The following is a 115,343-nucleotide window of genomic DNA, read 5'->3' on the forward strand; positions in this document are numbered from 1 at the left end:
AGCGGCGGATCACCCCGCGCGAAATCAGCCGCCGCTACCGGCTGGCCGCCCGCATCCGGCACCGCCGGTCGCTGACCGGCGCCCAGATTCCCCCCGAGCTGCCCGCCTTGGCGAAGGCGGTCGAATCCGGGGCGGTTGGGGAGGATCACATCCGGGCGGTCTGCCAAGCCGTCGACGTCCTGCCCGCCTCGGTCGCCCCGGATGAAATCGCCGAGGCCGAAGCCGCCCTGGTCGCCTACGCCACCCGGGTGGATTCGGGCGTCGTGGCCAAACTCGGGCAGCGCATCGCCGATCACCTCAACCCCGACGGATTGTTCAGCGACGAAGACCGCGCCCGGCGCCGCGGCCTGGTCCTGGGCCGCCAAGGCCCCGACGGCATGTCGAAACTGTCCGGGCTGCTCGATCCAGAGGCCCGGGCCTACTTCGAAGCCATCGCCGCCGCGGTCCGCCCGGGCCGCCACCAACCCGGGGACGCTCCCGGCCGTGATGAGCGCAGCGATGCCCAGCGCCGCCACGACGCCCTAACACTCGCCCTGGCCACCGCCCTCTCCTCCCAAGGCCTGGGCACTCACCGCGGGCATCCGGTCACCGTGGTGGTCACCACCACTTTGGCCGAACTCAACCAAGCCGCCCACGCGGCCCTCGACCCCACCATCGCGATGCCGCCACCGGCTACCACCGGCGGCGGATCCCGGCTGCCGATGCGCGAGCTGATCCGCATGGCCACCAACGCGATTCACTACCTGGCCGTCTTCGACGACCACACCCAACGACCGCTCTACCTGGGCCGGCAAAAACGCGTGGCCACCGCCGACCAACGCCTGATCTGCTACGCCCGCGACCGCGGCTGCACCCGCCCCAACTGCCTGCAGCCCGGATATCACTGCGAAGTCCACCACGGCCAACCCTGGGCCCAAGGCGGCCGCACCAACGCCGACAACCTCTACTTCGCCTGCGGCCCCGACCACACCGACACCACCGACGGCCGCCAACACACCACCGTCACCAAAACCGGCCGCCTCGCCTGGACCGACGGCACCAACCCACCAGAGATCAACCACGCCCACCACCCCGACGAACTCCTACGCGGCGACCCCGACCCACCCGGGGAAGACGTCGCCTGAGCAGGCGGGCTCAGGACTCCGCTTTGGTCAACTCGATGACAGGGATGAACCGATCAGTGCGCTCCCGGTAGGTGGCGAAACCCGGGTAGCGCTCAGCCTGGATCGCATAGAGCCGGTCGTGTTCTGCGCCGGTGATCTCGGTGGCGGTGACAGCAAAGGTCTCGGTACCGATCTCGGCCGTGGCCGACGGATTCGCCCGCAGATTGTGATACCAGCTGGGATGGTAGTCCTTGCCCTCGTTGGAGGCGAACACGATGATCCGCTCCCCCTCGGGGAGATACATCATCGGGCTGGTGCGCGGCTGCCCGGATTTGGCCCCGGTGGTGGTCAGCAGCAGGACCGGGGCGCCCTCGAACGGCCCGCCCAGTTTTCCGCCATTGCTCCGGAACTCCGCGATGTTGTGCCCATTGAATTCCAAGGTTCTCTTGGCGTCCACGGGTGCATCACCCCCTAGTCGATGCCGACGAAGTGCTCAATCACCGGCGGGGACTCGTAGAACTCGTGCAACAGTGCCCGCCACTGCTGAAATTCCGGTGACTTCCGGAACCCCTCGGTGTGTGCCTCGACAGTCTCCCACTGCACCAGCAGCAGATAAAGGCTCGGCGACTCGATCGAGCGGGACATCGAAATTCCCAGGAAGCCCGGCTGGGCCGAGATCAGCGGCCGCGCCTTGGCGAAGGCCGCTTCGAACTCGCCTTCGCGACCGGGGCGGATGGGCAGCACTCCATGCTCGACAATCACGCCCGCCAGTCTGCCGCAAGCCGTGTGTCGAGCATTACGCCCCTCCCCGCTTGTCTGTAACCGAGTTGCACAGATACGTTTTCTGCAACCGCCAGACACAGATAACTTGGGAGGCACCCGCGAATGGGCGCGATCGCAGCAGCAGTCGTCTTCGCCTGGTTGGGCATGGTGCTGGCGATCTCGTTTCTCGAGGCGCCGCTGAAGTTCCGGGCGCCGGGCATCACCCTGCACCTGGGTTTGGGCATCGGCCGGCTGGTATTCCGGGCGCTCAACGCGGTCGAGATCGTGCTGGCGGCGGTGGTCGTGCTCACGGTCGCCGCCGATCCCCCGGGACGGCTCGCGCCGGCGGCGGTCGGCATAGCGGTAAGCATGCTGGCTATTCAGTCGCTGTTCGTCCGGCCCCGGCTGCGCCGCCGCTCCGACGCGGTGCTGGCAGCGGCGGTCGAACCGGCCGGCGGGATGATCGAACGCTCACACGCCCACTACGCCTACGCCGGGCTGGAAGTGGTCAAGGTCGCCGCGCTGCTGACCGCCGGCGCCGCCCTGCAGCTGTGGTCAATCGCCGGTTAGCACCCAGGCCAGCGCCTGCTCGACGTCGTACACGCATTTCACCCCGGCCGGCCGGTCCGGGCGGCGCACAATGACCACCGGCAGCCCGAGTTCCTCGGCGGCCAGCATCTTCGGCCAGGTGTACTCGCCCCCGGAATCCTTGGTCACCACCACGTCGGCGCGGTGCTCACGCAGCAGGGCGAGTTCGCCGGCCAGCGCATAGGGCCCCCGGTCGGTGACCACCGTCCAGGTGGGCGGCATCGTCATCGACGGCGGGTCGACGACGCGCGCCAGCACCGCCGCCTCGGCCAGCTCCGGCAGATAAGACGCCAGCTGTTGGCGCCCGATGGTCAGCACCGGCCGCCGGCCCAGCCGGGCCGCGATAACAGCGGCTTGCTCGTGCGAGTCGGCCCACTGCCAGGACGGCCTGGCCCGCGCTGCCCAGCCGGGCCGCTCCAACCGCAGCAGTGGGCAGCCGGCAGCGGCGCACGCCGCGGCGGCGTTGGCCGACATGGTGCTGGCGAACGGGTGGGTGGCATCCACAACGGCGTCGTAGTCGGCCAATGCCGCACGCAGGCCGTCGATTCCGCCGAATCCGCCGATCCGCACCGCCCCGACCGGCAGCCGCGGATTGGCCACCCGGCCGGCCAGCGACGTGGTGACGTCGACGCCGGCGGTCACCAGTCGCTCGGCCAACGCCCGGGCTTCCGCGGTTCCACCGAGCAGCAGCAGGCGCATCACGGCGCCCCCGGCGGCAGGAACGGCAGATCCGGCGGCGGCCCGCCGCGCGCCAAGTCCAGCACGGCGTCGACGTCCAGGTGCTCCTCGATCAGATCGGCCAGCAAGTCGAGCCGGTGCTCCCGCGCGGCCGGAAACGACACCCCCGACGGTTCCAGGCCCAGGGTTTCGGCCAGGAACGCCGCGCGCGGCGCATCGCCCTCCAGCGCACCGTGCCGCATGGTGCCGAAGACCTGACCGGCACGGGCGCCGCCGGGAAATTCCTGAACGCCCTCACCGCGGGTGATCCGGCCGTGGTGGATTTCGTAGCCGCCCTCGGACAGCCGCAGCACTTTGTCTGCGCCGAAACAGGTTTCGAGGTCCAGCAGGCCCAACCCGGCCACCTCGCCCGGCGGTCCCTCCACGCCGTCGGGGTCGTGGATCGCCCGGCCCAGCATCTGAAAACCGCCGCAGATGCCCAGCACCGGCTTGCCCGCGGCGGCGTGCGCAGCGATCGCGGTATCCAGCCCGCGCGAGCGCAGCCAGGCCAGGTCGGACACGGTGGCGCGGGTTCCGGGCAGCACCACCAGATCGGCGTCGGACACCCCGCGCGGATCGGAGGCGAACACCACGTCCAGATCGGGTTCCACACCGAGCGCGTCCAGATCGGTGAAATTGCTGATCCGCGGCAGCCGGATCACCGCCACCCGTCGCGCGCCGGCGCGCACTGAGCGCCTGCCGTCCAAGTCAAGCGCGTCCTCGGAATCCAGCCACAGCCCCGGGTGCCAGGGCAGGGTGCCTAAAACCCGCCTGCCGGCGACACGTTGCAGGTCAGCCAGGCCGGGCTCCAGCAACCGCTGCTGGCCGCGGAACTTGTTGACGATAAACCCGGCCACCAGGGCCTGGTCTTCCGGCGAGAGCAGCGCGACGGTGCCGAAGAACGCCGCGAACACCCCGCCCCGGTCCACATCGCCGACGACCACTACCGGCAGGCGAGCATGCCGCGCCAGCCCCATATTGACGTAATCGCCAGCGCGCAGGTTGATTTCGGTCGGGCTGCCGGCCCCTTCGGCGATCACCACGTCGTAGCGCCCCGCGAGGTCATCGTAGGCGCGGTGGGCGCTCTCGGCCAGCGCGCGGCGGCCGTGCATCCAATTCGATGACGACAGCTCGCCCCATGGCCGGCCCATCAGTACCACATGGCTGCGCTGGTCACTGCCGGGTTTGAGCAGTACCGGGTTCATCGCCGGCTCGGGAACGGCCCGCGCGGCCATCGCCTGAATCCATTGCGCCCGGCCGATTTCGGTGCCGAGGCCATCCGCACCGACAACCACCATCGAGTTGTTCGACATGTTCTGCGCCTTGTACGGTGCCACTCTTACCCCGCGGCGTGCCAGCGCCCGGCACAGCCCGGTGGTGACCACGGTCTTGCCGGCGTCGCTGGTGGTCCCGGCGATCAGCAGCCCCGCCATCAGGGCCTGCGTACCAGGAATACGTCCATCACCCAGCCCGCTTCGGCTTTCGCCGCACGGCGGGCGGCCGCAATCTCGCCGACGACGTCGCCGACCCGGCCACGCACCAAGCGCTCCCCCGCCGCACCGAGGTTGGCGCCCCACCAGATCGTCCAATCCGCCACCACGGAAAGGTCCAGCCCATCGGGGTTGAGCATTGCGACGATGTTGTCCTGCCCCGCGGCGATCGCCTCGCCCAACCGCCGCCCGGTGGTGATGTGCACCGGCCGGCCCACCTCGTGCAGCACGATCCGATGCCGGGCGGCCAGCAGTTGCGGGGCGCTGATGCCCGGCAGCACGTCGTACTCTAGTTCTACGCCAAGGGCTTTCACCTGCTGAACAACGCGGATGGTCGAGTCATAGAGCGCCGGGTCGCCCCAGACCAGGAAGGCTGCGGTGCCTCCCCGTTCCCGTAAGACATCGGCGTAGCGCTGCGCCCGGGCCGCATGCCAGTCGGCCACGGCCCCCGCGTAGCCCGGTCCGCTCAGATCCGCTGACCGGTCGCGCGCAGGGTCCGAGACCGTGACGATCGGCACCGACTCGGCATAGGCGTCGACGACAGTCCGCCGCAACGCCAGCAGGCCGTCCTCGGCTCCCTTCTCGGCGGCCAACACATAGTCGACCGACCGCAGCGCGTCGGCCACCTCGGGCGTGACGTGCCGCGGGCCCATCCCGATGCCGAGAATCCAAACCTTCACCGGTCCTCCAGGTCGCCTTCGACCTCCAGGTAGGCCTGTTGCAATGCTGCCATGGTCTCCGGATCAGGCTCCGCCCACAGCCCCCGGTCGGCGGCCTCCTTCAGCCGCTCCACGATGCCCTGCAGCGCCCAAGGATTGGACTTGTCGAGGAACTCGCGGGTGGTCGGATCGAGCACGTACTCGGCGGCGAGCTTCTCATACATCCAGTCATGCACCACCCCGGCGGTGGCGTCGAAGCCGAACAGGTAGTCGACGGTGGCAGCCAGTTCGAACGCGCCCTTGTAGCCGTGCCGGCGCATCGCGGAGATCCAGCGCGGGTTGACCACCCGGGCCCGAAACACCCGGGCGGTCTCCTCGGCCAGGGTGCGGGTGCGCACGGCATCGGTTGACGTCGAGTCGCCCACATAGGCTTTCGGGTCGGAGCCGGACAGCGCCCGCACCGTGGCGATCATGCCACCGTGGTAGACGAAGTAGTCGTCGGAGTCGGCGATGTCGTGCTCGCGGGTGTCGATGTTCTTCGCGGCCACCTTGATCCGGCGGTAGTTGGTGCGCATGTCATCGGCGGCCGCAGCACCGTCCAGCCCACGGCCGTAGGCGAATCCACCCCAGGCGGTGTAGACCTCGGCCAGGTCCTTGTCGTCGCGCCAGGTGCCGGATTCGATCACCTGCAAAATGCCGGCGCCATAGGAGCCCGGCGCGGAACCGAAGACCCGGGTGGTGGCCCGGCGCAGGTCGCCGTGGGAGGCCAGGTCGGCGCGGGCGTGAGCGGCGACGAAGTTCTGATCGTCCGGCTCATCGAGGGTCGCCACCATCTGCACGGCGTCGTCGAGCATGGTCACCACGTGCGGGAAGGCGTCTCGGAAGAAGCCCGAGATCCGCACCGTCACATCAATTCTGGGCCGGCCGAGCTCTTCGGTCGAGATCACCTCGAGCCCGGACACCCGCCGGGAGGCCTCGTCCCAGTCGGGCCGCACCCCGAGCAGCGCCAGCACTTCGGCGACATCGTCGCCTGACGTGCGCATCGCCGAGGTGCCCCACACCGACAATCCCACCGACTCCGGGTAGCGGCCGGTGTCATCGAGGTAGCGCCGCACCAGCGAGTCCGCCATCGCCTGCCCGGTCTGCCAGGCCAGCCGCGACGGCACCGCCCGCGGGTCGACGGTGTAGAAGTTGCGTCCGGTGGGCAGCACGTTGACCAGGCCGCGCAGCGGCGACCCGGATGGCCCTGGGCGCACGAAGCCACCGGCCAGCGCATGCAGCACCGAGTCCAGCTCGGCCGCCGTACCCGCCAGCCGCGGAACCACCTCGGTGGCAGCGAATCTCAGCACCCGGCGTACCTCGGGATCGGGATGCAGCGAATCGGCCGCTCCGGCCTCCCAGCCGGCCGACTCCATGGCTTCGACCAGGTGCCGGGCGCGCTCCTCGATCTCATCGACCGCCGAACCCGCCGCGTCGTCTTTCAGGCCGAGCGCGGCCCGCAGCCCGGGCACCGCGTGGTCCACTCCGCCCCACACCTGCGGGGCGCGCAGGATCGCCAGCACCAGGTTCACCCGCTCGGGACCGGTCGGGGCACCGCCGAGCACGTGCAGCCCGTCGCGGATCTGGGCGTCCTTGATCTCGCAGAGCCAGCCGTCGACGTGCAGCAGGAAGTCGTCGAACTCCTCGTCCTCGGGCCGCTCGTCCAGGCCCAGATCGCGGTGCATCTCCGCGGCGCGCATCAGATTCCAGATCTCGCCGCGGATCGCCGGCAGCTTGCCCGGATCCATGGTGGCGATATTGCCGTACTCGTCGAGCAACTGCTCCAGCCGCGCGATGTCGCCGTAGGACTCCGCGCGCGCCATCGGCGGGATCAGGTGATCGACGATGGTGGCGTGCGCGCGGCGTTTGGCTTGCGCGCCCTCGCCCGGGTCGTTGACCAGGAACGGGTAGATCAGCGGCAGGTCGGCGATCATGGCGTCGGTCGCGCACGCGGAAGAGAGCGCCGCGGTCTTGCCGGGCAGCCATTCCATCGAGCCGTGCTTGCCCAGGTGGATCACCGCGTGCGCGCCGAAGCCGTGTGCCAGCCAACGGTATGCGGCCAGGTAGTGGTGGCTGGGTGGCAGCTCCGGGTCATGATAGATCGCCACCGGGTTCTCCCCGAAGCCGCGCGGCGGCTGGATCATCAGCACGATGTTGCCGGATCGCAGTGCGGCCAGCACGATCTCGCCGGCCTCGTTGACGAACAGCTTGCCCGGCGCGGGGCCCCACGCCCGCGCCATCTCCTCGCGCAGCGAGTCCGGCAGCTCCGCGGTCCACTGCGCGTACTGCTGCGCGGTGACCCGCACCTGCGCCTCGGTCAGCTGCACCGCGGTCAGCCAGTCCTCATCCTGGCCGCCCGCCTCGATCAGGGTGTGGATCAGCCGATCCCCCGCCTCGGTTTCGTCAGCAATGCCCAGTACCCCGAAACCGTCGCCGACGTCATACTCCGCGTCGGCCAGCCGGTGCAGCAGCCGCACCGCCGACGCCGGAGTGTCCAGACCGACCGCGTTGCCGACCCGGGAGTGCTTGGTCGGATAGGCCGACAGCACCAGCGCCAGCTTCTTCTGACTGTTCGGAATGCGCCGTAACACAGCGTGATTGACCACCACACCGGCCACCCGGGCGCAGCGTTCGGCGTCGGCGGCGTAGTGCGGCAGCCCGTCGTCGTCGATCTCCTTGAACGAGAACGGCACGGTGATGATCCGGCCGTCGAATTCCGGGATCGCGATCTGGGTGGCCGAATCCAGCGGGGTGACGCCGTCGTCGTTGGCCGCCCAGTCCGCCTGCGACGAGGCCAAGCACAACCCCTGGAAGACCGGAATGTCCAGCGCGGCAATCTTTTCGATGTCCCACGCACCGTCGTCGTCGCCGGCGCTGACGGTCGCGGTCGCGTTGATCGCCCCGCCGGCCGCCAGCATGCAGACCACCACCGCGTCCAGTGTTCCCAATGCCGCGAACAACTCGTCGGGGGCGTTGCGCAGCGATGCGGCGAAGATCGGCACCCCGACCGCCCGGCCGGTGGCATCGATCGCGTCGGCCAGCGCGTGCGCGAATCCCGCGTTGCCGCTGACCTCGTGGGCCCGGTAGTAGAGCACACCGACCCGCACCGCATCGGGTGCCTCAACCGGCTCCCGAGACCCATACCCCCATTCCGGGACCACCGCCGGCTCCTCGAAACCCTCCCCGGTCAAAAGCACCGTGTCGCACAGGAAGGCGTGCAGCTGGGCGAGGTTGGCCGGCCCGCCCTCGGCGAGATAAGCGTGCGCTTGGGCCGCCAGCCCGATCGGAACCGTCGAGCACTCCATCAGCTCGGCGTTGGGCGAGCGCTCCCCGCCGAGCACCACCAGCGGCAGACCGGTCGCGCGCAGCAACTTCAGTTCGTCGGCGATCTCCGCCGAGGAACCCAGGATGCGCAGCACCACGACATCAACGCCGCCATCGATCAGCGGTTCGATCTCCTGGCGCGCCGGGTTGCCCAGCCGGTAGGCCGCCCCGCTGGCGCGTGCGGACAGCAGGTCGGTGTCGGATGTGGACAGAAGCGCAATGCGCCGCATAAGCCGGGCCTCCTGAGGGGTTCGCGCCCCTCGTCGTCGGATGTCCCGCAGCCGTATCTGGCTCGGGGAGCTGTGCCTGTCAGCGCCCCTCACAGTGGCGGAACCGCCCCGGAATTCCACCGGGTTCCTGACACCACGAGACGGCGGCCAGCCTAGCGCAGAGCGCCGTGCAAGAATGTCGCCGGTAAGGCGATGACAACACAGTGAGGAAGCCGGTGTGAATCCGGTGCGGTCCCGCCACTGTCATCGGGGAGTGACCCTCATCAGCCACGGCCCGCAACCGGTGGGGCTGGAAGGCGAGGCGAACAGTGATCCGAGAGCCAGGAGACTCACGTCATCGCGTCCTGCGAACCGGGGCGGTGTACCCCGAGGAAGCTGATGCACGCCCATGTCCCGTGCACTGCGGGTAGTCCCTGCGCTGGTCATAGCGCTGGCCCTGACGTTGGCCCCAGGGCTGGTCGGCTGCTCGGCCAATCACGCGACCCACGGGGCGGCCCGGCAGGACTGCATCACCGACTTCGACCCGCACACCGACTACTTTCCGGACAAATCGACGCTGTCCGAGGCCACCAACTTCCGCCTCGACTACCACCGCAGCTACCAGGTGCTGACCGTGCACCGGCCCTACCTCGGCGGCAAACCGGTCTCGTATGTCTTGGTGCGCTGCGGTGCCCCGGCCCCGGCGCTGACCGGCGAACTGGCCCGCGCCCAACAGATCACCGTCCCGGTGCACAGCCTGTACTCGGGTTCGACGACGCATCTGGCGATGATCACCGAGCTCGACCGGGCCGGGGTGGTCACCGGGGTGGCGAACCCCGCCGCGGTGGCCGACCCGCAGATCCGCAAGCGCATCGACGCCGACGAAACCGTCGGCTACGCCCCGGGAGGGCAGGTCAACATCGAAACCGTGCTGGCCGCCGGGCCCGACGTGCTAGTCACCGAGGGCATGGACGACCCCGGGCATCCCAAGCTACGCCAGGCCGGCATCCCGGTGCTCGCCGACGCCGAATGGCTGGAGCCCACCCCGCTGGGCCGGGCCGAATGGATCAAGGTGTTCGCCGCGCTGACCGGCACCGAACGGCAGGCCGCGCAGGTGTATGAGTCCATCCGCGACCGCTACCGCGCACTGGCCGCGCAGGCCGCGCGGGCCAAGCCCGTCGACGTGTTGGTCGGCACCATGTATTCGGGCAGCTGGTCCATGCCCACCGGGGCCAGCTACGCCGGCCGTCTGGTCGCCGACGCCGGCGGCACCTACCCCTGGCTGACCGACGGCGGCGCCGAGAACCGGCAGTTGAATTTCGAATCGGTCTACGCCCGCGCGGGAAGCGCGCCGCTATGGCTGGTCACCGACGACTGGAAAACGGTCGACGACGCGGTGGCGCGGGACAGCCGGTACGGCGAATTGACCGCGGTGCGCACCGGGCAGGTGTGGTCGGCCACGAAGGCGATCACCCCAGCGGGGGGCAACACCTACTGGGAACGCGGCACCGCCAGACCGGATCTGCTGCTGGCCGACCTGGTCGCGATCCTGCACTCGGAGCAGGCCCCGAACCACACTTTCGAGTTCTACCGGCAGGTGCACCGATGAAGGCGCGTACGACACTGGTGCTGGCCGGGCTGGCCGCCGCCGTCGTGGTGCTGGCCCTGCTCGGTCTGGCGCTCGGCCCGGTGCGGGTGCCGCTGGCCGACACCGTCCGCGTGCTGTTCGGCGCCGAACCGTCGGACCCGCGCTGGCAGGTGATCGTGACGAACATGCGGTTGCCGCGGGTGCTCACCGCGCTGGCCGCCGGTGCCGCACTCGGGGTCGCCGGCCTGCAGCTGCAGACCCTCTTCCGCAACACCCTGGCCGACCCCTACATCCTCGGGGTCAGCTCCGGGGCCAGCCTGGGGGTGGCGCTGGTGGTGCTGGCCGGCGGTGCGGCGGGTTTCAGCACCGCCGGCGCCAGCCGCGCCGGGGAGGTCACCGCGGCAGCGCTGGGCGCCGCGGCGATGCTGACGTTGGTGCTGGTGCTGTCACGCTGGACCCGCTCGGCGGCGACGCTGCTGCTGATCGGAGTGATGATCGGCGCGGCCAGCACCGCACTGGTGAGTCTGGCGCTGGTGTATTCCGACCCGCAGCGGGTGCAGCAGTACCTGCTGTGGGGCCTGGGCAGCTTCGCCGGCACCGGCTGGGCCGACCTGCGGTTGCTGCTGCCGCTGGTGGCCGTCGGTCTGGTTACCGCGGCGATGACGATCCGGCCGCTCAACGCCCTGCTGCTCGGCGAAAGTTACGCGGCCACAATGGGAATCAACGTGCATCGCGCCCGCATCGTCACGGTCGCCTCGGCGTCGTTGCTGGCGGGCGTGACGACCGCGTTCTGCGGGCCGATCGCCTTCCTCGGCCTGGTGGTGCCGCACGTGGCCCGCATCGCCGTCAGCACCTCCGACCACCGCGTGGTGCTGCCGACGGTGGTGTTGCTGGGTGCGGTCGCCGCGCTGGCGTGCGGCATCGTCAGCCAGGTGCCCGCCAGCAACCTGGTTATCCCCGTCAATGCCGTCACCGCGCTGGTGGGAGCGCCGGTCGTGATCACGGTGCTGCTGCGGGCCCGCCGCGGCTCGGGGATGCCGTCATGAACCCGGCGGTTCAGCGAGGCTCGACGGAGGAGAGGCGAAGCTGGGACCGCCGCATGATCCCGGCGGTTCAGCGAGGCTCGACGGAGGAGAGGCGAAGCTGGGACCGCCGCATGAACCCGGACCTCATGCCGTCCCCGGCGGCGGTTGAGCTGGCCGACCTGGCAATCGGCTACCGCAACCGGCGCCGATCCACCACCGTGGCAACCGGACTGGCAGCGCAGGCCCGTCGCGGTGAGCTGACCGTGCTGATCGGCCCCAACGGCGCCGGCAAGTCGACCCTGATCCGCACGCTGGCCGGGCTGCAGCCGGCACTCGGCGGCAGGGTGCTGCTCGACGGCGCCGACCTGACCGGGTTGCCGCGCGACGAGCTGGCCCGCCGGGTGGCGGTGGTGTTGACCGAGCGGATCGACCCGGGCCTGCTGTCAGCGCGGGCGCTGGTGGGGCTGGGCCGCATCCCGCACCTGGGGCTGGGGTCCCGGCTGCGCCCCGAGGACGACGAGATTATCGACTGGGCGCTGGCCGCGACCGGCGCCGAGCATCTGGCCGCGCGGCCGGCAGTCGAACTGTCCGACGGGGAACGCCAGCGTGTCCTGACCGCGCGTGCACTGGCTCAACAGCCCGGCCTGTTGGTGCTCGACGAGCCGACCGCGTTCTTAGACGTGTCCTCGCGGGCCGGGCTGTTCGGGCTGCTGCGCGAGCTGGCCCGTGACCAGCAGCTGGCCGTGGTGCTGAGCACCCACGACCTGGAATTGGCGCTGCGGGTGGCCGACCGAGTGTGGCTGCTGGATCCGGCGGGCACGCTGGTGGACACCGTCGGCGAGGAACTGATGCTGTCGGGACGTATCGGGGCGATGTTCGACACCGACACCCTGCGCTTCGACGCGTCCAGCGGCATGTTCGCGTTCGGCACCGAAGGCGGTGCGTGCCGGGCCGCCCGCATCGACGCTCCGGAGCCGTTGCGGGCCGCGCTGATTCGGGTGCTGTCCAGGGAAGGCTGGGACGTCGCCGAACCCGCCGAAATCCTGGTCAGCGCAACCGATCCCGGGGCGATCAGGCTGCGCTCGACGAGCGCGGCCAAGACCGCCGCGTTGCGCGACCTGCCGCACTTGCTGCGAACCCTGCCGGCAAGCCCGCAGCGCTGTGCGTCCACGGAGCAGGTCGTTTCGGCGCTGCACGAGTTGTCCATGGTCAGCCCGTATTTCGCGGTGTCCACCGGTCCCGCAACAGGCGCCGGCTGGCGCCCGGTCACCCAGCTCTACACCGATCAGACGCTGCTCACCGCGGCGATCGGCAATGTCCGGGACCGGATCGGGGCACCGGATCTCCGGGTTGCGGTCTCGACGTTCTTCCTCGGGTTCGCCGCGCGACTGTGGTCGATCGGGCTGGGCGCGCTCGCCGAGCACGGGCTGCTGCTGGATCTGTCCCCCGACGAGCTCTGGTACGCCGAATCCGACGGAACAGTCCGGCTGCACCTGCCGAATCCGGTGGCGTGGCAGGGAGACTGCCCGGAAACGCTGCTGGCCGACCTGGTCCTGGGCCGGCACTTGGGGCCGCTGGTCGGCGCGGTGCGCGAGCTGAGCCCCATCTCGGAGCGCCTGCTGCGCGGCAACGCCGCCTCCGCCGCGCTGGGGGCCGCCCGGGCCCTGGGAACCGAGCCGGGTTGGGACCTCGCCCGCAGGATATGCGACGACGAACGACTCGCCGACACCATCCGTTTCAACGGCTCCGGCACCGACTACCGGGGCACCACCTGCTGCCTGTTCTACCGCACGCCTGCCGGCGGGCTGTGCGGCGACTGCGCCCTCACCCGTAAACCCGAACTCACCAAGAACAGAAAGGTATCGCCATGACCGAGACCACCATCGTCGCCGATCCGCCGATCGTCGACACCGAAGACCGTGGCCGCGAACAACTGTGGCCGCTGCCCACCGATCAGCAGAGTCTGCTGGATCTGCTGCACCTGTGCTTCGACGAGTACTGGGACGAGATCTGGTTCGGCATCATCATGCAGGGCGCCGCCTGGGAGGTGGCCGCTCCCAACGCACCGCGCAAGATCGCGATGCTCGACGGTTATGCCACTGTCGATTTCGGCCGCTGGCACTTCCACCTGTGCATCGGCAAACACCGGGCCAGCGGCTCGGAGCTGGGCCGGATTCGCCGCTGCACCCGCGCCGAGCTGTACCGGCGGATCGGCAAGGACGGCAACCCGATGTCGTGGGGGGTGCGGCTCTACAACGGCCGCGATGAGCAGATGATGACGTTGATGCTGCCGAACCCGTTCCTCACCAACGACCAGCAGATGCGCGAGGAGCCCGAGTGGGGCCAGCTCGAGCTGTGGGACAAGCTGCGGGACAAGTATCTGGGCCTGGGCCCGGATCCGTTGGACCGCAGCGGGAATCGGATTCGCTGCGGCGGCTAACCCGGGTCACCCGGCCAGGTGTTGGGCATCATCGGGCTGACCGCGCCGCCGCCGAACCCGTCGTCGGCCAGCGCGGTCAGTCCGGCCGGGCGAGCGCCGGCCACCCGGTGCGATCCGCCGGCGAAGCCGCCGGCGCCCCGCTGCGAAGCAGTCGCCATAGCCGGCTCGGGCTCGAGATCCATGTACTCGTGCCCGCGCCCCAACATGCCGACCTTCGCCTTGCGCCGACGCCGCTGGGGCGCAGCCTGTTCCGCCGCCTCGGCTGCCGGAACGTCGGCGCTGTCCGGTTTCGGCACCGACTTCTTGCGGGCGCCGGTCCCCGAGGCCCGTCGCGCACCCATGTCCAGGCCGCCGACCAGGTACATGTAGGCCGGCATGGTCACCGACGGCGGGCCCGCCGGGGTCGGCGGCGGCGCTCCGGGCGGCGGAGCGGCGGTCACAGCCGGCGCCGCAGCGGGCGCCGGAGCCGGAGCCGGAGCCGGAGCCGGCGCGGGGGCCGGTGCAGGCGCCGGCGGCTGGGCCATCGCCAGTGCGGGTGAGGGCGGCGGAGCCGGGGGCGGCGGGACCGCGGCAGCCAGGTGGTGCGCCATCGCCCCGATCCCCAGGCCGCCGAGTACTCCCGCCGGAGCCAGCACGGCCGAGCCGGCCAGCACCGGCAGCAGCGCCGGGATCAGCACCGTCTGGGTGAGCAGGTAGTTGAGCGCCTGGACCGTGTTACCGATTGTGGCGCCGACGATCTCGACCATGGCCAACGGGATGACCAGACCGAGGCCCTGCGGGTTGAACAGGGCCGTGTACATGATCGCCAGCAGGTCGTCGATGATCACGATGCTGGTGAACGCGATGTAGGAACCCGGATCCAGCGGCACCGACAGGATGTAGGCCAGGTACGCCGGATTGAGGTAGCTCAGCGGATTGCCGGTCCAGCCCAACCACGATCCCGGTACCCCGGCCGGCGGCAGCCACGACGATCCGGAGAGGCTGGCGAACCACTGGGCCAGCGGGTCGGCGATGTCGGTGAACCCGATCTTCTCGAAGAACGCCAACAACTCCGCATACAGCGGGTATTGGCCGCTGTCGGGATAAGGCGGGCTGGGGACGAGTCCTTCGAGCCATTTCGCGAAGTCGAGGAACCACTGCGGCGGCTGGGGCGGAGTCGCATCGGCGCTTCCCGCCGTCTTGAGCACCGCGGGCGCCGGTTCGGTCTGCGGCGTCGATGCCACCGCGGTGGCCGCTGTCGCCTGGTAGGCGGTCATCACGGTGGCGGCCTGCGCCCACATCCGGGCGTAGTCGGCTTCGTTCAGCGCGATCGGAATCGTGTTGACGCCAAAGAAATTGGTGCCCACCAGCACCGCGTGGGTGACATGGTTGGCCGCCAGTTCGGCCATCGTCGGCATCGCTGCCAGTGCGCTGCTGTAGGCGGCGGCCGCGGTCTGCTGCTGGACGGCGGTAGCGGCCGCATCACCCCCGGCGCGCACCAACCACGCCAGGTACGGCGCGTTGGCGGCCATGAACGACTCTGCCGACGGGCCCTGCCACGCGCCGGCCTGGACAGCGGCCAACAGTGTGGTCAGTTCGTCGGCGATCGCCGCGTACTCAACGGATAACGAGGTCCAAGCCGCCGCGGAGGCAAGCAGCGGGCCGGCACCGGGACCGGCGGACAACAGGGACGAATGGATCTCAGGAGGCGACGCCACCCAGATAGGCGCGGTCAAAGTGATCAGCTCTCTCGGGGTACACCGCCCCGGGTCGCAGGATGCGACGACGTGAGTGTCCTGACTCTCGGATCAACGCTCGCCTCGCCTTCCAACTCCGCAAAGAGCCGTGGCTGTTGAGGGTCGCTCCCCGATCACAGTGGCGGGACCGTGCCGGATTTACACCGGCTTCCTGCACCGTCGTTGCCTTACCGGCGCATTATCGCACGCGTCAAGGCATCTGCTCGCGCTGCGCCCGGGTCCAGGTGCCCGGCGTCATCGGGATGATGGCGCCGCCGCCGAACGCATCCCCGGCCAGGGCGGTGAGTCCGCTGGGCAGCACGTCCGCCGGGCCCGCAGCGCTCGCGGCGTCTTCCAGATCCATGTATTCATAACCGCGGCCCAGCATGTCGGCCTTCGCCTTGCGGCGCCGGCGGGCCTTGGCCGGCTCCTCTGCGGCGGCCGCCGGGGCGGGCACCTCGGCGGCGTCGGGCTCGGGCGCTTTGCGGCGGCAGGCGCTGGTGCCCGCCGCGCGACGGGCCTGCTGGCCCAGGCCGGCAACCAGGTACATCGACGACATGCCGTCCACCGGGGTCAGCGGCGGGGCGGGCGGCGGCGGTGGCGCCCCCGGCGCGGCAGGCGCCGGGGCCGGCGCGGGGGCCGGGGCCGGGGCAGGAGCCGGGGCGGGCGCCGGGACCGGTGGCGTGGGCGCCACCGTCAGACCGGCGAACGGCGGCGGCGCCGGGATCAGCGGCACCGGCACGGCGTGCAGGGCGGCCAGACCGGACAGCCCCGCCAGCCCGGCCAGCGGCGCCACGGCCAGCGGCGCCAGCGCCGCGGTCATCATCGGCAGCATGACCGGGATCAGCACGAGGGCCTGCTCCAGCAGCGTTTTGAGCAGGGCGATCACGTCGGTGATGATGGTGCCGATCGCCTCCACGGCGGTGAACAACAGCGTCGCGGCGATGGTGCCCGGGTTGCCGGAGGCGAACGCCGCGGTGAGGTCGGCGGCGATGAAGGCGAACGTCTGCGACAGGTAGGCGGCGAACGACCCGAAGTCCATCGGGTAGCCCAGCGCGAACGCGATGTTGTAGGGGCTGAAGAAGCTCAGCGGGTTGCCCAGGACGGGCAGCCAGGGATCGAAGCCGGCGAAAATCGACTGGAAGTAAGGGTTGGCCGCCAGTTCGTTGATCATCGGCTGCAACACATTGTTGTAGAAATCGGTGTAGCCGCTGTTCTGCAGCCACTCCATGATGTCGTTCTGCCGGTCCGGCGGCAGCTGCGGTTGGCTGGCGTCGGCCGATTCGGCCTTGACGATCTGCGGCGCCGCCACCGTCTGCGGACTCGATGCCACCGCCCCTCCGGCGACAGCCTGATAGGTGGACATCACCGCGGCGGCCTGGAACCACATCCGGCCGTAGTCGGCCTCATTCAGCGCGATCGGGATGGTGTTGACACCGAAGAAGTTGGTGCCCACCAGCACCGCGTGGGTGGCGTGATTGGCCGCCAGCTCCGCCAGCGTCGGCATCGCCGCCAATGCGCTGCTGTAGGCGGTCGCCGCGGTCTGCTGCTGCGCGGCCATCGCCGCCCCGGCGGCACCGGCCTGGATCAGCCAGGCCAGATACGGCGCATTGGCCGCCACATACGCCTCAGCGGACGGGCCCTGCCACGCCCCGGTCTGCACCGCAGCCAGCAGCCCCGCCAGTTCGTCGGCAATCTCGGCGTACTCGGTGCTCAGCGCGATCCACGCCGCCGCCGACGCCAACAGCGGACCGGGACCGGGGCCGGCCGACAGCAATGTGGAATGGACTTCCGGTGGAGACGCTATCCAAATCGGCGTCGTCACGGTTGCCAGCTCTCTGGGGTCCCCGCCCCGAATCGCAGGATGCGACGACGTGAGTATCTGGCTCTCGGGGTGAATTCACGCCCGATCACAGTGGCGGGACCGCTCCGGAATTGAAGCGGCGGTCCCAGCTTCGGCTCGCCTTCGCCGACCCTTGGGGCCAACTCCGACGAGCCTCGCTGAACCGCCGGATTCGCACCGGCTTCCTACATCGTCATCGCCTTACCGGCGCATTGTCGCACGTCGCGCGTTAGCAAAACCCGCCGAGCGTGAAATTGTCTTCACGTTCGCGGGGAGGGCGTGTCAGGCCTTGCCGTCGATCGCGGCGTTCAGCGTCGGGCTGGGCCGCATCACCGCCGCCGTCATGTCGTAGTCCGGCGCGTAGTAGCCGCCGATGTCCACCGGCTTGCCCTGCACCACGGTCAGCTCGTCGAGAATGACGTCCTGGTTCTTGTCGAGGGCGTCGGCCACCGCGGCGAAGTGCTTGGCCAGCTCGGGGACCTCGGTCTGCGCGGCGAGTTCCTCCGCCCAGTATTTGGCGAGGAAGTACTGGCTGCCGCGGTTGTCCAGCTCACCGGTCTTGCGCGACGGGCTCTTGTTGGCGTCGAGCAGTTTGCCGATCGCCGCGTCCAGCGTCGCCCCCAGGACCTTGGCGCCCACATTGTCGGCCTTGACGCCCAGGTCGTCGAAACTGGCTGCCAGCGCCAGGAATTCGCCGAGCGAGTCCCAGCGCAGGTGGTTCTCCTCCACCAGCTGCTTGACGTGCTTGGGCGCCGAACCGCCCGCGCCGGTTTCATACATGCCGCCGCCGGCCATCAGCGGCACGATCGACAGCATCTTGGCGCTGGTGCCCAGCTCCAGAATCGGGAACAGGTCGGTGAGGTAGTCGCGCAGGATGTTGCCGGTGGCGGCGATGGTGTCCTGGCCGCGGATCAGCCGCTCCAGGGTGTAGCGCATGGCCCACACCTGCGGCATGATCTGGATCTCCAGGCCCTCGGTGTCGCTCTCGGCCAGGTAGGCCTTGACCTTCTTGCGCAGCTCCGCCTCGTGCGGACGCTCGGTGTCGAGCCAGAACACCACCGTCATGCCCGAGGCCCGGGCCCGCTGGACGGCCAGCTTCACCCAGTCCTGGATGGCGGCGTCGGTGACCCGGCACAGCCGCCAGATGTCGCCGGCTTCCACGTTCTGGGTCAGCAGCACCTCACCGGTGGCCAAATCGACGATGTCGGCGACACCGGCCTCGGGCACCTCGAACGTCTTGTCGTGGCTGCCGTACTCCTCGGCCTTCTGCGCCATCAACCCGACGTTGGGCACGGTTCCCATGGTGGCCGGGTCGAATTGGCCGTGCGTCTTGCAGAAGTTGATCAGCTCCTGATAGATGCGGGCGAAGGTCGACTCGGGGTTGACGGCCTTGGTGTCCTTCTGCCGCCCGTCGGCGCCGTACATCTTGCCGCCGGCCCGGATCATCGCCGGCATCGAGGCGTCCACGATCACATCCGAGGGTGAGTGGAAGTTGGTGATGCCGTTGGCCGAATCCACCATCGCCAGCTCGGGGCGATGCTCGTGGCAGGCGTGCATGTCCTCGATGATCTCCTCGCGTTGCGAGGCCGGCAGCGTCTCGATCTTGCTGTAGAGGTCGGACAGGCCGTTGTTGACGTTGACACCCAAGTCGTCGAAGAGCTTCTGGTGCTTGGCGAATGCGTCCTTGTAGAACACCTTGATGGCGTGACCGAACACGATCGGGTGGCTGACCTTCATCATGGTCGCCTTGACGTGCAGGGAGAACATCACGCCGGTCTTGCGGGCGTCCTCCATCTCCGCTTCGTAGAACTCGCGCAGCGCGGCCACACTCATGAACATCGAGTCGATGATGTCGCCGGCCAGCAGCGGCACCTTCTCCTTGAGCACAATCGTCTTGCCGCTCTTGGTCTTCAGCTCCATCTTGATGTCGCGGTCGCGGTCCAGCGTCATCGACTTCTCGCCGTGGTAGAAGTCACCGCCGCGCATGGTGGCCACATGCGTGCGCGACGCCATCGACCACTCGCCCATGCTGTGCGGGTGCTTGCGCGCGTACTCCTTGACCGCCTTGGGTGCGCGCCGGTCCGAGTTGCCTTCCCGCAGAACCGGGTTCACCGCGCTGCCCAGGCACTTGGCGTAGCGGTCGTGAATGTCGCGCTCGTCGTCGGTCTTCGGGTCCTCGGGATAGTCCGGCAGGTTGAATCCCTTGCCCTGCAGTTCCCTGATGGCGGCGACCAGCTGCGGCACCGAGGCGCTGATGTTGGGCAGCTTGATGATCGTGGTGTCGGGCAGGTGGGTGAGCCGACCGAGTTCGGCGAGGTTGTCGGGCACCTGCTGGGCCTCGGTCAGGACGTCGGGGAACTGGGCCAGGATGCGCGCCGCCAGCGAGATGTCACTGGGCTTGACGTCGATTCCCGCCGGCCCGGTGAAGGCCTGCACGATCGGCAGGAACGAATACGTCGCCAGCAGCGGCGCCTCGTCGGTCAGCGTGTAGATGATGGTCGGCTGGTCGGCGCACATGGCTGTTCTCCCGGCGTCAGGGTTCGTGTGTGGTTGTGCTCCGCGTTGTACACGGCGGCCTCAGTATCTCGCACCGCGCAACGGCGGCCACCGGCGGTGAGCAGGTGGCGGCACCTCCACGGGATGAGATAGGCTGCGAAGCGGTCATGAGTGCCAGCGCTAAGCCCCGGCTTGCTGGCCGGCAACCCTCCAACCGCGGTGGGGTGCCCCGGGTGATTGACCGGGTTGAGTAGCCAGCACCGGCTACGCGGCAAGCGCGGGTCCGCCACCACGGGCCCCCCGAGTAGACAGGGGAACCTGATGCGTGCCTCCTTGTGCCCGCTCGCCCGTTGCTGTTGTCACTGACTCCACCTCTGCGCCAGCGATAACAACTCACGGAAGAAAGCATTCACACATGACCGCCGGTAACAACTGGTCGTTCGAGACCAAGCAGATCCACGTCGGCCACGCCGGTGACCCGGAGACCGGGTCGCGCGCCCTGCCGATCTACCAGACCACGTCGTACCTGTTCCGCGACACCGACGAGGCCGCGGCCCGCTTCGCGCTGGCCGAGCCGGGCAACATCTACACCCGGCTGACCAACCCGACCAGCGCGGTCATCGAGGAGCGCATCGCCGCGCTGGAGGGCGGGGTGGCCGCGACGCTGCTGTCCTCGGGACAGTCCGCCAGCACGTTCGCGATCTTGGCCCTGGCCGAGACCGGCGACCACGTCGTGGCCAGCCCGCGGCTGTACGGCGGCACCTACAACCTGTTCCGCTACTCGCTGCCCAAGCTGGGCATCGAGGTCAGCTTCGTCGAGGACCCCGACAGCCTGGAGTCCTGGGCCGCAGCGGTACGGCCGAACACCAAGGCGTTCTACGCCGAGACCATCTCCAACCCGAAGATCGACATCCTCGACACCCCGGGGGTCTCGAAGGTGGCCCACGACCACGGTGTGCCGCTGATCGTCGACAACACGATCGCCACCCCGTATCTGATCCAGCCGATCAGCCAGGGCGCCGACATCGTGGTGCACTCGTGCACCAAGTTCCTGGGCGGGCACGGGACCGCGATCGCCGGCGTGGTCGTCGACAGCGGCAACTTCGACTGGACCCAGGGCCGCCATCCGAGCTTCACCACCCCCGACCCCAGCTACAACGGCCTGGTCTACGCCGATCTGGGACCGCCGGCGTACGCGATCAAGATCCGTGCCCAGCTGATGCGCGACTACGGGTCGGTGGCCTCGCCGTTCAACGCCTTCCTGATCGCCCAGGGGCTGGAGACGCTGAGCCTGCGCATCGAGCGCCACGTCGCCAACGCCCAGCGGGTCGCGGAGTTCCTGGCCACCCGCGACGACGTGCTGAGCGTCAACTACGCCGGGCTGGCCGACTCGCCGTGGCACCACCTGGCGCAGCGGCTGGCCCCCAAGGGCGTCGGCGGTGTGCTGTCCTTCGAGGTGGCCGGCGGTGTCGAAGCCGGCAAGGCCTTCGTCAACGCGCTGAAGCTGCACAGCCACGTCGCCAACATCGGCGACGTGCGCTCACTGGTGATCCACCCGGCGTCCACCACCCACAGCCAGCTGTCCGGGGACGAACTGCTGAGCACCGGGGTCACCCCGGGCCTGGTGCGGCTGTCGGTCGGCATCGAGGGCATCGAGGACATCCTGGCCGACCTGGAGCTCGGGTTCGCCGCGGCCTCGGCCGAGCTCCGCAAGTCGTCGGCGCTGGCGGCGCGTTGAGGCGGTCGGCCATGACGATCTCCGACGTGTCCAGGCAGGTGCTGCCCGCCGAAGGCGAGACCGGGGTGGTCGGCATCGGCTCGCTGCGCTTGGAGAGCGGCGCGGTGCTCGACGACGTCAGCATCGCCGTGCAGCGCTGGGGCGAGCTGTCGCCGCAGCGCGACAACGTCGTCATGGTGCTGCACGCGCTAACCGGGGACTCCCACGTCACCGGGCCCGCCGGGCCCGGGCATCCCACCGCGGGCTGGTGGGACGGGATCGTCGGGCCGGGCGCCCCGATCGACACCGACCGCTGGTGCGCGGTGGCCACCAACGTGCTGGGCGGCTGCCGCGGCTCGACCGGCCCGAGCTCGCTGGCCCGGAACGGAAAGCCGTGGGGCTCACGGTTTCCCGCCATCTCCATTCGCGACCAGGTGGAAGCCGACATCGCCACGCTGGCCGCGCTGGGCATCACCGAGGTGGCCGCGGTGCTGGGCGGTTCGATGGGCGGCGCTCGCGGCCTGGAGTGGATGATCGGCCACCCGGACAAGGTGGGCGCGGGCCTGCTGCTGGCGGTCGGCGCGCGCGCGACCGCCGACCAGATCGGCACCCAGAGCACTCAGATCGCCGCGATCAAGGCCGACCCGGACTGGTGCGGCGGCGACTATCACGGCACCGGCCGCAGTCCCGAGGCCGGGCTGGCGGTCGCGCGGCGCATCGCGCACCTGACCTACCGCGGCGAGGCCGAGCTGGACCGGCGGTTCGCCAACGCCGCCCAGGAGGGCGAGGACCCCGCTGCCGGCGGCCGCTATGCGGTGGAGAGCTACCTGGGTTACCAGGGCGGCAAGCTGGTGTCCCGGTTCGACGCCGGCAGTTATGTGACGCTGACCGATTCGCTGTCCTCCCACGACGTGGGCCGCGGCCGGGGTGGCGTCGCGGCGGCCTTGCGCGGCTGCCCGGTTCCGGCGGTGGTCGCCGGGATCACCTCCGACCGGCTGTATCCGCTGCGCCTGCAGGCCGAGCTGGCCGACCTACTGCCCGGCTGCGACGGTCTGCAGGTGCTCGACTCCGAGTACGGGCACGACGGCTTCCTGCTCGAGACCGATCGCGTCGGCGCGCTGATCCGTCAGACCCTGGACTTGGTGGGCCCGGCCGGGGACCGCCGGCGGTGAGCCCCGAGGCGCGGCACGACCGATCGCTGTCGTTCGGCTCGCAGGCCGCCGCCTACGAGCGGGGCCGCCCGTCCTATCCCCCGGAGGCCATCGACTGGCTGCTGCCGCCGGGCGCCCGTGACGTCCTCGACCTGGGCGCCGGCACCGGAAAGCTGACCGCCCGGCTGGTGGAGCGCGGCCTGGACGTGGTGGCCGTGGACCCGATCGCCGAGATGCTCGAGGTGCTGGCCGCGGCGCTGCCGGGGACCCCGGCTCTGCTCGGGACGGCCGAGCAGATTCCATTGCCGGACAACAGCGTGGACGCCGTGCTGGTGGCCCAGGCCTGGCACTGGTTCGATGCGGCGCGGGCCATCCCCGAACTGGTGCGGGTGCTGCGGCCCGGCGGCCGGCTGGGCCTGGTGTGGAACACCCGCGACGAACGGCTGGGCTGGGTCAAGGAGCTGGGCACGATCATCGGCCGCGAGGACGCCCGCGACGCGGTGGATGCCGGCGTGCACCTGCCCGAACCGTTCGGCGACATCGAGGGCCACCAGGTGGAGTGGACCAACTACCTGACACCGCAGGCGCTGATCGACCTGGTCGCCTCCCGCAGCTACTGCATCACCTCACCGGACGCCGTGCGCACCAAGACGCTGGACCAGGTCCGCGCGCTGCTGGCCACCCATCCGGCGCTGGTCGGTGCGACCGGTCTGGCGCTGCCCTACATCACGGTGTGCGTGCGGGCAACGTTGTCGGACTCCTGAAAACCAGTCGACGCTCCGCACTGTGCAGCAAGCGTGACCTGCCCGTGTCACCGTCGTGACTGCGCTGCTGCAGTGTTCTTAGCGACGGGCGGCCATCGAGCCGCCCGCAAACCGCAACGGATGGGGGACCGACATGGAGTTCAGCCGCGCGAGGACGGCGGTGCCGACGGCGACGGCGATGACCGCGGCCGGGACGGTATGGGCGGGCCTGATCGCCTCCGTGTGGCTGGCGGCGCCGGCGCAGGGCAGTCCGGTGGACACGTCGTTCCTGTCCGATCTGACCGGGGCGGGCGTCCCGGTCGGCGACCCGGACGCGACCGCGGCGCTGGGCCAGTCCGTCTGCCCGATGCTCACCGAACCCGCCGGCACGGCCGCCTCGGTGGCGGCGCCGGTCGCCGGCGGCCTGGGCGGCGGTCCCGCGATGTCACCGGAGATGGCGCAGCTGTTCACCCAGATCGCGGTGCAGATCTACTGCCCGCAGATGCTGTCGCAGCTGGCCAACGGCCAGGTGCCGGAGCTGCCGATGGTCCCGGGCATGCCGGGCGGCGGCATTCCGGGGCTGCCCGGCGGGATTCCCGGGCTGCCCGGCGGGATCCCGGCCATCCCGGTCGCTTAGCCGGTAGCGCCGGCGAGGGGCCGGCGCTGCCGTTGATGGCAGCGTTGTTTTACGCGAGCTGTTGTTTACCCGGGACGACAGCGGGTATGCGGGTTCGGCCGACTGGGGAGGGACGGCCTTCGGGCGGCACTGACAAGCCCCCGACGGACCGAAAGGCCACCCCTCATGAGCGACCGGCTGACCCCGCATTTCGAAGACGTACAAGCCCATTACGACCTGTCCGACGACTTCTATCGGCTCTTCCTCGATCCGTCCCAGACCTACAGCTGCGCCTACTTCCGGCGCTACGACATGACGCTGGAGGAAGCCCAGCTCGCCAAGATCGATCTTTCGCTCGGCAAACTGGGACTGCAGCCGGGCATGACGTTGCTCGACATCGGCTGCGGCTGGGGCGCCACCATGCGCCGGGCCATCGAGAAGTACAACGTGAACGTGATCGGCCTGACGCTGAGCAAGAACCAGGCCGTCCATGTGGAGTCGACCTTCGCCGCGATGGACACCCCGTGCAGCAGACGAGTGCTGCTGGCCGGTTGGGAGGAGTTCGACGAGCCGGTCGACCGGATCGTGTCCATCGGGGCGTTCGAGCACTTCGGCTACGACCGCTACGACGATTTCTTCAAGATGGCCTACAAGGCGCTGCCCGATGACGGGGTGATGATGCTGCACACCATCTGCGGCTTGTCCCCGCAGGAAATCGTCGAACACAATATGGCGCTGACGCCCGAGCTGGCCGAGTTTCAGATCTTCCTGATGACCGAGATCTTCCCCGGCGGTGAGCTTCCCTCGGTCGGTCTGATCAAAGAACATGCCGTCAAGATGGGCTTTACCCCAAACCGCATCCAGTCACTGCAGCAGCACTACGCGATGACCCTCGATCACTGGGCGGAGGCGTTGGAGGAGCACGAGTGCGAGGCGATCGAGCTGCAGTCCGAAGAGGTCTACGAGCGCTACATGCGTTACCTCACCGGCTGCGCCCGGGAGTTCCGGGAGGGCCGCTTCGACGTCAACCAGTTCACCCTGGCGAAGTAGCGCAAGCGCAGGATCAGCTGGTGCCCAGCGGGTCGATGGTCGCGGCGATGTAGAGCATCACCGTCGACATGGTGGCCATGGTCGCGAAGTCCAGACCCCGGTCGCGCAGCACCAGCAGCCCGGCCCGATCCGGCGACAGCACCAGCCGCAGCGCGGCGGCCACTCCGGTGCCGATCCCGATCAGCAGCGCGCCGCGGCGCCAGAAGTTGGCCCCGGCCAGCACGAACGCCGCGAAGAAGATCAGGCTGACCACCACGATCGGCCACTGGGCGGCGAGCACCCGGCGCACGTGCGTCACAGTGCGCTCTCGACCCGTTCGACGACGTTGGTCAGCAGGAATGCCCGGGTCAGCGGGCCCACACCGCCGGGGTTCGGCGAGACGTGCCCGGCCACCTCCCACACGTCGGGGTGCACGTCGCCGACCAGCCCGGCGTCGGTGCGGCTGACACCGACGTCGACGATGGCCGCCCCCGGACGCACCATGTCGGCGGTCAGCATGTGCGGCACCCCGACCGCGGCGACGATGATGTCGGCCTGCCGGGTCAGTGCCGGCAGGTCGCGGGTTGCGGTGTGGCACAACGTCACGGTGGCGTTTTCCGAGCGGCGGGTCAGCAGCAGTCCCAGCGGGCGGCCGACGGTCACGCCGCGCCCGACCACCACGACATGAGCGCCGGCGATCGGCACGTCGTAGCGGCGCAGCAGGTGCACGATGCCGCGCGGCGTGCACGGCAGTGCCGCCGGCGTGCCCAGCACCAGCCGGCCCAGGTTGGTCGGATGCAGTCCGTCGGCGTCCTTGGCCGGGTCGACGCGCTCCAGCGCGGCGTTCTCGTCGAGCTGCTTGGGCAGCGGCAGCTGCACGATGTAGCCGGTGCAGTCCGGGTTGGCGTTCAGCTCGTCGATGGTGTCGTTGAGCTGCGCCGTGCTGGCGTCGGCGGGCAGGTCGCGGCGGATCGAGGTGATGCCGACCTTGGCGCAGTCAGCGTGCTTGCCGCGCACGTAGGCATGTGAGCCGGGGTCGTCGCCGACCAGGATGGTGCCCAGCCCGGGCGTACGGCCCGCGGCGGCCAGCGTGGCCACCCGGGCTTGGAGGTCGACGAAGATCTCGTCGCGCGTCGCCTTGCCGTCCAACGTGATCGCACCCACGCGGACAGTCTGGCATGACCACCCGCGTACTCTCCCGATATGCCCGCCCCCGACGTCTTCAGCCCCGCCAAGCTCGGCCCGATCACTCTGCGGAACCGAGTCATCAAGGCGGCCACCTTCGAGAACCGCACACCCGGCGCGCTGGCCTCCGACGACCTGATCGAATACCACCGCCTGCCGGCAGCCGGCGGGGTGGGCATGACCACGGTCGCCTACTGCGCGGTCTCCCAAGGCGGCCGCACCTCCGATGACGGGCTGTGGATGCGTCCGGAGGCCGTTCCCGGGCTGCGCCGTCTCACCGACGCCGTGCACGCCGAGGGCGCGGCCGTCAGCGCCCAGATCGGCCACGCCGGCCCGGTCGCCGACGCCCGCTCCAACAAGGCCCGCGCCCTGGCCCCGGTGCGGTTCTTCAACCCGATCGGCATGCGGTTCGCCAAGAAGGCCAGCCGCGACGACATCGACGAAGTCACCAAGCAGCACGCCGACGCCGCCCGCTACGCCCTCGACGCCGGCTTCGACGCCGTCGAGATCCACCTCGGCCATAACTATCTGGCCAGCTCGTTTCTTTCTCCGCTGATCAACCGTCGCTCCGACGAGTTCGGCGGCTCATTGGCCAACCGCGCCAAGGTGGCCCGCGGGATCGTGCAGGCGGTACACAAGGCGGTGGGCGGTCAGATCGCGGTGACGGCCAAGCTGAACATGTCCGACGGCGTGCGCGGCGGCATCAGCCTGGACGAGTCGCTGACCACCGCGAAGTGGCTGCAGGACGACGGCGGCCTGGACGCCCTGGAACTGACCGCCGGCAGCTCGCTGGTCAACCCGATGTACCTGTTCCGCGGGCATGCCCCGGTCAAGGAATTCGCCGGCGTCTTCCCGCCGCCGCTGCGCTGGGGCATGCGCATGACCGGCAACAAGTTCCTGCGCGAATACCCCTACCAAGACGCCTACCTGCTGAACGACGCCCGGCTGTTCCGCGCCGAGCTGTCGCTGCCGCTGATCCTGCTGGGCGGCATCACCAACCGCGAGACCATGGATCAGGCGATGGCCGAGGGCTTCGAATTCGTCGCGATGGCCCGCGCGCTGCTGGCCGAACCGGACCTGATCAACCGGATCGCCGCCGAGCCGGCGACTTTGTCGGAATGCATCCACTGCAACCAGTGCATGCCCACGATCTATCAGCGCACCCACTGCGTGGTGACCGGCGCGCCGGACTCGATCCACTGACGATCTCGACTCGCGGCCCGGCGGACAAACCACCTCTTCCCTCCGCCCGATACAGTTGATCCGATGAGTCACCCTGTTCCGCCGGTGCTGACCGTGCGCTACGACGGGTCGCAAGGCACGTTCTCCGCAGGCCACGATGTGGTCATCGGGCGTGACCTGCGCGCCGACATCCGCATCCCCCATCCCCTGGTTTCGCGCGCGCATCTGCTGCTGCGCTTCGAGCAGGGCAGATGGCTGGGAGTCGACAACGGCTCACTGAACGGCATCTACGTCAACGGCCAGCGGGTGCCGGTCGTCGAGGTCCGCGACGGTCAGGCCGTCAATCTCGGCAACCCGGACGGGCCGCGGGTGTCCTTCGAGGTCGGGCGGCACCAGGGTCAGGCCGGCCGTCCGCCGCAGACCGTCTCGATCCAGCTGCCGCCGCCGGGCCAGCCCGGAATCGCCCGCCCGGGCCGGCCGCTGCAGCCGCAGGGCCGCCCATCGCATCCCGACCCGGTGCTCTACCCGGATCCGCGTTCGGCCGGGCAGCCCGGCGTGCAGCAGCCGTACCGGCCCGCCCCGCCGCCGCCGCAGCCGGCGCCTCCCACTCACTGGCAGCCGGCCTACCCCGGCAGCCTGGCCGGCCCGGGCGGCCCGCCGGGCGAGGCCGCGTTGCGGCCCGGCTATCAGCCTCCCGTCCAACCACCCGCGCCGCCGTCGTCGCCGGCCGAGGTGTTTCCACTGCGGCAGCCGTCCACCCGGATGGCGCCGGTGGCGGCCAAGCCCCCGGAAATGGGCAATCTCGCCACCCGGATGATCGACATCCTGCGGCCCGGTTCTGCCGCACCGCCGGAAGCACCGGCCGGTGCGATGACCATCGGCCGGGCCACCGACAACGATGTCGTCATCTCCGACGTGCTGGCCTCCCGGCACCACGCGATGCTGATCTCGACCCCGCTGGGCACCGAGATCCGCGACAGCCGCAGCATCAACGGAACGTTCGTCAACGGCGTCCGGATCGGCTCGGCGATCCTGTCCGAGGGCGACGTGGTCACGATCGGCAACGTCGACCTGGAATTCACCGGCGGCAGCCTGCTGCGCCGCACCGAGGCCGCCTCGAAGTCTGGCGGGCTTGAGGTCCGGGACGTCTGCTTCGACGTCGAGGGCGGCAAGCGACTGATCAACAACGTCACGATGACGGCCCGGCCGGGCACCCTGACCGCGCTCATCGGCGGCTCGGGCGCCGGCAAGACGACGCTGTCGCGGCTGATCGCCGGCTACACCAAGCCGACCGCGGGTTCGGTCACCTTCGAGGGCCACAACATCCACACCGAATACGCCTCACTGCGCAGCCGGATCGGGATGGTGCCGCAGGACGACGTGGTGCACCGGCAGCTCACCGTCAACCAGGCGCTGGGCTACGCCGCCGAGCTGCGGCTGCCCCCGGACAGCACCAAAGCCGACCGGGACCGGGCGGTGGCCCAGGTCCTCGAGGAACTCGAGTTGACCAAGCACGCCGACACCCGGGTCGACAAGCTCTCCGGCGGCCAGCGCAAACGCGCGTCGGTGGCCCTGGAGTTGCTGACCGGGCCGTCGCTGCTGATCCTCGACGAGCCGACCTCGGGCCTGGACCCGGCACTGGACCGCCAGGTGATGCTGATGCTGCGCGGGCTCGCCGACGCCGGTCGCGTGGTGCTGGTGGTCACCCACTCGGTGTCCTACCTGGACGTCTGCGACCAGATTCTGCTGATGGCACCCGGCGGCAAGACCGCGTACTGCGGCCCGCCCAAAGAGGTCTTCCCGGCGATGGGCGCCGACAACTACGCCGACATCTTCGCCAACGTCGGCGCCGACCCCGACGAAGCCAACCGGCGGTTTTTGGAGCGCGAAGGCGGCCACCAGGGCACCGCCGCCCCGGTGCCCGCGACGCCGCCGACCGATTTGGGCAGCCCGCCACCGGAGAGCCTGCGAAAACAGCTGTCGACGATCGCGCGCCGCCAGGTCCGGCTGATCGTCTCCGACCGGGGCTATTCGATATTCCTGGGGGTATTGCCCTTCATCGTGGGTGCACTGTCGCTGACGGTGAAAGGCAAAGGCGGGCTCGGCATGCCTGGGCCCGACGCGCCGACCGAGCCGCAGTACATCATGGTGCTCCTCATCATCGGCGCGGTCTTCATGGGCACCGCGCTGACCATCCGAGATCTGATCGGGGAGCGCCCGATCTTCAAACGAGAACAGGCCGTCGGCCTGTCGACGGTCGCCTATCTGCTGGCCAAGGTCGGGGTGTTCTGCGCGTTCGCCACCGCACAGGGCGCGATTGCCACCATGATCGTGATTCTGGGCAAAGGTGGACCGACGCAGGGCGCGGTGATGTTCGGCAGCGCGAATTTCGACTTGTTCCTCGCGGTCGCCGGAACCTGCGTCGCCTCAGCGATTCTCGGACTGGCGCTGTCGTCGTTCGCGCAGTCCAACGAGCAGATCATGCCGATGCTGGTGGTGTCGATCATGTCGCAGCTGGTGCTGGCCGGCGGCATGATCCCGGTGACCGGACGGATCGGGCTTGCCCAGGCCGCCTGGGTGACGCCGGGCCGGTGGGGCTACGCCGCGGGCGCGTCCGCGATCGACTTCAACAAGCTGGTCAACGTGCCGCAGATCCCCAAGGACCACCTGTGGGACCACACCAAGGGCATCTTCTTGCTCGACATGGGGATGTTGGCCCTGCTGTCGGTGTTCTACACCGTGGTGGTGTGGTGGAAGATCCGGCTCAAGCGCTGAACTCAGCGCTGGTCGGGCTCGCTGTCCAAGCGCAGACCGTGGGCGAGCGCATACGCCATCGCCTGGCCGATATCGATGCGCGCGCCGGTCAGCGACGCGGTGGTCCACAGCGTCGCGTCGACCCGCGCCCCGCGCAGGTCCGCCTCGTCCAGCCGGGTGCTGCTGGTACGGGCGCCGGTCAGATCGGCCCCGCGCAGCACCGCTTTACGCAGGTCGGCCTCCACCAGATTGGCTTCGCGCAGCCGGCAGCCGCTGAGGTCCACGCCGCGTAGGTCGCTGCCACCAAGCCCGGCCAAGGTGAAGTCCACATCCTCGAGCACCACCGGCCGCATCCGGCACTGCACGAATGACGAGCCCAGCATGCTGCACTGGGAGAACTCGCTGTGCCACAACGAGGTCCGTTCGAATCGGCAGTTGCGGAACGCCGAACCGCGGTGCTGCGACTCGGCGAAATTGGCGCCGCTGAAATCGCAGCCGTCGAACACCACCCGCTCGGTACGCAGTCGCGAGAGGTCCTCGTCGCGAAAGTCGTGGCCCGCGAATTCACGCCCGGACCACAGCGGTGCCTCGCTCAACCGTTGGAGACCAGGCTGGCCAGCGCGTACTCGCTGATGGCGATCAGCGCGTCGCGCGCGGACCGCTGGTCGCGCGCGTCGACGGCGATCACCGGGATGTGGTCCGGCAGGGCGAGCGCCTTGCGCACGGCGGCGACCGGGTAGCGCGGGGCGCCCTCGAACTCGTTGACCGCGATCAAGAACGGCAGGTTGCGGTGCTCGAAGAAGTCGACCGCGGCGAAGCTGTCCTGCAACCGCCGGCAGTCGGCCAGGATGATCGCACCGATCGCGCCGCGCACCAGGTCGTCCCACATGAACCAGAACCGGCGCTGACCGGGCGTCCCGAACAGGTACAGCACCAGGTCATCGGCGAGCGTGATGCGGCCGAAGTCCATCGCCACCGTGGTGGTCCGCTTGTCCGGGGTGGGCTCCAGGGTGTCGACGGCCGCCGAGGCATCGGTGACCAGCGCCTCGGTACGCAACGGCATGATTTCGGAGACCGTGCCGACGAACGTGGTCTTGCCGACCCCGAACCCGCCCGCGATGACGATCTTCGTCGAGGCTGAGTCCTGCTCGCGGCGCGGGCTATCCGAGCGCTCGTAGGCCACGCAGCGTCCTTCCTATCAGTTCTCGGCGTTCGTCCCGGGTGGACGCCTCGTTCAGCGTGCGACGCACCCGAAGGTAGCCCGAGGTGATCAGATCCCCCACCAGGACGCGCGCAACACCCAACGGCAGGTCCAGCCGAGCCGAGATCTCGGCGACCGAAGGGCCCGTCCGACACAGTTCGACGATCCGGCCGCGTGGGTCGCTGGCCGGCCACTGGTTGGGTTCCGCCGGCCGCAAGGTCTGCACCGGGGCTTCCAGAGGAAGCCTGACGTCGGTATGGGTCCTACCGGCGGTCAGCGTATACGGGCGTACCAGGTGCGCTTCGGCCTCCGGGCTGTCGGCGCGCTCAGGACTGTCCATGTCACCGGGTCCTTACGAGCGCCGGCCCGGTGCCGACGACGCATTGCGGCGCGCCGACTGCACCACCGCGCCGACCCGTTCCACCAGGACCGCCATCTCGTAGCCGATCTGACCGATGTCGCAGGAGGAGCTCGCCAGCGTCGCCAGGTGCGAACCGTCGCCGACTCGCATCAGCAGCAGGTAGCCGTGCTCCATCTCCACCACCGACTGCAGCACCCGCCCGCCCTCGAACAACTGAGCCGCTCCACCGGCCAGGCTGGCCAATCCGGACGCCACCGCGCCGAGCTGGTCGGCCCGCTCCTTGGGCAGGTGCTCGCTGGCCGCGACCGTCAGTCCGTCGACCGACACCAGCACAGCGTGCGACACCCCCGGCACCTCGCGGGCGAAGGTGGTCACCAGCCAGTCCAACGAGCCTTCGGGGGCGCGCCGCTGGTCACTGGGTTCGGTGGGGAAAGTCATTGCTGATTATGTCCCTGGTCGGTGTCGAGGCCAGTCTCGAGGCCGGTGTCCCGGGCGTGCGACCTCGCGGCGCGCACCCCGCTGAAGTGGCTGCTGATCGAGGCGCGGATCGCCGCGGGATCCCGCTCCGGCGCCTCGTGGGCGGGCCCGCGCGGCACGCCGTTGGATGCTACCGGCTCGTCGGTGCCGCCCGGACCGTCCGGGCCCTGCGGCGGCGTCTCGGCTTCGGCCGAGCCGGGCACCAGTCGGGCGCCGGGTTCGCGGACCGGCAGGCCGTGTTCGGTGTGGGCGGCGACGGGGATGTTCTCCACTTCGGCGGCCACCGACCAGCCGCGGTCCCACACCGACTGCCAGTCCAGGTCGGCGCGCAGACTGGGGTCATTGGGATCGGCACCCAACGCTTCGGAGAGCATCCGCTGATAGATCGTGTCGGTGTCGGGGTCATCCTCGGTGCGCTCGACCCGGGCCCGCGCCGCGAAGTAGGCCGACGTGTCTGCCGGCGAGGTCTTCTCCACCACCGGCTCGGGCTCGCGATCGTCCTCTTCGGCCGATTCTGCGGGTTCCGCTGCAGGTTCTGCTGCAGGTTCTTCGGAGGCCTCCCACCAGGGCTGCGGCAGTTCGCGGCGGACCCGGCCGGCGTCGACCGGCTCGTGCAACGGCTGTTCGGTCGGCATGCCGGTGATGCCGCTGGAGCCCGGCGTGCGGCGCGGCAGCAGCGAGACGACGGGCCCGGGCTCGACGTCCTCGGGTGGCGCATATGGCTCGGGCTCGTCGGCCGGGTAAGGCTGGTAGTCCTGGTAGTCCTGGTAGTCCTGGGGTTCGGGCGGGTAGGACGGCACCGCCGGCGGGGCGGGGGGCGTCGGATACTGCGGCCGGGCCGGCTCGTCGGCCGGCCGGTGGGTCAGCAGGTGCGCCGGCAGATACACCTCGGCGGTGATGCCGCGCGAGCCCTGCGAGGCGGGGAACAGCCGGACCTCGATCCCGTGCCGGTGCGCCAGCCGGGAGATCACGAACAGACCCATGTGACGGGCGTTCTCCGGACTGAACTCGCCGCCGGACGCCAGCCGCATGTTGGCCATCCGCAGGTCGGCGTCGGTCATCCCCAACCCGGCGTCGACCACCTCGACCACCACCCCGCCGTCGTTCTCGAAACCGGCGACCACCCGCACCGGCTCCGTCGGCGCCGAGTAGCGCAAGGCGTTGTCGATCAACTCCGCGAGCAGGTGCACGCCGTCCGCCGCCGCGGCGCCGATCACCGTGATGTCGGGCACCAGCACCGTCTGCACCCGGTGATAGCCCTCCACCTCCGAGGCGGCGGCACTGATCAGCGTGGCCAGCGAGATCGGCCGGCCCCGCTCGTGCGGCACCCGGGCACCGGCCAGTACCAGCAGGTTCGCGCCGTTGCGCCGCATCCGGGCGGCGAGGTGGTCCAGCCGGAACAGGCTCTCGAGGCGGTCCGGGTCGTCCTCGTTGCGCTCCAGCCGGTCGATGAGCGCCAACTGCTGGTCGACCAGGGACCGGTTGCGCCGCGACATCGTCTCGAACATCTCGTTGACCAGGCGCCGCAGCCGGGCCTCGTCACCGGCCAACAACAGCGCCTGCGCGTGCAGCTCGTCGACAGCGTGGGCGACCTGACCGACCTCCTCGGTGGTGTAGACCGGCAGCGGCGCAGGCTCGCGTTCGTCACCGGCGCGCACCCGGGCGATCTCGTGTTCGAGGTCGGCATGCGCGACCTGCAGCGCGCTGTCGCGCAGCGTGCGCAGCGGCCGCACCAGCGAACGCGCCACCAAATACACCGCCAGCAGCGTGGCGACGATGGCGGCCAGCACCAGCGCGATGTCGCGGATGGCGGCGGCGCGCCGGTCGGCGGCGCGGTCCTCCACCGCCTTGGTCACCGCCCCGGTGTTCTCGGCGATCAGCCGCGCGGCGATCTGGTCGGTGGTGCGGAGGGAGTCGCGCAGCACCGGGTTGTTGGGCAGCACCTGCTCGGGGTCGGACATGATCGCCATCCGGGTCACCAGCTGCTGCTGCAGGCTCTTGGCCTCCGGGGAGTCGACGCCGAGTACCTCGCTCATCCCGAACAGCGTGGACGGCTCCGTGCCGGCCAAGGTCATCATCGAGGTGCGCAGTTCCGGGTCCGGAAGCTCCCCGCCCCGGTTGACCAGCAGTTCCTGCATCATCATCTGACCGCGGGCGCCGACGGCGCGGCTCAGGCCCTCGGTCTGCGACCGGATCCGTTCACTGTCCAGACGCACCGACCCGTTGATGGCGTCCTCGGCGGTCAGCAGGATCGGCGCGTAGCCGGTCACCTCGTCGCGCAGACCGATGCCGATGGTCGACACCCGATCCAGCAGCCCCGCGCCACGCTCGATGAGCGTGCCCACCCCGGAGCGCACGTCGGTGGCGACGTCGGTGTGCGACAGCCGCGAGGCCAGCTCGTACTTGCGGTTCTCGAAGTTCTTCCTGGCACCCTCGGCGTCCCCGTCGGAGGAGACGGCCACCAGCGCATCGCCGAGCGCCGACATGTAATTGGTGATCGCCGGGACCATCTCGGCGCGGTCGGCGACCAGTTGGAGCTGGTTGGCCTCCGACAGCGCGCTGGAGACCCGGAGCCCGCCGAAGACCGCGGCCAGCAGCATCGGCAGCAGGGCGATCGCCAGCACCTTCCACCGCACCGGCCAGTTGCGCACCGACCACCGCGACGGGCGTTTCACCGCCAGCGCGTCCGGCTCTTCCGCGTAGTCCTCGAATGCTGAGTCCACCCCGTCCGGGTGGTCGAAGAGCGTCACCGCTCGGCGGCCGGATCGCCGACCGCTCGGCTGAAATTCACCGTTTGCGCCTTCTTCATCGGAGCTTCCGGCGTATCGCACCCGCTGAACCCTGAGCGGTGTGAGACCCGCCTTGATCTAGGCCGTCCCTACGTCGGCAATTCGACGAGTATGACAGTCCGCGCGTGCCACCACCATAGCCTTTACCGAAAAGGCACAGCTCCTGAGATGGTTTCGTGTCCGGTGGCCGCTCCCCCGGGCTGAGCCTCAGGCCGTAACCTCAGCTGCGTGTTTCGGGTGCTGTTCTATTCGCCGCGCATCCCGCCCAATACCGGCAACGCCATCCGGATGGTCGCGGCCACCGGCGCAGAGCTGCATCTGGTGGAGCCGCTGGGCTTCGACCTGTCCGAGCCCAAACTGCGCCGCGCCGGGCTGGACTATCACGACCTGGCCGCGGTCACCGTGCACCCGTCCTTGCCGGATGCCTGGGCCGCCCTGATGCCGGCCCGGGTGTTCGCCTTCACCGCCCACGCGCAAACCTCGTTCGCGCAGGTGCGCTACCAAGCCGGCGACGTGCTGATGTTCGGCCCGGAGCCCGACGGCCTGGATGCGGCAACGCTGGCCGATCCGCACGTCACCGCGCAGGTGCGTATCCCGATGCTGCCCGGCCGGCGCTCACTGAACCTGTCGAATGCCGCCGCGGTCGCGGCTTATGAGGCCTGGCGCCAGCACGGGTTCGCCGGCGGAATGTGACGCGGTTTCACTAGAGCCTTATTGGTGACCCGCTGCGCCCGGCTCCGCCGCGCTTGCGATCACCAAGTATCCCAGTGCGCCACCTGCTCGGCCGGCAGTCGCTTGGCCGGCTTGAAGTCGGTGCCCTGGGTGTAGGCGATCGGGAACAGCCCGCCCTGGCTGTACTCCTCGTAGGGGATGCCGAGCACCTCGGCGGCCTGCTTCTCGCCGTCCTCGAGCAGGTGCAGCGTCGTCCAGCAGGAGCCCAACCCGCGGGAGCGCAACGCCAGGCAGTAGCTCCAGGCGGCCGGGAACAGCGACGCCCAGAACGACGCGCTGATGCCCAGCGACGCCTTCTCCGGCCGACCCTCCAGACACGGGATCAGCATCACCGGCACCTCGTGCAGGTGCTCGGCCAGGTATTTGGCCGAGCCGCTGACGAGGTCCATCCGCTCACTGCGGACGTCGCCCTCGCCGTAGTCGGGCCGCAGCCGGTCCAGATACGGCAGGGCGTTGGTGCGGTAGATGTCGGCGATCGCCTGCTTCTTGACCGGGTCGGTGATGAACATCCACTGCCAGCCCTGGGCGTTGGAGCCGGTGGGGGCCTGCAGGGCGATCTCGAGGCACTCCATCAGCACCTCGCGCGGAACCGGCTTGTCGAGGTCGAGTCGCTTGCGGACCGATCGGGTGGTGGTCAGAACTTCGTCTGCGGACAAGTTGAGGTTCATCTGTGCAGGCTAACTGCTAATTCTGCCGAAGTTTCACACCGCGCGATATCGCGGTGGTGCCGGCCTTCATCAGCAGGCGTTTGACCCGCATGGCGCCCGCTCCCGCGGTGGAGGCCAGGATCGACCGGTCCGACGGGACGAACTCGAGCGGATCACCTTCGCGCAGTTCCCCATTGCGGACCACCGTGCCGTAGACGCCGAGGCAGTGATTGGTGTGGGCGGCGATGCTGCGGGTGATCTGACGGTCGCGACCCAACTCAGGCTGGGGGTGCGACGGCATCACGCAGCGGACGGTGGGCAGCAGCGGTTTGACGGCGGCCAGCGGCGCCTGCAATGTGCCTCCGCACCAGTCGGTCTCGGGATGGCCGGAAGCCCCGGAAGTGCTAGCCGCATCTACCAGGACCGTGGGGCGAAAGCGCCGAACGTCGAAGTCGGAACCCGGGGTCAGCCCGGCCATCGTGCGCAGGGTCTGCTCGGTGACCACGTGCACCGGATAGGCGTCGACATAGCTGCCGACCGGCGTGATGTAGCGGCTCAGCTCGGCGAGCTTCTTGACCGGAAACATCGACAGATCCGGCAGGGGTTCGTCCTCGTCGAGACCGAAGTACTGGTGCAGATCGGCCGCGCTCGCCATGGACCCGCGATACTGGTCGCGGTCCTCGATCGGCGGCAGCGGCCGCAGTTCGACGTCTCGGTCGAGGTACGCCGAGAGCGCGGCGTGGACCTGCGGGTCGGAACTGGAGATCTCGCTGCCGTCGGGGAATTCGATGACCACCTCCGGTGCGTGGCCGGGACCGGCTTCCGGTGGCGGCGGCAGCGCATAGCGCGCTGTGCACAACAACAGCCCCGCCAGGCGCTTGGCGCTGGTGGTCGCATTCTTCTCCAGGTCGCGGACCGCCCACGTCCGGTCCGCGTGCAGGCCCAGCTTGCCGACCCCGGCGGTGGTGACGCGCTGTCCGGCCATGGATTTCACCGGGTAGCGCCAAATGCCGGTGATTCGACCGACCTCGCCCATACTCTGCAGAGCTTAATCGGCCGGCGATGGGTTTCGGGGCAGGTCCGGCGTCACCGGAAGTCGCGGGAGCGCGACGCCACCACCAACTCGAGTGCGCCCAGTCGCTCGGCCAGCACGGTGACCGCCCCGCTGGCGTTCTGCACCCGCCCGCGGATCAGCAGTGCCGTCGCGGTCTGCGCCAACCGGCGATGGCGCGTCCACACCCCCGGCGTGCACAGCACGTTGACCATCCCGGTCTCGTCCTCGAGGTTGACGAACGTCACCCCGCGGGCGGTCGCCGGCCGCTGCCGGTGCGTCACCGCACCGGCCACCAGCACCCGGGTGCCGTCCGGGACGGCGGTGAGCTGCCCGGCCGGGATGACCCCGGCCGCGTCGAGGTCGGCGCGCAGGAACTGGGTCGGGAAGCTGTCCGGCGACACCCCGGTGGCCCACACGTCGGCGGCGGACAGTTCGATCTCGCTCATCCCGGGCAGCGCCGGCGTGTGCCCATCCCAGCCGGACACCCCCACCCCGGGCAACCGGTCCGGCCGCTGGCCCGCCGCCGCCCCGGCCGCCCACAACGCCTCGCGCCGCGACGTGCCGAAGCAGCCGAACGCGCCGGCGGTCGCCAGCGCCTCGGCCTGCGGGCCCGAAAGCTGCACCCGGGCGGTCAGATCCAGCATCGAGGCGAACGGACCATGGGCCTCGCGGTCGGCCACCAGCCGCTCGGCGAGGTCGTCACCGATGCCGCGGACCGCGCCCAACCCGAGCCGGACCTGGGTGCCGTCGCGCTCCAGCGTGGCGTGCGCCAGGCTGGCGTTGACGCACGGGCCGTGCACCACGACGCCGTGCCGGCGGGCGTCGGCGACCAGCGACTGCGGTGAATAGAAGCCCATCGGCTGCGCCCGCAGCAGTGCGGCGCAGAACGCGGCCGGGTGGTGCAGTTTGAACCAGGCCGAGTAGAACACCAGTGACGCGAAGCTCATCGCGTGGCTCTCCGGAAACCCATAGTTGGCGAAGGCTTCCAGCTTTTCGTAGATCCGGTCGGCGGTCGCGCCGGTGATGCCGTGACACTGGGCCATGCCGCTGTAGAACCGGTCCCGCAGCCGGCGCATCCGCTCCGGGGAGCGCTTGGAGCCCATCGCGCGGCGCAGCTGGTCGGCTTCGCCCGCGGTGAATCCGGCGCAGTCCACCGCCAGCGTCATCAGCTGCTCCTGAAACAGGGGGATTCCCAGGGTTTTCTGCAGTGCCCGCTCCATGCAGGGATGCTCGTAGGCCACCGGGTCGATGCCGTTGCGGCGGCGAATGTAGGGATGCACCGACCCGCCCTGGATCGGACCGGGCCGGATCAGCGCCACTTGCACCACCAGGTCGTAGAACACCCGGGGACGCAGTCGCGGCAGGGTGGCCATCTGCGCGCGCGACTCCACCTGGAACACCCCGACCGAGTCGGCGCGGGACAACATCTCATACACCGCCGGCTCGGACAGATCGATTGCGGCCAGGTCCACCTCGATGCCCTTGTGCTCGGCCACCAGGTCGATCGCGTAGTGCAGCGCGGAGAGCATGCCCAGACCCAGCAGGTCGAACTTCACCAGACCGATTGCCGCACAGTCGTCTTTGTCCCACTGCAGCACACTGCGACCGGGCATCCGCGCCCATTCCACCGGGCACACGTCGGCGATCGGGCGGTCACAGATCACCATGCCGCCGGAGTGGATGCCCAGATGCCTTGGCAGGTCGGCGATCTGAGTGGCCAAGTCGATCACCTGCTCGGGTATGCCTTGGATATCGGCGTCATCGGCGCGGCTCAATGCGCCCCACCGGCCCAGCTGCTTGCTCCAGGCGTCCTGCTGGCCCGGCGAGTAGCCCAGCGCGCGGGCCATGTCCCGCACCGCGCTGCGACTCCGGTAGGTGATGACGTTGGCGACCTGGGCGGCGTGGTCGCGGCCGTATTTGTCGTAGACGTACTGGATCACCTCTTCCCGGCGATCCGACTCGATGTCGATGTCGATGTCGGGCGGGCCGTCGCGGGCCGGGGACAAAAACCGCTCGAACAGCAAACCATTGGCCACCGGGTCGACCGCCGTGATACCGAGGGCATAGCAGACCGCGGAGTTGGCCGCCGATCCCCTGCCCTGGCACAGGATGTCGCTGTCCCGGCAGAACCGGGTGATGTCGTGCACCACCAGGAAGTATCCCGGAAACCCCAGCTGCGCAATGACTTCCAGTTCGCGATCGATCTGGGCATACGCTTTTCGAGCCCGTGGCCCGTGCCCGGGCGGGCCGTAGCGGCCCGCGGCGCCGGCCAGGGTCAGCTGCCGCAACCAGCTGTCCTCGGTGTGGCCGTCCGGAACGGCAAACGGCGGCAGCTGCGGGGCGATCAGCGCCAGCGAGAACGCGCACTGTTCGCCGAGTTCGGCCGCGGCCGACACCGCCGACGGGTGTGCCGCGAACAGCCGGGCCATCTCCGCGCCGGAGCGCAGATGCGAGCCGCCCAGCGGGGCCAGTCGGCCGGCGGCGGCATCCAGCGACTGCCGGGCCCGGATCGCCCCCATCGCCATCGCCAGCCGGCCCCGGTCCGGCCCGGCGAAATGCGCTGCGGTGGTGGCCACCAGCGAAACCCCGAACCGGGGCGCCAGCGCCGCCAGGGCCGCGTTGCGCTCGTCGTCGTAGGGATCGCCGTGCCGGGTCAGCTCGACACTGACCCGCTCGGCCCCGAACCGGTCGACCAGGTCGGCCAGCGCCGTCGCCGCCGCGTCCGGACCACCGGCGGCCAGCGCCTGGCGGACGTGCCCCTTGCGGCATCCGGTCAGGATGTGCCAGTGCCCGCCCGCCGCGCCGGTCAGCGTATCCAGATCGAAACGCGGCCTGTCCTTTTCGCCGGCCAGGTGTGCGGCGGCGATCTGCCGCGACAACCGCCGGTAGCCCTCCGGGCCGCGGGCCAGCACCAGCAGGTGCGGGCCGGGCGGGTCCGGGTCGTCGGTGCGGGCCTTCTCCCCCAGCGACAGCTCGGCGCCGAAGACGGTGGCGATCTGGTGTCCCGCGGCGGTCAGTTCGGCGGCCGCCTCGGCGAACCGCACCACCCCGTACAAACCGTTGTGATCGGTCAGCGCGATCGCCCGCAGGCCCAGCCGGGCGGCCTCGGCGACCAGCTCCTGCGGAGTGCTGGCCCCGTCGAGGAAGCTGTAGGCCGAGTGCGCGTGCAGCTCGGCATAAGGGACCGTCGGGCCGGCCGGCGTGGGCCGCTCGGGTCGCGGCGTCGACCGGCCGTGATCGGCCGACACACCGGCCGGCTGATCGGTGTGACGAGGCTTACCATTGAGCACTCGCTCCATTTCCGCCCAGCTCGGCGGCCCACTGCCCCAGCCCACACCCACCACGATATCGAACGTGTGTGCGATTCACGCACCCGTGGGTGTTGGAAAGAACTTTGATGCACTAATCTGTGTCAGATTCCGGCACCACCCGAAAGGCAATTCTTGATGTTCGGCGTTGTCAGACGCGCGTGGTTACCGCTGCTCATCGTGTTGGTTCTCGTGGTGGGGGGGTTCGTCGTGCATCGCATTCGCGGCTATTTCGGCGGTGATGACAGCGGCAATAGCGCCGCCCCGTTCGAGGACACCAAGCCGTTTCACCCCAAGGTCGTGGTCTACGACATCTTCAGTCCGGACGGGACCTACGCCGACATCAACTATCTCGACTTGGAAGCTCTCCCGCAGCGGGTCGACGGCGCCGCCCTGCCGTGGACTCTCACCCTGTCGACCACCAACCCGGCGGTGAGCCCCAACATCGTCGCGCAGGGTGACGGCAGCACCATCGGCTGCCGGGTCACCATCGACGGCGAGCTCAAAGACGAACGAATCTCCAGCAGCCCCGTGAGCGCCCAGACCTTTTGCATTGTGAAATCAGGATGAGCAAACACCTCAACGACGACACCCCGACCGAGACGCTGCCGGCAGCGCAGCCGCCCCACCGCGGCGCCATAGCGACATGGGTCCGCCGGCTGGCGGTACCGCTCATCCTGGCCTGGTTGGCGATCACCGTGTTGGTGAACGTGATCGTGCCGCAACTCGACGAGGTCGGGGCGATGCGCGCGGTGTCGATGGCCCCCAAAGACGCCCCGTCGATGATCTCGATGATGCGCATCGGCAAGACCTTCGACGAGTTCAAGTCCGACAGCTCGGCGATGGTGGTGATCGAAGGCGACGAGCCGCTCGGTGACGACGCGCACCGCTACTACGACGAGCTGGTCGCCAAGATGGAGGCCGACACCGAGCACGTCGAGCACATCCAGGACTTCTGGAGTGACCCGCTGACCGCGGCGGGGTCGCAGAGCCCGGACGGCAAGGCCGCCTACGTGCAGGTGTACCTGGCCGGCAACATGGGCGAGACCCTGGCCAACGACTCGGTCAAGGCCGTCCAGAAGATCATCGCCGACACCCCGGCACCGCCCGGCGTGCAGGCCTACGTCACCGGCGGGGCCGCCCTCAACGCCGATCAGCACATCGCCGGCGACCGCAGCCTCAAGCTCATCACCTCGCTGACGTTCGTGGTGATCATCGTGATGCTGCTGAACTTCTACCGCTCGATCGGCACCGTGCTGCTGGTGCTGGGCATGGTGGTGTTCGAACTGGCCGCGGCCCGCGGCGTGGTGGCCGTGCTCGGCTTCTACAACATCATCGGCCTGTCGACGTTCGCGGTGAACCTGCTGGTGACGCTGGCCATCGCCGCCTCGACGGACTACGCGATCTTCCTGCTCGGCCGCTATCAGGAGGCGCGGTCGCTCGGCGAGGACAAGGAGTCGGCCTTCCACACCATGTATCACGGCACCGCGCACGTGATCCTGGGCTCGGGCCTGACCATCGCCGGCGCGACCTTCTGCCTGTCGTTCACCCGATTGCCCTACTTCAAGTCACTGGGTGTCCCGCTGGCCATCGGCATGGTGGTGGTGACGTTCGCGGCCCTGACCTTCGGCGCCGCGGTGGTGGCGGTGGCCAGCCGCTTCGGGATGCTCGAGCCCAAGCGGGGGATGCGGATCCGCGCCTGGCGGCGGCTCGGCGCGATGATCGTGCGCTGGCCGGGGCCGGTGCTGGTGGCCACCACCGCGGTCTGCCTGGTCGGGCTGCTCACCCTGCCGGGGTATGAGACCAACTACAACGACCGCGAGTACATGCCCAGCGACATTCCCGCCAACGTCGGTTACGCCGCCGCCGACCGGCACTTCTCCCAGGCCCGGATGAATCCGGAACTGCTGATGATCGAGTCCGATCACGACCTGCGCAACCCGGCCGACTTCCTGGTCATCAACCGGATCGCCAAGCGGGTGTTCGAGGTATCGGGTGTCGGACGGGTGCAGACCATCACCCGGCCGCTGGGCACACCGATCGAACACACCACGATCCCGTTCGCGATCAGCATGCAGGGCACCACCCAGCAGCTGAACATGAAGTACCAGCTCGACAGCATGCGGAACATGCTGAAAATGGGTGAGGACATGCGTGTCTCCGTCGACAGCATGAAGGCGATGCTCGAGGTGACCCGCGAGATGTCGGCGACCACCCACAGCATGGCCCAAAAGATGCACATCATGCTCGGCGACATTCAGAAGCTGCGCGACGAGATGGCCGACTTCGACGACATGTGGCGCCCGATGCGCAGCTACTTCTATTGGGAGCCACACTGCTTCGACATCCCGATCTGCTGGTCGATCCGGTCCATCTTCGACATGATGGACGGCATCGACGCGATGACCGAGGATTTCGAAAAGGTGCTGCCCGACATCGACAACCTCGACCGGCTGATGCCCCGGATGCTCGAGATCATGCCGCCGATGATCGAGACCATGGAAAACATGCGGACCACCCAGCTGAAGATGCAGTCCACCATGGAGGGCCTGCAGCTGCAGATGGAGAAGATGATGGAGGGCCAGAACGCCATGGGCAAGGCGTTCGACGACTCCAAGAACGACGACTCGTTCTATCTGCCGCCGGAGGCCTTCGACAACCCCGACTTCAAGCGCGGGATGAAGATGTTCCTGTCGCCGGACGGACATGCGGTGCGGTTCATCATCTCGCACGAGGGCGACCCGATGTCCCCGGAGGGCGTCAGCCACATCGAGCCGATCAAGCACGCCGTGCACGAGGCGCTCAAGGGCACCCCGCTGGAGGGCTCCCGGGTCTATCTCGGCGGCACCGCGGCCATGTTCAAGGACATGAAGGACGGGTCGGCCTGGGACCTGATGATCGCGGGCATCGCCTCGCTGTGCCTGATCTTCATCATCATGCTGCTGATCACCCGGGCGGTGGTGGCCTCGGCCGTGATCGTCGGCACCGTGCTGCTCTCCCTGGGCACCTCATTCGGGATCTCGGTGCTGGTCTGGCAGCACATCATCGGGCTGCATCTGCACTGGATGGTGCTGGCGATGAGTGTGATCATCCTGTTGGCGGTCGGCTCGGACTACAACCTGCTGCTGGTCTCCCGGATGAAGGAGGAGATGCACGGCGGGCTCAAGACGGGCATCATCCGCGCCATGGGCGGCAGTGGCTCGGTGGTGACCTCGGCGGGCCTGGTGTTCGCCTTCACCATGATGTCGATGCTGGTGTCCGAACTGCGGGTGATCGGCCAGGTGGGCTCCACCATCGGGCTGGGCCTGATCATCGACACGCTGGTGATCCGGTCGTTCATGACGCCGTCGATCGCCGCGCTGCTGGGCCGCTGGTTCTGGTGGCCGCAGCGAGTGTGGTCGCGGCCGAGTCCGGTGGCACAGCAGGTCTCGCCGACCGCACCCACCAGCCCGGTGTCCATCGACCGGGTCTGAGCCCGGCGGCTAGGACTCCGGGCGCACCACCAGCACCGGCGCATGCGCCGACTGCACCACCGCCAGGCTGACCGAGCCCAGCAGCATGCCGGTGAAGCCGCCGCGGCCGTGGCTGCCCACCACGACCAGCTGCGCCTGCTGCGACTGCTCGACCAGTTGGTCGGCCGGCCGGTCGCAGACCACCACGCGGCGCACCGTGACGTCGGGGTAGCGCTCCCGCCAGCCGGCCAGCCGCTCGGCCAGGGCCAGTTCACCGTCGGATTCCATTGCGGCCGCGTCGACCCCGGGGAAATCGAGCACGCCGGTGTCGTGCCAGGCGTACACCGCCACCAGCTCCACCCCGCGCAGCGACGCCTCCTCGAACGCCACCGCCGTCGCGGCCTCCGAGACCGGGGACCCGTCGATGCCGATCACCACCGGTGCGGTGTCGGAGCGCTCTTGCTCCTCGTGCAGGACCACGACCGGGCAGTGCGCATGCCGGACCAGTGACGAGCTGACCGAGCCGAGCAGGCTGCGACGCAGCAGCCCGTGTCCGCGAGATCCGACCACCAGCCGGGCGGCGTCGCGGCTCAGGTCCACCAGCACCGGAACCGTCGAGCCGACCACGATCTCGGCGTCCACCGGCAGATCCGCGCCCTGGGTCGCGGCGATCGCGACGGCTTCGCGCAGGTGGCGTTCGCCCTGTTCGTGCTGCCACTCGGTGTAGCCGGGCGGCATCGGCGTCTCGGGGAACGTCATCACCACCGGCGGAGCCAGCACATGGACCAGGGACAGCGGCAGGTTGTGCAGGACGGCATCGCGGGCCGCCCACTCGACCGCAGCGTTCGACGACGGCGATCCGTCGACACCGACGAGGATTCCAGGGTTCACCCCTCCACGCTAAGCGGTGTGACACCGTGGTGCCTAGCCACCGTTGAACTCAAGGAAGGCGGTCCGCACGTTGTCCATCACGATCGATCCACGCCGGCACGACGCGGTGCTGCTGCGCCTCGACGACGGCGCTGCGGCGCTGACCGCGCGGCTGCAGCAGGCCGGGGTGCGGGCGCAGCCGGTGGCATCGAGCGCCGAGCTGGTGTCCGCGGCCGCCGAATTGCGGGTGCGGCCGGGCCGGTGCGTGGTGCTCACCGACTCGGAATCGGACGTAAACACGGCTCGCAGTGCGGGTTTCGCCCTGGTGATCGGCGTCGGGTTCGACGGCGCCGACGCGGCGGTGGCCGACCCGGACCAGGTCGCGGTGCGCACCGGCGACCGGCCGATGTCAGCGTTGCCCGACGCGATGACCGCCCCGGAGCTGGGCGAGCTCACTCGCCCGGCGGTGTTCTTCGACTTCGACGGCACGTTGTCGGAGATCGTCGACGATCCCGACGCGGCCCGGCCGGTTGCCGGCGCGCTGGATGCGTTGGCCGCGTTGGCCGCCCGCTGCCCCGTCGCGGTGCTGTCCGGCCGCGATCTGGCCGACGTGCGCGAACGGGTCGGACTGGACGGGATCTGGTATGCCGGCAGTCACGGCTTCGAGATGACCGGACCCGACGGTGCCCATCACCAGAACGATGCCGCCACGGGCGCGGTGTTCCTGCTGTCGGCGGCGGCCGGTTCACTTCACGGTCAGCTCGGCGAAATCCCAGGAGTCATGGTGGAGCACAAGCGTTTCGCGGTCGCCGTGCACTACCGCAACGCCGCCCGGGATCGGGTCGGAGAGGTGCTGGCGACGGTGCGCGAGGCCGGCCGGCGGCGTGGGCTGCGGGTGACGACCGGGCGCGAGGTGATCGAGCTGCGCCCGGAGATCGACTGGGACAAGGGCCGCACGCTGCACTGGATTCTGGAGCAGTTGGAGCCGGTGACGCCGCTGTTTCTCGGCGACGACATCACCGACGAAGACGCGTTCGACGCGGTGGCCGAGTTGTCGGGTGCCGGGATCGTGGTGCGGCACAGCGATGACGGCGACCGCGCCACGGCCGCCCGGTTCGCACTGGACAGTCCGGCCCGCGTTGCCGAGTTCACCGCCCGATTGGCGCAGCGGCTCGCCGGCGAGGAGGCTTAGAGCCCGTCGCAGTGAATACAGTGACAAACGGACCGAGCAATCAGTCCCGGTATTCGGCAGCCCCGTCGTCGAGCACCACCCGCGCATTGCCACCGTCGGGGCCGGCAGCCTCGGTGCGGAACACCGCCTTACCCGGCTCGGTCCGCCAGATCGAGGTGGTCAGCGTCTCCCCCGGGAAGACCGGGTCGGTGAAGCGCGCCGCGATCGCGCTGACCCGGTGGGCGTCACCGCCGCCGAGTTCGGCGACCAGCGCGCGGCCGGCGAAGCCGTAGGTGCACAGCCCGTGCAGGATCGGCTTGGGGAAACCGGCCAGCGTGGTGGCGAACCAGGGGTCGCTGTGCAGCGGGTTGCGGTCGCCGGAGAGCCGATACAGCAGCGCCTGATCCTCCCGGGTCGGATACGCGATGCGGGCATCGGGCTCGGAGTCGGGGATCTGCGGGGCGACCGGCCGCTGCCCCGGCTCCCCGCCGAAACCACCGGCCTTGCGGATGACCACGGTGGTCAGCGTCTCGGCGATCGGCTCGGAGGTCCTGGGGTCGGTGCCGCGTGCCCGCAGCATCACGACGGCGTTCTTGCCCTCCCCCTTGTCCTGGATGTCGGCGACCTCGGCGACCACCTGCAGGCTTCCGGAGGCGGGCAGCGGCGCGAACAGTCGTACCTCCTGGGAGCCGTGCAGCAGCAACGCCGGGTTGAACGTGCCGATCTTGCCGGCGGCCGCAAAACCCAGACAGCAGATGACGGCGTAGGTGGGCAGCACCTGCTGGGCAATGTCGTGGCTGTTCTCGGTGGTGAACGCCAGGTCGGCGGTGCCGGCGCCGACTCCGAGCGCATAGAGCATGGTGTCGCGATCGGTCCATTCGACCAGCACCGGATCGGTGGTCACGCCGATGGCTGTCGGGTCCAGTGCCATGGGTTCTCCTTACGGCGGTTGTCGGAGGCGATTCGCCCTCACCATTTCAGCAGAACCGGCCTCCTCGGCGCCGTCGACACGGCAGGCTGTCGCCATGGGGACGCGCATGGGGAACCGCAGCAGTAAGTTGTTCGCGATGGTGGCGGCCGCGCTCGCCGCGGCCCTGGTGCTCGGAGGCTGTTCGGGGACACCGCATACGCGCACCATCACCCTGACCTTGATCCGGCACGCGGAATCCGAAGCAAACGCCGCCGGGATCGTCGACACCGCGGTGCCCGGTCCGGGCCTGACCGAGAAGGGCCGCGCCGACGCCCAGGAGTTCGCCGGTCAGCTCTCGCGCAACCACTACGACGGCGTCTACGCCTCCTCGATGGCGCGCAGTCAGCAGACCGCCGCCCCGCTGGCGCGCGAGTTGGGCCGGCAGGTGCAGATCCTGCCCGGCCTGCGCGAGATCAGTGCCGGCTGGTTCGGCGACAAACCCGGCTCGGTGGCCCAGGCGCCGTACCTGCTGGCCCCACAAGCCTGGGTTCACGGTCAGCGGACCGCAGCCATTCCCGGTTCGATCGACGGCAACCAGTTCAACGAAGAGTTCAGCGCCGCGGTGCAACAGATCTACGACAGCGGCGATGCCAATCCGGTGGCGATCTCGCACGCGGCGTCGATCATGACCTGGACCCTGATGAACGTCAAGAATCCGCGTGACGAGCTGATGACCGACCACCCGCTGCCCAACCTCGGCCGGGTGGTGCTCAAGGGCAGCCCGGGCACCGGCTGGAAGCTGGTGGACTGGGACGGCATTCGCGCGTTCTGAGTTCAGGGCGCTGATGAGTGCGGCCGATGACTCCGATGATCGCCTGACCGACACCGGCCGGGTGGAGGCGTTCAGCGACGGCGTCTTCGCGATCGCGGTGACTCTGCTGGTGCTCGACCTCAAGGAACCGGCGCACGCCCCCGGGGCGCTGCTGGACGGGCTGATCCGGCAGTGGCCGGCCTACCTCGGCTATGTCGCGTCGTTCGGCTATGTCGCGGTGATCTGGCTCAACCACCACCAGGCGTTCAGCGCGATCAAACACGTCGACAAGGGCGTACATCTGGCCAACATCGCCCTGCTGTTCACCACCGCGCTCATCCCGTTTCCCACCGCGGTGCTCTCCCGCGCGTTCATCGACGGCGCCGACAGCGGCGACGCCCGCACCGCGGTGGCGCTGTACGCCGGAATCCTGGCGGCGATGTGCGCGAGTTGGCTGCTGCTGTTCGACCAGGTCAGCCGCCGCCCCGGCCGGTTGGCCGAGGACGATGTGGATCCGCGAGGGTTTGCGGCTCAACGGTTTCGGGCGATAGTCGGGATCATCGCCTACCTGGCGGCAGGCGTGATCGGTGTCGTGTGGTCGCCGCTGATCGCGCTGGCGGTGTTCGTCGTGATGCCGGCTTTCTATGCGGTCACTGTCCCGGGGATGGGCCGGCGAGACTCAACTCACCATTGACGTAGCCGATCGAAGCGACCACCATGGCCGCATGCGTTATGTCGTTACCGGCGGTACCGGGTTTATTGGGCGGCGGGCGGTGGCCCGAATCCTGGAGCACAGTCCCGATGCGCAGGTGTGGGTGCTGGTGCGCCGCGCCTCGCTGAGCCGCTTCGAGCGGCTCGCAGCCGACTGGGGCGAGCGGGTGAAACCCCTGGTCGGCGACCTGACTGCGGAGAACCTCGGGCTGACCGACACGGTGATCGCCGAACTCGGCGGCATCGATCACGTGCTGCACTGTGCGGCCATCTACGACATCACCGCCGGCGCGGCCGAACAGCAGGCAGCCAATGTCGACGGCACTCGCGCGGTGATCGGGCTGGCGAAACGGCTCGACGCCACCTTGGCGCACGTGTCCTCGATCGCGGTGGCCGGCGACTACGCCGGCGAGTTCACCGAAGACGACTTCGACATCGGACAACAATTGCCGACCCCGTATCACCAAACCAAGTTCGAGGCCGAACAATTGGTGCGCTCGACGCCGGGACTGCGCTACCGGGTGTACCGACCGGCGGTGGTGGTGGGCGATTCGCACACCGGCGAGATGGACAAGGTCGACGGGCCGTACTACTTCTTCCCGCTGCTGGCCAAGCTGGCGGCGCTGCCCCGGCTCACCCCGATGGCGGTGCCTCACACCGGACGCACCAACGTCGTTCCGGTCGACTACGTCGTTGATGCGCTGATCGTGCTGATGCACGCCGACGGCCCATCCCCCTCCTCCTGGGACGGGCGCACTTTCCACCTGACGGCGCCGAAATCCATTGGACTGCCCGAGATCTACCGGGCCGTCGCCCGAGAGGCCGGGCTGCCCCCGCTGCGCGCCACGCTGCCCGGCGCGGTGGCGGCCCCGGTGCTCAACGTCGGCGGGCGAGCGCGGGTGTGGCGCAACATGCTGGCCACCCAGGTGGGCCTTCCCGGCGAGGTCCTCGACCTGGTGAACCTGCGGCCGACGTTCGTCGCCGACGCCACCCACGCGGCGCTGAACGGCGCCGTCCGGCTGCCCGAGTTCGCCGACTACGCACCGAGGCTGTGGCGGTACTGGGCGGCGCACCTGGATCCCGACCGCGCCCGCCGCGACGATCCGGCCGGCCCGCTGGTCGGGCGGCACGTCGTCATCACCGGGGCGTCCAGCGGCATCGGCCGGGCTTCGGCGATCGCTGTCGCCGAGCGCGGCGGCACGGTCTTCGCGCTGGCCCGCAGCGGCGAGGCGCTCGACGAGCTGGTGGCCGGGATCCGGGCCGCAGGCGGGCAGGCCCATGCGTTCACCTGCGACGTCACCGACTCGGCGTCGGTGGAGCACACCGTCAAGGACATCCTGGGCCGGTTCGGGCATGTCGACTACCTGGTGAACAACGCCGGCCGGTCGATCCGCCGCTCGGTGGTCAATTCAACCGACCGGCTGCACGACTACGAGCGCACCATGGCGGTCAACTACTTCGGTGCGGTGCGGATGGTGCTGGCGCTGCTGCCGCACTGGCGGGAACGCCGGTTCGGCCACGTCGTCAACGTCTCCAGCGAAGGAGTGCTGGCCCACAGCCCGAAATACAGCGCGTATGTGCCCACCAAGGCGGCGCTGGACGCGTTCGCCGACGTGGTGTCGACCGAGACGCTGTCGGATCACATCACGTTCACCACCATCCACATGCCGCTGGTGGCCACCCCGATGATCGCGCCGACCGGAAAACTGGTTCCGATGGGGGCGATCAGTGCCGAGCACGCGGCGGCCATGGTGGTACGAGGTCTGATCGAGAAGCCGGACCGGATCGACACCCCGCTGGGCACTTTGGCCGACGCCGGCAACTACCTCACTCCCCGGCTGGCCCGCCGGCTGCTGCACCAGCTCTACCTGGGCTACCCGGACTCGGCCGCCGCGCGCGGGGTGGCGCCCACTGAAACCGTTGCATCCGTTGCGGCACAACCGGTACGCCGTCACCCGAAGCGGCCGGCCCGGGCGATCGCCCGGGTGCGCATGCCCCGCCCGGTCAAGCGGGCGGTGCGGTCGCTGCCCGGCGTGCACTGGTGATGTGAGCCTCCAGGTCTTCGCCGACGTCGACACCGGCGTCGACGACGCGGTCGCACTGGTGTATCTGCTGGCCAGCCCGGATACCGAACTCGTCGGTCTGGCCTGCACCGGCGGAAACGTTGCGGTGCACCAAGTCTGCCGCAACAACCTGGCCCTGCTGGAACTGTGTGAGGCAACCGGGGTTCCGGTGTCGCGGGGCGCCGACGCACCGCTGAACGGTCCGGTCCATACCGCGGAGAACATCCACGGGCCGCAGGGCCTCGGATACGCCGAGTTGCCGGCCGGCAGCGGCCGGCTCACCGGATACGACGCCGCCACAGCGTGGGTCGCTGCCGCACGGGCACATCCGGGGCAGCTGATCGGGCTGGCCACCGGCCCGCTGACCAACCTGGCCCTGGCGCTGCGGGCCGAACCCGCACTGCCCACGCTGCTGCGCCGGCTGGTGATCATGGGCGGCGCGTTCTCCGGCGAGCGGGCCGGTCGGTCCGAGTTCAACATCGGGTTCGATCCCGAGGCGGCCGCCGAGGTGTTCACGGCCTGGGCAGCTGTTGCACCGCAACGACTTCCGATCGTGTGCGGGCTGGATCTGACCCGTCAGATCGCGATCACGCCGGCAATCCTGGGTCAGCTGCCGGCACCGGCGGACAATCCGGTGGCCCGGCTGCTCGATGACGCGCTGCGGTTCTATTTCGAGGCGCACGATGCCCGCGGCCACGGATACCTAGCGTATCTGCACGATCCGCTGGCCGCGGCGATCGCGCTGGAGCCCGAACTGGTGACCACCCGCCCGGCCGCAGTACACGTTGAGGTCGAACCCGCGGCGGTGCGCGGGCGGACGATTCCCGACTGGGACGCCGCGCAGCCCAACGCGCTGATCGGTGTCGGTGTCGACCCGGTCGCGTTCTTCGACCGGTTCGTGCAGCGAGTCGGCGCATTAGCCCGCCGGCTGGGCTGAGTGCCTCCCCGCCCCATCCCCAACCCCATCCCGCCGAGCGTGTAACCACTGCGATTTGAGGCGCAGTTTTTCGCAGTGGTTACACGTTGGGCGAAGAAGGTGGGGCGGCCGAGTCGGCGCATTGGCCCGCCGGCTGGGCTGAGTGCCTCCTCACTCATAGCTGCCCTCCAGATACCAGCGCCGCAGCCGGTAGCACAGCAGCAGTGCCGCGCCGGGCGCGCCGTCATCCGGCGACTCCTCCAGCAGCGCCTGGACCCGGGCGGTGCGCCCCGATCCCGGGCCTTCCCGCTGCGGGTCCCACCACCGCTCGTCGACCGGCCAGGGCCCGGCCCACCAGCGCAGCCGGTCGTCACGACCCCGGGCGACCAGCCATACCGGGTCGGCGGAGAACAGCCCCCGGCCGGTCACCCGGATCGGATTCCGTTCGGCGTCAAGCAGTTCCACCGGGTCATCGAGCAGCACCGACGGCGACGGCTCGGGGAGCCGGCCGGGCCACGGCTGGCGCGGGTCGGCCAGTGGCACCGGCTCATCTCCCAGCGGGGTCAAGGTGATGCGCTCCGCCGGGCCGCGGCCACCGGACAGCACCGGCACCCGCACCGCCTCCGGGCCGAGCAGGCCCTGTACCCGCACCAGCGCCCGGCGGGCACGCAGCCGATCCTCCTCGCCGAGCCCTCCCCACAGCGGCAGCTGCAGCGCCTCGGTCGCCGAGAGCACCTCCACCGGCTGCAGCCGCAGCAGCGTGATCGGACCGGTGGGCCGGTCCCTGCTGACCCGGCTGTTCAGCCAGCCGTCCAGCTGCCAGCGCACCCGGTCGGCGGTGGCGTCCTCGGTCAACGGCTCGGCGCAGCGCCACACCCGGGTCAGCTCTTCCCCGGTGTCGGTGACGGCGTGAATGGCCAGCCGGGTGCAACCGACGCCGGCGGCCATCAACGTCCGGTGCAGCACACCGGCCAGTGAGCGGCCCGCGAACGCCGCGGCGTCGACCCGGTCGATCGGCGGATCGCAGTGCAGCACGGCATCGAGATCCGGTGCCGGCTCCCGCCCGGACGGCCCGCGTTCCGGCTCGCCGCGGGCGAACCGGTGCGCGATGAGCGCATCGGGACCGAACCGCGATGTCACGTCCGGGCGCGGTAACGCGGCGAATTGCCCGATGCTACGAATACCCAAGCGCCACAACAGATCGACGAGGCTGTCGCGCCCGGGCCCGGACAGGCTGGGCTCGGCGGCCAGTTGCCGGATCGACAACGCCGACAGGAATCGGGCGTCTCCCCTGGGCGGCACCACAGCACCAGCGCGCGCGGCGAGCACCGCGGCTGAGAGCCCATCGGCGATCCCCACCTGGCATTCGACATCGGCGGCGGCCACCGCGTCGACGAGGCGTTCGGCGGCTTGTTCCTCGGAGCCGAACGCCCGGACCGCCCCGCGCACCGACACCACCAGCAGCCCGGGCCGCAACACCTCGGCGGCCGGCACCAGTTCGTCGACCGCGGCCAGGACCGGCTCGAACAGCCGGGCGTCGCGGTCGGTGTCGGCGGCCACCACATGCAGCGGCGGACAGCGGGCCGCCGCCTCGCGGCGCCGCAGCCCGCGCCGCACCCCGGCCGCGCGGGCACCCGCCGAGCAGGCGATCACCCGGTTGGCCAGGGTGACCGCGATCGGTGCGGTGGCCGGTAGGCCCGCCGCGACCGCCGCGGCAACGGCGGGCCAGTCCATGCACCAGAGCGCCAGCACTCGGGAGTCAGCCATGAGAAGACCCGCTACCCGGCCCTGGTTCGCCCGGCCGCGCCCCCGCGGGCCTGCACCTCGAGCCGCACCGCACCGATCCGCCCGAAGCCTGGGCGTGCCGCACAGCCCCCGCTTATCACCTCGTAGCCGCTCACCCGGGCGTCCAGCCGAAGCGCCGCACCCTGCCAGTCACCGCCGGAGATCAGCAGGGCGCAGCCCCGGTGGCGGGCCCGTGCCAGCACCACCCGGGTGCGCGCCGGCGGTACGCAGCGGCCGCCCAGGCCGAGCGCCACCAGATCCATGCCGTCCATCAGCACCGTGGCCACCTCCACCGGATCGTTGCCGGGGTCGGGGATCACCGCGAGCCGGCTCAGATCGGCGCCCATCTCCGCTGCGGCCAGCAGGCCGGTGTCCGGCTGGCCGACGATGGCCGCGTTACCGCCGGCCGCCGTCACCGCGGCCACCATGCCCAGCGTCAACGAGCGGGCTCCCGACAGCACCGCCACCGTGCCCCGCGGCAATCCCGCGGGCAGCACCCCGGCCAGCAGCGGCGGGACCGGCAGCGCGGCCTCGAAAGCCTGGGCAGCCGGAGCAGCCGAGACCACTCCCCGCCGCCCGGCGCCTACTTTCCCGGCCACCGCCGCCATCTGCCGGCGCAGCTGTTCCAGCTGGTCAGCTCGATTTTCAGGGCTGCTGGGACGTTGCCCCAAGTCCACCGCCGCCGTCATGATCGCCTCCGGGAAAACTCGCCTCAGTTCGAAACTGTGTTCGATAGGCCCGAGTGAACACTTCCCCACCGACAACCGTCAAGCCGGGCCACCTCAGGGGGTATCACCGACCCCGGGAGTCACATCCGCACCGCGTCAGGAGGTGTGAGATCTTTCCGAAACAGCTAGCGCATGCGCTATCGCGAAGGGGCGCCGGCGGCCATCGCCCGATACCCTTCTCGCACGCTCGGGTACCGGGGCGCCCAGCCCGCGACCGCGCGGAAACGCGCGTTGCTGACACGTAGTGATCTGGTCATCGATGTGCTGCGATCCCCGAGCAAAAGGGCCAACCGGCCCGGCCCGGTGATCCGCGGTTTGGCGCCGACGGCCGCGGCCAGCGCTTGGGTGTGCTGCTTCTTGGTGACGGGCTCGTCGTCGACGACGTTGTAGGTACCGGCGCGGCATGTCAGAGCGGCGATCACGGCGCTGGCCGCATCAGGGAGATATATCGATGACAGGTAGGACGCGCGGCGGCCGGCCTGGAAAGCGATGTGGTGACGGGCCAGGCCCATGATCTGTTCGCTGTGGGCCGCGCCCGGCCCATAGAACAGGCCGAAGCGCAGAACCACTGCGTCACCGCCGGTTTCGGCGAATCGCCGGGCGCTGGATTCTGCGGCGTGGTTCCCCGATGCAATCGGATAGTGGTCCACGGCCGAGTCCTCGTCGAGCCAGCGGTCCCCGCCGTCGTGGTAAATCATCGCCACCGACTCCTGCACCACTCGCGGGACCGCTGCGGCCAGCGCTGCGTCGACGACCGTCGCCGACCCCTCGGTGCGTATCCGTTGGCATGCGGCCCAGGCGGATTGGAGAATGAACTGCTGCGGAGAAGGGAGCGCGGAGGCCATATTCACCACCGCGTCGTGGCCATGGAAGGCTTTGGCAAGTGCGTCCCGGTCGAACAAGGACACGCGAATTGGCCTGGCGCCCTGGCTGTCTAGAACCGACGCTTTGGTGTCGCTGCGGGCCATCGCCGTGACCTCGTGCCCGGCGGCGATCAACGCGGGCACCGTGTGGCTACCGATCGCGCCGGTGCCACCCGTGACGAACACGCGCACTGCTCGCACCTCCGTTGGTATCGGTCCCCACCGGAAACTCGTGATATCACCGGCGCAATCCGATTCGAACTCATCACACCCCAACTCCGCGGGTGCGCAAGTGACGGCTGTTACTCGCGGGCCCGGGGCCGGCGCGGCCTGGAAATCACTCCCACTCGATGGTCCCCGGCGGTTTGCTGGTGACGTCCAGCACCACCCGGTTGACCTCGGCCACCTCGTTGGTGATCCGGGTGGAGATGCGCTCCAGCACCTCGTAGGGCACCCGGGTCCAGTCGGCGGTCATGGCGTCCTCACTGGACACCGGCCGCAGCACGATCGGATGTCCGTAGGTGCGGCCGTCGCCCTGCACCCCGACCGAGCGGATGTCGGCCAGCAGCACCACCGGGCACTGCCAGATCTGATGGTCCAGACCCGCGCTGGTCAACTCCTCGCGGGCGATCGCGTCGGCCTGACGCAGCGTCGCCAACCGCTCAGAAGTGACCTCGCCGACGATCCGGATCCCCAACCCCGGGCCCGGGAACGGTTGGCGCTCAACGATCTCCTCCGGCAGCCCCAATTCGCGCCCGACCGCACGCACTTCATCCTTGAACAGCAGCCGCAGCGGCTCGACGAGAATGAACTTCAAATCGTCCGGCAGCCCGCCGACATTGTGGTGGCTCTTGATGTTCGCGGTGCCGGCACCCCCGCCGGATTCCACCACGTCCGGATACAGCGTGCCCTGCACCAGAAAATCTGCGCCTTTGCCGGCTTCGCCGGCATCCAGATCACGCACCGCGCCCTCGAAAGCGCGAATGAACTGCCGGCCGATGATCTTTCGCTTGCCCTCGGGGTCAGACACCCCCGCCAGCGCGTCGAGGAACACCTCCGCGGCGTCGACGGTGACCAGCCGTGCCCCGGTGGCGGCGACGAAGTCCTCCTGCACCTGCTCGCGCTCCCCGGCGCGCAACAGCCCGTGATCGACGAACACACACGTCAGCCGGTCACCGATGGCACGCTGCACCAGCGCCGCGGCCACCGCGGAATCCACTCCCCCGGACAGCCCGCAGATGGCGTGGCCGTCACCGATCTCCGAACGCACCTGCGCGATCAGCGCGTCGGCGATGTTGGCGGGCGTCCAGGCCGCGTCGATACCGGCGAACTCGTGCAGGAACCGGCTGAGCACCCGTTGCCCGTAGGGGGTGTGGATCACCTCCGGGTGGTACTGCACCCCGGCCAGCCGCCGGGCCCGGTTCTCGAACGCGGCCACCGGGGCGCCGGCGCTGGCGGCCACCACCGCGAACCCGTCCGGGGCGTCGGTCACCGCATCGCCGTGGCTCATCCACACCGGCTGGGTGACCGGAAGGCCCGAATGCAGTTCGCCGCCGGTCACTTTCAGCTCGGTACGGCCGTATTCACTGGTTCCGGTGCGCTCGACGGTGCCGCCGAGTGCGGCCGCCATGGCCTGGAAGCCGTAGCAGATGCCGAACACCGGCACCTCGAGGTCGAACAGCGCCGGATCGAGCCAGGGGGCGCCTTCGGCGTAGACACTGGCCGGCCCGCCGGACAGCACGATCGCCCGCGGGTTGCGCGCGGCGATCTCCTCGACGGTCGCGGTGTGCGGGACGACTTCGGAGAACACCCGCGCCTCGCGGACTCGGCGGGCGATCAGCTGGGCATACTGCGCACCGAAGTCGATGACCAACACGGGGCGAGACGATGGGGACGACACCGCAGAGAGTTTAGTGGCCGCAAAACTCAGCCGATCCGACGGCGGGCATGGTGGAGTGGACATCAGCCCGAGCCGGAAGGGGGCGCTATGGCGCTGGGACTGCCCGAAACGGTGCGCGCCTGCCTGTTCGACCTCGACGGCGTGCTCACCGACACCGCCAGCGTGCACACCCGGGCCTGGAAGGCCATGTTCGACGGGTATCTGTCGGCGCGCGCCGAGCGCACCGGTGCGCCGTTCGTGCCGTTCGACCCGGTGAACGACTATCTGCGATTCGTCGACGGCCGCAAACGCGACGACGGGGTGCGCACCTTCCTGGCCAGCCGCGACATCGTGCTGCCTGACGGCGCCGACGACGACCCGCCCGACGCCGAAACCGTGCACGGCCTGGGCAACCGCAAGAACGCGGCGTTTCAGGTAACGCTGCAGGCCGACGGGGTGGACGTGTTCGAAGGGTCCCGGCGCTACCTGGCGGCGGCCACCGCGGCGGGCCTGGCCACCGCGGTGGTGTCGGCCAGCGCCAACGCCGGCGAAGTGCTGGCGATCACCGGCCTGGACACGTTCATCCAGCAGCGCGTCGACGGCGTCACTCTGCGCACCGAACACATCGCGGGCAAGCCGGCCCCGGACTCGTTCCTGCGGGCGGCGCAGCTGCTCGATATCGCCCCCGCCGGCGCCGCGGTGTTCGAGGACGCGCTGTCGGGGGTGGCGGCCGGGCGGGCCGGCGGGTTCGGTTTCGTGGTGGGCGTCGATCGGGTCGGTCAGGCCGAAGACCTGCTGAGCCATGGCGCCGACGTCGTCGTCACCGATCTGGAGGAACTTCTGTGAAGGCAGGCCGATGATCCCTGAGGACTATTTTCCGATCGAACCGTGGCAGATCCGCGAGACCCGCCTCGACCTGGATCTGCTCGGGCAGACCGAATCCCTGTTCACGCTGTCCAACGGGCACGTCGGGTTGCGCGGCAACCTCGACGAGGGCGAGCCCTACGGCCTGCCCGGCACCTACCTGAACTCGTTCTATGAGGTGCGGCCACTGCCCTACGCCGAAGCCGGGTTCGGCTATCCGCAGGCCGGGCAGACCGTCGTCGACGTGACCAATGGCAAGATCATCCGGCTGATGGTCGACGACGAGCCGTTCGACGTCCGCTACGGCGAGCTGATCGACCACGAGCGCATCCTCGACCTGCGGGCGGGCACCCTCACCCGCCACGTGCACTGGCGCTCCCCGGCCGGCAAACAGGTCAACGTGCACTCGACCCGGCTGGTGTCACTGGCCCAGCGCAGCGTCGCGGCGATCGAATACGTCGTCGAGGCGATCGACGAATTCGTCCGGGTGACAGTGCAATCCGAGCTGGTCGCCAACGAAGACCAACCGCCGACCTCCGGCGACCCGCGAGTCGCGGCGATCCTGGACAACCCGCTGGAGGCCGTGGAGCGGGAGAACACCGACCGCGGGGCGGTGCTGGTGCACCGCACTCGGGCCAGTGAACTGATGATGGCCGCGGCCATGAATCACGAGATCGAGGTGCCCGGCCGGGTCCAGGTCAACACGATCGCGATTCCCGACGTGGCGGCCACGACCGTGGTGTGCGGGCTGCGCCCGGGGCAGAAACTGCGAATCGTCAAGTACCTGGCCTACGGCTGGTCCAGCGAACGGTCCCGGCCCGCGCTGCGCGACCAGGCCGTCGCCGCGCTGACCGGTGCCCTCTATAGCGGCTGGCAGGGCCTGCTCGACTCCCAGCGGAAGTACCTCGACGAGTTCTGGGACGGCGCCGACGTCGAGGTCGACGGCGACCCGGAGTGCCAGCAGGCGGTCCGCTTCGCACTGTTCCACCTGCTGCAGGCCAGCGCGCGCGCCGAGCGACGGGCGATCCCCAGCAAGGGCCTGACCGGTACCGGATATGACGGCCATACCTTCTGGGACAGTGAGAGTTTCATCATCCCGGTGCTGACCTACACCGCTCCGCACGCGGCGGCCGACGCGTTGCGCTGGCGGTCGTCGACACTTGATCTGGCCCGCGACCGGGCCACCGAACTCGGGCTGGCCGGGGCGTCGTTCCCGTGGCGGACGATCCGCGGCCAGGAGTGCTCCGGGTACTGGCCGGCCGGCACGGCCGCCTGGCACATCAACGCCGACATCGCGGCGGCGTTCGAGCAGTACCGGGTCGTCACCGGGGATGGCTCCCTGGAGGCCGAGTGCGGGCTGGCGGTGCTGGTCGAGACCGCGCGGCTGTGGCGGTCGCTGGGACACCACGACCGGCACGGGGTGTGGCACCTGTCGGGGGTGACCGGCCCCGACGAGTACACCGCGATCGTGCGGGACAACGTGTTCACCAATTTGATGGCCGCGCACAATCTGCGCACCGCCGCCGAGGCGTGCGCCCGCCACCCCGATGCCGCCCACGAGCTGGGGGTCACCACCGAGGAGATGGCCAGCTGGCGCGATGCCGCCGACGCCGCGCACATCCCCTATGACGAGGAGCTCGGCGTGCATCCGCAGTGCGAAGGCTTCACCTCCGCCGCGGAGTGGGACTTCGACACCCGGACCACCTATCCGCTGCTGCTCAACGAACCCTATGTGCGGCTGTACCCGGCCCAGGTGGTCAAGCAGGCCGACGTCCTGCTGGCCATGCACTGGCGCAGCCACGCGTTCAGCCCCGAAGAGAAGGCCCGCAACGTCGACTACTACGAGCGGCGCACGGTGCGGGACTCCTCACTGTCGGCCTGCACCCAGGCGGTGATGTGCGCCGAGGTGGGACATTTGGAACTGGCCCATGACTACACCTACGAGACGGCGCTCGTCGACCTGCGCGATCTGCACGACAACACCCGCGAGGGATTGCACCTGGCGGCGCTGGCCGGGACCTGGCTCGCGCTGGTGGCCGGGTTCGGCGGTCTGCGTGACGACGGAGGCGTGCTGGCGCTGAATCCCGCACTGCCCGACGGGATCTCACGCCTACGGTTCCGGTTGCGCTGGGGCGGGTTCCGCGTCACGGTCAGCGCCACCGACGACGAGGTCACCTACACGCTGCGCGACGGGCCCGAGGGCCGGCTGACGATCCACCATGACGGCAAGGAACTCGAACTGTCCACCCAGTCACCCACGACGGTGCCCGCCTGCCGGCGCGAACCGCTGCTGTCGACACCGCAGCAGCCGCCCGGGCGCGCACCCCGCCACCGGCACCACGTCGCGAGATGAGGCTCAGGCGATCCCCGAGGCCCAGCGCAGCGCGCCGACGGCCTGATCGGGTACCGCCGGGTTCTTCGGCGCGATCGGCTCCAGCCGCCGGTAGGGCTCGCCCTGGGCCGGCCGCTGGTCGGTCTCGCCCTTGTTCGGCCACAGCGACGCGGCCCGCTCGGCCTGGGCGGTGATCGACAGCGACGGGTTGACGCCGAGGTTGGCCGAGACCGCCGCGCCGTCCATCACCGCCAGCGTCGGGTAGCCGTACACCCGCTGGTAGGGGTCGATGACACCGTGTTCTGGGCTGTCGCCGATCGCCGCCCCGCCCAAGAAGTGCGCGGTGAGCGGGATGTTGAACAGCTCGCCCCAGGTACCCCCGGCCACGCCGTCGATCTTGTCGGCGATGCGGCGGGTGACCTCGTTGCCGACCGGGATCCAGCTCGGGTTCGGTTCACCGTGGCCCTGCTTGCTGGTGTAGCGGCGGAAGCCCAGCCTGCCGCGTTTGGTGAAGGTGGTGATCGAGTTGTCCAGGTGCTGCATCACCAGCGCGATCACGGTGCGCTCGCTCCACTGCTTCGGGTTGAGTAGCCGCAGGATGTGGCGGGGATCTTCGCGGGCCTGATCCAGCAGCTGCCGCCAGCGCGGGACATCGGTGCCTTGCGGACCCGCGCCGTCGGTCATCAGGGTCTGCAACAGACCCATCGCGTTGGAGCCCTTGCCGTAGCGGACCGGTTCGACGTGGGTGTCGGCGGTGGGGTGGATCGAGGAGGTGATCGCCACGCCGTGGGTCAGGTCCAGGCCCGCCTTGACGTCCAAAGTGGCTGCGCCGACGATGGATTCGGAGTTGGTGCGGGTCAGCACGCCGAGTTTGTCGGAGAGCTTGGGCAGCTTGTTCTTGTCGCGCATCTTGAACAGCAGCCGCTGGGTGTTGTAGGTGCCGGCGGCCAAGATCAGATGCCGCGCGGTGAAGGTCTTGCGATGCCGGCGTGCGCGCAGGCCGGTGCGCACCGTGCGCACCTGCCACAGGCCGTCGTCGCCCGGCTCGAACCCGGTCACCGTCGTCATCGGATGCACCTGTGCGCCAGCCGATTCGGCCAAATACAGGTAGTTCTTCACCAGGGTGTTCTTGGCGCCCCAGCGGCAACCGGTCATGCACTCGCCGCACTCGAGGCAGCCGGTGCGCTGCGGGCCGGCGCCGCCGAAGTACGGGTCGGGCACCGTCTTGCCCGGGGTCTTCTCGCCGCCTTCACCGAAGAACACCCCGACCGGCGTGGCCACGAAGGTGTCGCCGACGCCCATGTCGTCGGCGACCTGCTTGACGATGCGGTCGGCGTCGGTGAACGTCGGGTTCTTGACCACGCCGAGCATCCGCTGCGCCTGGTCGTAGTGCGGCATGAGCTCGGCACGCCAGTCGGTGATGTGTGCCCACTGCTTGTCGGCGAAGAACGGCTCCGGCGGCACGTAGAGGGTGTTGGCGTAGTTCAGCGAGCCCCCGCCCACCCCGGCACCGGCCAGCACCATGACGTTGTTGAGCAGGTGGATGCGCTGGATGCCGTAGCAACCCAGCTTCGGCGCCCACAGGAAGTCGCGCAGGTGCCACGAGTTCTTGGCGAAGTCGGGGTCGGCGTAGCGGCGTCCCGCCTCCAAAACGCCGACGCGATAACCCTTCTCGGTCAGTCGCAGGGCGCTGACGCTGCCACCGAAACCCGAGCCGATGATCAGGACGTCGTAGTCAGGTTGGTAATCCCGCTCCATAGCCAGCAAGTATGGGCTACCCGCCGGTAACTCGCTAGATAGGCTGCCCTTACCTGGACGTCAGCTCCCGACGGTCAGCCCGACCTTCTGGAACTCCTTGAGGTCGCAGTAGCCCGCCTTGGCCATCGACCGGCGCAGCCCGCCGACCAGGTTCAGCGAACCGAACGGGTCATCGGAGGGGCCGTCGAGCACCTGCGCCAAGCCCGGACGTTCGCCATAGGCGACCTGCATCAGCGCACCGCGCGGCAACGACGGGTGCGCGGCCGCCGACGGCCAGTACCAGCCGTCGCCCTGCGCCTCGGCCGCCGCCGCCAACGGCGTGCCCAGCACCACCGCATCGGCGCCGCAGGCGATCGCTTTGGCCAGGTCCCCGGACGTGTGGATGTCGCCGTCGGCCAGCACGTGCACGTACCGCCCGCCGGTCTCGTCGAGGTATTCGCGGCGAGCCGCGGCGGCGTCGGCGATCGCGGTGGCCATCGGCACCGAGATGCCCAGCACCTCATCGGAAGTGGTCACCCCCGAGGTGGACCCGTAGCCGACGATCACCCCGGCCGCGCCGGTGCGCATCAAGTGCAGCGCGGTGCGGTGGTCGATCACGCCGCCGGCCACCACCGGGATGTCGAGCTCGGAGATGAAGGTCTTGAGGTTCAGCGGCTCCCCGTCGTTGGCGACCCGCTCGGCGGAGATGATGGTGCCCTGGATGACCAACAGGTCGACACCGGCGGCCACCAGAACCGGGGTCAGCGCCGCGGCGTTCTGCGGGCTCACCCGCACCGCGGTGGTCACCCCGGCCGCGCTGATCCGCGCCACCGCGGCACCGAGCAGCTCAGGGTCCAGCGGCGCGGCGTGCAGCTGCTGCAGCAGCCGGATCGCCGCCTCCGGCTCCGGCTCCTTGGCCGCCACCTCGACGACCTGGGCGACCTTGGCCTCGATGTCGGCGTGCCGGCCGATCAGTCCTTCGCCGTTGAGCACCCCCAGACCGCCGAGGCGGCCCAGCTCGACCGCGAACTCCGGCGAGACCAGCGCGTCGGTGGGGTGAGCCAGCACCGGGATCTCGAAGCGGTAGGCATCCAGCTGCCAGGCCGTGGACACGTCCTTGGAGGAACGGGTGCGCCGGGAGGGCACGATGTTGATGTCGTCGAGCTCGTAGGTGCGACGGGCGGTGCGGCCCATGCCGATCTCAACCATGTCACGCATGACGGGTCAGCCTCGTTTCTGTTTTCGCTACGCGAGAATGTGCCGGGACGGACGTCTGCTCAGCGCACGTAGTAGTTCGGCGCTTCGACGGTCATGGTGATGTCGTGCGGGTGGCTTTCCTTCAGGCCCGCGGCGGTGATCCGCACGAACTGCGCCTGCTGCAGCGCTTCGATGGTCGCCGACCCGGTGTAGCCCATCGCCGCCCGCAGCCCGCCGGTGAGCTGGTGGATGACGGTGGTCAGGGGGCCGCGGAACGGCACCCGGCCCTCGATGCCCTCGGGCACCAGCTTGTCCTCGGAGAGCGCGTCGTCTTGGAAGTAGCGGTCCTTGGAGTAGGACTTGGCTGTGCCCCCGGAGCCCCTTCCGGCCATGGCCCCCAGCGACCCCATGCCGCGGTAGCTCTTGAACTGCTTGCCGTTGACGAAGATCAGCTCGCCGGGCGATTCGGCGGTGCCGGCTAGCAGCGAGCCGAGCATGGCCGTCGAGGCACCGGCGGCCAGCGCCTTGGCGATGTCCCCGGAGTACTGCAGCCCGCCGTCGGCGATCACCGGCACCCCGGCGGGCGCGCAGACCGCAACGGCCTCCATGATCGCGGTGATCTGCGGGGCACCCACCCCGGCGACCACCCGGGTGGTGCAGATGGAGCCCGGGCCCACGCCGACCTTCACCGCGTCGGCGCCGGCCTCGACCAGCGCGGCAGCGCCGGACCGGGTGGCCACGTTGCCGCCGACCACGTCGACCCGCTCCCCCACTTCGGCCTTGAGCTTGCCGACCATGTCGAGCACTCCCCGGTTGTGGGCGTGCGCGGTGTCCACGATGAGCACGTCGACGCCGGCGTCGGCCAGCGTCATCGCCCGCACCCAGGCGTCGGCGCCGACACCGACCGCGGCGCCGACCAGCAGCCGGCCGTCGCTGTCCTTGGTGGCGTTGGGGTGCTGTTCGGTCTTGACGAAGTCCTTGACGGTGATCAGCCCGGTCAGCTTGCCGCGACCGTCGACGATCGGCAGCTTCTCGATCTTGTGCCGGCGCAGCAGGCCCAGCGCGGCGTCGGCGGAGACCCCCTCCTGCGCGGTGATCAGCGGCGCCTTGGTCATCACCTCGGCGACCGGCTTGTTCTGGTCGACCTCGAAGCGCATGTCCCGGTTGGTGATGATCCCAACGAGTGAGCCGTTCTTATCGACGACCGGCAGCCCGGAGATCCGGAACCGCGCGCACAGGGCGTCCACCTCGGCCAGGGTGTTCTCCGGGGTGCAGGTGACCGGGTCGGTGACCATCCCGGCCTCGGAGCGCTTCACGGTCTCGACCTGGCCGGCCTGCTCGGTGACCGGCAGGTTGCGGTGCAGCACGCCCATGCCGCCGGCCCGGGCCATCGCGATCGCCATCCGGGCCTCGGTGACGGTGTCCATGGCGGAGCTGACCAGCGGCACCTGGAGCCGGATCTTGCGGGTCAGCCGACTGGAGGTGTCGGCGGTGGCCGGCACCACGTCGGAGGCCGCCGGAAGCAGCAGAACGTCGTCGAAGGTCAGGCCCAGCATGGCGATCTTGGCCGGGTGCCCGCCGGACGGGCCGCCGGTCGGCAGATCATCGTGCGGGCCCATGGCGGCATGGGAAATCGTCGGGGCGCTGGCATCACCAACGGACATCGGGAGCCTCCACTACGCAGCCGGGGGGATAGAGGTCCATCCTAATCGCGGCGTACAGCGGCTTTCGTTCCCCACCACCTTGGCTGCGATTATGCGGGCCGCAGAACGGCCGCTGGCGTTCTGTCCTGGGGTCTGCGTACCCTATGGGCGTGCGTGACCACCTGCCACCCGGTTTGCCGCCCGACCCGTTCGCCGACGATCCCCACGACCCGTCCGCTGCGCTGGACGCCGTCGAACCGGGCCAGCCACTGGATCCGCAGGAGCGGACCGCGGTCGAAGCCGACCTCGCTGACCTCGCGGTCTACGAAGCACTATTGGCGCACCGAGGTATCCGCGGCCTGGTGGTGTGTTGCGACGACTGTCAACAGGACCACTACCACGACTGGGACATGCTGCGCGCCAACTTGCTGCAGCTGCTCATCGACGGCACCGTCCGCCCGCACGAGCCGGCCTACGACCCGGAGCCGGACAGCTACGTGACCTGGGATTATTGCCGCGGTTACGCCGACGCCTCCCTCAACGGGGCGACCTCGGAGGCCGACGGCTACCGCTGAGCCGTCCCCTTTGTCACAGCCTGGTTAGGCGCCCTGCCAGCTTCCCCCACGGTGGCGCACCAGCGCTGCGGTCTGGTCACGCAGATCGCGTAGCTCCGCAACGGAATAGGCCGCGCCGGCAGCGTCGCTCACGTCGGCCAACAGGCACGCCAGCGCCCAGCGCAACGGAATCAGCCCCAGCCGCTCGGTGTCCTGCAGTGCGGCCTCGGCCACGCCGCGCGCGCGGTCGACACTTCCCGCGCAGCACAGCGCGCCGGCCAGCACCACCTGGCTTTTCACCTGGTGGCGCACCATGCCTTCCCCGGCTTCCGAGACCAACTCCAGGGCCCGTTCGGCGTGCCGCACCGCGGTGGCGCCGTCCCCGGTGACCATCGCCAGCTCGGCCGTCACCCAGTTCCGGCGCACCGCCAGGCGCGCCGCTAACGGCGGTTCGGGAACCTGCCGAGCGCGGGCCAGCAGGGCCGCCGACGCCGCGAAGCGCCCGATTCCCAGGGCGTCGGCGGCCAGGCCCACCAGGGCATCGGCGGCGGCCTCCGGCTCCTCGCCGGCCAGGGCCAGTGCCCGGCCGTCAAGGCCCCGGGCGAGATCGTGCCCGCCGAGTTGGCGCAGGAATGACGCCCGGGTGCTGTGGGCCAGCGAGGCCAGCGGCCCGTTGGGTGCGTCGCGTAGCAGTGCCGCCAGGTCGGCGGTGGCAGCGGCGTAACGGCCCTGACCGCCGGCGGCGACGGCACGCAGCCAGCGCTGGCGGGGCGTGGTCGCGGCGGGCAAGGGCCAGCGGCCCGGTGCATCGCCGAACGCGGCGGCAGCAAACGTCGCGTCTGAGTCCTCGGTCATCGCTGAGCGACGTTACGCGGGCCCGACCAGCGCCTCGACGTCCGCCCGCTCGCCCCTCCGTCCGTACGTCCGGAAAAAATCCCAGGGAATGTCCACCGGCTTAGGCCAGCCTTTCTTAACCGTTACGTAGGCCTAACTTCAGACGCTTTGGCTACGGTCCCCACAGCGCCGGATGCCGCCGGCGCTGTTTTACGCGCACCGCCAGAGACCTCAACGGCCGCAACCGTTCCGGCCGACCAGCGTTTGAGAGGGGTTCCCATGCCACTGGTTGAGCAACTGCCCGGCCGCAACGCGGACGTCTGGGATTGGCAACTCCAAGGAGCCTGCCGGGGGGTCGACTCATCGGTGTTCTTCCCACCCGACGGGGAGCGCGGCCGGGCCCGAGCGCAGCGGGAGCAGAACGCCAAGAAGTGGTGCCGCAACTGCCCGGTGTTGGAGCAATGCCGTCAGCACGCACTCGCCGTCGGCGAGCCCTACGGCATCTGGGGCGGCATGTCCGAGGCCGAGCGGCACGCCGCGCTCCGCTGCAACCTGCGGGCCAGCGGCTGACCCCGCCGGACCGACGGCCGTAGCGAACAGCCCCCGGCGATTCGGGGGCTGTTCTCGTCCCGGAGATTGTCGGACCGGTCGGGTTGGATCACGGGCATGCGTGCATTCCTGGCAGTAGTTGTCGCCTCCTTCGGCCTCGGCGTAGCCGCGCCGGCCCACGCCGATCCGGCCGGCTGCTTCGACCAGCGGCTCTGCGGCGATCTGAGCGACGTCTACTACTGCCCCGACACCGGCGCGGTGGTAGGCGCGTTCGGCGCCTGCCCCTCGCTGGTGACCGGCCCCTATGCGCCCGGTGGGCTACGGCCCAACCAGGGATTGTCGCCGTTGGGGTGAGATTGCGCAGTTATCCGGTATCGCCGCCGGCGGCACCGTTACGCTTCCCCACGGTGCAGGCCGTCGAGAGCGAGGGGAACAACGTGCGCAAGCAGCTCCTGTTCGGAACCGTCGCGGCAGGATTCGCCATCGGTGTGGTCGGCGCACCCCTGGCCAGCGCCGATGAGCAAGGGTTCCTCAATGAACTGCGGGCCAACGGCTTCCCGGGCCTGAGCATCGGAGACGCCCAGATGCCCGACGGGGTGGTGGTGGCCAACGGCTGGATGGCCTGCAACCGGCTGCACCTGGGCGAGAAGCCCGAACAGACGCTGGCGCAGCTGAACCCGAACGACCTCGACAAGGGCCGCATGCTGCTGAACGCCGCGCAGCACAATCTGTGCCCGGACACGCTCTGACCGTCCCGGGACAGCGAAAACACCCGGCCAGCTCTGACGGGCGTGTCAATTAGAACGATCGCAAAACCCGTGAGCTCAATATCAGCGTGTGATAAGCACATGCGATGAGAACGCGGGGAGCAGCAGTAAAAACATCGGTTGCCCACGTTGCCGTCTCCGGCATGATCGTGGCCGCGGCCGGCGTGGGGATCAGCCAAACCGTCAGCGCCGCGGCCACGCTGTTGGCCTCCACCGGTCCACTGGCCGGCAGCGTCACGGCGCTCATCCTGGGCGGCACCACCGAGCCGACGCCGTCACCGCAATTCGCGCGATCCGCCGAGAACCTGTTTCTGAACCCATTGGGATTCAACGGCGGATCAACCGACTCGACGGTCTGTTACATGGACGGCACCGACCCGTGCAGCGCCCCGCTGCAGGTGCTCACGACACCCGAACTGATCCAGCAGGGCCCGAGCAGTCTCACAGGCGCGTCGGCCATCGTGCTCGCCGTTCAGAACGAATTCAACGCCAACCCGGGCGCGTTCGACGCCGAACACCCGCTGACGATCTTCGGCTACTCCCAAAGCGCCACCGCCGAGTCGATCGCCATGACCCGGCTGGCCGAGCTCGGAATTCCCAGCGATTCATTGCATTTCGTGTTCATCGGCGACCCGTCGACTCCAGATGGCATCTGGCAACACGTGGAAGCGGCCATGGAGGCGACGCTCGGGCCCAGCCTGACGAACTATCTGCTCAATCTGTTCGGCATGACCGAAGTCCTCGGCAACCTCACCCCCAATGACCTCTACGCCACAACGATTTACGGCCTGCCGGGCGACCCGGTCGCCAACTTCACCGACGTCTATGCGGATAAAGGTCTGTTCGGCGCGCTGCTGGACATCCTCTGGCCGCACGTGTGGTACTTGGGCCTGACACCCGAGCAGGTCACCGACGCCACCACCACGGTCGACGGCGACCTGACCTACGTCAACATCGACGACAGCGACATCAACGGCCTCGATGCCTGGCTCAATGCCGTCTTCGTCGGCGGAGCAGCCAACAGCGGCATCTTCGAGAGCCTCTGGGACTCTTTGCAACTGCTGTTCAACGACTTCTTCTGATCGCGCCGACGGTGACCCCGGCGGCCTCCTCCAACACCTTGACGACCGAGGTGAAATCAGACTCGGGGCCCTGCTCGCGCAGCGTCGACTCCCACAGGCCGGCCACCGCGTCGGCGATTGGCCTCGGCAGGCCCAGCGCCTGCGCTTCGTCGAGGTAGAGCCGCACGTCCTTGACCATCAGGCCGGTCGCGAATCCGTAGTCGAAGGTGCGCGGCAACACCGCCTTGGGAAACTTGTCGCGGCTGGCGTGGGTTCCGCCCGAGCCGGCGTTGAGCACCTCGATCATCACCTGCGGGTCGAGGCCGGCCTTGACTCCCATCACCATGACTTCGGCGGTGGCGGCCAGTGTGGTGGCCGCCATCAGGTTGTTGACCAGTTTCATGGTCTGGGCGGCGCCGGGTTTCTCGTCGACGAAGATCGGGCGGCCCAGTTCCTCCAGCAGCGCCTTGGCGGTGTCGAACGCCGCGCGCGGCCCGGAGACCATGATGGCCAGGCCGCCCTGCTGCGCCCCGCCCACGCCGCCGCTGACCGGAGCGTCCAGCGCTGCGATTCCGCCGGCGGCCAGGGTGGCGTGGTTGCGTTGCGCCGCAGCACTTCCTACGGTCGACAGGTCGACGAACACCGCGACCTTGGCGCCATTGGTCACCTCCGCGGCTACCGCCGCCGACGCCTGCAACGACGGCAGGCTGGCCAACACGATCTCCGCCCGGTCGGCCACCGCGCGGGAAGAGGACGCACCATGGGCGCCGAAAGCCGCTGCCTGCTGCACTACTTCGACGCGTGGGTCATAGACGACCAGTTCGCGGCCCGCGGCCGCCAGCCGGTTGGCCATGGGAAATCCCATGTTGCCCAACCCGATGAAGCCGATCATCGCGCGCTCTCGTATTCGGCGAACGCTTCGCGGGCGATCCGGAAGCTGTCCACCGCGGCGGGAACGCCGGCGTAGATCGCCACCTGCATGAAAACCTCTCGGATCTCCTCGCGGGTGACGCCGTTGGTGAGCGCCCCTTTGACGTGAGTGCGCAGCTCATGGGGCCGGTTGAGCACCGCGATCATCGCCAGGTTGAGCATGCTGCGGGTCTTGCGCGACAGGCCGTCGCGTCCCCACACCGCGCCCCAGCAGTACTCGGTGACCAAGTCCTGGAACGGCTTCGAGAAGTCGTCACCGGTCTCGGCCTTGGCGACATAGGCGTCGCCCAGCACGGCCTTGCGGATTGCGCGGCCCCGCTCGTAGGTCGGTTGGTCCATGGTTCTCCTTGTGGCGATGCTGTCGGCGGAGTTGCGCCCCGTCGAGAACGACAGTGAGAACCCTAGACTCAAATATGAGAACGGGATAATCTCATCCAACACACAGCGGGGAGGGTGCGATGACTCAGGTCCAGGTTGGGAATGCGTACAAGGCGGTCGCCCAACTCGCGGTCGCCGGAATGCTGGCGGCCGCCGCCGGCGTGGGGGTCAGTCAGACCGTCAGCGCCGCGGCCACGCTGCTGGCGTCCACCGGTCCGCTGGCGGGCAGCCAGACGGCGCTCATCCTCGGCGGAACCGGCCAGCCGACGCCTTCACCCGAATTCGCGCGATCCGCCGAGAATCTCTACCTCAACCCGCTCGGTTTCAATGGCGGCTCGACCGACTCGACGGTCTGCTACATGGACGGCACCGACCCGTGCAGCGCCCCACTGCAGGTGCTGACCACCCCGGAACTGTTCCAGCAGGGCCCCAGTAGCCTCACCGGCGCGGGGCTCATCGTGCTCGCGGTCCAGAACGCCTTCGCCGCCAACCCGGGCGCCTACGATGCCGAACACCCGCTGACGATCTTCGGCTACTCCCAAAGCGCCACCGCCGAGTCGATCGCCATGACCCGGCTCGCCGAATCGGGCATCCCGCTGGACTCGCTGCATTTCGTGTTCATCGGCAACCCCTCCGCGCCGGACGGCGTCTGGCAGTACCTGGAAGCGGCGATGGAGGCGACGATCGGGCCCAGCCTGACGCACTATCTGCTGAATCTTCTCGGCATGACCGAAGTCCTCGGGAACCTGACGCCCAACGATCTGTACGCGGCCACCATCTACGGCCTGCCCGATGATCCGGTCTCCAACTTCGCCGACGTCTACGCCGCCGACGGCCTGTGGGGCGCGTTGCTGGGCATCTTCGGTGCCCACGTCGAGTACCTGGGGTTGACGCCGGACCAGATCGCCGACGCCACCACCACGGTCGACGGTGCCCTGACCTACGTCAATATCGACGACAGCGACATCAACGGCTTCGACGCCTGGCTCAGCGCCTTACTCTGGCACGGGGTCGCCACCAGCGATCCGTTCCAGGCCCTGTTCGACTCGATGAACCTGCTTTTCAGCAACTTCTTCTGAGCCGTGCACAGCCTGGAACGAATCGTGTTGGGGCCAGCGCAATTCCAATCAGCCGTGCGGGGCCTCGGATATCTTGCTGTCCGGAGTTCCCACCGTCTTGCAGTAAGTCGACACTGACAGTCGGGTCGCAGAAATCTCCAAATTGGAGGGGTCCGCGCCGCTCTTGTCTTTGAGCATCTTGCTGATTTCGTCGTCCTGCTTTTTCTCGTCCTGTTCGACGAAGTCCTTGCACCTGGTGTCGCCACCGGTGTTGATCACCTTCGATGCCGAGCACCCGCTGGACAGCAGCACACCCAGGCTCATGGCCCCAACCGCAACGTATTTCATCATCATCGCTCGCCCCTTACGCCTCGCGCCCGAACAGACGCAGCAGCCAGAGCAGGATGACCGCGCCCAGAATTGCGGTGAACAAGGTGAACCACCAGCCCCCGCTTGCCGTGTCGACGACGAAGCTGAGCAGAAAACCGCCGATCAAAGCGCCGACAACGCCGACGACGACATCGGTAAGCAGGCCGTACTTGGTCTTCATGATCATGCCTGCGATCCAGCCGGCAATGGCTCCGATAATGATGTAACCGATCCATCCGACACTGGTCAACGTGCTAGAGCGGGCCAGGAATTCAGTAGCCGCCACTGGGTCCATCGTGATCTCCTTTACAGCGCCTTCAATACACCGTCCTGATCGACGACGCGATGAATCAATACCCGTTTTGCGCGGTTACAAACCGCCGCATCCAGGCCGCCGAGAAGACGCGAAAGCCCCCATTCCGTTGCCGAAATGGGGGCTTTCGCGTCTTGTCGCGCCGGGCTAGTGCGCGTGCCCGTGATGCCCGTGGGCGTCAGCGGCCTCCTCGGCCGGCTTCTCCACCACCGCGGTCTCGGTGGTCAGCACCATCCGCGCCACCGAGGCGGCGTTGAGCACCGCCGACCGGGTCACCTTGACCGGGTCGACGATCCCGTCGGCGGCCAGGTCACCGTAGGTCAGCGTCGCAGCGTTGAAGCCCTGCCCGGCAGGCAGTTCGGCCACCTTGCTGGTCACCACGGCACCGTCGACGCCGGCGTTGGTGGCGATCCAGTACAGCGGTGCACTCAGCGCGGCGGCGAACACCTCGACGCCCAGCGCCTCGTCACCGCTCAGCGCGAGCTCCGACAGCGCCGCGCGGGCCTGCACCAGAGCGGCGCCGCCGCCGGGGACGATGCCCTCTTCGACCGCGGCCTTGGCCGCCGCCACCGCGTCCTCGACCCGGTGCTTGCGCTCCTTGAGCGCGGTCTCGGTGGCCGCACCGACCTTGATCACGGCCACGCCGCCGGCCAGCTTCGCCAGCCGCTCCTCGAGCTTTTCGCGGTCCCAGTCGGAGTCGGTCGCCTCGATCTCGGCGCGCAGCTGCTTGACCCGAGCGGCCACCTGGTCGGACCCGCCGGCTCCATCGACGATGACGGTGTCGTCCTTGGACACCACCACCCGGCGGGCGGAGCCGAGCACATCGAGACCGGCCTCGCGCAGCGTCAGGCCGACGTCAGGGTTGATCACCTGGGCGCCGGTGACCACCGCGAGATCCTCCAGGAACGCCTTGCGCCGGTCGCCGAAGTACGGCGCCTTGACCGCGACGGCCTTGAGGGTCTTGCGGATCGCGTTGACCACCAGCGTCGACAGCGGCTCACCCTCGACGTCCTCGGCGATGATCACCAGCGGCTTGCCCGCCTCGACGACCTTCTCCAGCAGCGGCAGCAGGTCGGGCAGCGAGCTGATCTTGTCCCGGTGCAGCAGGATCAGCGCGTCCTCCAGGACGGCCTCCTGCGCGTCGAAATCGGTGACGAAGTAGGCCGACAGGAAACCCTTGTCGAAGCCGACACCGTCGGTGATCTGCAGCTCGGTGGACAGCGTCGAGGACTCCTCCACGCTGACCACGCCGTCGCTGCCGACCTTGGTCATCGCCTCACCGACCAGCTCACCGATCTCCTCGTCGCGTGAGGACACGTTGGCCACCTGCGCGATCGACTCCTTGCCGGAGACCGGGGTGGCCGCGGCGAGCAACGCCGCCGACGCCGCGTCGGCCGCCTTGGCGATACCGGCGCCCAACGCGATCGGGTTGGCGCCGGCCGCGACGTTGCGCAGCCCGCCGGAGATGGTGGCCTGGGCCAGCACGGTGGCGGTGGTGGTGCCGTCGCCGGCCACGTCGTTGGTCTTGGTGGCCACCGACTTCACCAGCTGGGCGCCGAGGTTCTCGAACGGGTCCTCTAGGTCGATCTCACGGGCCACGGCGACGCCGTCCATGGTCACCGTCGGGCCGCCGAACGACTTGGCCAGCACCACGGTGCGGCCGCGCGGGCCCAGGGTGACCCGGACCGCGTCGGCCAGCTTGTCGACGCCGGCCTCCATGGCCCGGCGGGCAGCCTCGTTGAACTCAATCTGCTTGCTCATGGCTCTTCTCTCTGACGCGTGCCGCCCCGGAGATCCCCCCTAAACCAGATTGGTACGGGGATCTCCGGGGCGGGCACGGTGGTTGCTTGTGGCTACTTGCCGACGATGGCCAGCACGTCGCGCGCCGACAGGATCAGGTACTCCTCGCCGGCGTACTTGATCTCGGTGCCGCCGTACTTGCTGTAGATGACGACGTCGCCTTCCTTGACGTCCAGCGGGATCCGCTTGTCGCCATCCTCGTCCCACCGGCCGGGGCCGACGGCGACGACGGTGCCTTCCTGCGGCTTCTCCTTGGCAGTGTCCGGAATGACCAGACCGGAAGCGGTCGTGGTCTCGGCCTCGTTGGCCTGAACGAGGATCTTGTCCTCGAGTGGCTTGATGTTCACGCTCGCCACGATTGGAGCCCTCCACATTTGTCTGGATGCGACCCGGCTCACCGGGCCCATCGGAACGTACTTACTTAAGGTGTTCGGCATTCGTGCGCGTCCTCGCGTCGTCGTCGCGGGTGCCGAGCAAGGAATCGTCCGATTGCCACCTAGCACTCTATACATGAGAGTGCTAGCACTCAAGGTCGACCCGGTGCGAACCGCAACTTCTGCGCGAAGGTGCACATTGGTACGCCCGCAACGGCGTGTCGCGGTGCAAACACGCACGTTCGCCGGGGTGGGTCAGGCGACCTGGCACTGGACCACCGGCAGGCCCGGGTTCGTGGCCACATCCAGCGGCGACGGTGCCACCCCGGCGGCGATCAGGTGCGCCGCGAACGACGCGATCATCGCCCCATTGTCGGTGCACAATCGCAGCGGCGGGATCCGCAGTGTCAACCCGGCTGCCTGGCAGCGCTGCTCGGCCAGCTCACGCAACCGGGAATTAGCGGCCACCCCGCCGGCGATCAGCAGCGTGTCGACCCCGAGGTCGGTGGCGGCACGAACCGCCTTGGCGGTCAGCACGTCGGCGACCGACTCCTGAAAGCCGGCCGCCACGTCGGCGGGGACGAAGTCGGGGTTGCGCTCCACATAGCGGGCCACCGCGGTCTTCAGGCCGGAGAAGCTGAACGCATAGGGGTCATCGCGCGGGCCGGTCATCCCGCGCGGGAACGTGATCGCCTCGCGGTCGCCGGTGCGGGCCAGCTCGTCGAGCACCCGCCCGCCCGGATAGCCCAGCCCGAGCAGCCGGGCCACCTTGTCGTAGGCCTCCCCCGCGGCGTCGTCGACAGTGCTGCCCAGCTCGACGATCGGCTCCCCCAGCGACCGCACGTGCAGCAGGTGGGTGTGGCCGCCGGAGACCAGCAGCCCCACGCATTCGGGCAGCGGCCCGTGCGCGTAGACGTCGGCGGCCAGGTGCCCGCCCAGGTGGTTGACGGCGTAGAACGGCACGCCCCAGGCCGCCGCGTAGGCCTTGGCCGCGGCCGCGCCCACCAGCAGCGCCCCGGCCAGACCCGGTCCGATGGTGGCCGCCACGGCGTCGGGCTTGTCCACCCCCGCCGTCGCCAAGGCCCGGCGCATGGTCGGGCCCAGCGCCTCCAGGTGCGCCCGCGACGCGACCTCGGGCACCACCCCACCGAACCGGGTGTGCTCCTCCACGCTGGAGGCCACCTCGTCGGCCAGCAACGTCAGGGTGCCGTCGGCTTCCAGCCGGGTGATGCCGACACCTGTTTCATCGCACGAGGATTCGATGGCAAGCACGATCGTCATGGACAGGCCTCCCGCCGCATCATGTAGGCGTCCGCGCCATTGCGGTAGTAGCGCCGACGCAGCCCCGTCTCGACGAAGCCGACGTCGCGGTAGAGCGCGATCGCCGCGGCGTTGTCGGTGCGGACCTCCAGGTGTACGACGCCGCCGTCGGCGTAGGCCAGCAGGTCGGCCAGCAGCGTGCGGCCGATCCCGCGGCCCTGGTGGCCCGGGTCCACTCCGATGGTGTGCACCTCGAATTCGAACGGCGGGGTGCGCCCCAGCCGCGAGATCCCGGCGTAGCCCACGAGTGTGTCGCCGATGCGGGCCGCAACGTAGTGGTGATCGCGGGCACTGATCGCCCGGCGAAAAGCCGCGGCCGGCCACGGGTCGTCGCCGCCGAACAGCTTCGCCTCCAATTCGGCACAGCGCGGCGCGTCGGATTCGACCAACGGGCCGAGGGTGACCAGCGGCGTGGCGGACGCCGCCGGCTTGGCGTCGGGCCGGCGCAGATACATCGGCACCAGCGGCGCCGGATCGGCGTCCCAATCCCGCACCGCGGCAACCAGTCCCGCAGGCGTCGGGTAGGACACGTCGAGCGTCGGCAGGCCGAACAGTCCGGCGTGCGCTTGCGAGCCGGCCACCGCGAGGGCGTCGCCGGGATCGACGGCGGCCGGGGCGCTCACCGCCGGTCCGGCCACCCGGATCCCGTCGCGGTAGCGCGCCCAGTAGACCTCGCGGCGCCGGGCGTCGGTGACCACCAAGGTGGCGCCGGTGGTGCACACCCCGATCGCGTCCAGGCTGCACACGCCGAGCACCGGTATGCCCAGGGCGTGCCCGTAGGCGGCGGCACTGGCCATCCCGACCCGCAGACCGGTGAACGGCCCCGGCCCGCAACCCACCACCACCGCGGCCAGATCGGTCATGCTCAAGCCGGCATCGGCCAGGGCGGCAAGCACATTGGGGGTGAGTCGCTCCGCGTGCGCGCGGGCATCCAGCGTCACCCGCTCGGCCAATACGGTGCGCCGGTCGGTCTCGTCTAGGGCCACCACGCCCGCGGTAACCGCAGGCGTGGCGGTGTCAATGGTCAGGATCGCCCCGGTCATGGCGTCTGCCACCGCCACGTCGCGGTGCGCGCCTCGGATTCGGCGCCGCGGTCCAGCCGAATGTCCAGGTGCCGCTCGGAGAGTCGCTCGGCCAGTCCTTCGCCCCACTCGACCACGACGACGGCGTCGTCGAGTTCGGTGTCCAGGTCCAGCGAGTCCAGCTCGGCCAGCAGGTCCAGGCCCGACTCGTCGAGCAGCCGGTACAGATCGACGTGGATCATCGCCGGGGCGCCGGGACGGCGGGGCCGGTGTTCGCGGGCCAGCACGAACGTCGGCGAGGTGACCGGCCCGTCGACATCGAGAGCGGCAGCGATCCCCTTGGCCAGCACTGTTTTTCCGGCTCCGAGCGGACCGGACAGCACCACCACGTCGCCGGCGCGCAGCTGAGCGCCCAGTCGCGCGCCCAGCGCGATGGTGTCTTCGGCGGTCGCCAGGATCTGCGTTTCAGCCACCACGCCCGGCCTTCCGGCGCAACCGGCGAGTCAGCTCCACCCGGCGCGGTGTGGCCCGCTCGACCAAGCGCACCAGAGCGTCATCGATGACGTCGGGTTCCTCCAGCTGCACCAGGTGTCCGGCGCCGGGCACGATCACCAGCTCGCAATCCCACAGCACGGCCGCCATCGCCCGCGAATAGCCGTCTGGGGTAAGCAGATCGCGATCACCGCAAGCGACCAGGGTCGGGATCTTGGCCAGTGTCGCCAGCGCGGCGCTCTCGTCGTGCACCTCCAGCGCGTGCAAGAAACCCACCATGGTGGCGACCGGGGTGGTGTGCATCATCTCTTCGGAGAACGCCACCACGCTCGGGCTGATCTCGTCGGTGCCGTAGGAGGCCGCTCGCAGGATCGGGGAGATCACCCGGCGGGCCGCGCCGCGTCCGCGGTGCACCAGCTTGGGTGCGTAGCGCACGCTGAACTGGACGGCCTCCAGGGCCGGGTTGCGCAGAATCTCCCCGAGCGGCGATCGGGAAACCCCTCTGGCCGCCGAGGAGATCAGTGCTGCGCCGACGATCTTGCTGCCGTAGTGCTGGGGAAACTGGCGGGCGTGCGACAGCACGGTCATGCCGCCCATCGAATGCCCGACCAGCACCACCGGACCGCGCGGCGCCGCCACCTGCAGCACCAACTCCAGGTCCTGACCGAGCCGCGGCACGGTGTAACTCGCAGGCGAGCCGACGGTCGAGTCGCCGTGGCCGCGCTGGTCATAGAAGACCATCCGCACCTGCCTGCCCCACTCGGCGGTCAGCCGGGCCCGCTGAAAGTGAAAAGAGCCCATCCGCAAACAAAATCCGTGCGCGAACACCACGGTCAGCGGCGCGTTGCGGGGTCCCACGTCGCGCACCGCCAGTTCGACGCCGTCGTCGGTGACAACCACCGAACTGTGGTCGTGCGCCAGAATTTCGAAATCCTCGGCCGCGTAGGGATCTTCGGCAGTGGTGCGCCGGGTTACCGAGCGCGCGACGGCGGACCCGGCAATGGTGCCCACGGCGGACAGCCCAGCCGCCCCGGCCAGCCAGGTTCGTCTTCTAGCGGCCATTGGCACCCCGATACGTCCTGGCCACCCGTCCGCGTGGTGAGTTCACCACCTCGTAATGGATGGTTCCCAGCTCGTCGGCCCAGTCCTGGGCCAACGGCTCGCCGCTCGCACCGGGCCCGAACAGCACGACCTCGTCGCCCTCGGTGACGTCGACCGGCCCGGGACCGAGGTCGACGACGAACTGGTCCATGCACACCCGCCCGACGCTGCGCCGGCGCCGGCCGTTGATCAGCACCTCGAAGCGTCCACTCAACGGGCGGAACACCCCGTCGGCGTACCCCATCGGCACCAGCGCCACGGTGGTGTCGGCCTCGGCGATCCAGGTGTGCCCGTAGGAGACGCCCTCCCCCGCTTTCAACGAGCGCACCAGTACCACAATGGATTTCAGCGTCATGGCCGGGATGAGGCCCATGTCGCCGCGCTCCGGAATCGGACTCAGGCCGTATAGGGCGATTCCCGGCCGCACCATGTCGAAGGCCAGGTCGGGGCGGCTCATCACCCCGGCCGAGTTGGCCAGGTGCGCCACCTCGAATTTCAGGCCCTGATCGTGAGCCAGGCTCAGCATGTCGGAGAACCGCCCGGCCTGAAGGTCATTGACCGGGCTGGCGGCCTCGTCGGCGCAGGCCAGGTGCGACATCAGGCCCCGCACCCGGACCGCGTCGTCGGCGACGGCGCGGCGCAGCGCGCTCAGCAGCTCCGGGTAGCCGGCGGCACCGACACCGTTGCGGTTCATCCCGGTGTCGGCCTTGACCGTGACCGTCGCGGTGCGGCCGGTGCGTCCCACCGCGTCGAGCAACTCGTTCAGCTGGCGCACCGAGGCAACCGCGATCTGCACGTCGGCGGCCAGGGCGGGCGCAAAGTCGGTGTCGGGCCCATGCAGCCACGCCAGCACCGGGGCGGCGATGCCGGCCGCCCGCAACGCCAGCGCCTCGTCGACGGTGGCGACCCCGAGTTCGGCGGCACCGGCCGCCAGCGCCGCGCGCGCCACCTGGACCGCACCATGACCGTAGCCATCGGCCTTGACCACAGCCATCAGTTCGGCGGCGCCGGCCTGGTCGGACAGCACCCGCACGTTGTGGGCTATGGCGTCCAGGTCCACCAGCGCTTCACCGAGCAGGCCGGCCGTTCGGGATGTGGCAGTCATGTCACCGTCAATTGTCCCAGAACCACCCGTATGCCCCGCCGCCCGCGCCGAGTGTGCAACCACTGCGAAAAAACGGGCGAAAAATCGCAGCTGTTACACACTCGGCGGCGGGAGGGGGCCGAAGGCTCGGAGGGAGGTGACCGAAGGGCGAGGAAGGCGGCCGAAGGCCGAGGAATCTAATGCGCGAAGTGCTGCTCATCGTCGTAGTGCCCCTCGGGCTTGACCCGGTCCACGGCGGTCACCGACTTCACGATGTCATCGAACAACGCCCGGGCCAGGTCCGCCGACAGGCCCTCGCGGACCACCACCCGCAGCACCGCGACGTCCTCGGCGCCCTCCGGCATGGTGTAGGCCGGCACCTGCCAGCCGAAGGTGCGCAGCTCGTGGGAGACGTCGAACTCGGTGTAGCCGCGCTTCCCGGTGAGGCGGCACGACACCACCGGGATCGCCGAGCCGTCGCTGATCACCTCGAAGTGCTCGCTGGCGGCCAGCTGACGCGCGAGCCAGCGCGCGGTGTCGGACAAGGTCCGCATCACCTCGGTGTAGCCGCTGCGGCCCAGCCGCAGGAAGTTGTAGTACTGGCCGACGACCTGGTTGCCCGGCCGGGAGAAGTTCAGCGTGAAGGTGGGCATGTCCCCGCCCAGGTAGTTGACCCGGAACACCAGTTCCTCGGGCAGATAGTCGGCGGCCCGCCACACCACGAAGCCGATGCCGGGGTAGGTCAGCCCGTACTTGTGGCCGCTGACGTTGATCGACACCACCCGCGGCAGCCGGAAGTCCCATTTGAGATCCGGGTGCAGGAAAGGCACCACGAACCCACCACTGGCCGCGTCGACATGCACAGGCACATCCACGCCGCCCCCGGTGGCCACCTTGTCCAGCGCCGCGCAGATCGCCTCGACGGGCTCGAGCTCGCCGGTGTAGGTGGTGCCCAGGATCGCCACCACCCCGATGGTGTTCTCGTCGACGGCGTCGATCACCTGCTCGGGGGTGATCACGTAGCGGCCCTCGGCCATCGGCAGGTAGCGGGGCTCGACATCGAAGTAGCGGCAGAACTTCTCCCACACCACCTGGACGTTGGCGCCCATCACCAGGTTGGGCGTGCGCCCCTGCCAGTCGCCGACCTTGGCCCGCCAGCGCCACTTCATCGCCAGCCCGCCGAGCATCACCGCCTCGGACGACCCGACGGTGGAGACCCCGATGGCGCTGGCCGGGTCGTCGTCGCGCAGGTTCTCGGCGTGGAACAGGTCGGCGACCATCGACACGCAGCGCTGCTCGATGGCCGCGGTGGCCGGGTATTCGTCCTTGTCGATCATGTTCTTGTCGAACGACTCCGCCATCAGCGTCGCCGCCTCGGGGTCCATCCAGGTGGTGACAAAGGTGGCCAGATTCAGCCGGGAACTGCCGTCGAGCATCAGCTCGTCGTGGATGAAGCGGTAGGCGGCCTGCGGGTCCATCGGGTCGTCGGGCATCCGCAACGCCGGGACCGGAGCGGTGAACAGCCGCCCGGTGTAGGCGGGGGCGACGGTGTGCGCGGGGACTGACGGATGGGAATGGGACACGGCATCTCCTCTATAGCTGGGCCAGGGCGGTGCGGATGTGGGCCAAGATGCGCGACGCCGACGTCGGGGTGTCGCCGGGACCGGGATCGGCGGCCGAAGCCGCGGCAGCGCGGGTATGCACGAACGCGGCTGCGGCAGCGGCCTTCCCGGCGGGCAGCCCGGAGGCCAGCAGGGCGCCGATCATCCCGGACAGCACGTCGCCGGAGCCGGCGGTGGCCGCCCAGGACCCGCCGGCGGGGTTGAGATAAACCGGGCCGGACGGGTCGGCGACGACGGTGACGTTGCCCTTGAGCAGCACAGTGGCCCCGAACTTCTCGGCAAGGGCGCGGGCCGCACCCACCCGGTCTGGCCCGGGCGGGTGGCCGGCCAGCCGGGCGAACTCGCCGGCGTGCGGGGTGAGCACCGTCGGGGCCTGTCGATCGGCCACCAGCGAGGGGTGGGCGGCCAGGATGGTCAGCGCGTCGGCATCGACGATCACCGGCAGGTCGGTGCCGAGCGCGAACCACAGTGCGGCCGCCCCCGCCTCGTCGGTGCCCAGCCCCGGCCCGACGGCCCAGGCCTGCACCCGGCCGGCCGCCGCCGGGCTGGGCGCGGCCACCACCTCGGGCCAGTGCGAAACAACTTGCGCGGCAGCACTTCCGGCGTAGCGCACCATGCCGGAGGTGGCGGCCACCGCCGCGCCGGCGCACAGGATCGCCGCGCCCGGGTAGGTCGCTGAGCCGGCCAGGATTCCGGTGACGCCCTGGGTGTACTTGTCGTCGCGCGGGCCGGGCGCCGGCCAGCACGCCTCGACGTCGGCGGCAGTCAGGCTGTGGATGTCGGTGGCCGGCAGGTCCAGGCCGATGTCGACGAGTTCGACGCGGCCGCAGTCCCCCAGTGCGTGCACCGGTTTGAGGCCACCGAAGGTGACGGTCAGCGCAGCGTGCACCGCCGGGCCGTCCGCCGCGCCGGTGTGCGGGTCCAGGCCGCTGGGGATGTCGACGGCCACCACCGGGATGCCCGCAGCTTCGGCGGCAGCGAAGATCTCCGCGGCGCCCGGGCGCAAGGCTCCACGCCCGGAGATGCCGACCACCCCGTCGATCACCAGATCCGTTGCGGGCGGCACCGTGTCGACGATCCGGCCGCCGGCCCTGACGAAAGCCGCCAGGCCCTTGGCGTGGGCGCGCTCCGGGTTGAGCAGGATCGCACTGGCCGCCGCGCCGCGTCGGCGCAGAAACGTGGCCGCCCACAAGGCGTCGCCGCCGTTGTCGCCGGAACCCACCACCGCGCACAGGCGGCGGCCGGCCACCGCGCCGGTGCGGGAGGTCAGTTCACGGCCGATCGCGGTGGCCAGTCCGAACGCCGCCCGACGCATCAGCGCGCCGTCGGGCAGGCTTGCCAGCAGGGGCGCCTCGGCGGCGCGGATCTCCTCGACGGTGTAGTAGTGCCGCATCGGTGTCAGGCTAGTTGCCCGGTCCGGACCTCGGGGTCAGTCGGACGCGCCGGGTGGTGCCGGGTCAGCGGATAGCAGCACAATCCGATCAGTACGGCGGCGGCGTGGCCGACCGCGGTGAAGTCGGGCCTGAGCACCAACGGCACCGTGAATATGACCAGCAGCACGACGACATAGCCCCAGCGCCACGGCCGGCGGATCCGGTAGGTCAGCACCGCCATCACGCCGACCAGGAAGTAGCTGACCCCGATATCGCGGGCGTAGGTCAGCTGCTCCGATTCCCGGTGCAGGTGGATCAACACGTAGAGCGCGCCCTCGCTGAGATAGGTCGCGCCCGCATGGGAGATCAACCCGACCAGCAGCCAACGCAGATGTCCCAGCCAGTGCTCCGCGGGAGCCAGGAACAGCGTGAACAGCACCAGATACGGCGTGAGATCCTTGCCGTCGATCCACAGCAGGCTCGAGACCAGCACCTCGAGCGGGTCGGTGGCCAGATGGTGCAGGTTGGTCGACTGCTCGACGAGCATGGAGTGCCATCGGGGACCCGCCAGGTGCTGGATGGCGGTGGTGACCCCCAGCACCGCCAACCACAGGTAGGTCAGCGGGGCGCTGTGCACGAAGTGCCACGCCGCGGCCAGGCGGGTCCTGACGTCTGCCACGGCGTACAGCCTCGCATGGCGGACTGTTACGGGCCATCCACTGATAACGTCTCCTCAAAATCAGGCCGTCCGTTTGCGACCGGCACCGATGGGATGGGGTGCACCGATGAACGAACCGCACCGACCAATTCCTAACCCGCACGACCCGACGCAGTTTGCGCCGACGAGCGGACCCATGCGGACGCCCGGCGGTCATACGCCGCCGTCCTGGCCGCCGATGCCGCCGGGTCCGCCACCGCACGGCAACCGCCGACTGATATGGGTCCTGCTGGGGCTGGTCTGCGTGTTGACCGTAGCCGCCGTGGTGCTCGCCATGAACGTCGTCGGCGGTGGCCGGCACGAGAATGCGCAGTCCAGCGCGACAACCTCATCGGCGGCTTCCAGCGACCAAGCGCCGGTACCGGTATCCGCTCTCGAAGGCCTGCTGCCGACCAAAGAAGTCGTCTCCTCCGCAGCGAGCGATCCCGGCATCGGCCTCGTCACCGACGGTGCAGCTATCGACACCGACGCCATGGTGGACGCCGACTGCCAAGGGATAGCCTCTGTTGCCGGGCCGGTTTACGCCGGTTCCGGCTGGACCGCTATCCGCTGGCAGCGGTGGAACAGTCCCGCCGAACCCGATCCACCCACTTGGGTGCACCAAGCCATGGTGTCGGTAGCGACCTATCCACAAGCCGAAGCGGCCCGCACCTTCTACACCAAGCAGAGCGCAGCATGGCATAAGTGCTCAGGTCGCAACATCAATTTCCGCATACCCGCTGTCACGGACTCACCCGACCAGTTCTGGTCGGTCGGGGGCATCACCGACTCCGATGGGGTGCTTAAGACGACCCTAACCAGCGAGGGGGGCGGTGGCTGGTCGTGCCAGCACACGCTGAGCGTTCGCAACAACATTGTTGTCCGCATCAGTGCGTGCGCATACACAGATTCAGCAGCGGTGGCCCAGACGATCCTCGACTCGGTCAACCAGAAGATCGACGCGGCAGCGTGAGAAGGAGCGCAACCGCTACGCCGGGGAAGGCTCCCGAGATCGCCGCCAGCCCATGCGGTCCTGAGGTCCGGCCGGCACCGATAGGGCGGGTGCACCGATGAACGAGCCGCAGGGTCCGGTTCCTCATCCATACGACCCGACACGGTTTACGCCTATAAACGGACCCACCCCACCGTGGCCGGGCGGTCAGGTGCCGCCGTCTTGGCCACCGATGCCGCCGAGTCCGCCGCCCCACGGCAACAGGCGACTGATATGGGCGCTCATGGGATTGGTGTGCGTGCTGACCGTGACCACCGTAGTGCTCATCGTGGCACTCGCCGGTCGTGACCGGCACGCGACCGCGCGATCTGAACCGACTGCGCGTTCCAGCGCGACATCGTCAATTGCGGCCCCCGCCGGCCGGGCACCGGTACCCGTCGCCGCTCTCCTCGACCTACTACCGGACAGGGCTGTCGTCTCTTCCGCGGTGGAAGACCCCGACATCGACCTAGTCACGCACGGCGAGTACATCGACGCCGAAGATTTGGTGGATGCCGATTGCCAAGGGATCCCCTCCGTTGCCTCGCGGGTCTACGCAGGCTCCGGTTGGACTGCTATCCGCTGGCAACGATGGAACAGCCCGGCCGGACCCGATTCCCCCAACTTGGTGAACCATGTTTCGCTGTCCGTAGCCACCTATCCGCAAGCCGACGCTGCCAGGGTGTTCTACACCAATCAGAGCACTGCGTGGCGGAAGTGCAACATTCGCATTATCAACAGTCGCTTGGCCAGTGCGAAAGCATCAGCGGACCAACGCTGGTTCATCGACAATGTCACCGACTCCAACGGTGTACTCGCTGCCATCATGATGGACGACGCCAACCCCGACTGGTTCTGTCAAACCAGGCTGACCGCGCGCAACAACGTTGTTGTCCGCGTCGGAGTTTGCGCACACACAACCTCGGCAACGCCAGCAGAGACGCTGCTCGCATCGATCACCCGGAAAATTGACGCGATCGGCTGAGTCCGGTGTACAACCAGTCCACCGGTTCTGACGTGGGCGTACAGCCTCGCACAGATGGCAATCCTTGATCGGTCACGACGGCTGGCGTATCGTCCGTTTCAATTTCGCGACGCACGGTAGCGGATCGACGGAAAGGGCTTCAGTTGGTGCGCAACCGCTACGCCGGAGAACCGTTCACCACTGCGACTTCCGAGATCGCCGCCGCCCTCGAGCAGGTCAGCATCCCCACCTTGCTGCTGTCGTGCGTGCACATCACCGGCGATCCCCGGTTCATCCGCGAGTTCGCGCAGAACGGGATCTTCCTCAACGAGATCCAGGGCTTCATGTCCGAGGAGGACAAGGCCCGCGCCCGCGCCGAGGCGTTGCCGGTGATCGTCGACTATCGCGACCGGGGTTGCCCGCAGCCCGCGCCGCTGCCCGCCGAGCTCATCAAGGAGATGATGGACTGGGCGGCCTGCGAAACCGTGCCGGATGACTACCTGGGCCTGCTCGCCGAAGAGCTGGACCTGGACGGCGTCGACCCGCGCCGACCCGCATCCCTGGATCGCGACCGGGCGGCAGAACTGCCGGTGGTGGTGATCGGCTGCGGAGAATCCGGTGTGCTGGCCGGAATCCGTCTGGCGCAGGCCGGCATTCCCTTCACCATCGTGGAGAAGAACGCCGGTCCGGGCGGCACGTGGTGGGAGAACGATTACCCGGGCGCCCGGGTGGACGTGGCCAACCACTTCTACTGCTTCAGTTTCGCGCCCAACAACAATTGGGGGCACTACTTCGCCGAACAGCCGGAGCTGCAGGCTTATTTCAGTGATCTGATCACCAAACACGGTCTGGACGAACACATTCGGTGGCGCACCGAGGTCACCGAGGCGGCCTGGGACGACGACACCGGCACCTGGACCCTGACCACCGCGGCCGGCGAGCAGTTGCGGGCACGCGCGGTGATCACCGCGGTCGGCCAACTCAACCGTCCGCACCTGCCGGACTTCGACGGCGCGGACAGCTTCACCGGGCCGTCGTTTCACTCCGCGGCCTGGGACCACAGCGTCGATGTGACCGGCAAGCGGGTGGCGCTGATCGGGGCGGGCGCCAGCGGTTTCCAGATCGCGCCCGCCATTGCGGGAAAGGTGGAGCACCTCACGGTGTTTCAGCGCACCGCGCAGTGGATGTTCCCCAACCCGATGTATCACGACCCGGTCGACGACGGAGTGCGCTGGGCGCTGGAACATCTGCCGTTCTACGGCCGCTGGTACCGGTTTCTGCTGCTGTGGCCCGGCGCCGACAAGGGCCTGGAGGCCGCCCGAGTCGACCCGGACTATCCCGACCAGGACTACGCGGTCAGCGAGATCAACGCCCTGGCCCGGCAGATGTTCACCGGCTGGATCACCGGCCAGGTCGGCGACGACGAGGAGTTGCTGGCCAAGGTGCTGCCGGACTACCCGGCCACCGGAAAACGCACCCTGCAGGACAACGGCACCTGGCTCAAGACCCTGCAGCGCGACAACGTCGAGCTGGTGCGTACCGGTATCGAGCGGATCACTCCGCGCGGCGTGCAGACCGAAGACGGCGCCCACCACGACGTCGATGTGATCGTGTACGCCACCGGCTTTCGGCACACCGACGTGCTGTGGCCGATGCGGGTCACCGGCCGCGACGGCACCGATCTACACGCGCTGTGGGGCAGCCGGCCGTACGCGTATCTGGGCATCACCGTGCCCGGGTTCCCGAACTTCTTCCTGCTCTACGGTCCCGGTGCACATCTGGCGCACGGCGGCAGCCTGATCTTCAACTCGGAGCTGGAGATGCGCTACATCGACGCCTGCCTGGCCAAGCTCGCCGGCGAGGGCCTGCACGCGATCGAACCGACCGCCCACGCCGCCGCCGAGTGGCATCGGGCCACCCAGGAGGAGATCGTCAAGATGGTGTGGGCGCACCCGGCGATCACGCATTCCTACTTCAAGAACGCCGACGGCGAGATCCACACCGTGAGCCCGTGGCGGCTCGACGAGTACTGGGCGGCGGTGCGCGAACCGGACTGGTCGCAGTTCGTCATCACCGAAGGAGGCCGCAGTTGAGCGGAGTCGTCATCACCGGTGCGGCATCGGGAATCGGCCGGGCGTGCGCTGCGGCGCTGATCGCCGAGGGGCGCCGGGTGGCGTTGTGGGACATCGCCGAAGCTGTCCACGACGTTGCCGACGGTCTGGGCATGCCCGGCGCGGTGGTCGATGTCTGCGACGACGCCGCGCTGCCCGCCGCGGTCGCTGCCGCGGCCGACGCACTCGACGGTATCGACGGGCTGGTGCATGCGGCCGGGCGGGTGCTGCCCGAACCGGTCGGCGCCTACACCGGTGAATCCTGGGACGCCGTCATGGACGTCAACCTGCGCGCCCAGGCGATGCTGGTGCAGCTGATGCTGCCGCATCTGGAGGCGGTCACCCGGGCCGGCGGTCACCCGGCGGTGGTCGGTATCTCCAGCATCGAGGGGCTGACCGCCAATCCGTTCATCCCGGCCTACTGCGCCTCCAAGGCCGGCCTGCTCGGGTTGACCCGGTCGATGGCCGCGCAGCTGGGCCCGGCCGGGATCCGGGTCAACGCGGTCTGTCCGGGCTTCATCGAAACCCCGATGCTGCAGATTGCCCTCGACGTCGAAGAGGTGGCAGCAGGTTTCGTGGCCGCCGCGCCGCTGGGCCGCATCGGTCAGCCCGCCGAGGTGGCCGAGGTGGTGGCCTTCCTGATGTCGCCGCGGGCGTCGTTCGTCACCGGAACCCAGATCGTCGTCGACGGTGGCGTTACCGCCCGCCATCCGTGACGGCTCAGAAGACTTGGCTCTGCGGTGCCGCTATGACGAAACCGTGCGTAACCACAGGACCTGTGATGACATCGCCGGGCCGTTGGGGTTCTTTGAGCACACAGACCAATTCAGTCGACGGCGGGACACCGCAGACCATCGACTGGGTGGGCGAGAAATCCCAGAACACGATCTTGTGTCCGACCGGAAGCCTTGCGACCGGTGGGGTGCCGCCAACCAGAGCGTCCGGCGGGCCGGCCACGAAACGCGCCGGCATGGTTCCCTTGCCGTAGATCCCGGGCAGCTGCACCGAACGGGCGTCTGTCGGCGCCCCCGGAATGTCGCCCGTGCAGTTGACGTCATGGGTGATCCTCCCGTGCCACACCCGGCAGACCAGCCCCGAATCGGTGGCGAAGACCATGTTGGGGGCACGCTGCAGATCGCTGACAGAACCGGGCAGCGTCCCGCTGTCGTCGATCAGCGAGTCGACATCAGGGATCGCCGGCGCCGCAACGGCATTCGGCACCATCATCAACAGCGCCGCCGACGTTACCGCCACCGCCAGTGCCCGCCGCGCCACGCAAAGCCCCTCATTCGCCGTCAAACCCTCAACCTACGAGCGGCGCGCCCGCAGGTCAACGCCGGTGCGAACCGCCCACCCGACGGCGACGCTACCGCCCGGCCTCTACCAAATCGTGCTGCGGCGCCCCCACGTCGGGTGCCGCCGCATCCGGCTCGGGCTTCAGGTCCCGCCACCAGCAGTAGATGAACAGCAGCATCGACATCACCAGCGCGACGATCACCCAGAGTGTGATCGTGACGTCAATCCAGGATCCGATCGGCGGAGCGTCCGGCAGCGCGTTTCGCAGCGGGACTACCGCGAAAAGCATTGCCGCATACCATGTCGTCATCGGCGGCTGAAATTTGCGCCAACCCAGGAACGTCAGGTTTGCGACGACGACAGCCACCGCGGCCAGCGCGATCAAGACGCCTACGATCACGGCGCCGAAAGCCATGGTATTGGGTGACCGGTGCAGCGTGATCCGGTACGGGCCGCCGTCGTCGCGGTCGCTGACAATCTCGTTCTTCCATCCGGCAATGTGGTCGACGAACGTCACCGACATGCGTTCCGGGACCGCGGCATCCCCGCGGAGGACGTCGACGGTGATCGGCCCGGTGTGGTAGTGATCGAACGGCCACTTCGCCGAGTTCCCGGAGATGGTCAAGGGAACCGGGAACTCACCGGGCATCATGCCCTTCGTCCAGCTGCGCTTCGTCGGCGTTACCGCGGAGTGCACCGCGATGCTGAGGTCTTGCGTGAGGCCGTGCCTGACCGGATCGAGCAATGCCGGCCCCGGGTTGATGGCGACCTTGCCCGTCAGCGTGCCTTTCACCGTCTGAAGATCCTCGATGTCGATGGTCACGGTGGTTCCATCGGCCGACGCCAAACCTTCAGTGAGGCGAAGGGGGCATCCGCACCCCGCGCGCTCGTACAGTACGACGGTGACGAGGTAGGACGCGACGAAGAAGACCGTCATGCCGAGGAGCAGAAGGACCCGGGGCCGCTTGAAGTGAACAGCAGGGCCATCGTTGGACAAGACTGCGCTCCCTCAATGGGTCAGTTCGATCGTCGACAACAACGGCTGCATCGTCTCATCGCCGCCGTGATCGCCGCTGAGTTTTCGACGGACGGGCGACACAAATTGATCTGCTGCAATCAGATTGCGACGTCGGCGAGCATCGACGACGAGTCCGTGCATCACCGCCGGGCCGAGCGTCGTCGCGGGGAACGCCCCTATTCGACGGTGACCGACTTGGCCAGGTTGCGCGGCTTGTCTACGTCGTACCCCCGAGCCTGCGCCACCCCGGCGGCGAACACCTGCAGCGGGATGGTCGACAGCAGCGGCTGGTAAAGCGTTGGCACAGCCGGGATCTCGATCAGGTGGTCGGCGTAGGGCCGCACCGTCTCATCGCCCTCTTCGGCGATCACGACGGTGACCGCACCACGGGCCTGGATCTCGCGGATGTTGGAGAGCAGCTTGGAGTGCAGCACCGCGGCGTTCTTGGGCGAGGGCATCACGACGATCACCGGTAGGTCGTCCTCGATCAGCGCGATCGGGCCGTGCTTGAGCTCACCGGCGGCGAAACCCTCGGCGTGCATGTAGGCCAGTTCCTTGAGTTTGAGCGCGCCTTCCAGCGCCACCGGGTAGCCGACGTGCCGGCCCAAGAACAGCACCGCGGGCGACCTGGCGAACCGCCGCGCCAGCTCGGCCACCGACTCCGTGCCGTCGAGCACCCGCGACACCAGGTCGGGCATCGCCTCCAGTTGCCGGTACTCGCGCTCTACCTCGTCGGGGTATTTGGTGCCCCGGGCCTGGGCCAGCGCCAGACCGACCAGATAGTTCGCGGTGATCTGGGCCAGGAACGTCTTGGTCGACGCCACACCGATCTCCGGTCCGGCGCGGGTGTAGATCACCGCGTCGCACTCGCGGGGGATCTGCGAGCCGTTGGTGTTGCAGACCGCCAGCACCTTGGCCTTCTGTTCCTTGGCGTGCCGGACGGCTTCGAGGGTGTCGGCGGTCTCGCCGGACTGGCTGATCGCCACCACCAGGGTGCTGCGGTCCAGGACCGGGTCGCGATAGCGGAACTCACTGGCCAGCTCGACCTCCACCGGCAGCCGCGTCCAGTGTTCGATTGCGTACTTGGCCAGCAGACCGGAGTGATACGCGGTGCCGCAGGCCACCACGAACACCTTGTCGATCTCGCGCAGTTCCTGGTCGGAGAGCCGCCGCTCGTCGAGCACGATGCGGCCGTCCTCGAAGTGCCCGAGCAGCGTCTCGGACACCGCGGTGGGCTGCTCGGCGATCTCCTTGAGCATGAAGTACTCGTAGCCGCCCTTTTCGGCAGCAGACAGGTCCCAGTCGATATGAAACCGGCGAGCAGTGCCGGCCATATCCTTGCCGGCGAAGTCGGTGATGCGGTAGCTGTCCGCGGTGATCACCACCGCCTGGTCCTGACCCAGCTCGACCGCGTCGCGGGTGTAGGGGATGAACGCCGCCACGTCGGAGCCGAGGAACATCTCGCCCTCGCCGATGCCGATCACCAGCGGGGTGGATCGCCGCGCCGCCACGATGGTGCCGGGCTCATCGGCGTGCGCGAACACCACCGTGAAGTGCCCCTCCAGCCGGCGCAGCACCGCCAGCGCCGAGGCCACGAAGTCCCCGGCGGTGTCGCCGTGCCGGTATTGGCGGGCCACCAGGTGGGCGGTCACCTCGGTGTCGGTCTCGCTGGTGAACTCCACGCCCTCGCGTTCCAGCTCGTCGCGCAGCGCGGCGAAGTTCTCGATGATGCCGTTGTGCACGACGGCGAATTGGGAGGCCGCGTCGCGGTGCGGGTGGGCGTTGCGGTCGGTGGGCCGGCCGTGGGTGGCCCAGCGGGTGTGGCCGAGCCCGGTGCCGCCGGCCAACAGGGCCGGATCGGTGGCGGCCAGTTCGGCCTCCAGGTTGGCCAGCCGGCCCGCGCGGCGGCGGATGGTGAGCTGACCGACACCGTCGACGACGGCGATCCCGGCGGAGTCGTAGCCGCGGTATTCCATGCGGCGCAGTGCCTCGATGACGACGTCGCGGGCGGGCCGCTGCCCGACGTAGCCGACGATTCCGCACATAGCTGTTCAGGGTAGTGCAACGGCGGGCGCGCCAATGGAATCGTGCAGGTCAGCGAAGCCTTGATCGTCGCCTGCCGCGGTGCGTTAACGTCATCGGGTGGCCAGCATCAAGCGTCTCTACACCGCATTGACCCGCCCCGGTCCGCACCGCGTCCTGCGGGGCGATCTGGCCTATGCGGGCCTGGCCGGTGTGGTCTACACCCCGGCATCCGGTTACCGGCTGCCTGCGGTGACGTTCGGCCATGACTGGCTGACCCGGGCCGACCGCTACGCCGGCCTGCTGGAGCACCTGGCGTCCTGGGGCATTGTGGCCGCGGCCCCCGACACCGGACGGGGGCTGGCACCGTCGGTGCTGGACCTGGCCGCCGACCTGGGCCGTGCCCTGGAGATCGCCACCGAGATCCGGTTGGGGCCGGGCCGGATCAGCGTAGACCGCAACCGGCTCGCGGTGGCCGGCCACGGCTTCGGCGGATCGGCGGCGGTGTTCGCCGCCGCCGGGTCGTCGGTGAAACCGAAAGCGGTGGCATCGATTTTCCCGACGGTCACCGTCCCGCCCGCCGAGCAGCCGGCGGCGATGCTGGAGACCCCCGGCGTGATCTTCAGCAGCATCGGGGACCCGAATGCGCTGCGCTCCAACGCCATCGAGCTGGCCCATGCCTGGCCTGCAGCGACGCTGCGGGTGATCACCAAGTCCTCGCCGGCCGGTCTGCCGCAGGGCCGCCGGCTGTCGGGTTTCTTCGGGCTGCCGGGCTCGGACCGTCGTACCCAGCGGCGGGTGCGGGCGTTGTTGACCGGCTATCTGCTGGCCGAGGTGGCCGGGGACAAGGCTTACCGGGAGTTCGCCGATCCGGCAGTGCGGCTACCGCATACCGAGGCGCTCGACGCGCTGCCGGAGCTGGTGAGCCCCGAGGAGAAGATCGCCGCGCTGCTCAAGTAGGACGCTGGCAAACGACGACGGCCGTCGAGTCCTGGTGGACCCGACGGCCGTTGTCGTTGTGTAGTGGCGGCTAGCCGGCCGCGCCTGCGGTGCCGTCGGTCCCGGGTGCTCCGGGGTTGCCGTTCGCGGCACCGTCGGTGCCGGTACCGGCCGTGCCGCCGGCGCCGCCCTTGCCGAGGGCGCCGCCCTTGCCGGCAGCGCCGCCGTCGGTGCCAGCGGCGCCGTTGCCGCCGGTACCACCGTCGCCACCGCTACCGCCATCGCCGGCGGTGTGGCCGTCACCGGTGGCGCCGCCGCCGGTACCGCCCTTGCCGCCCGCACCGGCCGCGCCACCGGTACCGCCGGCTCCGCCCTTGCCGTCGCTGCCGTCGGTGCTCGCTCCGCCATTCCCGCCGGATCCGGCCGCACCGCCGTCACCGCCGGACGCGCCGTTGCCGCCGTCGAAGCCGATGCCGTCGCTGGTGCCGCCGTTACCACCGGCCCCGCCGGCACCGCCCTTGCCTCCGGTGCCGCCGGCACCGCCGGCGCCGCCGGCACCGGTGCCCGACGTGCCGCCATTGCCGCCCTGGCCACCCGCACCACCGGTGCCACCCGCGGTGCCATCGCCGCCGGCCGCCGTCTCGGAGTCGCTGCCGGCGGTCCCGGCTGCGCCCGCGCCTCCGGTACCGCCCCGGCCGCCGGCACCCCCGTTGCCGTCGAGGGCACCGGCCCCGGTGTTGCCTGCGGCTCCGCTGGTGCTGGTGCCGCCGTTGCCCGCGGTTCCTGCGGCGCCACCGGCACCGCCGTCACCGCCGGTCCCGCCGGCCAGGCCGTTGCCGGCGCTGTCCACGCCACCGGTCCCGCCGGTACCACCGGCGCCGCCAGCGCCGCCCTTGCCTGCGTTGCCGCCGTTACCACCGTTGCCGGTGTCCGAGGTGCCGCCGTTGCCGCCGGCGCCACCGGTGCCACCGGCCGAACCGTCGCCACCGTTACCGCCGGCGTTGTCGGTGCCGGCATCACCGGCCGTCCCGGTGGACCCTGCGCCACCAGCTCCGCCGTTTCCGCCGTTACCACCGTTGGCGACCAGGGCACCGTTGCCGCCGTTGCCCCCGGCGCCGCCGGCCGCGCCGGCGCCACCGGTGCCGCCGTTACCGCCGTTACCGCCGTGGCTGGGCTTGATCCCGAGATCGTTCGTCGGCACCGCGGTGCCGGCGCTGTTGCCGCCGTTACCGCCCGTGCCGCCCGCGTTGCCGGAGGCGCTGTTGCCGCCGTTGCCGCCATTGCCGCCGATGGCGGTGCCGTTACCGCCATTGCCGCCGGTGCCGCCGACGCCGGCGCCGCTGGTGTTGCTGCCCCCGTTACCGCCGTTACCGCCGATGCTGACCCCGGTGTCAGCGCCGTTGCCGCCGGCACCACCGACGCCGCCGCTAATACCGTTACCGCCATTGCCGCCCACGCTGTAGACGGTGCCGGCCTCGAAGTGAGTGCCGTCGACGTCCTTCCAGCCGGTGCCGGTACCACCGGCGCCACCGTCCCCGCCGCTACCGGCCGTTCCTTGGCCGGTCAGGCCGAGGCCGCCGGCGCTGCCGCCGTCACCACCCTTGGCGTGATCGCCGGAGAGCAGGCCGCCACCGGCACCGACGGTGCCGTTACCACCGGCACCACCGGTGCCACCGTTGCCAGCGACACCACCCGCGGAGGTTGAACCACCGGAGCCGCCCTTGCCACCGTTACCGCCGAAGGTCTGGATGGTGTCGTCATCGGTGGCTCCGTTGCCGCCGGCACCACCGTTGCCGCCCGCCCCGGCCGCGCCGGCGGCGCTGGGACCGCCGGCACCGCCGAGGCCGCCGTTGCCGCCGACACCCTGGACTCCGGCGGCGCCGCTGGCGTTGCCGCCGGCACCACCGTTACCGCCAGCGCGACTGTCGCTGTGCCCGGTCGACGCGCCGGAGGCACCGCCGGCACCGCCGTTGCCGCCCTTGGCGACACCGTCGCCACCATTACCACCGTTACCGGCCGCGCCCCCGCTGCCCTCGGCGGCATCAGCACCGGCGCCACCCTTGCCGCCATTGCCGCCGGCCAGGCCCGCACCGCCGTTACCGCCGTTGGCGCCGGCACCGGCGACGCCGCCGTCGCTGCTGCTGGTGGGTGAACCGTCGCCACCGCCGGCGCCGCCTTCACCGCCGGCACCGCCGTTACCGAGGTAGCTGCCGTCGGCGTCCTTGAAGCCGTCGCCACCGTTGCCGGCCGCACCGCCGTTGGCGCCGGTGCCGGCGTGGCCGCCCTCCCAGAAGTTGGTACCGGCCGCGCCACCCTGGCCGCCGGCACCACCGTTGCCGCCGTTGAGGTGGTCAGCTGTGCCAGCGGCGCCGTCGCCGCCGGCGCCGGCCTTGCCGCCGTCGCCGCCGTTACCCAAGTTGAAGGCGCCGCGACCACCCGCGCCACCGGCACCGCCGGCACCACCGTTGCCGTTGCCGCCGTTGGCGAAACTGCCGGCCAGACCGTCGCCGCCGGCACCGCCGACACCGCCGTTACCGAAGCCCCAGGCCACGGCGCCGCCGCCGTTACCGCCGGCCGCACCGGCTCCGCCGGCACCGCCGTCGCCGCCGTTACCCATGCCCCAGGCGCCCGCGCCACCGTTGCCACCGGCCGCACCGAGACCACCGGCACCGCCGTCGCCGCCGTTACCGAAGAACCCAAGCGCGTCGCCGCCGTTGCCGCCGACCTCGCCGTCGATCGTGCTGCTCCAGCCGGCACCGCCGTCGCCGAACCACAGGCCGCCGTCGCCGCCATCCGGGTTCAGCTCGGTGCCGGCTGCACCGTTACCGATCAGGTACATCCCGGACATTTCGTTGATGGCGTTGTTGACCATCGCGCCGAAGTCACTGTCGATCCAGGCGGTCATCCCCATGTGCAGCGGGGTGTAGAACCACTGGTCGATGATGCTGGCCATGTCGAACGCCTCCTCCGATCCGGGGAAGTCGAAGGCTGCGATTCCGGGGTCGACATCGGAGCCGGCGTCAGCGGGGGCGAACCAACTGAAATCGAACAGGTCCTCGAAACCTTCGGCCTGGGCCTGCGGCGCGCCGGCCAGCGGGGTCATCCCGAAGGCCAGGAACGCTGCCACCGTACCGCCGGTACCGATCGCCTGATTGCGGCGCCGCTGTCCGGCCTTACCTGCTGAGTCCGGCTTGCTGCCGGTGTTACGACGAGTCATTTGCGTACACCTCTCCTATGAAAAGTTCGCTGGTAGTGGAAGTTCGGGCGGGATGGAATCAGCCGGCCAGGCCAAAGTCCGCCAGCAGGTCACCGAAGCTGAAGCTGTCCGCCAGCGCATCGCCCGCGCCGCCGTCGTCGACGACGTAGCCCTCAGGCATCGGGATGCTGAACACCGGGTCCTTGCCGTCCCACGTGCCCCAACCGAGTTGCGACGCGATCACCTGCGACACACCCAGCCAGGCGCCGAGCGGGCCGATCGCGTCGCTCGGGGCGTGCAGGTCGCCGACGACCGGGATACCGGAGATGTCGAACCCGATGCTGTTGAAGATCGAGCCACCGGAGGCGGGCGCTTCGGCGATCACGTTGCCGTCGGCGTCCACCATCTGCATGGGATCGGCGGTGACGTGACCGCCGGTGCTGAACCAGCCGCCGAAGGCGAAGTCGAGATGCGTGATCTCCATACCGCCTGGCAGGAGGCCCGCGTCGTTGATCGCCGGCAGCAGGGCATCCAGGTTGAGCGTGGCGCCGTTGAGTGAGGCGTCGAACATGCTCGCCGGGATGTTCAGCAGGTGCTGGAACGCCGCAGAGGCGTCCCCGTTTTCCAGAGCGTCGGTGAAGTCCTGCAGGCTGTTGCCGAGCGCAACCCCCGGGGCGATGAAGGGGCTCACCGAGGCGAGCATGACGGCGCTCATCGGTGACCCGAGGAAGTTGATGATCGGGGTGAGCGTTTCGGCCTGGTCTTCCGGAAGAAAGCCCGGAACCTGGCTGAAGATGACTTCGTGCCCACCGCTGAGGTTGCCGACCAGATACTCGCTGTCCATGGTGTGACGGATGACATCGTTGATGGTGTCCTGGTCGGCGTTCATCAACGTCAGCGATGACCAGGCATTTTTCAGGTCCGTCTGGATGGCGTTCATCATCGCGGGGATGGTCGACGGGTCGTCCTGGATGCTCTGCAGGTACCCCTCCATGCGGGACGAGAGCTGCGTGAACCCGATGTTGGGCGCCGCGTCGTAAGAAGCCATCATCCGCGCGATGTTGTCCTGCGCAGTGTTGTAGGCCGCTTCGTAGGGGGCGAAGAAGTCGGAGAAGCCGAAGCCTTCGGCGGTCAGCGCCACGTCTCGGGAAATGCTGCCGGTGTACACCGGCGCGACCGCCGGGGCGACGGCCACCAGGCCGGCGCCCACGATCGCGACACCCGCGGTGGCGTAGGGACGAAGTGCTTGCTGCATCAAGAAATCTCCTTGGAAGTCGTCGCCGCGCCCTGAGGCGCGTCTCGGCCGTAAGTCAAGTTATCTGAAGCAAAACTTAGAAGCAACCGAGGGCACAAGCGGCCGGGGTTGTGGCGCCCGGCACAAACGCGCTGGCGATGAGCCCCCATTTAGTCCAGCTGAACTGCGATTATGTGCGGATTTTAGGTGCAATCTTCCATAATTACGCTTATGTCAACGTTCGTCTACTTTCATGAAACGAACTCTAATAAAAGAAACTGCTGAGAATTATTCGCCGGCACTACTAGCATGGGGTCCAGCCAATACCCGGTCGTCTAGCCCGCTCGCGGAGCAGCATCAGACGAGGCACCGTCCGGGGGGGGTGAGATTCAGCCGCGCTGTAAAAAAGCGGCCGCCTGTGGCTGAACGGTTCCATCACCTCAGCAAAAATTCGGGTGGCCGCGCGTCAATGCCTAACGGTGAGCGTGCACAGATCCGGCGCTTCCGGCGGTGTGTCGGCCGCGGACACGCATAGTCGCGCGGACAGGGGCTCCGCTGAAACGACCACGGTCGCCGAGTCCGGGTGGACTCGGCGACCGTGGTCGCTGTCAGCCGTCGGCTACGTACCGGGCGTGCCGGCCGCGCCGTCGTTGCCGGCAGTACCGGCGGTGCCGTCCTGACCGGGCGTGCCGGTGCCGGTAGCGGCACCGCCCGGACCAGCGGCACCCGCCGCGCCACCGTCGCCACCGTCACCGGCCGCGCCACCGGTACCGTTGCCGGCGCCGCCGGTACCGTGAGCGCCGCCGTCGCCACCGGCCCCGCCGGCGCCGCCGTCGCCGCCGTCGCCGCCGTCGTACCCGTTGCCGGTGTCGGGGTTGGTGCCGCCGGGCCCGCCGGCGCCACCCGCACCGCCGGCGCCACCCATACCACCGGCACCACCGTTGCCGCCGGTCCCACTGGTGGAGCCACCGCCGACTCCGCCGAGGCCGCCGACGCCCCCGTTGCCACCGTTGGCGCCGTCACCGCCGGCCTTGTTTTCTCCGCCGGGCAGCAGCGGGATGCCGCTGGAACCCTCCGCGCCGGGATTGGCGTAACCACCCGCACCACCGGCACCACCGGTCCCACCGTTACCGGCCGAGGCGGTGCCACCGGCGCCGCCCACCCCACCGTTACCACCGGTGACACCGCCGCCTCCGGCACCGCCCGCGCCGCCGGTGCCACCGTCGACCGACCCTGCGCCGGCGCCGCCCACACCACCGGTGCCGCCGTTGCCGGCAGTCCCGGCGTAGGACCCGCCGCCGACTCCACCCGCACCGCCGCTGCCGGCACGACTGGGGCCAATCCCGAGCGTGTTGGTCGGGGTGGCGACGCCGCCGCTGTTACCGCCGGCACCACCGGCGCCGCCGGTACCACCGTCGGAGTGGCTGGAGAGGCCCTGGTTGCCCATGCCACCGGCGCCGCCGACGCCGCCGTCACCGCCGGATGCGGTGCCGTTACCACCGGCACCACCGGCACCGGCCACCCCGACGGTCCCGCCGGCGCTGCCGCCAGCGGCACCGCCGGCGCCGCCGTTACCGCCGACGCTGACCACGCCCGCGCCGGTCGCGCCGTCGGCACCATTGGCGCCGACACCGCCGGTCCCACCGGTGGCGGTGGCACTCTGGCCGTCGGATCCGGCGCCGCCGGCGCCGCCATTGCCGCCGATGCTCCACGTGGTGGTGCCGTCGTTATAGCCCAGGCCCTTGCCCGCCGCGCCGCCGTTGCCGCCGTTGGCACCGGCGCCGCCGGAGGTGTAGCCACCCCCACCGCCGGAACCGCCGTCGCCGCCGCGAAGCGTGCCGTCGCCGGCAGCTCCGCCGTTACCGCCCGCACCGCCGGTCCCGGCTCCGTTGCTGCTACCGCCGTAGCCGCCGGAGCCGCCGTTGCCGCCGGTGGTAGCGACCGAGTCGTCATTGGTCGCGCCGTTGCCGCCGTGCCCGCCGTTGCCGCCGGCACCGCCGTTGCCGGTGTCACTGCTGCCGCCGAAGCCGCCGCCGCCACCGGTACCGCCGAATCCGACGGTGCCCAGGCCGCCCTTGCCGCCGTCACCGCCGTTGCCGCCGGTGTTGGCTCCGAGCGAAGCACCACCGCCGCCACCTAGTCCGCCCTGACCGCCAGAGCCGGAGGGGGAGGTGGGGTTGAACGGGTTGAGGCCGTTGCCGTCGCCACCGGTACCACCGGTACCACCGTTGCCGCCGTGCAGGCCGCTGCCACCGGTACCGCCGGTGCCGCCGTCACCGCCACGGCCGATGTAATCGCCGTTGTCGTCGGTGGCCGCCGCACCGCCGGTGCCACCATTGCCGCCGTCTGCGCCGTCACCGGCCGCTCCGGCGCTGCCGTAGAACGCGCCGGCGTAGTAGTCCGAGCCGCGGGCGCCGCCGGCGCCACCGCTGCCGCCGTTACCTCCGGAGCCACCGAGCAGGCCATCGACGTCGCCGGCCGTGCCGTTACCACCGTTACCGGCAGCGCCGCCCGCGCCGCCCGCGCCACCGTCGCCGAACATGTAGCCGCTGCGGCCGCCGGCGCCACCGTTGCCGCCCTGGCCACCGCTCATACCGGTGCCGGTGACGTTCTGGGTGCCGTCCATGCCGGCCGCGCCGGCCCCGCCGGCCCCGCCGTTGCCGAAGAACCAGGCGGCCGCGGCGCCACCGTCGCCGCCCGCACCACCGAAACCACCTGCCACGACAGCAGCGCCACCGGCGCCGCCGTCACCACCGTGGCCCATGAACCAGCCACCGGCGCCACCGTCACCGCCGGCCGCGCCGGCGCCGCCTGCGCCGCCGTCACCGCCGTTGCCCAGCCAGCCGAGCGCGGAGCCGCCGTCACCGCCGGCCACCCCCGCCTCGTCGCTGGTCCACCCGGCACCGCCGTCACCGAACCACAGGCCACCGTCACCGCCGTCGGGTGAGTCCTCGGTGCCGGCAACGCCGTTGCCGATCAGGTACATGCCAGACCAGTCGTTGATCCACCCGTTGATGGATTCGCCGAGCGGGTTGGTGATCCAGAGCTGGGTCATAGCGTGCAGCGGCTCGTAGAACCACTGGTCCATGATCCCGGTCCATGAGAACGGGTCACTGGCGGCGCTGCCTGCGCCGCCGAACAGTGCGTCGAGGTCCCAGGTGGCGGCGGCATCACCGGCGTCGGTCGTGGACCACGAGCTGAACAGATCGCCGAAAAGATCGCCCAGGTCGAAATCGGCGTCGGCGTTCGCGGCGGGCGCCGCGGCTAACGGGGCCATCCCGAAAGCCAGGAACGCACCCACCGCACTGGTGGCGCCGACCACCCGCTTGCGGTATCGCGATCCGGTGTTATCAGGCTGGCTGGTGCTGGAACGACGACTCATTTGCGAACACCTCTCCTGTGAAGCGGTTCTGAAAAGCAGTGTTGAAGGTTGTCAGAGGGAATGTCGGGATAGCGGTTGCTCAGGCTCCGCCGCCGACCAGTGCGTTGATGATGTCGTCGAAGTCCCAGCCGGCCAGTGCACTGGCCGCAGAGTCGCCCGGGTCCGTGGTGGCGCCACCGTCGTCGAAGAAGTCGTCGGGCAGGGTCGGGAAGTTGATGCCGGGCCACGGCGGGCTGACGGGGAGGGGATCCTTGCCGGTCCAGCCGGAGCCGAGCAGCGCGCCGGCGGTCTGCCCCCAGGCCTCCCAGGCCGCGATCGGGCCGACAGCGTGGCCTTCGATCGCGATCGGGATGGGCAGGATGCTGGTGGTGAGCGTGATGCCCAGGCCGTTGAACATCGATCCGCCGACGGCGGGAACCTCGACGAGATTGCCCGCCTGGTCGGTCACCTCGTAGGGGCCCACACTTACCGAACCGGGGGTCAGCAGACCACTCAGCGCGAAGTTCAGCTCGGTGATCTCGGTGCCCGGCGGCAGGAACCCGGAGTCGGCGATCAGCGGGAGCAGGAAGCCCAGGTCCAGCGTGGCGCCGTTGAGGTAGCCGTCCATCCAGCTCGCCATGATCTGGTTGAGATTGTCGCCGTCTTGGATGCTGTCCATCATCGCGATCCACGGGCTGATCGACGGCCCCAGCGCACCCATGATGATGCCGCTCAGCGGCGACGCCATGAAGTTGACGATCGGGGTGATCAGCGACGTGTCCATGTCAGCGGGCAGGAACTGCGGCAACAACTGGAAAAGCAGGTCGTGGCCGATGGCAAAGGTGTTCAGGTCCGACCCGCTCAGGGTGTGGAAGTTCACCGTCGCGATGGTCTCGGCCGAGGCGTTCTGCAGCGTGTAGCCGGTCATCACCGCGTCCAGGTTGTGCTGGATCTGCTGCATCACGTCCGGGATCTTGGACGGGTCGTCCAGGACCGACTGCCAGAACTGCGTCTGGTTGGCCAGGAACTGCTGGAACGCCACCCCCGGGCCGATGAGGTAGTTCTGGGTGAGGATGGTCGCGTTCTGCGATGCCTCGTTGAACACCGCCGTCCACGGCGCCATCAGGTCCGGCAGGCCGCCGTCTGCCGTGAGTGCGACATCTCGGACGGTGGGGACATTCGCCAGCGGGGTCGCCACCGGGGTAGCCGCGATCAGGCCAGAGCCGACGATCGCGATACCGGCGGTGACGTAGGGGCGAAGGGTTTGCTGCACAGCCATCTCCTTTTGTAAGGTGCCGCCCTCGGCGAGCGCCTCAAGGGGCGGACGCTGCCGTGTTGTTCCTGAATTCACACTTACTAACTGATGTGAAGCAAGACACTAACCGTGAGAAAGCTAAGACACAAGCATCTTCGTCAAATAAATCTTCGGCGTTTTCCAAGCTCGCGGGGCTTTGCCTCGGCATATCCATCGTCAAACTATGCGTATACTTAGAATCCGGTGGAATGCTGTGGACTTTCCTCCTCGTAAGAGCGGCTAGATAACGGCTTTTGCCGTGAGCGTGTATAGGAGTGCACGCGCCGGACGCCCACCGGCCGTCGGGTCCGCGTGTGGGACCCGCGCACGGTCGGAGGGTTTTTCAGCTACCGCCATTACCCGGCCCTCCGCGGCGCCGACGCCACGCTGGCCCGTCGGTACCGCTGGGGCTCAACCGCCATCAGCGCCCGCGGCGGCGCTGACGAAGAGACAAGTGGCGCTCAACGAACCTTCCGTCGGGCGTTCCCACGCGAGATAACCCGGAGGACAGCCCGGCTTCCCGGCGAGCTGCACGTTCTTGCGTAAGAGATGGCTGAAAGCCCCGGACCGATAGGCGCGTCGCCGACACCCGCACTGGTATGTGTGAACCATGCGAATTGGTGTACAGCTCGGGTATTCAGGCGGATTCAAAGAGGCGGCCGAGCAGGTCGTCGAACTGGAGCGGGTCGGTATCGACGTGGTCGCCGTCGCGGAGGCGTACTCCTTCGACGCGGTCAGCCAGCTGGGCTATCTGGCCGCCAAGACATCGCGCGTGGAACTCGTCTCCGGCGTCCTGCCGATCTACACCCGCACCCCCGCCCTGCTGGCGATGACGGCCGCCGGCCTGGACTTCGTCTCCGACGGCCGCTTCCGGCTGGGGATCGGCACCTCCGGGCCGCAGGTGGTGGAGGGCTTCCACGGCGTGCCGTTCGACGCCCCGCTGGGGCGCACCCGTGAGGTCGTGGAGATCTGCCGGGCGGTGTGGCGCCGGGAACGGGTCAGCTTTGAGGGCAAGCATTATCAGCTGCCGCTGCCGGGCGGCACCGGACTGGGCAAACCACTGAAGATGATCAATCACCCAGTGCGCGAACGTATTCCGATCTCGATCGCGGCATTGGGCCCAAAGAACGTCGAGCTGACCGCCGAAATCGCCGACGGCTGGCAGCCGGTGTTCTACTACCCGGAGCGCGCCGCTGAGGTGTGGGGTGACGCATTGAGAGCCGGTGCGGCCAAACGCGACCCGGCGCTGGGCCCGCTTGACGTGATGGCCGGAGTGTCCTTGGCCATCGGCGACGACGTCGATGACCGGCTGGCGTGGGCGAAACCGCAACTGGCGCTCTACATCGGCGGGATGGGCGCCAAAGGCCGCAACTTCTACCACAACCTGGCCACCCGGTACGGCTTCGGCGAGGTGGCCGACCGCATCCAAGAGCTGTACCTGTCCGGGCGCAAGACCGAGGCGATCAACGCCGTCCCCGACGAGTTGGTGCGGCACACCTCGTTGATCGGGCCGCGCGGATTCGTTGCCGAGCGGCTCGCGGCATACGGCGAGGCGGGCGTCACGACGCTGCTGGCCGGCCCGCTGGCCAACGAGCCGGGCGAGGCGTTGCGCTACGTGGAGGAGTTGCGCGCATTGACGCCCTGACAAGAGTGCCACCGCCTGACCGGGGTGGGCCGATTGTGGCTCAGGACACCTCTCAGGCCAAGATAGGGCCATGGATTTCACGCCCACGGTGACCACGCCCATCGCAGAAACCCTGGTTGAGCTGCTACAACGGCAAGCCGAGCGGTTCGGCGACAAGGTCGCGTTCAGCTTCTCCTACAACGGGGACGACGAGGGACGCAGTGAGCTGAGCTTCCGCGAGCTGGACCTGCGGGCGCGGGCGATCGCGGCGAACCTGCAGCGCCACGACGTCGCCGGAGAGCGGGTCCTGGTGCTAGTGCGTCCGGGTCTGGACTTCATCGCCGGCTTCTTCGGCTGCCTGTATGCCGGCGCCGTCGCGGTGCCCGTGCACCAGAAGCTGGCGCCGCGCCTGCAGGTGGTGGTCCCGGACGCCGCCGCGAAGTTCGCGCTCACCGCCGGCGAGACCCAACAGGCCACCCGGAGCGCGGTCGCCGGAATCCCCGGGGAACCGGAGCATTGGTTCTTCACCGACGCCGGCGCCGATCCCGACACCTGGGTCGCCCCCGACATCCGGGCCGACTCTCCGGCCGCCATCCAATACACCTCGGGTTCGACCCGCTCCCCCAAGGGTGTGCTGCTGTCCCACGGCAACGTGCTGCACAACGTCGACGCCATCGCTCAGGCGTGGAACGGCGACGAGAACGCCAAGGGCGTCTTCTGGCTGCCGCCCCACCACGACCTGGGCCTCATCGGTGGCATCTTGTCCATGGTCTACATCGGCGCCAGCACGGCGCTGATGTCGCCGACCGCGTTCATCAAGCGCCCGATGCGGTGGCTGGAACTGGTGTCCCGGCATCGCGGCGTGATCACCGCCGCGCCGAACTTCGCCTACGACCGGTGCGTGGAAACCAGTACGCCGGAAGAGCGTGCGGCACTGGATCTTTCCTGCATGACCGTGGCCATGAACGGCGCCGAGGCGGTGCGCGCCACCTCACTGGCGGCCTTCGCCGATGCTTTTGCGCCGGCGGGTTTCCAGATCTCGTCGTGCTACCCGGTGTACGGGCTGGCAGAGGCCACCCTGCAGGTCTCGGCCGGCTGCGCCACCGGGATGCCGGGGGTGCGCTATGTCGATCGGGTGGCACTGGCCGAGGACCGCATCGTCGACATCGCACCCGACGACCCGGCCGCCGCGACGTTCGTAGGTTGCGGTCAGCCGCGCCAATCCGACGTCGCCATCGTCGACCCGGTGACCCACCAACCCTGCGGACCCGACGAGGTCGGTGAGATCTGGGTCGCCGGGCCCAATGTCGCCCTGGGCTACTGGAACAGGCCCGAAGAGACCGCGGCGACGTTCGGGGCGCGGCTGGCCGCTCCGGGCGACCCGAACCGCGGACCGTTCCTACGCACGGGAGACTACGGATTCCTATGCGCCGGTGAGCTTTTCACCACCGGGCGCTGCAAGGACCTGATCGTCGTCGACGGGCACCGCTACTACCCCAACGACATCGAGTTCACCGTGCAGCAGTGCGACCCGGTGCTGGTGTCGGGCCGGGGTGCGGCGTTCGCCACGGACGCTCCCCCAGGCGGCATCGAGCAACTGGTCGTCGTCCACGAAGTCGACAGTGCGCGGGCCGGCGAAACCGACTTGGACGACGTCATCGACAAAATCCGGACCGCAGTCGCCACCCACCACGGCATCGCGGCCGACGCCGTGGTTCTGGTGCACCACGTCTCGCTGCCGACCACGTCCAGCGGCAAGATCCAGCGCGGCCAGTCCCGCCAGCAGTTCATCGACGGGGCGCTGGCGGTGGTCGCCGAATGGCGGCGCAACCCGGCCGACGAGCTATCGCTCGAGCAGCTGGAGGCGGCCGCCAAAATCGCTTCAGCGCTGCAGACTTGGGGAAGCCGACAGGGGTGAGCTGAGTTCAGCGAGGATCCAGCGGATTGATCCAGCGCAGGCCGGGGAATCGCTGAAAGTCGGAGTCGGCGGAGGCGAGTTCGACGCCGTGTTCCATCGCCAGCGCGGCCAGTTGGGCATCGGGCACTAGGTTGCCGGTGACGTCGACCTGTGCGCAGATTCCGGCGTAGATCTGAGCGGTGGATTCGGTCGCGGGCGGGATCCACACCACGGGCACCGCCAGCCAATCTGCGACATGACTCCACGCGTCAGAGGCGCTCAACGGGTTCTGGGTGACCCTGGGGTGGCTGATGATGCGCAGGAAGGCGCCGATCGTCTGCCACGGCAGGCCGACCCGGTTGGGCCCGCGCAGTGTTTCCTCCAGCCATGCCGCGGCCGCCGCATTGTGCCTGCTGTCCTCATCGACCGCGTACAACAGGAGGTTCGCGTCGACAATCAACGGTCGTCATCAAGTAGGTCGAGCACATCGGCCACGTTGGTGACGTCGACCTTCAGTCCGACCCGTGCCGTGCGATGCCGGTAGGGAGCCGCGGGGGCACTGGCCTGCGCGGCCATGCCGCGGCGCGCCAGCAGGTTCAGCGCCTCGCTGACACCCAGTCCCTCCCGCCGAAGCCGTTCGACCTCGGCAGCGACATCGCTGTCGATCACCACGGTTGTCCGCACACCTACCACCATACAGTGCTCGCATCATGATGCGAGTAGATCGGCATGTGCATGCCTCCTGGTGGTTCACTGCCCCACCTGCGGCAACTCCTGGCCGGCGATCTCGCAGGGGGTTTTGGACGGGCCGTCGGCCATCAGCTGGGGCGCCGGCTCGGACGTCGGCTCGTTCTCGGTTTCCCCCGCTTCGACTGCCGGCTCGGCTTGCTCGGTGGCCGGTTCGGGTTCCTCGGCTGTCGGCTCTGATTCCGGCTCGGCGTCGTTGACCAGTTCGGCGTCGGCGGGATCGTCGGCGTCGGTGTCGTCCTCGTCCGCGGGCTCAGCCTCGGGGTCATCGGCGTCATGGCCGTCGGCCGCCGATGTGTCCTCGACCGCGTCGTTGAACGGTTCACCGAGGCCGGGATCACCAAAGGCGTCAGCCAGGCGAGGAATCAGCCCACCGAGTCCACCAAGCCCGCCGAGACCGCTGGTCGGCAGCCCGCCCGTCGGCAAACCGAGATCGCCTGGCAGGCCGAGACCGGGCGGCAAACCCGGATCCACCGGCAGGTCGTCGACTGCGGCGGCGGGTTCCGGCGCGGCGGCGCCCGACCGCTCGCCCGCCGCCACCGGTGCCTCCGCCGGGGGTAGGTCTGCCGCAACGGGGGCGATGGCCGCCGGGACGACCGGCGCCGGGTCGTCGGGCGGGCGCTCGGGCCCGAAATCACCCGGAATCGCGAAGAGCACCCCCGCCCCGGCATCGGCCGCCGCGGTCGCGCTGCGGTAGGCCGCCGCCGCCCCGTCGCGTGCCGGCCGCACGGCCGAGACCCACACGCCCCGAACGTTGTTGTCCACGTAGGGCATCACCTGCTTCTCGATGACCTCGGTGGCGCGCTCGTCGTGTGCGCCCGAATCCACCGCCTGCGCGGCGGCCAGCCATGCCGGACGTTGGGCCCCGACCCCATCGTCGAGGGCCAGCACCGCGGCCACCTTGCTATCGACCAGCCGCCACAGCTCGTCGCGCAGCACCGCGCATCCAGTGGCGGCCGCCCGCAACCGGGCCGTCAACTGCGCACCGGCATCACAGTGCCGGCGCAGGAACGCCGCGGCGGCCTCAGCCCCCGGCCCGCGCCAGGCCGTGGCGAACTCGCCGAGCTGCGCGCGCTGCCGGCCCAGCGCATCGTCGGCCGCGTCGGCCAGCGAACTCAGCGCCGCACAGTCGGCGTCGAGCAGCCGCAGGTCCAGGCCGGCTTCGCTGTCGTAGCAGTCGGCGAGCTGCCCGTCATAACTGGTGAGGTCAGGATGGCGATAACCGAGCCGATGGCAGGCCGACACGTAGGTTTGATTGTGCGCCAACGCCTCTCGACCCTCGGCGAGCCGCCCGGCCACGTCGTATTGCTGCGCCACCTCAACCGACCCGATCCGCCGCGGAGGTTTCGGCGTGTGCGTAGCGCACCAGTCCTGCGCGCAACGCCGCCGCGATCTCGGTGTTGGCCCGCGACCAGCGCGTCAGCTCGCTCGCCCAGCCGCCCAGCGCGCGGCGCATCTCCTCCCCCGCCGCGACGTGGTCGCGCCCAGCGACGCGACCGTCGAACGCCAAGCCGCCCAGCCGGATTCGAATGGCGGTATCGATATCGGCCGCGGCGGCTGCAAAGCAGTCCGCCACGGAGTGCAGCGCGGCGACGTCGAGGTAAAGCTGTTGTCGTCCCATATGGGTATGACGGTGCCGGAGCCGCTGTGGTTCCGCCGAATTCAGCTCAGTGTCGGCTGCGTACCGTTTCGGCGACACCGAGCGCGATCTGGCGCGCGGTGTCCTCGTCGGCCGCTTCCACCATCACTCGAATCAGCGGCTCGGTCCCGGAGGGCCGCAACAGGATTCGTCCGGTCTCGCCGAGCTCCTCCTCGGCACGCTGCAGTGCGGTGCGCACCGCCAGCCGGCCCATCGCGGCAGCCTTGTCGGTGACTTCGACGTTGATCAGCACCTGCGGCAGCGTGCGCATCGCCGAGGCCAAACCGGCCAGCGGGATGCCGGTCTGCGCCATCCGCGCCATCAGGCGCAGGCCGGTGACGATGCCGTCGCCGGTGGTGGCAACTTGGGGCAGCACGATGTGACCGGACTGTTCACCGCCGAGGGTGAAACCGCCGGCCCGAAGCTGTTCGAGCACGTAGCGGTCGCCGACGTCGGTGGTGCGCACCTCGATGCCCGCCTCACGCATCGCCAAGTGCAGACCGAGATTGCTCATCACCGTCGTGACCAGGGTGTCGCCGGCCAGTTCACCGGCGTCGCGCATGGCCAGCGCCAGCACGACCATGATGGCGTCGCCGTCGATGACCTCACCGGCGGCATCCACGGCCAGGCACCGGTCGGCGTCGCCGTCGTGGGCCAGGCCCAGGTCCGCGCCGTGCGCGAGCACCGCCGCCCGCAGCGGTTCCAGGTGCGTCGAGCCGCAGCCGTCGTTGATGTTGAGCCCGTCGGGATCGGCGTTGATCGCGATCACGGTGGCACCGGCGGCCCGGTAGGCCCGCGGCGCCGTCTGGAACGCTGCGCCGTGGGCGCAGTCCACCACCACGGTCAGCCCGTCCAGCCGGGTGCGGTGGGTTTCGCCGAGGTGGCGCAGGTAGCAGTCCAGGGCGTCCTTGGCGTCCACCACCCGGCCCAGCTCGGCGCCGACCGGTCGCAGCCCCGGCCCGGCGGCGACCAGGTCCTCGATCTGGTCCTCGGTGGCGTCGTCGAGTTTGTGGCCGCCCGGGCCGAAGAACTTGATGCCGTTGTCGGGCATCGGGTTGTGCGACGCGGAGATCATTACCCCGAAGTCGGCTTCATAAGCACTGGTCAGGTAGGCCACCGCGGGTGTGGGCAGCACACCGGTCCGCAGTGCGTCGACGCCTTGGCTGGTCAGCCCGGCGATGACCGCGGCTTCCAGCATCTCGCCGCTGGCCCGCGGGTCGCGACCCACGACGGCAACCCGACGCTCGGTGCCGGTGGACAGCCGCTGGGCCGCCGCACTGCCCAGCGCCATGGCCAGTTCCGCGGTCAATTCGCGGTTGGCGACCCCACGGACGCCGTCGGTGCCGAAAAGTCGACCCATAACTATCCTTTATCGCCGCGAGCGTGCGTGTTCCCGGTCCGACACGCCGGTGTGGGACCGTTTCCACGCACGCTCGCTGCCAGAACGATCAGCGCTTGCTGTACTGAGGCGCCTTGCGGGCCTTCTTCAGTCCGTACTTCTTGCGCTCGGTGGCCCGCGGGTCACGGGTCAAGAAGCCGGCCTTCTTCAGCGCCGGCCGGTCCTCCGGCTGCACCAGGATCAGGGCGCGGGCCAGGGCCAGCCGCAGCGCGCCGGCCTGCCCGGAGGGGCCGCCGCCGTCGAGGTGGGCGTAGACGTCGAAGCTTTCCAGCCGGTCGACGGTGACCAGCGGAGCCTTGATGAGCTGCTGGTGCACCTTGTTCGGGAAGTAGGCCTCCAGGGTCCGCCCGTCCAGGTTGAACTTGCCGGTGCCGGGCACCAGGCGCACCCGCACCACGGCCTCCTTGCGGCGACCGACGGTCTGGATGGGACGGCCCAGGTCGTGCGGCTCGTAGCTCGGTGCGGCCTCGGCCTGCACCTCTGCGGTCTCCTCGACCTCAACCGTCTCGGTGGGCTCAGTGGGCTCAATGGCCTCGGTGCCCTCGATTGCCGTCTCGGTCATTGCGTCACCTGCTTGATTTCGTACGGGACCGGCTGCTGGGCGGTGTGCGGATGCACCGGCCCGGCGTAGACGTGCAGCTTGCGCTGAATCTGACGCCCCAGCTTGGTGTGCGGGATCATCCCGAGGATCGCCTTCTCCACGACACGGTCGGGACGGGTCTCCATCAGCTCACCGATGCTGCGCTTGCGCAGCCCGCCCGGGTAGCCCGAGTGGCGGTAAGCCATCTTCTTCTGCAGTTTGTTGCCGCTGATGGCGACCTTGTCAGCGTTGATGATGATGACGAAGTCACCACCGTCGACATTGGGCGTGAACGTCGGCTTGTGCTTGCCGCGCAGCAGATTTGCTGCCGCAACGGCGAGCCGGCCGAGCACCACGTCGGTGGCGTCGATGACGTACCACGACCGCGTGGTGTCACCCGCCTTCGGCGTATAGGTGGGCACAGCGCTTACCTCTCGTAATTCGGGTTGCTACCCGGTTGTGCGGATCCCGGAGCGAGCCGGGTGCCGGTCCAGCGTGAACGGCGGGGGTGATTCTCGGCGACCGACAGTGACCCGAGGACCCGCTGTGCCAAGACGGCACCGCACGCCAACGGAGCAGCTTACCGGCGGGTATCCGGGCAGGTCAAAACGGGGCAGTGGACCGTTGTGCGGTGCGCGTGGCAGGACGGCGCCGCACGACGGAGTCATCTTCGGCAATCAGTGTCAGTGCGACCTTCGGGTCGGCTGCCGCGAGACGGTCGAACGTGATGTCGGCGCGGCGCTGTTGCTCGTCGACGGTCGGGGCACCGACCGTGACCCACAATTCACCGTCATACGGCTCGTCGGGCATAGTGACAACGAAGTCGTAGCCCGTCGCGCGGTACCACCGAACATTGCCGCCCTGCGTCCACACGCCCCCCGGGCCGAATGCCTTCTCGATCAGCTGCGCCAGCTCTTCGGTGGTGTCCACACCGACATCGAGCAGGTCGTACCGCAGCTCCGTAGCCATCGCGTGTCACCACCTTCCTCGTTGCCAGTCATAGCGGTCGCCGATCACCCGAGCATACGTCAGAACGCCGAGGTCAATAAGTTGCTGGACCAGGTCAGACATGGTGTCGGGACTGATCCGCGATTGCTTCGCATTGACGAACACTCGTGTCGCCTGCGCTTCTTGCAGTCGTTTGCCGAAACCTTGAACACCAGCTCCGATGCTGGTCTTGATTTCGGCGAGCACGCCGTCGACGACCAGGTCAGGCGTAGGTTGACCGGTTTTGGCGGGCGGGACGTGGCTGACGTTCCGGTCCTCAGACACCAGCAGCCGAGCGACAAACCGTTCGCTGTCATCGAGTTTTCCAACACGTTCGTCAAGGTGTGCTGGATAGCCGAGTTCCGCCCGGTACCGGTGAAGCATCCGCGCCTGATCGAGAACGCTGGCCAACGCGACGGACTCGTCGCGAAGCCGGCGCCGCACAAGTTCGTCCAGGCGACGTTCCATCGCTCGTTCTTGAGGGTCACGCGAAAGTCCCGGTATCTCGTCACGACCGGGATGGTCCTCCCTTACCAACAGTCCACCTCGACTCGGTGAGCCGGTGTGGCCCCGACGGCTCTCCTCCATCGGGGCCACACCGTTACCCGGGGGTGGTCTCTCCTACCGCCCCCAAGTTCCCGCCGCGCGACGGTCGGCGTCGGCGACGTCAGCCGCGCCGTCGCGCACCGCGCTACCCAAGGCAAACAGGATCTGGTTGAGTGCGTCCACGGCCTGCTGCCATCGCAGCTGCTCGGCGTGGTAGGCACCGGCCGCCTCCCGGGTCCACACCTGCTCCAGCGGTGCGATCTGCGACCGCAGCTGTTCCAGCGCGCCGTTGAGCCGGCTGGCCGTGGAGTGGATCTCCTGACGGACGGCGTATTCGATTTCCTCGAAGTTGTACGACAATGCCGCGGCCATGACTGACCGCCCCTCAGATACCGTCGCCGGCGACGGCGATGTGGTGCGAGTGGGTCTCGGCCACCTCCCGTAGGGCGCGCTCATTGTGGCGAATGGTCTCGGCGATGCGCGCCAGCGCGTGATGCAAGCTCAGCGATTCGGTGTTCCAGCGGTCCAGGACATCCTGGAACCGGGCTGCTGCCATTCCCGACCAGACCGACGGCGGCACGGCCCGCATCCGGCCGACGAACGCTTGCAGCATTCCCCGGATCTCCTCGTTGCGGGCGTCGGTGGCCGCCGCGACAGCGAGCATGACGTCGAAGTCGGCGCTGAGTGTGTTGGTGGCTGCGGGTGTGCTCACATCTCCCCCGTATCGGTTGTCGGTTGTTATGTAGTTCGACGGCGATAGGCCGGGTTCGGTTCCCTCCGGTTGCGAGCACAAAAGACACGGTCGCCGGGCCCGGTGAGGGACCCGGCGACCGTGCCGAGAAAATGCTGGCTAGCCGGGGTTGCCCGGGGTGCCGGGGTTGCCGTCAGCACCGACGGGGTCACCGGGGCCCCCGGTGCCACCGGCTCCGGCGGCACCGCCTGCACCGCCTGCACCCACCGAACCCGCAGCGCCGCTACCGGCCCCGCCCTGCCCGGCCTGCCCGGCCGCGCCTCCGGCCGCGCCGTTGCCACCGTTGCCGCCGTTACCGCCGGCGAGGCCGGCACCGGTGGCGGGGTCGATGCCGCCGGCACCGCCGTTGCCGCCCTGGCCGGCGTCACCGCCCTTGCCGCCGTTGCCGGCGTTGCCGCCGACACCGTTCTCCGAGCTGCCGCCGTTGCCGCCCTGGCCGCCGGCACCGCCGGTGTCGCCGTTGCCGCCGTCGCCGCCGGCCACCTTGCCGGGGGCCCCCGTGAGCGGGTTGTTACCGGTCGATCCCTCGGCGCCGTAACCGCCGCGACCACCGGTTCCGCCGGTGCCGCCGTTGCCGCCGTTGACGTCGCCAGCGCCGTTGCCGCCGTTGCCACCGGCTCCACCGACGCTGCTGGGGCCGCCGTAGGAAGTGGTGCCGGCCCCGCCGTTGCCGCCGTTGCCGGCGTGGCTGGGCCCGATGCCGAGGGTGTTGGTGGGGGTTTCGACGCCGCCGCTGTTGCCGCCGTTGCCGCCCGCCCCGCCGACTCCGGCGCTTCCGGTGGTGTCCGAAGTGCCGCCGCCGCCGCCGTTACCGCCGTTGCCGCCGGAGGCGGTGCCGTCGCCACCGGCACCACCGCCACCACCGGCACCGCCGTCGGCGCCGCTACCCGCGGCACCGTTGCCGCCCTGGCCGCCGTTGCCGCCGATGCTGACCACGCCGGGGCCGGTCAACCCGTCGGCACCGTTGCCGCCCTGGCCGCCGTCGCCGCCGGAGCCGGTGCCGCCGGTGAGCATGTTGCCGCTGGTCTGGCCTCCGCTGCCGCCGAGGCCGCCGTTGCCGCCGATGCTCCAGATGGTGCCGTCGGCGTCCTTCCAGCCGGTCGCCATGCCACCGTCGGCGCCGTTGCCACCGCTCCCGCCGTCGAGGCCGCGGGCGCCATTGCCGCCGCCGGAGCCGGTGCCGCCCTTGAAGGTGCCGGTGCCGCCGGCCGCGCCGTCCGTGCTGGCACCGGCGGTATGGCCGTTACCACCGCCGCCGCCGTAGCCACCGCGCCCGCCAATGGTCTTGATGGTGTCGTCGGTGGTGGCGCCGTTGCCGCCGGCGCCGGCCTGCCCGGCGTCTCCGCCGCGCCCGCCCTCGGCGTCACTGCCGTAGCCACCCTGGCCGCCGGAGCCGCCGTTGCCTGCAGTGCCGGTCACCCCGACCGCACCGGTGGCATCCCCACCGACCCCGCCGTTGCCGCCGGTGCCGCCCGCGTTGTCAGCGAGGGAATTGCCACCGCTGCCGCCCCAGCCGCCGGCGTGGCCGCCGTTGATGCCGTCGCCGCCGTCACCGCTGTTGCCGCCGTCGCCACCGGCGTAGCCGGCGCCGCCGTCACCGCCGATGCCGCCGATGCCACCGTTACCGAGGAAGTGACCACCGGCGTCGGTGGCGGCCTCGCCGCCGGCGCCGCCGTTGCCGCCGTGCCCGCCGTCGCCGGCTTGGCCGGCGCCGCCGTAGAACGCGGCGCCATAGAAGTGGGAACCGCGGGCACCACCCAGGCCGCCCGCACCGCCGCGGCCACCAACACCACCGGCCAGCCCGTCGGTGTCACCGGTCGCACCGTTGCCACCGTTGCCGGCCGCGCCGCCGGCGCCGCCCTTGCCGCCGTTGCCGAGAAGGTATCCGCTGACCCCGCCATTACCACCGTTGCCGCCTTGGCCCCCGCTCATGCCGGTGCCGGTGACATTCTGGGTGCCGTCCATGCCGGCGCCGCCGGAACCGCCTGCTCCGCCGTTGCCGAACATCCACGCCATTGCCGCACCGCCATCGCCGCCGGCGCCACCGAAGCCGCCCGCCACAGTCGCCGTGCCGCCCGCCCCGCCGTCGCCGCCGTGGCCCATCCAGGTGCCGCCGATGCCGCCGTTGCCGCCGGCGGCACCCGCACCGCCGTCACCGCCGTCACCGCCGTCGCCGAAGCCGATGGCGTTGCCGCCGTTGCCGCCGGCCTCCCCGGCCACATCGCTATTCCAGCCGGCGCCACCGTCACCGAACCACAGGCCGCCGTGGCCGCCGTCGACGGACTCCGCGGTGCCGTCGATACCGTCGCCGATCAGGTACTGCCCGGCCATGGTGTTGATCGCGCCGTTGACCATCTCGCCGAGGTCGCTGTTGATCCACGCCTCGGTCAGTGTGTGCAGCGGGGCGTAGAACAGCTGGTCGAACATCGTGACCGCGTTGAAATCGCCCATCAGACCGGACAGGTCGAATGCGTCGGCTGAGCCGGCGACGTCGACGTCGGCGGCCGGGACCATCCAGTCGAAACTGAACAGGTCTTCGAAGAAGTCGGCCTGAGCGGCCGGCGCTGGCGCCAGCGGCGTCATGCCGAACGCCAGGAACGCCGCGGCGGTGCCGCTGGCACCGATCATCCGGTTGCGCTTGCGGTGAGTCATGTGTGAATGCCTCTCGTGTGAAATGTCGGGTGGGGAAAGGTTCGATCTGGCCGGCGGTCTTACAGACCCCAGCCGGCCAGCAGGTCCGCGAACACGTCGGTGCCCATGGCGTCACCGGCACCGCCGTCGTCGAGGTCGGTGGGAATCAGCGGCAGGTCGCTGCCGGCCAGCGGCGGGGTCACCGGCACCGCGCCCTTGCCGTCCCAGCCGGAACCCAACAGCGCACCGACGGTCTGCCCCAGGCCCAGCATCGCCCCGATCGGGCCGACCGCGTTGCTTTCGATGTTGAGGGCGCCCAGCACCGGGACACCGGTGAGCTCGATACCGACGCTGTTGAGGATCGACCCACCCACCGCCGGCGTCTCGGCCACCACCTCGCCATTGGCACCCAACACCTGGTACGGGTCGATGGCCACATGCCCGGCGGTCAACCACCCCCCGAACGCAATGTCCAGATGCCCGATCCCCATACCGTCGGGCAGCATCCCACTGCCAGCGGCGGCCTCGTTGATCATCGGCAGCAGGCTGTCCAGGTTCAACGTCGCGCCGTTGAGCGACGCACCGAACACATTGGCCAACGTGTCCGAGAAGCTGTCACCCTCAGTAATGCTGTTGAGCAGCGCGACCCCCGGGGCGATCCACGGCCCCAACGAGCCCATGATCAGTCCACTCAGCGGCGAGGACAAGAAGTGGACGATCGGCATGATCTCCGCCGGGAACATCCCACCCGCGATCGACGACAACGGCCCGGCGAACAGGTCGTACCAGCCCATCGCGAACGTCGTCGGATCACCGGCGGCCAGGGTGTGGCTCATGACGATTTCCAGGGTTTCCTGGCTGGGGTTGCTCAGCGTGTACCCCGTCAGCAGGCCGTCCAGGTTGTGGCGGATCTGCTCGGTGACGTAGGTGAGGTTCGTCGGGTCATCGAGCAGCTGCTGGGCGTAGTCGTTCTGGTTGGCCATGAACTGCTGGAACGCGACACCCGGCGCCAGGTAGTAGTTGTTCATGATCTGGGTCATGTTCTGCTGCGCGGCGTTGAACACCGCGTCCCAGGCGCTGGTTGCGGTCAGTGCGACATCGCGCACCATGCCGATCTGGGGCAGCGGGGCGACGACCGGGGTGGCGGCGATCAGGCCGGCGCCCACGATCGCGACACCGGCGGTGGCGTAGGGGCGGATTGCTGTGCGCAAGGGATATCTCCTCGAGGTTGTGGCGGCTGCCAAGGGGGTTGGACGCTAATTGACGTGCGGGAAAGGGCCATGGGTGTCTCTCAGATGAAGACCAGCCAATATCCACCGCAAAACCGAGTTGGCTCCTGAATTCCCAGGTGACGCGACCCTGCCGTTATCAGCACACGTTAAGGCTATGCATCGTTTTGTCGCGAAGTTAGGACGTTCTTTCGCAAGTTTGGACTATCGTCGGCGCCATGCTTCGTACTGCCCGGTTGGTGCGTCAGCGCGCCGGAGTGAAGGTCTACGAGTACCCGATCGATCCCCATACGCCGCCGGTGGTGGTCGCCCG

99 protein-coding genes, 3 pseudogenes and 4 riboswitches (1 of these 106 running past the window's edge) are annotated in these 115,343 nt (G+C 69.6%); of the genes and pseudogenes, 37 read left to right on the top strand and 65 right to left on the bottom strand.

Annotated features, from left to right (window positions below; all coding sequences use genetic code 11):
* A partial coding sequence (locus AC5Y31_RS17325) for an HNH endonuclease signature motif containing protein (protein ID WP_499981799.1) occupies nt 1-1,124 on the top strand: 1,124 nt, incomplete at its 5' end.
* Nucleotides 1,125-1,134: 10 nt separating this feature from the next.
* Here AC5Y31_RS17325 and AC5Y31_RS17330 read toward each other — a convergent pair.
* Both AC5Y31_RS17330 and AC5Y31_RS17335 read right to left on the bottom strand, forming a co-directional pair.
* Entirely contained in the window at nt 1,135-1,560 is a 426-nt protein-coding gene (locus tag AC5Y31_RS17330) for a nitroreductase family deazaflavin-dependent oxidoreductase (protein ID WP_499981801.1), read from the bottom strand.
* A 14-nt stretch (nt 1,561-1,574) separates the two neighbouring features.
* On the bottom strand, nt 1,575-1,865 hold the full coding sequence (locus AC5Y31_RS17335) for an antibiotic biosynthesis monooxygenase family protein (protein WP_499981803.1): 291 nt from the start codon (nt 1,863-1,865) through the stop codon (nt 1,575-1,577).
* A 123-nt stretch (nt 1,866-1,988) separates the two neighbouring features.
* Between AC5Y31_RS17335 and AC5Y31_RS17340 the strand changes: the two genes are divergently transcribed.
* On the top strand, nt 1,989-2,435 hold the full coding sequence (locus AC5Y31_RS17340; RefSeq protein WP_065024385.1) for a hypothetical protein: 447 nt from the start codon (nt 1,989-1,991) through the stop codon (nt 2,433-2,435).
* Here the strand turns inward: AC5Y31_RS17340 and AC5Y31_RS17345 are convergent.
* The 4 genes from AC5Y31_RS17345 to AC5Y31_RS17360 are packed head-to-tail and all read right to left on the bottom strand — an operon-like array spanning nt 2,421 to nt 8,912.
* On the bottom strand, nt 2,421-3,152 hold the full coding sequence (locus AC5Y31_RS17345) for a cobalt-precorrin-6A reductase (protein WP_499981806.1): 732 nt from the start codon (nt 3,150-3,152) through the stop codon (nt 2,421-2,423). The genes AC5Y31_RS17340 and AC5Y31_RS17345 overlap by 15 nt on opposite strands.
* On the bottom strand, nt 3,152-4,603 hold the full coding sequence (locus AC5Y31_RS17350) for a cobyric acid synthase (protein ID WP_499981808.1): 1,452 nt from the start codon (nt 4,601-4,603) through the stop codon (nt 3,152-3,154). Before AC5Y31_RS17350 ends, AC5Y31_RS17345 begins: the two co-directional genes overlap by 1 nt.
* Complete coding sequence (gene cobF / locus AC5Y31_RS17355) at nt 4,603-5,340, bottom strand: precorrin-6A synthase (deacetylating) (protein WP_499981810.1); 738 nt, start codon at nt 5,338-5,340, stop codon at nt 4,603-4,605. Before cobF ends, AC5Y31_RS17350 begins: the two co-directional genes overlap by 1 nt.
* On the bottom strand, nt 5,337-8,912 hold the full coding sequence (locus AC5Y31_RS17360) for a cobaltochelatase subunit CobN (RefSeq protein WP_499981811.1): 3,576 nt from the start codon (nt 8,910-8,912) through the stop codon (nt 5,337-5,339). Before AC5Y31_RS17360 ends, cobF begins: the two co-directional genes overlap by 4 nt.
* Before the next feature lie 32 nt (nt 8,913-8,944).
* Nucleotides 8,945-9,065: riboswitch (cobalamin riboswitch) on the bottom strand.
* Between the two features lie 19 nt (nt 9,066-9,084).
* A riboswitch (cobalamin riboswitch) is annotated at nt 9,085-9,263 on the top strand.
* 37 nt (nt 9,264-9,300) lie between these two features.
* Between AC5Y31_RS17360 and AC5Y31_RS17365 the strand changes: the two genes are divergently transcribed.
* The 4 genes from AC5Y31_RS17365 to AC5Y31_RS17380 all read left to right on the top strand — a co-directional run bounded on the left by AC5Y31_RS17365 (nt 9,301) and on the right by AC5Y31_RS17380 (nt 13,944).
* Nucleotides 9,301-10,500 (top strand): ABC transporter substrate-binding protein, encoded by a 1,200-nt coding sequence (locus AC5Y31_RS17365; protein WP_499981812.1) that lies wholly within the window; start codon nt 9,301-9,303, stop codon nt 10,498-10,500.
* Nucleotides 10,497-11,525, top strand: coding sequence for a FecCD family ABC transporter permease (locus tag AC5Y31_RS17370; protein WP_499981814.1), 1,029 nt, complete (start codon nt 10,497-10,499; stop codon nt 11,523-11,525). Before AC5Y31_RS17365 ends, AC5Y31_RS17370 begins: the two co-directional genes overlap by 4 nt.
* Nucleotides 11,526-11,635: 110 nt before the next feature.
* Nucleotides 11,636-13,375 carry an ATP-binding cassette domain-containing protein gene (locus AC5Y31_RS17375; protein WP_499981815.1) on the top strand — a complete coding sequence of 580 codons (1,740 nt, stop codon included), beginning with the start codon at nt 11,636-11,638 and terminating at the stop codon, nt 13,373-13,375.
* A complete protein-coding gene (locus tag AC5Y31_RS17380; protein WP_499981817.1) occupies nt 13,372-13,944 on the top strand; it encodes a DUF7676 family protein in 573 nt (190 codons plus the stop codon). The genes AC5Y31_RS17375 and AC5Y31_RS17380 overlap by 4 nt, the downstream gene beginning before the upstream one ends.
* On the opposite strand, the gene AC5Y31_RS17385 is transcribed toward AC5Y31_RS17380, so the two are convergent.
* The 3 genes from AC5Y31_RS17385 to AC5Y31_RS17395 form a co-directional block, all read right to left on the bottom strand.
* On the bottom strand, nt 13,941-15,659 hold the full coding sequence (locus AC5Y31_RS17385) for a PPE family protein (protein WP_499981818.1): 1,719 nt from the start codon (nt 15,657-15,659) through the stop codon (nt 13,941-13,943). The genes AC5Y31_RS17380 and AC5Y31_RS17385 overlap by 4 nt on opposite strands.
* Nucleotides 15,660-15,692: 33 nt before the next feature.
* Nucleotides 15,693-15,876, bottom strand: a riboswitch (cobalamin riboswitch).
* Nucleotides 15,871-17,484 carry a PPE domain-containing protein gene (locus tag AC5Y31_RS17390; RefSeq protein WP_499981819.1) on the bottom strand — a complete coding sequence of 538 codons (1,614 nt, stop codon included), beginning with the start codon at nt 17,482-17,484 and terminating at the stop codon, nt 15,871-15,873. Its footprint overlaps the riboswitch before it by 6 nt.
* A 300-nt stretch (nt 17,485-17,784) precedes the next feature.
* Nucleotides 17,785-20,019, bottom strand: coding sequence for an NADP-dependent isocitrate dehydrogenase (locus tag AC5Y31_RS17395; protein WP_499981821.1), 2,235 nt, complete (start codon nt 20,017-20,019; stop codon nt 17,785-17,787).
* A 142-nt stretch (nt 20,020-20,161) separates the two neighbouring features.
* Nucleotides 20,162-20,282: riboswitch (SAM riboswitch) on the top strand.
* Nucleotides 20,283-20,413: 131 nt separating this feature from the next.
* Between AC5Y31_RS17395 and AC5Y31_RS17400 the strand changes: the two genes are divergently transcribed.
* The 4 genes and pseudogenes from AC5Y31_RS17400 to AC5Y31_RS17415 form a co-directional block, all read left to right on the top strand.
* Entirely contained in the window at nt 20,414-21,736 is a 1,323-nt protein-coding gene (locus AC5Y31_RS17400; protein WP_301633952.1) for a bifunctional o-acetylhomoserine/o-acetylserine sulfhydrylase, read from the top strand.
* Between the two features lie 11 nt (nt 21,737-21,747).
* Nucleotides 21,748-22,887 carry a homoserine O-acetyltransferase MetX gene (gene metX, locus AC5Y31_RS17405; protein WP_065025626.1) on the top strand — a complete coding sequence of 380 codons (1,140 nt, stop codon included), beginning with the start codon at nt 21,748-21,750 and terminating at the stop codon, nt 22,885-22,887.
* A complete protein-coding gene (locus AC5Y31_RS17410; RefSeq protein ID WP_065025627.1) occupies nt 22,884-23,630 on the top strand; it encodes a class I SAM-dependent methyltransferase in 747 nt (248 codons plus the stop codon). The genes metX and AC5Y31_RS17410 overlap by 4 nt, the downstream gene beginning before the upstream one ends.
* Before the next feature lie 178 nt (nt 23,631-23,808).
* Nucleotides 23,809-24,099, top strand: a pseudogene (locus tag AC5Y31_RS17415) (DUF732 domain-containing protein); the annotation flags it as partial.
* On the opposite strand, the pseudogene AC5Y31_RS17420 reads toward AC5Y31_RS17415, so the two are convergent.
* Nucleotides 24,077-24,221, bottom strand: a pseudogene (locus tag AC5Y31_RS17420) (hypothetical protein); the annotation flags it as partial. The pseudogenes AC5Y31_RS17415 and AC5Y31_RS17420 sit on opposite strands and share 23 nt — an antisense overlap.
* Before the next feature lie 190 nt (nt 24,222-24,411).
* On the opposite strand from AC5Y31_RS17420, the gene AC5Y31_RS17425 reads away from it, so the two are divergent.
* Nucleotides 24,412-25,275, top strand: a complete 864-nt coding sequence (locus AC5Y31_RS17425; protein ID WP_499981823.1) for a cyclopropane mycolic acid synthase family methyltransferase — start codon at nt 24,412-24,414, stop codon at nt 25,273-25,275.
* A 13-nt stretch (nt 25,276-25,288) separates the two neighbouring features.
* Here AC5Y31_RS17425 and AC5Y31_RS17430 read toward each other — a convergent pair whose 3' ends face one another.
* Entirely contained in the window at nt 25,289-25,573 is a 285-nt protein-coding gene (locus AC5Y31_RS17430) for a DUF3017 domain-containing protein (RefSeq protein ID WP_499981825.1), read from the bottom strand.
* Nucleotides 25,570-26,418: a bifunctional methylenetetrahydrofolate dehydrogenase/methenyltetrahydrofolate cyclohydrolase gene (locus AC5Y31_RS17435; RefSeq protein ID WP_301633943.1), complete on the bottom strand. Its 849-nt coding sequence runs from the start codon at nt 26,416-26,418 to the stop codon at nt 25,570-25,572. Before AC5Y31_RS17435 ends, AC5Y31_RS17430 begins: the two co-directional genes overlap by 4 nt.
* A 39-nt stretch (nt 26,419-26,457) precedes the next feature.
* Between AC5Y31_RS17435 and AC5Y31_RS17440 the strand changes: the two genes are divergently transcribed.
* Both AC5Y31_RS17440 and AC5Y31_RS17445 read left to right on the top strand, forming a co-directional pair.
* A complete protein-coding gene (locus tag AC5Y31_RS17440) occupies nt 26,458-27,642 on the top strand; it encodes an NADH:flavin oxidoreductase (RefSeq protein WP_499981827.1) in 1,185 nt (394 codons plus the stop codon).
* Between the two features lie 63 nt (nt 27,643-27,705).
* Nucleotides 27,706-30,396 (top strand): ATP-binding cassette domain-containing protein, encoded by a 2,691-nt coding sequence (locus AC5Y31_RS17445; protein ID WP_499981829.1) that lies wholly within the window; start codon nt 27,706-27,708, stop codon nt 30,394-30,396.
* A gap of 2 nt (nt 30,397-30,398) precedes the next feature.
* Here the strand turns inward: AC5Y31_RS17445 and AC5Y31_RS17450 are convergent, their stop codons facing one another.
* Genes AC5Y31_RS17450 through AC5Y31_RS17470 form a run of 5 tightly spaced genes read right to left on the bottom strand, consistent with a single transcriptional unit; the run spans nt 30,399 to nt 35,164 of the window.
* Entirely contained in the window at nt 30,399-30,971 is a 573-nt protein-coding gene (locus tag AC5Y31_RS17450; RefSeq protein ID WP_065026140.1) for a pentapeptide repeat-containing protein, read from the bottom strand.
* Entirely contained in the window at nt 30,968-31,558 is a 591-nt protein-coding gene (locus AC5Y31_RS17455) for a GTP-binding protein (RefSeq protein ID WP_065026139.1), read from the bottom strand. The genes AC5Y31_RS17450 and AC5Y31_RS17455 overlap by 4 nt, the downstream gene beginning before the upstream one ends.
* Nucleotides 31,536-31,916 (bottom strand): DUF742 domain-containing protein, encoded by a 381-nt coding sequence (locus AC5Y31_RS17460; RefSeq protein ID WP_065026138.1) that lies wholly within the window; start codon nt 31,914-31,916, stop codon nt 31,536-31,538. The genes AC5Y31_RS17455 and AC5Y31_RS17460 overlap by 23 nt, the downstream gene beginning before the upstream one ends.
* Before the next feature lie 12 nt (nt 31,917-31,928).
* Complete coding sequence (locus tag AC5Y31_RS17465; RefSeq protein WP_065026137.1) at nt 31,929-32,375, bottom strand: roadblock/LC7 domain-containing protein; 447 nt, start codon at nt 32,373-32,375, stop codon at nt 31,929-31,931.
* Nucleotides 32,372-35,164: a sensor histidine kinase gene (locus AC5Y31_RS17470; protein WP_499981832.1), complete on the bottom strand. Its 2,793-nt coding sequence runs from the start codon at nt 35,162-35,164 to the stop codon at nt 32,372-32,374. Before AC5Y31_RS17470 ends, AC5Y31_RS17465 begins: the two co-directional genes overlap by 4 nt.
* 267 nt (nt 35,165-35,431) lie before the next feature.
* On the opposite strand from AC5Y31_RS17470, the gene AC5Y31_RS17475 reads away from it, so the two are divergent.
* A complete protein-coding gene (locus tag AC5Y31_RS17475) occupies nt 35,432-35,896 on the top strand; it encodes a tRNA (cytidine(34)-2'-O)-methyltransferase (RefSeq protein WP_499981834.1) in 465 nt (154 codons plus the stop codon).
* Nucleotides 35,897-35,955: 59 nt separating this feature from the next.
* Here AC5Y31_RS17475 and AC5Y31_RS17480 read toward each other — a convergent pair whose 3' ends face one another.
* Genes AC5Y31_RS17480 through AC5Y31_RS17490 form a run of 3 tightly spaced genes read right to left on the bottom strand, consistent with a single transcriptional unit; the run spans nt 35,956 to nt 40,971 of the window.
* Nucleotides 35,956-36,603, bottom strand: coding sequence for a nitroreductase family protein (locus AC5Y31_RS17480; RefSeq protein WP_499981835.1), 648 nt, complete (start codon nt 36,601-36,603; stop codon nt 35,956-35,958).
* Between the two features lie 16 nt (nt 36,604-36,619).
* On the bottom strand, nt 36,620-37,618 hold the full coding sequence (locus AC5Y31_RS17485) for an MOSC domain-containing protein (protein WP_499981836.1): 999 nt from the start codon (nt 37,616-37,618) through the stop codon (nt 36,620-36,622).
* A gap of 50 nt (nt 37,619-37,668) precedes the next feature.
* Nucleotides 37,669-40,971 (bottom strand): error-prone DNA polymerase, encoded by a 3,303-nt coding sequence (locus AC5Y31_RS17490; protein WP_499981838.1) that lies wholly within the window; start codon nt 40,969-40,971, stop codon nt 37,669-37,671.
* A gap of 111 nt (nt 40,972-41,082) precedes the next feature.
* On the opposite strand from AC5Y31_RS17490, the gene AC5Y31_RS17495 reads away from it, so the two are divergent.
* Together AC5Y31_RS17495 and AC5Y31_RS17500 are read left to right on the top strand one after the other, a co-directional pair.
* Nucleotides 41,083-41,514 carry an MmpS family transport accessory protein gene (locus tag AC5Y31_RS17495; protein WP_065026132.1) on the top strand — a complete coding sequence of 144 codons (432 nt, stop codon included), beginning with the start codon at nt 41,083-41,085 and terminating at the stop codon, nt 41,512-41,514.
* Complete coding sequence (locus AC5Y31_RS17500; RefSeq protein WP_499981840.1) at nt 41,511-44,417, top strand: MMPL/RND family transporter; 2,907 nt, start codon at nt 41,511-41,513, stop codon at nt 44,415-44,417. Before AC5Y31_RS17495 ends, AC5Y31_RS17500 begins: the two co-directional genes overlap by 4 nt.
* A gap of 9 nt (nt 44,418-44,426) precedes the next feature.
* Here AC5Y31_RS17500 and AC5Y31_RS17505 read toward each other — a convergent pair whose 3' ends face one another.
* The gene (locus tag AC5Y31_RS17505) at nt 44,427-45,287 is read right to left on the bottom strand and encodes a universal stress protein (protein ID WP_499981841.1); all 861 of its coding nucleotides are present in this window, start codon (nt 45,285-45,287) and stop codon (nt 44,427-44,429) included.
* 70 nt (nt 45,288-45,357) lie between these two features.
* Between AC5Y31_RS17505 and otsB the strand changes: the two genes are divergently transcribed.
* A complete protein-coding gene (gene otsB, locus AC5Y31_RS17510; RefSeq protein WP_499981844.1) occupies nt 45,358-46,458 on the top strand; it encodes a trehalose-phosphatase in 1,101 nt (366 codons plus the stop codon).
* Between the two features lie 40 nt (nt 46,459-46,498).
* Here otsB and AC5Y31_RS17515 read toward each other — a convergent pair whose 3' ends face one another.
* Entirely contained in the window at nt 46,499-47,368 is an 870-nt protein-coding gene (locus tag AC5Y31_RS17515) for a MaoC/PaaZ C-terminal domain-containing protein (protein WP_499981846.1), read from the bottom strand.
* Nucleotides 47,369-47,474: 106 nt separating this feature from the next.
* On the opposite strand from AC5Y31_RS17515, the gene AC5Y31_RS17520 reads away from it, so the two are divergent.
* From AC5Y31_RS17520 to AC5Y31_RS17535, 4 genes are read left to right on the top strand one after another with little or no spacing between them, the layout of a single operon-like run.
* The gene (locus tag AC5Y31_RS17520) at nt 47,475-48,179 is read left to right on the top strand and encodes a histidine phosphatase family protein (RefSeq protein WP_065026127.1); all 705 of its coding nucleotides are present in this window, start codon (nt 47,475-47,477) and stop codon (nt 48,177-48,179) included.
* 13 nt (nt 48,180-48,192) lie between these two features.
* Nucleotides 48,193-48,852, top strand: a complete 660-nt coding sequence (locus AC5Y31_RS17525) for a TMEM175 family protein (RefSeq protein ID WP_301633922.1) — start codon at nt 48,193-48,195, stop codon at nt 48,850-48,852.
* Nucleotides 48,853-48,883: 31 nt separating this feature from the next.
* Nucleotides 48,884-50,914, top strand: coding sequence for an SDR family oxidoreductase (locus AC5Y31_RS17530; RefSeq protein WP_499981848.1), 2,031 nt, complete (start codon nt 48,884-48,886; stop codon nt 50,912-50,914).
* Between the two features lies 1 nt (nt 50,915).
* Nucleotides 50,916-51,869 carry a nucleoside hydrolase gene (locus AC5Y31_RS17535; protein WP_499981849.1) on the top strand — a complete coding sequence of 318 codons (954 nt, stop codon included), beginning with the start codon at nt 50,916-50,918 and terminating at the stop codon, nt 51,867-51,869.
* A 150-nt stretch (nt 51,870-52,019) separates the two neighbouring features.
* Here the strand turns inward: AC5Y31_RS17535 and AC5Y31_RS17540 are convergent, their stop codons facing one another.
* The 4 genes from AC5Y31_RS17540 to guaA all read right to left on the bottom strand — a co-directional run bounded on the left by AC5Y31_RS17540 (nt 52,020) and on the right by guaA (nt 57,124).
* On the bottom strand, nt 52,020-53,615 hold the full coding sequence (locus tag AC5Y31_RS17540; protein WP_499981850.1) for a DNA polymerase Y family protein: 1,596 nt from the start codon (nt 53,613-53,615) through the stop codon (nt 52,020-52,022).
* Between the two features lie 11 nt (nt 53,616-53,626).
* Nucleotides 53,627-54,322 carry a DnaE2-dependent mutagenesis accessory factor ImuA' gene (imuA', locus tag AC5Y31_RS17545; RefSeq protein WP_065026122.1) on the bottom strand — a complete coding sequence of 232 codons (696 nt, stop codon included), beginning with the start codon at nt 54,320-54,322 and terminating at the stop codon, nt 53,627-53,629.
* Nucleotides 54,323-54,498: 176 nt separating this feature from the next.
* A complete protein-coding gene (locus AC5Y31_RS17550; RefSeq protein WP_499981852.1) occupies nt 54,499-55,416 on the bottom strand; it encodes an NAD-dependent epimerase/dehydratase family protein in 918 nt (305 codons plus the stop codon).
* 145 nt (nt 55,417-55,561) lie between these two features.
* Complete coding sequence (gene guaA / locus AC5Y31_RS17555) at nt 55,562-57,124, bottom strand: glutamine-hydrolyzing GMP synthase (protein WP_499981853.1); 1,563 nt, start codon at nt 57,122-57,124, stop codon at nt 55,562-55,564.
* A gap of 87 nt (nt 57,125-57,211) precedes the next feature.
* On the opposite strand from guaA, the gene AC5Y31_RS17560 reads away from it, so the two are divergent.
* Nucleotides 57,212-57,949 (top strand): beta-phosphoglucomutase family hydrolase, encoded by a 738-nt coding sequence (locus AC5Y31_RS17560; protein ID WP_301633912.1) that lies wholly within the window; start codon nt 57,212-57,214, stop codon nt 57,947-57,949.
* Between the two features lie 10 nt (nt 57,950-57,959).
* Complete coding sequence (locus AC5Y31_RS17565; RefSeq protein ID WP_499981855.1) at nt 57,960-60,320, top strand: glycoside hydrolase family 65 protein; 2,361 nt, start codon at nt 57,960-57,962, stop codon at nt 60,318-60,320.
* A gap of 3 nt (nt 60,321-60,323) precedes the next feature.
* Here the strand turns inward: AC5Y31_RS17565 and AC5Y31_RS17570 are convergent, their stop codons facing one another.
* The 3 genes from AC5Y31_RS17570 to guaB all read right to left on the bottom strand — a co-directional run bounded on the left by AC5Y31_RS17570 (nt 60,324) and on the right by guaB (nt 64,897).
* Entirely contained in the window at nt 60,324-62,057 is a 1,734-nt protein-coding gene (locus AC5Y31_RS17570) for a GMC oxidoreductase (RefSeq protein ID WP_065026117.1), read from the bottom strand.
* Between the two features lie 60 nt (nt 62,058-62,117).
* Nucleotides 62,118-63,245, bottom strand: coding sequence for a GuaB3 family IMP dehydrogenase-related protein (locus AC5Y31_RS17575; RefSeq protein WP_207511778.1), 1,128 nt, complete (start codon nt 63,243-63,245; stop codon nt 62,118-62,120).
* Nucleotides 63,246-63,313: 68 nt separating this feature from the next.
* Nucleotides 63,314-64,897 (bottom strand): IMP dehydrogenase, encoded by a 1,584-nt coding sequence (gene guaB / locus AC5Y31_RS17580; RefSeq protein WP_499981856.1) that lies wholly within the window; start codon nt 64,895-64,897, stop codon nt 63,314-63,316.
* A 149-nt stretch (nt 64,898-65,046) separates the two neighbouring features.
* Between guaB and AC5Y31_RS17585 the strand changes: the two genes are divergently transcribed.
* Nucleotides 65,047-65,451: a DUF5319 domain-containing protein gene (locus AC5Y31_RS17585; RefSeq protein ID WP_024440345.1), complete on the top strand. Its 405-nt coding sequence runs from the start codon at nt 65,047-65,049 to the stop codon at nt 65,449-65,451.
* 24 nt (nt 65,452-65,475) lie between these two features.
* Here AC5Y31_RS17585 and AC5Y31_RS17590 read toward each other — a convergent pair whose 3' ends face one another.
* Nucleotides 65,476-66,285 (bottom strand): hypothetical protein, encoded by an 810-nt coding sequence (locus AC5Y31_RS17590; RefSeq protein ID WP_499981858.1) that lies wholly within the window; start codon nt 66,283-66,285, stop codon nt 65,476-65,478.
* A 258-nt stretch (nt 66,286-66,543) separates the two neighbouring features.
* Here AC5Y31_RS17590 and AC5Y31_RS17595 point away from each other — a divergent pair, with 258 nt between their 5' ends.
* The 4 genes from AC5Y31_RS17595 to AC5Y31_RS17610 all read left to right on the top strand — a co-directional run bounded on the left by AC5Y31_RS17595 (nt 66,544) and on the right by AC5Y31_RS17610 (nt 68,662).
* Nucleotides 66,544-66,834, top strand: coding sequence for a WhiB family transcriptional regulator (locus AC5Y31_RS17595; protein ID WP_064853543.1), 291 nt, complete (start codon nt 66,544-66,546; stop codon nt 66,832-66,834).
* Nucleotides 66,835-66,930: 96 nt separating this feature from the next.
* A complete protein-coding gene (locus tag AC5Y31_RS17600; RefSeq protein WP_065026113.1) occupies nt 66,931-67,167 on the top strand; it encodes a hypothetical protein in 237 nt (78 codons plus the stop codon).
* A gap of 53 nt (nt 67,168-67,220) precedes the next feature.
* Entirely contained in the window at nt 67,221-67,562 is a 342-nt protein-coding gene (locus tag AC5Y31_RS17605; protein WP_499981861.1) for a DUF732 domain-containing protein, read from the top strand.
* Nucleotides 67,563-67,723: 161 nt separating this feature from the next.
* Entirely contained in the window at nt 67,724-68,662 is a 939-nt protein-coding gene (locus AC5Y31_RS17610; protein WP_499981862.1) for a PE-PPE domain-containing protein, read from the top strand.
* Here the strand turns inward: AC5Y31_RS17610 and AC5Y31_RS17615 are convergent.
* Both AC5Y31_RS17615 and AC5Y31_RS17620 read right to left on the bottom strand, forming a co-directional pair.
* Entirely contained in the window at nt 68,646-69,533 is an 888-nt protein-coding gene (locus AC5Y31_RS17615; RefSeq protein ID WP_499981863.1) for an NAD(P)-dependent oxidoreductase, read from the bottom strand. The two genes, AC5Y31_RS17610 and AC5Y31_RS17615, sit on opposite strands and share 17 nt — an antisense overlap.
* Nucleotides 69,530-69,910 (bottom strand): carboxymuconolactone decarboxylase family protein, encoded by a 381-nt coding sequence (locus AC5Y31_RS17620; RefSeq protein WP_499981865.1) that lies wholly within the window; start codon nt 69,908-69,910, stop codon nt 69,530-69,532. The genes AC5Y31_RS17615 and AC5Y31_RS17620 overlap by 4 nt, the downstream gene beginning before the upstream one ends.
* Nucleotides 69,911-70,029: 119 nt before the next feature.
* On the opposite strand from AC5Y31_RS17620, the gene AC5Y31_RS17625 reads away from it, so the two are divergent.
* Entirely contained in the window at nt 70,030-71,028 is a 999-nt protein-coding gene (locus tag AC5Y31_RS17625) for a PE-PPE domain-containing protein (protein ID WP_234787484.1), read from the top strand.
* 48 nt (nt 71,029-71,076) lie between these two features.
* Here the strand turns inward: AC5Y31_RS17625 and AC5Y31_RS17630 are convergent, their stop codons facing one another.
* The 13 genes and pseudogenes from AC5Y31_RS17630 to AC5Y31_RS17690 form a co-directional block, all read right to left on the bottom strand.
* Nucleotides 71,077-71,358 carry a hypothetical protein gene (locus AC5Y31_RS17630; protein ID WP_065026147.1) on the bottom strand — a complete coding sequence of 94 codons (282 nt, stop codon included), beginning with the start codon at nt 71,356-71,358 and terminating at the stop codon, nt 71,077-71,079.
* Between the two features lie 13 nt (nt 71,359-71,371).
* Nucleotides 71,372-71,671: a GlsB/YeaQ/YmgE family stress response membrane protein gene (locus AC5Y31_RS17635; protein ID WP_065026109.1), complete on the bottom strand. Its 300-nt coding sequence runs from the start codon at nt 71,669-71,671 to the stop codon at nt 71,372-71,374.
* A 165-nt stretch (nt 71,672-71,836) separates the two neighbouring features.
* Nucleotides 71,837-73,450, bottom strand: coding sequence for a chaperonin GroEL (groL, locus tag AC5Y31_RS17640; RefSeq protein WP_499981867.1), 1,614 nt, complete (start codon nt 73,448-73,450; stop codon nt 71,837-71,839).
* 92 nt (nt 73,451-73,542) lie between these two features.
* On the bottom strand, nt 73,543-73,845 hold the full coding sequence (gene groES / locus AC5Y31_RS17645) for a co-chaperone GroES (protein ID WP_019736720.1): 303 nt from the start codon (nt 73,843-73,845) through the stop codon (nt 73,543-73,545).
* Nucleotides 73,846-74,118: 273 nt separating this feature from the next.
* Nucleotides 74,119-75,144: a tRNA (adenosine(37)-N6)-threonylcarbamoyltransferase complex transferase subunit TsaD gene (gene tsaD, locus AC5Y31_RS17650; protein ID WP_499981868.1), complete on the bottom strand. Its 1,026-nt coding sequence runs from the start codon at nt 75,142-75,144 to the stop codon at nt 74,119-74,121.
* Complete coding sequence (rimI, locus tag AC5Y31_RS17655) at nt 75,141-75,572, bottom strand: ribosomal protein S18-alanine N-acetyltransferase (RefSeq protein ID WP_301636207.1); 432 nt, start codon at nt 75,570-75,572, stop codon at nt 75,141-75,143. Before rimI ends, tsaD begins: the two co-directional genes overlap by 4 nt.
* A gap of 21 nt (nt 75,573-75,593) precedes the next feature.
* Nucleotides 75,594-76,226 (bottom strand): annotated as a pseudogene (gene tsaB, locus AC5Y31_RS17660) (tRNA (adenosine(37)-N6)-threonylcarbamoyltransferase complex dimerization subunit type 1 TsaB); the annotation flags it as partial.
* Complete coding sequence (tsaE, locus tag AC5Y31_RS17665) at nt 76,223-76,678, bottom strand: tRNA (adenosine(37)-N6)-threonylcarbamoyltransferase complex ATPase subunit type 1 TsaE (RefSeq protein WP_499981870.1); 456 nt, start codon at nt 76,676-76,678, stop codon at nt 76,223-76,225. The gene tsaE and the pseudogene tsaB, both read right to left, overlap by 4 nt.
* Entirely contained in the window at nt 76,671-77,759 is a 1,089-nt protein-coding gene (locus AC5Y31_RS17670) for an alpha/beta fold hydrolase (protein ID WP_065026146.1), read from the bottom strand. Before AC5Y31_RS17670 ends, tsaE begins: the two co-directional genes overlap by 8 nt.
* Nucleotides 77,749-78,903, bottom strand: coding sequence for an alanine racemase (alr, locus tag AC5Y31_RS17675; protein WP_499981872.1), 1,155 nt, complete (start codon nt 78,901-78,903; stop codon nt 77,749-77,751). The genes AC5Y31_RS17670 and alr overlap by 11 nt, the downstream gene beginning before the upstream one ends.
* A gap of 176 nt (nt 78,904-79,079) precedes the next feature.
* Nucleotides 79,080-80,465: a glutamate decarboxylase gene (gad, locus tag AC5Y31_RS17680; protein WP_499981873.1), complete on the bottom strand. Its 1,386-nt coding sequence runs from the start codon at nt 80,463-80,465 to the stop codon at nt 79,080-79,082.
* A 10-nt stretch (nt 80,466-80,475) separates the two neighbouring features.
* On the bottom strand, nt 80,476-81,897 hold the full coding sequence (locus AC5Y31_RS17685) for an NAD(P)H-hydrate dehydratase (RefSeq protein ID WP_499981874.1): 1,422 nt from the start codon (nt 81,895-81,897) through the stop codon (nt 80,476-80,478).
* Nucleotides 81,898-81,902: 5 nt separating this feature from the next.
* Nucleotides 81,903-82,556 carry a rhomboid-like protein gene (locus AC5Y31_RS17690; protein ID WP_499981876.1) on the bottom strand — a complete coding sequence of 218 codons (654 nt, stop codon included), beginning with the start codon at nt 82,554-82,556 and terminating at the stop codon, nt 81,903-81,905.
* A gap of 106 nt (nt 82,557-82,662) precedes the next feature.
* Between AC5Y31_RS17690 and AC5Y31_RS17695 the strand changes: the two genes are divergently transcribed.
* The 4 genes from AC5Y31_RS17695 (at nt 82,663) to AC5Y31_RS17710 (ending at nt 87,356) form a co-directional block, all read left to right on the top strand.
* Entirely contained in the window at nt 82,663-83,547 is an 885-nt protein-coding gene (locus AC5Y31_RS17695; protein WP_499981878.1) for a sensor domain-containing protein, read from the top strand.
* Between the two features lie 262 nt (nt 83,548-83,809).
* A complete protein-coding gene (locus AC5Y31_RS17700; RefSeq protein WP_267887786.1) occupies nt 83,810-84,550 on the top strand; it encodes a sensor domain-containing protein in 741 nt (246 codons plus the stop codon).
* Nucleotides 84,551-84,696: 146 nt separating this feature from the next.
* Nucleotides 84,697-86,622: a flavin-containing monooxygenase gene (locus AC5Y31_RS17705; protein WP_499981879.1), complete on the top strand. Its 1,926-nt coding sequence runs from the start codon at nt 84,697-84,699 to the stop codon at nt 86,620-86,622.
* Nucleotides 86,619-87,356 (top strand): SDR family NAD(P)-dependent oxidoreductase, encoded by a 738-nt coding sequence (locus tag AC5Y31_RS17710; RefSeq protein WP_499981880.1) that lies wholly within the window; start codon nt 86,619-86,621, stop codon nt 87,354-87,356. Before AC5Y31_RS17705 ends, AC5Y31_RS17710 begins: the two co-directional genes overlap by 4 nt.
* 4 nt (nt 87,357-87,360) lie before the next feature.
* On the opposite strand, the gene AC5Y31_RS17715 is transcribed toward AC5Y31_RS17710, so the two are convergent.
* The 3 genes from AC5Y31_RS17715 to glmS all read right to left on the bottom strand — a co-directional run bounded on the left by AC5Y31_RS17715 (nt 87,361) and on the right by glmS (nt 90,999).
* Complete coding sequence (locus AC5Y31_RS17715; RefSeq protein ID WP_499981881.1) at nt 87,361-87,915, bottom strand: hypothetical protein; 555 nt, start codon at nt 87,913-87,915, stop codon at nt 87,361-87,363.
* A gap of 91 nt (nt 87,916-88,006) precedes the next feature.
* A complete protein-coding gene (locus tag AC5Y31_RS17720; RefSeq protein ID WP_499981882.1) occupies nt 88,007-88,873 on the bottom strand; it encodes a DUF4436 domain-containing protein in 867 nt (288 codons plus the stop codon).
* 257 nt (nt 88,874-89,130) lie between these two features.
* A complete protein-coding gene (gene glmS / locus AC5Y31_RS17725) occupies nt 89,131-90,999 on the bottom strand; it encodes a glutamine--fructose-6-phosphate transaminase (isomerizing) (protein WP_499981884.1) in 1,869 nt (622 codons plus the stop codon).
* 97 nt (nt 91,000-91,096) lie between these two features.
* On the opposite strand from glmS, the gene AC5Y31_RS17730 reads away from it, so the two are divergent.
* Nucleotides 91,097-91,936, top strand: a complete 840-nt coding sequence (locus tag AC5Y31_RS17730) for a dienelactone hydrolase family protein (protein WP_499981886.1) — start codon at nt 91,097-91,099, stop codon at nt 91,934-91,936.
* Nucleotides 91,937-92,006: 70 nt separating this feature from the next.
* Here the strand turns inward: AC5Y31_RS17730 and AC5Y31_RS17735 are convergent, their stop codons facing one another.
* The 4 genes from AC5Y31_RS17735 to gjpA (AC5Y31_RS17750) all read right to left on the bottom strand — a co-directional run bounded on the left by AC5Y31_RS17735 (nt 92,007) and on the right by gjpA (AC5Y31_RS17750) (nt 100,985).
* Nucleotides 92,007-95,132: a PGRS repeat-containing protein gene (locus tag AC5Y31_RS17735; RefSeq protein WP_499981888.1), complete on the bottom strand. Its 3,126-nt coding sequence runs from the start codon at nt 95,130-95,132 to the stop codon at nt 92,007-92,009.
* A gap of 58 nt (nt 95,133-95,190) precedes the next feature.
* Nucleotides 95,191-96,366, bottom strand: a complete 1,176-nt coding sequence (gene gjpA / locus AC5Y31_RS17740; protein ID WP_499981889.1) for an outer membrane porin GjpA — start codon at nt 96,364-96,366, stop codon at nt 95,191-95,193.
* Between the two features lie 598 nt (nt 96,367-96,964).
* On the bottom strand, nt 96,965-99,727 hold the full coding sequence (locus tag AC5Y31_RS17745; RefSeq protein WP_499981891.1) for a PGRS repeat-containing protein: 2,763 nt from the start codon (nt 99,725-99,727) through the stop codon (nt 96,965-96,967).
* A 79-nt stretch (nt 99,728-99,806) separates the two neighbouring features.
* Nucleotides 99,807-100,985, bottom strand: a complete 1,179-nt coding sequence (gene gjpA / locus AC5Y31_RS17750; protein ID WP_499981893.1) for an outer membrane porin GjpA — start codon at nt 100,983-100,985, stop codon at nt 99,807-99,809.
* 625 nt (nt 100,986-101,610) lie between these two features.
* Between gjpA (AC5Y31_RS17750) and AC5Y31_RS17755 the strand changes: the two genes are divergently transcribed.
* On the top strand, nt 101,611-102,645 hold the full coding sequence (locus AC5Y31_RS17755) for an LLM class F420-dependent oxidoreductase (RefSeq protein WP_499981894.1): 1,035 nt from the start codon (nt 101,611-101,613) through the stop codon (nt 102,643-102,645).
* Between the two features lie 70 nt (nt 102,646-102,715).
* Entirely contained in the window at nt 102,716-104,542 is a 1,827-nt protein-coding gene (locus tag AC5Y31_RS17760) for a fatty acyl-AMP ligase (RefSeq protein WP_499981896.1), read from the top strand.
* A gap of 7 nt (nt 104,543-104,549) precedes the next feature.
* Here AC5Y31_RS17760 and AC5Y31_RS17765 read toward each other — a convergent pair whose 3' ends face one another.
* The 13 genes from AC5Y31_RS17765 to gjpA (AC5Y31_RS17825) all read right to left on the bottom strand — a co-directional run bounded on the left by AC5Y31_RS17765 (nt 104,550) and on the right by gjpA (AC5Y31_RS17825) (nt 115,012).
* A complete protein-coding gene (locus AC5Y31_RS17765; RefSeq protein ID WP_499981898.1) occupies nt 104,550-104,981 on the bottom strand; it encodes a TA system VapC family ribonuclease toxin in 432 nt (143 codons plus the stop codon).
* On the bottom strand, nt 104,978-105,205 hold the full coding sequence (locus tag AC5Y31_RS17770; RefSeq protein WP_499981900.1) for a CopG family transcriptional regulator: 228 nt from the start codon (nt 105,203-105,205) through the stop codon (nt 104,978-104,980). The genes AC5Y31_RS17765 and AC5Y31_RS17770 overlap by 4 nt, the downstream gene beginning before the upstream one ends.
* Before the next feature lie 66 nt (nt 105,206-105,271).
* A complete protein-coding gene (locus tag AC5Y31_RS17775; protein ID WP_499981901.1) occupies nt 105,272-106,585 on the bottom strand; it encodes a hypothetical protein in 1,314 nt (437 codons plus the stop codon).
* 1 nt (nt 106,586) lies between these two features.
* Nucleotides 106,587-106,889: a type VII secretion target gene (locus AC5Y31_RS17780; RefSeq protein ID WP_499981903.1), complete on the bottom strand. Its 303-nt coding sequence runs from the start codon at nt 106,887-106,889 to the stop codon at nt 106,587-106,589.
* Nucleotides 106,890-106,935: 46 nt separating this feature from the next.
* Complete coding sequence (glmM, locus tag AC5Y31_RS17785; RefSeq protein WP_301633841.1) at nt 106,936-108,267, bottom strand: phosphoglucosamine mutase; 1,332 nt, start codon at nt 108,265-108,267, stop codon at nt 106,936-106,938.
* An 88-nt stretch (nt 108,268-108,355) separates the two neighbouring features.
* Nucleotides 108,356-108,868, bottom strand: coding sequence for a 30S ribosomal protein S9 (gene rpsI / locus AC5Y31_RS17790; RefSeq protein WP_065023921.1), 513 nt, complete (start codon nt 108,866-108,868; stop codon nt 108,356-108,358).
* Complete coding sequence (rplM, locus tag AC5Y31_RS17795; RefSeq protein ID WP_064855383.1) at nt 108,865-109,308, bottom strand: 50S ribosomal protein L13; 444 nt, start codon at nt 109,306-109,308, stop codon at nt 108,865-108,867. Before rplM ends, rpsI begins: the two co-directional genes overlap by 4 nt.
* A 181-nt stretch (nt 109,309-109,489) precedes the next feature.
* Nucleotides 109,490-109,855, bottom strand: coding sequence for a hypothetical protein (locus AC5Y31_RS17800; protein WP_499981905.1), 366 nt, complete (start codon nt 109,853-109,855; stop codon nt 109,490-109,492).
* A 6-nt stretch (nt 109,856-109,861) separates the two neighbouring features.
* The gene (locus tag AC5Y31_RS17805; protein ID WP_499981907.1) at nt 109,862-110,341 is read right to left on the bottom strand and encodes a hypothetical protein; all 480 of its coding nucleotides are present in this window, start codon (nt 110,339-110,341) and stop codon (nt 109,862-109,864) included.
* A 153-nt stretch (nt 110,342-110,494) separates the two neighbouring features.
* On the bottom strand, nt 110,495-110,791 hold the full coding sequence (locus AC5Y31_RS17810) for a WXG100 family type VII secretion target (RefSeq protein ID WP_499981909.1): 297 nt from the start codon (nt 110,789-110,791) through the stop codon (nt 110,495-110,497).
* Nucleotides 110,792-110,804: 13 nt separating this feature from the next.
* Nucleotides 110,805-111,131, bottom strand: a complete 327-nt coding sequence (locus AC5Y31_RS17815) for a WXG100 family type VII secretion target (RefSeq protein WP_499981911.1) — start codon at nt 111,129-111,131, stop codon at nt 110,805-110,807.
* 138 nt (nt 111,132-111,269) lie between these two features.
* A complete protein-coding gene (locus AC5Y31_RS17820) occupies nt 111,270-113,822 on the bottom strand; it encodes a PGRS repeat-containing protein (protein WP_499981912.1) in 2,553 nt (850 codons plus the stop codon).
* 59 nt (nt 113,823-113,881) lie between these two features.
* On the bottom strand, nt 113,882-115,012 hold the full coding sequence (gjpA, locus tag AC5Y31_RS17825) for an outer membrane porin GjpA (RefSeq protein WP_499981913.1): 1,131 nt from the start codon (nt 115,010-115,012) through the stop codon (nt 113,882-113,884).
* Nucleotides 115,013-115,287: 275 nt separating this feature from the next.
* Between gjpA (AC5Y31_RS17825) and AC5Y31_RS17830 the strand changes: the two genes are divergently transcribed.
* Nucleotides 115,288-115,343 carry the beginning of a helix-turn-helix transcriptional regulator gene (locus AC5Y31_RS17830; protein ID WP_499981915.1) on the top strand. Its footprint extends 763 nt past the window's final position, so only the first 56 of its 819 coding nucleotides appear in the window; its start codon is at nt 115,288-115,290; its stop codon lies beyond the right edge, outside the window.

Source organism: Mycobacterium sp. NGS18 (assembly GCF_059813185.1).

Coding starts and splice junctions, on each gene's coding strand:
- AC5Y31_RS17540 (WP_499981850.1), bottom strand. CDS start 53,615: ATGGCTGACTCCCGAGTGCTGGCGCTCTGGTGCATGGACTGGCCCGCC.
- groL (WP_499981867.1), bottom strand. CDS start 73,450: ATGAGCAAGCAGATTGAGTTCAACGAGGCTGCCCGCCGGGCCATGGAG.
- AC5Y31_RS17575 (WP_207511778.1), bottom strand. CDS start 63,245: ATGGTTGAGATCGGCATGGGCCGCACCGCCCGTCGCACCTACGAGCTC.
- guaB (WP_499981856.1), bottom strand. CDS start 64,897: ATGTCCGTTGGTGATGCCAGCGCCCCGACGATTTCCCATGCCGCCATG.
- AC5Y31_RS17445 (WP_499981829.1), top strand. CDS start 27,706: ATGAGTCACCCTGTTCCGCCGGTGCTGACCGTGCGCTACGACGGGTCG.
- rpsI (WP_065023921.1), bottom strand. CDS start 108,868: ATGACCGAGACGGCAATCGAGGGCACCGAGGCCATTGAGCCCACTGAG.
- AC5Y31_RS17760 (WP_499981896.1), top strand. CDS start 102,716: ATGGATTTCACGCCCACGGTGACCACGCCCATCGCAGAAACCCTGGTT.
- metX (WP_065025626.1), top strand. CDS start 21,748: ATGACGATCTCCGACGTGTCCAGGCAGGTGCTGCCCGCCGAAGGCGAG.
- gjpA (WP_499981893.1), bottom strand. CDS start 100,985: ATGGCTGTGCAGCAAACCCTTCGCCCCTACGTCACCGCCGGTATCGCG.
- AC5Y31_RS17780 (WP_499981903.1), bottom strand. CDS start 106,889: ATGGGACGACAACAGCTTTACCTCGACGTCGCCGCGCTGCACTCCGTG.
- AC5Y31_RS17735 (WP_499981888.1), bottom strand. CDS start 95,132: ATGACTCGTCGTAACACCGGCAGCAAGCCGGACTCAGCAGGTAAGGCC.
- AC5Y31_RS17400 (WP_301633952.1), top strand. CDS start 20,414: ATGACCGCCGGTAACAACTGGTCGTTCGAGACCAAGCAGATCCACGTC.
- AC5Y31_RS17800 (WP_499981905.1), bottom strand. CDS start 109,855: ATGGCTACGGAGCTGCGGTACGACCTGCTCGATGTCGGTGTGGACACC.
- AC5Y31_RS17615 (WP_499981863.1), bottom strand. CDS start 69,533: ATGATCGGCTTCATCGGGTTGGGCAACATGGGATTTCCCATGGCCAAC.
- AC5Y31_RS17340 (WP_065024385.1), top strand. CDS start 1,989: ATGGGCGCGATCGCAGCAGCAGTCGTCTTCGCCTGGTTGGGCATGGTG.
- AC5Y31_RS17745 (WP_499981891.1), bottom strand. CDS start 99,727: ATGAGTCGTCGTTCCAGCACCAGCCAGCCTGATAACACCGGATCGCGA.
- AC5Y31_RS17365 (WP_499981812.1), top strand. CDS start 9,301: ATGTCCCGTGCACTGCGGGTAGTCCCTGCGCTGGTCATAGCGCTGGCC.
- AC5Y31_RS17395 (WP_499981821.1), bottom strand. CDS start 20,019: ATGTGCGCCGACCAGCCGACCATCATCTACACGCTGACCGACGAGGCG.
- AC5Y31_RS17495 (WP_065026132.1), top strand. CDS start 41,083: ATGTTCGGCGTTGTCAGACGCGCGTGGTTACCGCTGCTCATCGTGTTG.
- AC5Y31_RS17590 (WP_499981858.1), bottom strand. CDS start 66,285: ATGACCGAGGACTCAGACGCGACGTTTGCTGCCGCCGCGTTCGGCGAT.
- AC5Y31_RS17625 (WP_234787484.1), top strand. CDS start 70,030: ATGACTCAGGTCCAGGTTGGGAATGCGTACAAGGCGGTCGCCCAACTC.
- AC5Y31_RS17525 (WP_301633922.1), top strand. CDS start 48,193: ATGAGTGCGGCCGATGACTCCGATGATCGCCTGACCGACACCGGCCGG.
- AC5Y31_RS17485 (WP_499981836.1), bottom strand. CDS start 37,618: ATGGGCGAGGTCGGTCGAATCACCGGCATTTGGCGCTACCCGGTGAAA.
- AC5Y31_RS17560 (WP_301633912.1), top strand. CDS start 57,212: ATGGCGCTGGGACTGCCCGAAACGGTGCGCGCCTGCCTGTTCGACCTC.
- AC5Y31_RS17345 (WP_499981806.1), bottom strand. CDS start 3,152: ATGCGCCTGCTGCTGCTCGGTGGAACCGCGGAAGCCCGGGCGTTGGCC.
- glmS (WP_499981884.1), bottom strand. CDS start 90,999: ATGTGCGGAATCGTCGGCTACGTCGGGCAGCGGCCCGCCCGCGACGTC.
- AC5Y31_RS17630 (WP_065026147.1), bottom strand. CDS start 71,358: ATGATGAAATACGTTGCGGTTGGGGCCATGAGCCTGGGTGTGCTGCTG.
- AC5Y31_RS17755 (WP_499981894.1), top strand. CDS start 101,611: ATGCGAATTGGTGTACAGCTCGGGTATTCAGGCGGATTCAAAGAGGCG.
- AC5Y31_RS17635 (WP_065026109.1), bottom strand. CDS start 71,671: ATGGACCCAGTGGCGGCTACTGAATTCCTGGCCCGCTCTAGCACGTTG.
- AC5Y31_RS17380 (WP_499981817.1), top strand. CDS start 13,372: ATGACCGAGACCACCATCGTCGCCGATCCGCCGATCGTCGACACCGAA.
- AC5Y31_RS17370 (WP_499981814.1), top strand. CDS start 10,497: ATGAAGGCGCGTACGACACTGGTGCTGGCCGGGCTGGCCGCCGCCGTC.
- AC5Y31_RS17600 (WP_065026113.1), top strand. CDS start 66,931: ATGCGTGCATTCCTGGCAGTAGTTGTCGCCTCCTTCGGCCTCGGCGTA.
- AC5Y31_RS17595 (WP_064853543.1), top strand. CDS start 66,544: ATGCCACTGGTTGAGCAACTGCCCGGCCGCAACGCGGACGTCTGGGAT.
- AC5Y31_RS17460 (WP_065026138.1), bottom strand. CDS start 31,916: ATGGACAGTCCTGAGCGCGCCGACAGCCCGGAGGCCGAAGCGCACCTG.
- AC5Y31_RS17500 (WP_499981840.1), top strand. CDS start 41,511: ATGAGCAAACACCTCAACGACGACACCCCGACCGAGACGCTGCCGGCA.
- AC5Y31_RS17570 (WP_065026117.1), bottom strand. CDS start 62,057: ATGGAGCGGGATTACCAACCTGACTACGACGTCCTGATCATCGGCTCG.
- AC5Y31_RS17350 (WP_499981808.1), bottom strand. CDS start 4,603: ATGGCGGGGCTGCTGATCGCCGGGACCACCAGCGACGCCGGCAAGACC.
- AC5Y31_RS17480 (WP_499981835.1), bottom strand. CDS start 36,603: ATGAACCTCAACTTGTCCGCAGACGAAGTTCTGACCACCACCCGATCG.
- AC5Y31_RS17695 (WP_499981878.1), top strand. CDS start 82,663: ATGAACGAACCGCACCGACCAATTCCTAACCCGCACGACCCGACGCAG.
- tsaD (WP_499981868.1), bottom strand. CDS start 75,144: ATGACGATCGTGCTTGCCATCGAATCCTCGTGCGATGAAACAGGTGTC.
- AC5Y31_RS17530 (WP_499981848.1), top strand. CDS start 48,884: ATGCGTTATGTCGTTACCGGCGGTACCGGGTTTATTGGGCGGCGGGCG.
- AC5Y31_RS17425 (WP_499981823.1), top strand. CDS start 24,412: ATGAGCGACCGGCTGACCCCGCATTTCGAAGACGTACAAGCCCATTAC.
- glmM (WP_301633841.1), bottom strand. CDS start 108,267: ATGGGTCGACTTTTCGGCACCGACGGCGTCCGTGGGGTCGCCAACCGC.
- AC5Y31_RS17515 (WP_499981846.1), bottom strand. CDS start 47,368: ATGGCACTGGACCCGACAGCCATCGGCGTGACCACCGATCCGGTGCTG.
- AC5Y31_RS17565 (WP_499981855.1), top strand. CDS start 57,960: ATGATCCCTGAGGACTATTTTCCGATCGAACCGTGGCAGATCCGCGAG.
- AC5Y31_RS17820 (WP_499981912.1), bottom strand. CDS start 113,822: ATGACTCACCGCAAGCGCAACCGGATGATCGGTGCCAGCGGCACCGCC.
- AC5Y31_RS17670 (WP_065026146.1), bottom strand. CDS start 77,759: ATGGCCGCTAGAAGACGAACCTGGCTGGCCGGGGCGGCTGGGCTGTCC.
- AC5Y31_RS17360 (WP_499981811.1), bottom strand. CDS start 8,912: ATGCGGCGCATTGCGCTTCTGTCCACATCCGACACCGACCTGCTGTCC.
- AC5Y31_RS17440 (WP_499981827.1), top strand. CDS start 26,458: ATGCCCGCCCCCGACGTCTTCAGCCCCGCCAAGCTCGGCCCGATCACT.
- AC5Y31_RS17810 (WP_499981909.1), bottom strand. CDS start 110,791: ATGGCCGCGGCATTGTCGTACAACTTCGAGGAAATCGAATACGCCGTC.
- AC5Y31_RS17620 (WP_499981865.1), bottom strand. CDS start 69,910: ATGGACCAACCGACCTACGAGCGGGGCCGCGCAATCCGCAAGGCCGTG.
- AC5Y31_RS17520 (WP_065026127.1), top strand. CDS start 47,475: ATGGGGAACCGCAGCAGTAAGTTGTTCGCGATGGTGGCGGCCGCGCTC.
- AC5Y31_RS17720 (WP_499981882.1), bottom strand. CDS start 88,873: ATGACGGTCTTCTTCGTCGCGTCCTACCTCGTCACCGTCGTACTGTAC.
- AC5Y31_RS17805 (WP_499981907.1), bottom strand. CDS start 110,341: ATGGAACGTCGCCTGGACGAACTTGTGCGGCGCCGGCTTCGCGACGAG.
- AC5Y31_RS17700 (WP_267887786.1), top strand. CDS start 83,810: ATGGGATTGGTGTGCGTGCTGACCGTGACCACCGTAGTGCTCATCGTG.
- imuA' (WP_065026122.1), bottom strand. CDS start 54,322: ATGACGGCGGCGGTGGACTTGGGGCAACGTCCCAGCAGCCCTGAAAAT.
- AC5Y31_RS17610 (WP_499981862.1), top strand. CDS start 67,724: ATGATCGTGGCCGCGGCCGGCGTGGGGATCAGCCAAACCGTCAGCGCC.
- AC5Y31_RS17465 (WP_065026137.1), bottom strand. CDS start 32,375: ATGACTTTCCCCACCGAACCCAGTGACCAGCGGCGCGCCCCCGAAGGC.
- AC5Y31_RS17375 (WP_499981815.1), top strand. CDS start 11,636: ATGAACCCGGACCTCATGCCGTCCCCGGCGGCGGTTGAGCTGGCCGAC.
- gjpA (WP_499981889.1), bottom strand. CDS start 96,366: ATGCAGCAAGCACTTCGTCCCTACGCCACCGCGGGTGTCGCGATCGTG.
- alr (WP_499981872.1), bottom strand. CDS start 78,903: ATGACTGCCACATCCCGAACGGCCGGCCTGCTCGGTGAAGCGCTGGTG.
- AC5Y31_RS17685 (WP_499981874.1), bottom strand. CDS start 81,897: ATGCGGCACTACTACACCGTCGAGGAGATCCGCGCCGCCGAGGCGCCC.